Raw genomic sequence first — 95,042 nt, forward strand, 5'->3', positions numbered from 1 at the left:
TTCCGCTTCGCTGCACTCGTTCACGGCTGCGCCGTGCGTCTTTCAAACCAGTAAGGCCTTTATAAAAGCAAGCTTTTAACAGGTCTTTCTGGTTTGAAATCCGTACTTCTGTTAGCTTACGCGAAAAAGAAAAGACCTTCAATCCAAAAGGACGAAGATCTCGTGGTACCACCTTAATTCGAAGGGATGCCAAACGATTCTTCCCTTCCTCTAATGCGTTAACGCCGCCAACGGCATGGGCTCAGCAGTTCCTCACCCACACTGCTCAGGGACCATCTTCAGCCCGACATCCACCACCGCATCCCACCGACCACGGCTCTCTTTAGGGTTCTGTCGCACCTACTCTTCCCATCATCACTTTTACATATGGCTTTATTATACCGGATTGTGAATAAAATGCAAGGATATTTTTAACGTGTCGGCATTTCAAAGCCTTCCAATGCCCGGTTGAGAAAGTCATTGAAATCCTGCATTTTCATAAAAATATCCGTCGCCATCTTAATAAAATCCTTCTTTAAAATCTGGCGATCAGACACTGGATATTCCAGATACCAGCTTTTGTTTTTTAAATACTCCCCCTGGGGGTGGTCTTTATCGTAGCCCTGGGGCACTCGTTTCAACGCCTTTCCCTTTACCGTGAAATGTGCTTTAAAATCCGGAGCCGTAATAATGTCTTCCCACTCCCTGCCCTGACTGGAAATAGCATCCCGCACCATTGTCGTCGCATCCTTAAACAAATCCGCAAAAAGGCCGCCCCCAAGGAAGGATTGATTCTCCGGAGAGATCATCAGAAAATAGCCAACGGGAATCGGCTGCTTACCCATGGGGCCGATATGGGCTCGAAACACGGGATTATAGGGCGACTTATCATGACTAAAACGGGTATCCCGCACCATCTTAAAGGTGAGCTTTTTAGGCTCTATCAGTGGGATAATCCCCTGTTCTTTTCGAAGGGACACCATTAATTCCGAAATCAAGGCTTCAAAGGCCTGGCAGGCCTCCATGCGTCTTTTCCTGGTCTCCTGATACCACTCCCTGTTATTATGGGCCGCCAAATCCCTCAGATAATCTAAAACCAGCTCCATCTCCATGCTTTCTCCACCTTATCCCTGCATGACCGCAGAAAAATCCTTGCCTGTCATCAGTTTTTGAATCCAGGCTGTCGCCTGCTCCGGAGCGTGGTAAGCTGGAAAATCGGCAAAGATTTGAGATAAATCATCCAGCTGTTCCATGGCATCAGTGCAGGACACAATATCCTCGTAGGCACATGCCTCCATCCCCATAAAATCCAGATGATCGGGATGGAGGCGTTGGGTTAAAACCGCATAGTGAATCCGCCGCTTACAGGAACAGATTCCAGTTTCTGATAACCCGCAATACGCCTTTAAAAAGTTCCCCATTTTTTGACGGATACGTGAAAGTCGCTTTCGGTAAGCCTCTGGGGTGATTTCCATAATTTCTGCGGCAATACGGCTATCCAGGCGAAACATCGTCCCCAGGATATAGATGGCCCGGCTTTCTTTATCCAGGCATTGGAGCATGACATTGGAACAGGACAGCTTTAATTCCCGTTCTAACAAGGCATGGTCCACTCCGCCACTCATATCCGGCACATCCCGCTCCCGCCCCGAGGCAATATCTTCCCCATAGGCCTCAAAGCTGAGGGGACGATTGGCAAATAACCCCTTTTGATAGCTTTTTAAATGGTTCACCGCAATGCGAAAGACCCAGGTAGACAGACTGCTCTCCTGCCTGAAGGAGGATATTCGGGTCATTACTTTGATTAATATTTCCTGGGCAGCATCCTCGGCATCGGGAATGTGCCCCAGCATCCGCAGGGATAAATTAAAGACCATATCCTGAACCTCACAGAGGATGGCCTCCAAGGCTTTTTTATCCTCGAGTGCTGCTTTTTCAATTAACCTCTTTTCATTCTCATAATCCATTTTAAATCCTTCTCCCTTTGATCTTAAAAATTTTTACTCTCTATATAATTAGACAAAGATATTGGTGCTTTGTGACATTTTTTATTCTTTTATATTAAAAAAACGACCATCGGCTGTCTTTCACTGAGTGTGTCCCAGCAATCTGGTCGTTTTTATCGGATTCATTCCTTTACTTTACCTTCACCGCCGCATACACCTCCCGCCGGGAAATACCACGGTCTACCGCCACCTGTTTCATGGCTTCCTTTTCGGTCATTCCCTGATCCAGATAATGGGTCAAATGGGCGTCCAGGGTTCCTTGGGAGAGGTCCTCGGTTTGGGAAGCATTCCTGCCGTCTCCACCACCGATGACCAGGACGAATTCGCCCTTGGGACTGGCCTCCAGGGCCCAGTCCCGAAGCTCTGCCACGGTGCCTCTTTTGGTTTCTTCATAGCGTTTGGTAATTTCCCGGGAAATAGTCATCCATCGTTCTGGGATAACCTCCGCCAATTGGGTCAGAAATTTCCCCAGGCGATGGGGAGATTCGTACAAAACCACGGGATCAGTAGCCTCCACAATGGCGGCAATACCCTCCCGGAGCTCTTTGTTCTGCTTCCCAATAAAGCCCATAAAGGTGAAGCGGCGGCAGTCTATACCTGAAAGCACGACCCCACAGAGTCCGGCATTGGGGCCTGGCACCACGGTAACGGGGATATCCTCCTGACGACAATCCGCCACCAGCTGATAGCCTGGATCCGAAATCAGGGGCATCCCCGCATCGGAGATCAGGGCAATATTCTGACCTTCCCGTAGCAGCGCCCGAAGCTTAACACTGGCCTCGTGCTCATTGTGCTTGTGATAGGCCATCATCCTGGTGTGAATATCCAAATGGTTAAGGAGCTTAATGGACTGGCGGGTATCCTCCGCCGCAATGAGGTCAACCTCCCCCAGAATACGGATGGCCCGAAGGGTGATGTCCTCTAAATTACCAATGGGGGTCCCCACAAGGTAGAGGGTCCCCACCTCACCCATTGGTAATTCTCCGGGCCACGTAGACCCCATTGACCGAGGCCTGCATCAGCCCCCGGGTAATCCCTGCGCCATCCCCCATGACGTACAGGTTTTTCAGATTGGTTTGGAAGTCCTCATCCACCTCAACACGGTTGGAATAGAACTTCACCTCCACCCCGTAGAGGAGGGTCTCTTCACTGGCCAGCCCCGGGGAAACCTTATCCAGGGCGATGATCATCTCATCGATATCCTTTAAAATCCGGTAGGGCAGCACCAGGCCCAGGTCCCCGGGAACCGCATCCTTTAGGGTTGGGATGATATTACTGCGGTCCAGACGTTCTGCAGTGGTCCGGCGGCCCCGGACAAAGTCACCGTAGCGCTGGACTAAGATTTTATTGCCGGTGAGCATATTGGCCAGCTCGGCGATATGCTTTCCGTAGGTGATGGGTGAATTAAAGGGTTGGGTAAAGCCCTTGGAAACCAGCAGAGCAAAATTGGTGTTGTCCGTTTTAAGGGTATCTGCCTTGTAGCTATGGCCGTTGACCACGGCCAGACCATCGTCGTAATATTCGGCGGCCACCACACCCCCGGGATTGGAGCAGAAGGTTCGGACCGCATCATCGAAGGTGGGGGTATAGTACTTAAGCTTCCCCTCGTATAAACAATTGTTGATTTCCTCCATAACCTCGTTCCGGGTTTCCACCCGAACCCCGATATCCACCTTCCCTACAGTGGTATGGATACCATGGTCCTGACAGAGGGTGGACAGCCAGGCTGAGCCCTCCCGCCCGACACACATCAGTACCTTTGAGCTGTAAAATTCCCCGGATTGGGTTTTAACCCCGGTGACTGCCCCATCCTCGATGATTAAATCGGTGACCGGTGTTCGAAAGCGGATTTCCACTTTATATTTGTCCATAAGATCCTGCTGGATTTTTCCATAAATGGCGTAGCCCACCTCGGTGCCCATATGGCGCACCGGGCATTCCACCAGCTTTAGATTATTCTCAATGGCTTTTTTACGAATTTGTCCAATTTTTTCCGGGACATCCACCCCGTAGACGCGCTTGTCTGCACCATAACTCAAATAAGTGGCATCCACATAATGGATGAGGTCCTGGGTTGTGTCCGTGCCAATGTACTCCGGCAAATCCCCCCCGACCTCTGGGGATAGGGATAGCTTTCCATCGGAAAAGGCACCAGCCCCGGCAAAGCCCGTGGTAATATTACACGGCGTGCAGCCAACACAACGGCCCGTTTTACGCTTGGGACAGATGCGTTTTTCAATGGGGTTTCCCTTTTCCAGCATGAGGATCTTTAAGTCCGGATTCTGCTTTTTAAGCTCCAAGGCCGCAAAAATCCCTGAGGGCCCAGCCCCCACGATAATAACATGATATTCCATAATACTCTCTCTTACTTCTTTCGGTTTTAAAAGCCCGGTCCAGGATCAGGATAGCGGGAATCATCCGCAAAATCCATAAACTTCGTAAATTCCGGACGCCAGGTCAAATCAATTTTCCCCGTCGGACCATTACGCTGTTTCGCCACAATACATTCCGCCATGTTGGGGTTGGCGTTTTCCTTATCGTAATAATACTCCCGATAGAGGAACATGACCACATCCGCATCCTGTTCGATGGAGCCGGATTCACGGAGGTCCGCCAGCATGGGATGGTGATCCGGTCTTCCGTCCGGAGCACGGCTAAGCTGGGATAGACAGACAATGGGGCAATGGAGCTCCCGGGCCAGGGCCTTGAGTCCACGGGAGATTTCTGAAATCTCATTCTGACGGTTTTCAGACCGACCCCGACTGCTCATCAGCTGAAGATAGTCGATGAGGATCATATCCAGTCCCTGCTCAGCCTTGAGACGGCGGCTCTTAGAACGGATATCCCCCAGGGTCAGGCCGGCACTATCGTCTATTTTTATCTCGGTGCCATACAGGCGGGCAGAAGCGTCCCCCAGAAGCTGCCAGTCCTCTTCGGATAAATCCCCGCTGCGCAGCTTGCTCAAATCAATCATTCCCTGGGAGCAAATCATACGCTGCATGAGCTGGGTCTTGGACATTTCCAGGCTAAAAATGGCCACCACCGCATTTTCCTTCAGAGCGGCGTGCTGAGCCAGATTGAGGGCAAAGGCCGTCTTCCCCATGGAGGGACGGGCCGCAATGTAAATCAAATCCGAGGGCTGAAGCCCCGAGGTGTAGTAATCCAGCTCCGTAAAGCCCGTGGGCAGACCGGTGAGCTTCCCCCGGTTTTTACGGATTTCTTCAATATGGTTCAGGGTCGCCATGACGACGCTCTTGGCATCCTCAAAATCTCCCTTGACATGGCCCTGGCCAACCTTAAAAATCTTTTGTTCTGCCAGCTCCACCACATCGGATACACGTTCATACTCCCCATAACAGCCGTCTAAAATCTCCATGGTGGTATCCACCAAACGGCGCAGCAGGGCCTGATCCTGAACGATTTTACAATACCCCTCATAATTACTGAGCATGGGGACCCGATCCACCAGCTCTGATAGATAAGCGTATCCCCCAATCTCATTAAACACCCCCTGATTTTGGAGGCGCTCGGCCAGAGTCACCACATCGATGGCCATATGGTTTTCCCGGAGGGCCAACATGTTCTCAAAAATTAATTGATTTTTTTTGGAAAAAAAATCCTCCCCATGGAGGTGTTCCTCCGCCTTGGATAACCGGCTCTCATCCATTAGTATGGCCCCGAGGACGGAGGCCTCAGCGTCAAGGTTATGGGGCGGTTTGTTGGGATTAATCATGGTACTCCCCTTTTAAAATTAAAAGCTTTCATTGACACACCCCCTCCCGGAGTGATTCCATGGGATAACCGGTGTGTCAATGACTGGTCCTCTGACCCGGCGGCCTACTCAGCGACAACCGCTACCGTCAGCTCACCTTCAACGCCAGCATAGGTCTTAACCTTAACATCCATCTTTCCAATATGTCGGATGGGTTCAGCCAGGGTGATTTTACGTTTATCAATATCAATACCCTCCTGATCCTTTAAAGCCTGGGCAATATCCTTGGAGGTAACCGAGCCAAAGAGCTGACCATCCTCCCCAGAGCGTTCCGCAATGGTAATGGTCGTCTTGGACAGCTTCGCTGCCAATTCCACCGCGGCCTGTTTTTCCTCTGCCAGGACCTTCTCACGTTCAGCCTGTTTTGCCAATGCCATCTCGATATTTTCCTTGGTTCCGGGTAAGCCCTTTTTATTTTTAATAATGAAATTCCGGCCGTAGCCATCCTTCACCTCAACAATATCTCCAGCATTCCCCAAACCTTTTACATTTTCAATTAATACAACTTTCATCTTATGATTCCCTTTCTTTTTTATACTGATCGATGGCCTCAATGAGCATCTCTTCGGCCACCTTTAAATCTTCCACATCCTTTAGCTGGGCACCGGCAATGGCCAAATGGCCGCCGCCCCCCAATTTCTCCAGAATGAGCTGAACATTCACATCTCCCATGGACCTGCCACTGATTAGGATTTGATCATCACTTTTTAAAATAATAAAAGAGGCCATAATCCCCCGGATATTTAACAACTCATCAGCAGCCTGGGCCGCAACGATTTTCGCATTGGCAGAATGATCTTCAAAAGCAGATATGGCAATGGTTCCCTCGTAAATCCGGGCCCGGCGCACGGCATCGGATTTAGCGGCATAAGTTTCTAAATCATTTTGAAGCAGGGTTTTGGCAATAACCGTATCCGCCCCCTTCCGCTTTAAATAAGCTGCCGCTTCAAAGGTACGTACCCCCGTCTTTACCGTGAACATCTTGGTATCCATGCACATACCGGCCAGCAGGGTATTGGCTTCCACCTTCCCCACATTATCCTTATTATCAAAGTATTGTAATAGCTCCGTTACCAGCTCACAGGTTGATGAGGCATAGGTTTCAATATAATCGAAAACCGTCTCACCAATCCCCTGACCAGACCGGCGATGATGGTCGATCACGACGATATTCTTCATACTCTCTATTAACTCCGGCATTTCTACATAACCCGTGCTTTGAGTATCGACAACAATGAGCAAGGTCCCCTCGATGATGTACTCCGAGGATTCCGATGGCGTAATAAAGGCATGGCTGAACTGCTCATCCGTACTTAAATAATCCAATAACGCACTGATGCTGTAGTTCATTTCCTTTAGCACAAACCGACAATCCTTATGAAGACTTCTGCAGGCTCCCATGAGGCCAACAGCTGCCCCCAAACAATCCATATCCGGGGTCTGATGCCCCATAATCAGCACATTGGCCGCATTATGGATTAAATCCTGGAGGGCATGGGCTTTCACCCGGGCCTTTACCTTGGTCCGTTTTTCCGTCGCCTCGGTTTTCCCCCCATAAAAGGAGAGCTTTTCATCATTTCGGACCACACATTGGTCCCCTCCCCGGGCCAGGGCAAAGTCTAAGGCCCCATGGGATAAAGCGTCCAGTTCCATCACGGAAAGATGCTGTTCCGATACGCCAATCCCCATACTCAGGGTAACCCGGATACTCTCATCCATCTCCCGAATTTCATCTAAGATTCTAAACCGATCCTCCTCCATGGCTGGAAGCTTATCCCGATCGAAAACCATGACATAATGATCACTTTCATACTCCAGTAAAAAAGCATCCAGTCGATTGGCCCAATCGGTAAGGGAAATCGCGATTCGGCTAAGAACAGCAGAACGCTCCGTCGCCGGCAGCTGTTCGATAATTTCATCGTAGTTATCGATAAGGATATAGCAAAATGTGGTTTCATTGGGGCCCTTGGCCCCTTCCAGTTCTTTTTTAAAGCCCATATCCACAAAGTGCAGGAGGTGCAGGGGCCGTGCCTTTTCCTTAAATTGGGTATCGATGACCGCAAAGCTTTGATCTTCCCGACTGAAGTTGTAAGGCTTGCCCTCCTTAAGGTCTGCAATATTAATCCCCACAACATCGTGGATATACCGCCCCTTAATGCGTTCTTCCCCTTTTCTAAAGCAATCCTCGAAACATTTATTGGCCATTAAGATCATCCCGTAGGTATTGGTCAGCGCCATGGGCATGGGAAGCTCATAAAGCTTATCCCGATTAATATCCTCTACCTCCTGGTTGATGAGCGCAATTTCCCGCTGAATCCGGCGGGACTCTTCCTTTACCAGGGTTTGATCCACAAAAAAGGAGACCAGGCACAGCAAAAACCCCAAAATACCTAAGGCTTGATTGTACATCATAAAGGCCAAACTCATGACGATGACAAGGGCGTATAATACGCCGTTTTTAAAAACGAAATGTTTCATTTTTTCATCCCATCCTTCATTTCAATTAATTGACGGACATTCATATAAATGTCTGCAACTCCCAGCATGGAGATGATATAACTCGTAAAGGGCACCAACAGGCAAATGGCTACAATGAGAACCTTTAGCCCCATACTTTCCTTTTTCCTTTTCCGGTTGACCAGCCAAAATAGAAATCCTACCCCCATGAGAATGTACACATAATACACAATTTGCATCAGGGTATAGGTGTAAATCTCGGGAATCATTGTTAATCCCCCAATCTGAACAACTAACAAAAACATCACGATGATGAGCAGGAAGGTTTTTAACGACCGTGGGACCCGCCACTGACTGAGGGAGGGCATGGCTGTAACCGGCACCTTTAACCGTTTCAGCAGGGTATCGCACACCACAACGTTGGCCCATGCAATGAAAAAGGGCATCATTAAAAAGGCCAGGGGTATGGTCATCTTAATGGATGTCAGCATCTGGTCAAGTATTGTTTGCATTTGAGATAACTGATCCCCGGATAACAGTCCGATACTCCGATAGGTATCCATCACCTGGTTGCCCACTGCGGTAAGCTCTGTACTGAGCATTTCAATAAAATTCTGTCCAGTCACTAACTGGGCAATGACCAGCATCCCTAGCAGGGTAATCAGCACAGAAAGATAAGCTGCCATCATTTTAGTAAAGCCGCTTTTTTCCTTAAAATAAGCGTAGCCTAATCCGCAGCCCACTAAAATAAGATACATCCCAAAGGTTGCCGCCGACAGGACATCCACCAAAAGAAACAGAATCAGCGTCGCCGCCGCGCTGGAGATCATAGAAACACCAAATCCCTGACGCCGGCAGAGCACTACAATGGGTGCCGGTATAAAAATATAGAAAATAATCATAAAGGGCACATAATAACACAATAATGCCAAGATAACGGAAAGTCCGCATAATAGCGCCCCTTCGGTCAATGCCTTAGGTTTCAATCGAATTCCTCACTTTTTTATGTTATATTACACTTGATAGTATATTATATCATAACCGATACAAATTTGAATTTTTTATTGGGATTTGATCCTGGGGGACAACTCAATTTAAGGGAGGTATCATGAAACGCGATTATATTATTTTTGCAGGACGGGTCCAGGGTGTGGGGTTTCGTTACACCGCCCAGCATTTAGCCCTGTCTTTGGGTCTGACGGGATGGGTGCGCAATTTGGAAAATGGTATGGTGGATATGGAGATTCAGGGCGATCCCACAGATTTGGATCAATTTATTCATAAGATTAAAACATCCGGCGGGTGGTTTATCCGCATTGATGATTATTCGATTAAGACGATTGAGGTTGTCCATGGTGAGACCGGATTTAAAGTGCGGTATTGAGGGGTGTGTAGATTCGCTGAACGGGCTTCGCCCTATAGCTGGTCGCCGTGCTCTTCGCTCCGGGCCTTTGGCCCTACGCTCAAGTACGGGCTGCGCCCTATGCTAAAAAGCAAATAAAAAACCAGTGGGAGAGTAAACTCTTCCACTGGCATTTTACTTGCTTTTTAGCGCACGGCTGTTTGCCAACGCTCTTATTGATTAGTAGTATATGGCAACAGGGCGATGTTACGGGCACGTTTAACGGCTTCAGTTACAGCACGTTGATGCTTGGCACAGGTGCCGGTTGCTCTGCGGGGTAAGATTTTACCTCTTTCAGAGATATATTTATTTAAGGTTGCCACGTCTTTATAATCGACAAAATCTTCTTTGCGTTCGCAGAATTCGCAAACTTTTCTTCTTCTTTTAAATGGCTTTGCCATAGTTGTATTCCTCCTTTACCTAAAATGGAACGTCTTCATCATCGGCCAGGAGATGGAAATCATCATCCATATCCAGGGGCATATTGCTGGCTGGCTGGGCTGGGGCATTATTATAGCCACCGCCGTTAAATCCGGCATTTCCGCCGTATCCGCCATCACTGGCACCGCCGCCTTGTTCAGAACGGCCTCCGATGAAATCAAATTCTTCCAGGACCACTTCGGTCACATACCGCTTGGTGCCGTCTTTGGCATCGTAGGAGCGGGACTGCAGCCGACCGGATAGAGCGATTTGACGGCCCTTTCCGAGATATTGGTTGATGATTTCAGCTTGTCTTCCCCATGCGGTGACCGTAAAGAAATCGGCAGTAGGCTGACCCTCCTGCTTAAATCTCCGATCCACAGCCACGGAAAAGCTGCAAACTGATTTTCCGGTTCCGGTGGTGCGTAGTTCCGGGTCCCGGGCCAATCGACCAACGAGCATTACCTTGTTCATGACGGTTTCCCCTATTTATCGAGACAGACGATAATATCGCGGATAAAAGCGTCGGTAATACGATATAAATGGTTCAGGGCATCGAGCACGGTTTTTTCAGACTGGAATTTGATTAAGACATAATACCCTTCGGTATACTTCTTATCAATTTCATAAGCCAGTTTACGCATGCCCCATTCGTCGACCTCGGTAATGGTACCTGCGCCTTCGATGGTAGCCTTCACCTTTTCAATAACGGTGTTCCGGGCTTCCTCTTCCATTCCTGGTTGAAGAACGAATACTGTTTCGTATGCTTTCATACTTTTCACCTCCTTATGGACTCTGGCATATCCTCATAAAGATATGCAAGGATAACTCTGTTAGTTTATCAAAGATTACTTCGCTTTGCAAGCATATCTTCACTCTTTAATGACTTTTTTTACCATTTTATTAAACTTACTCCGGGAAAGCATGACAATATGATCACAGCCCTGGCATTTTATTTTAATATCTGCCCCCACCCGAATAATTTTCCACTGCTTACTGCCACAGGGATGTTGCTTTTTCATTTCGACAAGATCCCCGAGCTCATAGATTATTCTATCCACTGATGACGCGCCTCCTCCGTGCGTTTTCTTTTTCCAGCTCATCGGAATACACCACGTATTTATTATAAGGGATTTCAATTTGCCGTTCATCAAAAACTTCTTTAATCCGCTTACGCAGGGCAGTTTCTGCCTTTACCTTCCTGGCCGCATCCTCATCCGCCAGGATACGGATATTCATGGATGACGGGTCCATTCGGGTAACCCCCAATACCTCTGGTCTACCGATAAATAAGGAATTATCAGCATCATAAACGTCATCACACACTTCCTTAAGGACAGCAATGACGTTGTCAATATTTTCCTCATAGGCAACCCCTACATCCACAATGGCTTTGATGGTCCCCTTGGAGTAGTTAACCAGCTCGTTAATCTGCCCGTTATGGATGATAAACAGAGAACCGTCCAACTGCCGGATTGCGGTAGTCCGAATCCCGATGGATTCTACAATTCCATAATGATCATTGTCCAGGGTGACATAGTCCCCCACACAGAATTGATTTTCAAAGACAATGACAAAGCCACTCATTAAGTCCTCCACCAGAGCCCGGGCACCAAGACCGATGGCAATGGTCCCGACCCCGGCAACAGCCAGAATGGCTCCCACATCCACAAAATAAGAAATGAGGATGAGAACGGTAATGATATAAAAAGCACCGCGAATAAAGGTCCGTGATACTTTTTTAAGGGTGATAATACGCTTAATCTCTGAATTGGTCAGTCCCTCTTTTTTTTCATTGAAGATGCGCTTTAAGATAACATCCGTCACCCGCAGGGAAATCAGAAGAAGAATGAGGGTGATGACAATGGAAATTGCCTTCTCCGTCATATTGACACTTTTAATGGTCTCCCAAACACTATTGTACAAATCGATGATATTATTATATTCCATATACACCTCCTGCTATCAAAAAAGACGGGTAATGGCCGCCGTTACGCCTCCGCTTGTCAATTGACTGACCAGGGTGGCATCACCACTGACCGTTGCCCAGGTCAGTGCAATAAAGATCACCACCCCAGAAACTAAAATTCCAATGGCGCCTCCCAGGCCCAAGCCAATGATCCGGTTGAGGGTTCCAAGGACGGGTACATGGTTAACTTTATTGAATAAGTGCTTTATGGCCCCAATGACGATATTGAGTAAAAGAAGCAAAACAAAAAAAGCGATAATGGATAGAAGCCGTTCTCCCAACACCAGTGCGGTTTGATTTAAGGCTTCAGTGACCTGGATGCTCCCACTTTGAATCAAGCTGTTGAGGGTCTCACTCGTTAGGCCGGACCCTGAAAGCATTCCCGCCCCTACAGACTGGAGTGTTTCCATTCCACTACGCTGTAAGAGCGGTACAATCCACCCCAACATCATCTCCTTTATTTGAGGGATGGTCATCAAATAGGCAGAAACGGCTGGGGCCGCAATCCATGAAATTATAAAAGAAGCAATAAGTCCCACTAAATTAAGGAGGGAGCTTATTGCACCTTTTCGATACCCATTAAGGGCCAGTATGAGCATAATGCCCATACTGATATAGTCAAACAGATAGAAATGCATAGTTTATTGTTCGTCCTTCTTCTCCATTTTTCGACGGATATCTTCCAGCTCCCTGGCTAAATCCGTGGTCTGCTGTTTGCGCTGTCGGCTGATGGAGACATTCTTCTTCTGCTGGGTAACGGTCGGCTGGCCCTGGGCTGCCGCACGACGTTCATCAGATTTCTGCTGCGCGGATTTAATCTTCTGGTTTCTGACGGCTTCTTCAATCATTTCATCCGTAATGGACGAAAAAGCTTCGGTTTGGATAATGGCCGGCTGATCCACATCCCCTAAGGGATCCCGGGGATCCAGTGCCATGGCTGGCCGGGTCTGGGGCCGACGGCCCCCGCCCTGGGACTGTAAGCCTTCCCGCACTGCCTGGGTAGAAATTGCTCCGGTATTATAGGCTGCCTGACGGGCCATTTCATTCTGACGCTGCATAATCTGACGTTCCTGAACCAGTCGTTTTTGTTCCCGTTCCTTGGCAAAGGCCCGGCTCTTTCCACCGATGGCAAATCCAATAAATTGGAGGCCAATCATATAAACCAGGCAGATAGCCATAAAAGCCGCCAATGGAATCATGGATGCAAAATTAAAGATAATACCAAAGGGCAAATACCAAAATAGTGTCGGTGCAACAATAAAGGTGGCCACATTCCAATCGGCATTAAAGGAGCCATTGGTTCCCACATAGGTTAAAACAATGGTAACAAGGGTCATCATACCAATGGGAATCATTTCTAACAGCAGAAAGCGCCCGTAGGTTCCATTACTTTCTAAACTAGCATCCTTAAAGCTCACCCAATTGAAGGCAATTAAAAATACTGAGACCACTACAAATTCAATGCCTCCAAAGATCAGATGATAACTTCCGGTATTCCCAAGCCCCAGGGCATCAAAGATTCCTTTGAAGATCAATACAATGACGATGTATGAAAAGTTTGCAGCTAAAGCCGTGTTAATGGCATTAATCTTTCGTCGATTACGATAATTTTCTTGTTTCATAGTCCCTCCCGGTGATATTCATGAGTTCCAGAAGCCGATTCAGCTCCTCCGTTGAAAAATACTCTAATTCGATCTTTCCCTTTTGATCCGTCCCTTTAATATGGACGGCCGTGGCATAACGATGGGTGAGTTGATCTTCTAAATCCACTAAAAAAGGATTGGCTGATGGAAGCGCCTTCTCCTTTCGGGGATTTTTCATAGCCTTCACCCGTTTTTCCACCTCTCTGACACTTAATTGCTTTTCCTCGATTTCCTTGCCCAGGGCAATCATTTGCCCTGGTTCCTCCAAAGCGAGTAATGCTCTGGCGTGACCTGAAGATATTTTCTCATCAAGGACCTGATTTTGGAGTTCCTTGGGTAAATTGAGGAGCCGCATGGTATTGGCCACTGTCGCCCGACTCTTCCCAATGCGAATCCCAATTTCCCCCTGGGTTAGATTGTAAGCATCCATCAGTTTACCATAGGCTATGGCTTCTTCAATGGCATTCAAATCCTCCCGCTGGACATTTTCAATGAGGGCAATTTCCATAACATCCTTGGGTGATAGATCCCGGATGATAACCGGAACCACTTTCAGCCCTGCAATACTTGCTGCACGAAAACGCCGTTCACCGGCAACTATAGTATACCCCTTTCCCTCAGGTTTAACCACCAGAGGTTGAAGGATCCCATGCTCAGCAATGGACGCCGCCAGCTCTTCCAGTGCGATCCGGGCAAAATTCTTCCGGGGCTGGTCACTATTCGGTCTTATTTTATTGATTTCCAATTCAAAGACAAGGGGTTCCTTTTCCTCAACCTTGGCAATCTCCTCATCAAAATTGATCTCTTCACTAATCAGGGCCTTCAGGCCCTTCCCTAATCCCTTTGCTTTTGCCATTTTACACCTGCCTTTCAATGAATTCCTTGGCAAAATCCTGATAGGCCTGGGAGCCTTTGGAACTTGCTGCATATTCAAAGATAGTCTGCCCAAAGCTGGGGGCCTCGGCCAGGCGAATGTTTCGGGGAATATACGTCCTATAAACTTTAGTCTTAAAATATTCCCTGACTTCATCCATCACCTGAACAGAAAGGTTGGTCCGACCGTCAAACATGGTCATGAGTACCCCTTCGATTTCCAGGCTTGGATTAAGACCACGTTTCACCAAACTAATGGTGCTCATCAGCTGGCCGACCCCCTCCAGAGCATAGTACTCACATTGAATGGGAATAAGCACTGTATCAGCAGCCACCAACGCATTAATGGTCAGTAGTCCCAGGGAGGGTGGACAATCAATAAAAACATAGTCGTAATACCCATCGATCTTCTCTAGGCTTTCCTTCAGTCGGGATTCCCGCTTACGCATTCCTGCCAACTCAATTTCAGAGCCTGCCAGCTCAATATTTGAAGGGAGGATATTTAAATTTTCATAACCTGTGGTTAAAATAATTTTTCGCGGATCCATGGTATCCACCAGGGCATCATATACGGAAACCTCCAGATCATTTTTATCAATGCCAAAGCCACTGGTTGTGTTCCCCTGGGGATCGATGTCCACCGTTAATACGCGTTTTCCTTCCATGCTTACAGCGGTGGTTAGGTTGATATTGGTGGTTGTTTTTCCAACCCCTCCCTTTTGATTAAAAACCGCAATGATTTTACTCATTCGTCACCCTTTCTTGTCCATCATCTTGGAATTCGGATGGTAATCTCGATGCAATCATCCTTCATCTTCTCTTTATATTCTGCATTATTCTTACTGTCTTTCACTACTTTGAAGGCAGACTTAATGGTATTCACATAAATTTGGGCATTAATAAAAGATTTAACCCGAGCTTTTTTCTCTGGCGTTATCTGTTCATCATAATTATTGGTCAGCACGTTATCCCGAATTTTTTCAACTAAATCCTCTGTACTTTTAACGGTCATTCCCCGCTTTACAATTTTTTGTATCACGTCTCTCTGAATTTCCGGATCGGGAATACGGAGCAGTGCCCGGGCATGGCGTTCAGATAATCCATTATCCTTCACCTCCCGGATGACCTCATGGTCAAGCTTAAGGAGTCTGATTTTATTGGCCACAAAGGATTGGGATTTACCCAGCAACTCAGCCACCTTTTCCTGGGTCAAATTATAGAACGCCATGAGCTGACGGTAGCTTTCCGCCTCTTCGAAAAAATTCAAATCTTCCCGTTGAATATTTTCGACAATGGCGATAACCGCCGAATCCTGGTCTGAAATAGTCACCTCAACGGCGGGGATTGTACGCATCCCGGCAATTTTAGATGCCCTCAGCCGCCGTTCCCCTGAAACCAGTTCATAGACGTCATTGTCAATCCGTCGGACACAAATGGGTTGGATAACCCCAAAGGTCTTGATGGACTCAGCCAATTCATTAATGGCCGATTCATTAAAGATTTTACGGGGTTGGTTCGGATTCGGCAGAATCTTTTCAATTTCTATATCATTAACTGTATTTAAGGTTTTTTTCATTCCAGTCTCCATGGTTGTTTCACGTGAAACATCTGTGATTTATAATGGTCTTTTTTTTATTGTCCCATAATTTCTTGGATATTTTTCAGGGATTGTTCCACTTTTTCTACATTGAATTATAACATGAACCTCATCACTTTTCAGTAATAAATGCTTTTTTATATCTGATATTTCACCATTTAAGATTTTTAAGGCGTTTTGGGACTCCTTTATTTCTTCTTTGTATTTTTTTCCTTTCCAGGAATAGAAGCACCCACCATTCTTAAGAAAGGGCATACAAAGCTCTAATAGTAAGGGATACCCGGCGACACCCCTGGAGGTGACACCCTGATACTTTTCCCGGTGGACAGATTCTTGGGCGTATTCTTCCGCTCGACCAGCCAGAAAATGTACATTGGTTAATCCCAAATGCGTTGTAATTTCCTCCACGGCTTTGAGTTTCTTAGCGGTGCTGTCTAAAAGGAAAAATTCCAGCTCCGGATATTTAATGGCCAGGGGAACGCCAGGAAAGCCTCCCCCTGTTCCGATATCTAAAATTTGTGCACCGGCCGGCAGGCTGTCCAAATCACAAAGCAAAGAATCCACCAGATGTTTATCGATAAAGGGGATTTCCTCTGTAATGGCTGTTAAATTAATTTGGTCATTCATCAGACGCACTTCATCCATAAAACCCAAAAGCTGATCTGCCTGGTTTGAATCTAGGACTATACCATATTCCTTACAATAATTTATAAATTCTTCAACACTCATACTTTACGCCGCCTTTCCTGCTCGAGATAAACATGCAGCACTGAAATATCCGCCGGTGACACACCGGAAATTCGGCTGGCCTGGCCCAGGGAAGCGGGACGAATGGCTTCAAGCTTTTCCTTCGCTTCATTGCGCAATCCGGAGATCTGATCATACATAATGCCCTGGGGCAATTTCAAGCTTTCCAGTCGCTTAAACTTTTCAACCTGTTCGATTTGCTTGCGAATATAGCCATCGTACTTTAGTTGGACCTCCACCTGTTCCCACACTGGTCTTGCCAGCACTGAACGTTCAGGGTCAAATACCGCAGTACGCTCATAGGTTATTTCCGGACGTTTCATTAAATCCGCAATGGAAATACCAGAGGTGAGGGGCGAGGTTCCCATTTCCTTTAATTGAAGATTGTTTTCGGCACTCGGCTTGACGATGACCCTTTTTAACCGTTCCTTCTCATCTTCCACTGCCTTTTTCTTCTCTTCAAAACAGTTGTATCGTTCATCTGAAATTAAACCAATCTCCTTACCAATGGGGGTCAGCCGTAAATCGGCGTTATCCTGACGCAAAAGCAGGCGGTATTCTGCCCGGGAGGTCATCATCCGGTAAGGTTCCTGGGCATCTTCATTAATAATATCATCAATCAAAACCCCAATATAGGCTTCTGAGCGATCCAAAACCACTGGCTCCTCCCCCTTTAAGTATTGACTGGCATTAATCCCCGCCATCAAGCCCTGGGCTCCGGCTTCTTCATAGCCCGAGGTCCCATTGATTTGACCCGCAAAAAACAGACCATCAATGTCCTTGGATTCCAAGGATCCCTTCAGCCGTGTAGGATGGATGCAGTCATACTCAATGGCGTAGGCCGAACGCATGAACTCCACCCCTTCCATTCCTGGCACCGTGCGGTAAAGGGCAATTTGTACATCCTCCGGTAAACAGGAGGACATTCCCTGGACATAGACTTCCCGGGTATGTAGGCCCTCCGGTTCCATAAAGATTTGGTGGCGCTCTTTATCTGCAAAGCGCATGACCTTCGTTTCGATGGAAGGGCAGTACCTTGGACCGATGCCCACCACATCCCCGGTTACCAAGGGGGATCGTTCTAAATTGGCATTAATGATGCCATGGGTTTCGGCGTTCGTATAGGTTAGATAACAGGGGACCTGCTCAATATCAATGGCTTCTGTCTCAAAGGAAAAGGGAACAATCCGTTCATCGCCTTCCTGGATTTCCATTTTGGAGTAGTCCAGGGTTTTTCCATCCACCCGGGCAGGAGTCCCTGTTTTAAACCGCTGGAGGGCAATTCCCTCTTTCATTAAACTATCAGAAAGGGCCATGGCCGGAAACAGGCCATTGGGGCCACTATCATACTGTACATCCCCAATGAACACCCGCCCCTTCAGGTAAGTCCCCGTTGAAATGATACAGGTGCGACACCCATAGGTTGCCCCAGTCTGTACGACCACAGCGGTAATCCTTCCATTTTCCACAATAATTTCAGTCGCTTCCTGCTGGCGTAAGACTAAATTCTCCTGGTTTTCAATCACTTCCTTCATTCGGAATTGATAGGCCTTTTTATCCGCCTGGGCCCGGAGGGAATGGACCGCTGGTCCCTTGGCCGTATTGAGCATCCGGCACTGGATCATGGTTGCGTCAATATTTTTTCCCATCTCTCCCCCAAGGGCATCGATTTCCCGTACCAGATGTCCTTTACCCGTTCCACCGATGGAGGGGTTACAGGGCATCATCGCCACAGAATCTAAATTGATGGTCAGTAGGAGGGTTGACCAACCCAACCGGGCAGAAGCCAAAGCGGCTTCACATCCCGCATGTCCAGCTCCAACAACAATAACATCAAAGTCACCACTTTTATAATTCATCTGTCCCTACTTTCCTAAACAAAATTTTGAAAAAATTTCATCAATGATGTCTGATCCAATGGATTCACCGGTGATAAAGCGGATGGATTCTAAGGCACCTTTTATATCAATGGTTAATAGCTCCATGGGTATACCGCCTTGAAGGGCATCCATAGCAGCCTGAAGCTGCCTCACCCCTTGATTCAGTAATCCCTCTTGCCGGGCATTCACAATCATTGCCTGGACATTCTCAGTATTTTTTTCTCCAATGGCGGCTTCCACCATTTTCTTTTTTAATTGCTCCAGCCCTTCATGACTCCGAAGGGAAATGGCCTGGACATTCATTTCTTCTGGAAAAGCTTTTTTTTCCAGATCTATTTTATTCGCTATAATAATATGCTTCTTTTTCTTTACTTCCTCCATAAGTATTTGTTCATCCCCAGATGTTTCACGTGAAACATCGAGCATAAACAATACCAACTCAGACTCTTCCATCATTTTTCGGGAACGGTTGACACCTATTCTTTCCACCAAATCCTCTGTATCCCGGATTCCAGCGGTGTCAATAATCTTAAAGGGAATATTATCAATATTAATATACTCCTCAATAATATCCCTGGTAGTCCCTGGAATATCTGTGACAATGGCCTTCTCCTCCTGAATCAGATAATTAAGTAATGATGATTTTCCCACATTGGGAGCTCCAATAATCGCAGTGGGTAAACCCTCCCGATATATTTTCCCCTTGGAGGTTGCTTCCACTAAGCGCTTTAGTTTTTCAATACAGTCCTTTAAAATCTTTTCTGTATGATGATAGGATACCTCTTCAATATCGTATTCCGGATAATCAATGTTGGCTTCCATATCGGATAATAAGGCAATTAAGGCTGTGTCAATCTCTGCCACAGCTTTGGATAACTCCCCGGATAATTGGCCCACTGAAAGCTCAAGGCTACGTCGGGTTTTCGCAGAAATCACATCCATAACAGCCTCAGCCTGGGAAAGGTCGATCCGACCGCCTAAAAACGCTCTTTTAGTAAATTCTCCCGGTTCTGCTAATCTTGCACCATGGCTCAATACCTGATCCAAAACGGCACGAGTCGCCACCATCCCGCCATGGCAATTGATTTCCACCACATCTTGGGTAGTATACGTATGGGGGCCCGCCATCACAGTCACCAGAACCTCATCGATGGGTGCTCCCCCATCGTCAATGATATCCCCATAGGTCATAGAGTGGCTGACCAAATCCACCAAATTCTTTTTACTTTTACTCTTAAAGAGATTTTCTACCAAAGGGATTGATCCCGGTCCACTGACCCGAACAATCCCAATGCCGCCACTTCCCATGGGGGTCGCTACAGCAGCAATGATATCATCATCGAATAGATGCATTTTATATATCCTTCCAAAATTATAAAAAGGCTGCCGCAGAATGCGACAGCCCCAAATTTTAAATTTATTGATGATCCTTCAAGTCGATCACAACGTAACGATAGGGCTCGTCACCTTCGCTGAAGGTATAAACATCGGAATGGTTTTGCAGTGCAGCATGGATGATCCGCCGTTCCGATGGATTCATGGGTTCCAATGACATCCGTTTATTGTAACGGACCACTTTCCCCGCCATCTTCCGGGCCAGAGCTTCTAAGGTCTGTTCCCGCTTACTTCTGTAATTCTCAGTATCGATAACGACCCTGACATATTGACTGCCCTTTCGATTCACCACCAGACTGGTGAGATATTGGATGGAATCCAAGGTCTGACCCCGGCGGCCGATAAGCACGCCCATATTATCTCCCGCCAGCTCCACAGATAAAACATCATTGTTCAGGCTGGTGGTTATGCTGCAGGGAATTTTCATGGCAGACATCATATCTGTTAAAAAATCCACTGCCCGTTTTTCGGGATCATCCTTTGGAGTAACCTCGACTACCGCCTGTTTTTTCCCAAATAAACCGAATACCCCATTATCCGGAAATTCCAGAACATTGGTTTCTACTTCATCTAAAGTCTTTCCCAGTTCGAGTAAAGCGTTATTAATTGCTTCTTCAACCGTTTTTCCTTTTCCAATTACTTTATCATTCATACGCCTCTCCATTTTTTAAAAAAACTAGCGCTTTTCGTCGTCCCGTCGTTCCGGAATCTTGGTAATCGTCTGACGCACCACCTTTTTACTGGCTGGCTTCGTCTTAGGACGGGTGACAGTGCTTTCTTTTTTAGGTGCTTTCCCCTGCTGGGCCATCATGGCCTGTTCCCGCATTTCACTTTGTTGCTGCCGAACATTCTTCTTATCTTTCTTTTCCTGACGTTTTGCTTCTTCTAAACGACGTTCTGCTTCTTCCGGGCTAACCAGATCCACCGGTTTACGCATGGAGAAGAACTGTTGGATGAAGGTAAAGATATTCTGAACCACCCAGTAAAGTGCTACCCCAGCCGGCATGCTAATGGCTGCAAAGCCAATAAACAAGGGCATAATGTAAAGCATCATCTTCTGAGACTGCTGCATGGTGGGATCCCCACCCTGCTGGAAACTCATCATAAATTTCTGGGTGATGAAGGTTAACAGCACACACAGGATTGGCAGAATATACCAGGGATCTGGAGCACTCAGGCTTGGCAGCCACAAAAATCCTGCTTCCCCTACACCGGCAGAAACCCATTGATCAGGATTTCTAAGGGCACCAAATAATCCGTAAATAATCGGAAGTTGGAGCAGAAGGGGCAGACAGCCAGCCATGGGACTAACCTTATAAAGCTTATACAGCTTCATGGTCTCCTGGTTTAGCTTTTCTGGATTATTTTTGTATTTCTTCTGTAATTTTTGGAGCTCAGGCTGAATGGCCTGCATCTCCTTCATTGAACGCGTCTGCTTCAGGTTTAAAGGGAGCAAGATTAATTTTGCCAAAATGGTAAAAAGAATAATTGCAATCCCGTAGTTCCCCACCAAATTAAAAATTTGAAGGAGCACCCAACCGAATGCTTGGTATAAAAAATCCATTCACACACTCCTAATTAAGTATTCTTTTTTACGGCAGCGGATCATACCCTCCAGGATGGAAGGGATGGCATTTAATAATGCGCCGAATGCCTAAATAAAGCCCTTTGATTACACCATATTTTTCAATCGCCTGGTAACAATAAGTTGAACAGGTCGGGGTAAACCGACAGCTATTTGGCAAACAGGGTGAAATAAATTTTTGATATCCCCGGATCATCGATAAAAAAAATCCCTTAATCATTTCAACCTCACTTTTTCAGCTTTGTCTTATAAAACAAATGGTCTAAGGACCGATCTAAATCCGAAAAAGCATCATTTAAGCACCGCGCCTTCGCGATGATGATGAGATCGTAGCCAGTTTTCACACCAACCTGACGTTGTCGAAAGGATTCTTTAATCTGCCGTCTTAACCGATTCCGGCAAACTGCTTTTTTAGAGATCTTTTTACTCACGATGATGCCAATACGATTGAAGGATTCTCCATTTTTTTTATAAAATAAGGTGAAATGGCGATTTCCAAAGACATTTTTTTCGTTAAAAACCCCATCAAAGTCCTTTTGTTTCCGCAAAGATACACTCTTCATAAAAGAACTCCAATTTCATTGTATACATTTAGAAAGCCCATTGATATGTACTTTCCCTTACCAATTCATAGAAAAAAAGACCGTTTGGAAAACGGCCCTTTTATTATGCAGATAATTTTTCTCTGCCTTTTTGTCTTCTTTTTTTCAAAATAAGACGACCAGATCGAGTAGACATTCTTTTTCTGAAGCCATGTTCTTTTTTGCGCTGTCTTACTTTGGGCTGAAAGGTTCTCTTCATTTCGCGGTACCCCCTGTCCTATATTTTATTTAAAAATTAAGCATTTTTGGCTTTTACCTTAGAAGTATATAGTTTGTAAAGTCGAATGTCAAGGGAAAATGGCCAAAAGTTTTAAAAGGTTCGCACTCCTTTGTTGATGCCGCCGCCATCATCTGATATAATAACAGAAAACCTCTGTGGATAACTTACTTTTATCCACAATTTTCCACTTTTTGTTGATAGAATCTGAATAAACTGTGGATAACTGTTAATAAAATGCACTTTTTTCCACATTCCGCCATCTTGATAAGTTATAAACAGGATGTGGATAAACTCAAATCTTTGAATCCATGCACAGTCTCTGTGGGTGGCTTGTTGAAAAAATGTGAATACTTGGAGGAACTATTGGAGCATTCAATCGATACCATCTGGCAAAAAGCCCTCGACATGATTAGTGAAGACATGCCTGAGGTTAGCTTTAACACCTGGTTTACCGAACTTATCCCTATGGAATTTATCAGCCACGATTTTTATGTCAAAGTCGCGACGAGCAATGCCAAATTCTGCAAATCAGTATTAGATACCCGCTACCTGACCCTAACCAATAATGCGGTTTCAAACGTCCTTGGTGAAAATATTCAGGTTAAATTTATTTTAGACGATTCCGAAATCCCCCGGGGGAAAAAGCTTGTTCTGGAGGCGACGCCTTCAAAGGAACCCTCCTCTAATCAATCAGGAAGCCGAAGGATTAAATCCTCCAGTAACCTCAATTCAAAATATACCTTTGATAAATTTGTCATCGGTGAAAATAACCGTTTTGCCCATGCCGCCTGTGTTGCGGTCTCGGAATTCCCCTCTGAGCGCTATAATCCCCTCTTTATTTACGGGGGTGTCGGTCTGGGTAAAACCCACTTAATGCAGGCCATTGGCAACTTCATCAGCGAATACTCCAACAATCGCGTCGTCTATGTCTCCTGTGAGACCTTCACCAATGAATTTATTGATTCCATCAAGAATCAGAATAGCGAAACCTTTCGGAATAAGTATCGAAATGTCGACATTCTTTTAATTGATGACATTCAGTTCCTAGCCAAAAAAGAAGGAACCCAGGAAGAATTCTTCCATACCTTTAATACCCTCCACGAGGAAAACAAACAGATTGTCATCAGCTCTGACCGTCCCCCCCGGGAGATTCCAAATCTAGCCGAAAGATTGCGAAGTCGCTTTGAAATGGGCTTAATTACGGATATCTCCACCCCTAATTTTGAGACGCGAATTGCCATCCTGCGGAAAAAAGCGGAATCCTACGCAGAAGATATCCCCGATGATGTCCTGAACTTTATTGCAGACAATATCCATTCAAACATACGGGAACTCGAGGGCGCTTTAACGACGGTTGTCGCCTATTCCAAGCTCCATGGACAAAAGATATCCCTCAATTTTGCCCGGGATGCCTTGAAGGATTTGTTCAAGGACAAGGCTAATATCGTCATTGATGCCGCTTATATTAAGGAAACAACGGCGAAATACTTCAATATCACCGTGGAGGAGATGGACTCTAAAAAGCGCACCAAGGCCATTTCCACCCCCCGTCAGGTGGCAATGTACCTCACCCGGGAAATGACAGAACTCTCCCTTCCCCGTATCGGAGAAGAATTTGGGGGGCGGGATCATTCCACCATCATTCACGGCTGCCAAAAGATTTCAGAGGAAATGGACAGTAATACAGATTTTAAAAATCTGATTATCCGAATCCAGAATGAGATTAAGGGAGACTAAAATCATCCACAGTGGATAACACTGAGTTGCCCACATAAAATCCCTGTCTTTTTCCACAGGTTATCCACCGTTAAAAAACGTCGATACACCTCTAAAAACAGGACATTTACAGTTATCCACAGCTTCAACAGGCCCTACTACTATTACTACTATTTTTATAATATGTATAACTATACATAACCATGCAAAATACGCGAAACGAGGTTACCCATGAAATTTGATTGTGCTAAAGATGAATTAACCCAAGCCCTGGCCATTGTCAGCCGGGGAGTTGCCAGCAAAAGCACCATGCCAGTGCTGGAGGGCATTTTATTCCAAGCCTACGAAAACCGTCTTTTTCTCACGACTACCAATATGGAAATCAGCGTTAAGACCTCCATTGCGGCTAATATTGAAGGCGAAGGGGAAATTATTCTTTCCTCAAGCTTTATACTGGAACTCATTCGAAAACTATCCGGGGATACTGTTTTTTTTGAGGGGACCGATAATCTCCAAATGAAGGTCGAATGTCTCCTTTCTTCCTTTACCATTCGGGGGATGTCCACAGAAGAATTCCCGACCTTCCCTAAAATTATAGAAGATTATGACTTCACCATTAATGCCGGACAACTCAAAGCCCTGATCCACGGCAGCCTTTTTTCAGTTGCCATTAGTGAGAATATTCCAGTACTTACAGGGCTGAAGATGGAAATCCAAGGAAATTCCCTGACGGTTATTGCCTTAGATGGCTATCGTCTCTCCCTTTGTAAAGGAGAGCTGGAAAATGGTGTTGAAGGCGGGATATCCGTCATTGTTCCAGGTAAAAGCATGAACGAATTAGATAAACTGCTTTCTGGAAAGAATGGGGATATCATCGTCCGATTCTCCCAGACACAGATTTTCTTTGAAATTGAAAATACCCAATTTACCTCACGCTTACTTGAGGGGGAATTTATTAATTATAAGCATATTATCCCCAACGAGAAGAGTACTGAGGTGATCGTTGAACGCAAACTGCTTTTGGAAAGCTGTGAGCGGGCAGCCCTATTGGCCCGGGAAGGTAAAAATAACCTGATCAAGATGGAATTTGGCATCGATCAGATGGCGGTTACCTCCAGTGCCGATATTGGCGATGTTTATGAAATCATCCCCATCGATAAAAAGGGTGAGGATATCAAAATTGCCTTTAACTCTAAGTTTGTCATCGACGCCCTCCGAGTCATTGGTGACGATCAAATCAAAATCGATATGACCACCTCTGTGGGACCAGCGGTCATCCAATCCCCTCAGGAAAATGGTGCTTATACCTATCTGATTCTTCCCGTTCGGATCTCCGATGATTAATCATCATTTTCTCTTTATTTTTCCTTTTCGGGAAAAACTTCACATAAACTTTTAAGGACTTGTCTTGTACAAGTCCTTTTTTATGGTATAATAATCCAGATAGAGACTATTTATATCTAAAATCACGATTTATTCCATGATTTTAAAGGAGTTTTCGCAAAATAGATGAAATATCTATTAAAACAACTAAAAGGGTTATGAGATGGAAAAAATAGAAATCACTACGGAATACATCAAGCTGGATCAGCTGCTTAAATTCATTGGAATTGTGGGATCTGGCAGCGATGCGAAGATGCTCATTGCCGATGGACTGGTGACCTTTAATGGGGATGTCTGCACCATGCGCGGTAAAAAAGTCCGCCCTGGTGATGTGGTGACGGTAGAAGATGCCGGTGAATATCACATTACTGCTAACGGCGATCGGGTACAATGATCCTTAAATCCTTAAAACTTGGCCAATTTAGAAACTATGAAAGTACATCCCTCACCTTTTCGGACCATATTAATGTGATCGTCGGACCGAATGCCCAGGGCAAGACGAACTTGCTGGAGGGAATCTTTTTTTTGTCCCGGGGGTACTCCCACCGGGCAGTGAATATTTCTGAATTGGCATCCTTTGGCCAGGAGGCTTTCTTTATTGGCGGTGAGATCCAGCGTCAGGAGATTGACCATCGCATCACCATGGCCATGGACCATAAAAAGAAAATCCTGAAGGTTAATGGTAAAAAAGAGGGTAAACAGGAGGCTGCCTCCCGGATTATGTCCACCATTCTTTTTGAACCCGAGGATTTGCGGATTGTTAAGGCGGGACCAGAGAAGCGCAGACGTTTTATGGACGAGGAAATCAGCGGCTTTATGCCAGGGTATGGCCATGTGCTTAAGCAGTACAAAAAAGTCCTTCACCAGCGTAATGCCCTGTTAAAGGAGATCCGCTACACCCCAAGCCTGGCTGATACCCTGGAGCCCTGGGATGCCCAACTCATCGAATATGGCACGGCACTCATGGGATATCGGGTGGATTATTTAAAACAGCTGAACAAAAACGCCCGAAAGCTCCATCATTTAATGAGCTCCGGGGCTGAGGTTTTGTCCCTTTACTACCAAAATAATATTTTAGCGGATTTAAAGGAACAGGATTCCCTGGAGCAAATTTTCAGACAGCGTGTTCTGGAAAGCCGAAAGGGGGATATGGATCGGGGTTCCACCACCTATGGGCCCCATGTGGATGATCTGATTATCCATATTAATGGGATGGAAGCCCGTAAATACGGCTCCCAGGGACAGCAGCGCACAGCGGCGATTTCCCTGAAGCTTTCCCAGATTGATATCTATAAAGAAAGCACCGGAGATTACCCCATTGTCCTTTTAGATGATATTTTATCGGAGCTGGATGAAACCCGGCAGGAGCGGATTTTATCCCTTTTAGGCCGGACCCAGGCTTTTATTACCTGTACCGATGCGAGCTTTGCCCGCCGGTACGATCACAATGAACTGAATCAATTCCAGGTTTTGGATGGAAAAATCCAAAAATGGGTTAATGGATCAGAGCGTTGAACCAATGTGTTAGATGGAGGAAAATATGGCAGATAATTTAACGACCAATCATGAATATGGCGCAGACCAGATCCAGGTTTTAGAAGGCCTGGAGGCAGTACGAAAACGCCCGGGGATGTATATCGGAAGCACGGGTAAGCAGGGACTCCATCATCTGGTATACGAAGTGGTGGATAACTCCATCGATGAGGCTCTGGCTGGCTATTGCCGGAATATTACCGTGGTGGTAGATTCTGATAATGCCGTTACCGTGACAGATGATGGCCGTGGGATTCCAACGGGGATGAACCATAAAAAGAAAAAAACCGGGGTGGAATTGGCCCTGACCGTCCTTCACGCCGGCGGGAAATTCGGCGGCGGAGGGTACAAGGTATCCGGGGGGCTCCACGGTGTTGGGGTTTCGGTTGTTAATGCCCTGTCCATGGAGCTGGTGGTTGAAATCAAGCAAAACAAGCAGATTTTCACCCAGTCCTTTGCCCGGGGGAAAAAGACCTCTGAGCTGGAAGTCATTGGGAATACGAACCGGACCGGAACAAAGGTTTATTTCAAACCGGACCCGGAAATTTTTGACGAGCTAATCTACGATTACGATGTCCTTGAACATCGTCTTCGGGAGCTGGCTTTCTTAAATAAAGGGGTTTCCATTACCTTAAAGGACGAACGTCCGGGGATGGAGCAAAAGGAAACCTATTGCTATGAAGGTGGGATTCGATCCTATATTGAATATATGAATCGCAATAAGGATGCCCTGTATGAAGACATTGCCTATTATGAAAAGGAAATGGATGATTATAGCCTTGAAATCGCCTTTCAGTACACCACGGGCTATACCGAAAATATCTTTAGCTATGCCAATAATATCTTCACCCCGGAAGGCGGAACCCACTTGAATGGGTTTAAAAGTGCCCTCACCCGAACGGTGAACAATTACGCTAAAAAGAACAACTATATTAAATCCAATGAAAAAAACCTCTCTGGTGAAGATGTGCGGGAAGGCTTGACGGCCATTATCAGCATCAAGCTTCTGGATCCCCAGTTTGAAGGACAGACGAAAACAAAGCTGGGTAACCCGGAGGTCAAGGGGATTGTGGAAACCATTGTCAATGAAGAGCTTTCCGCCTTTTTGGAGGAAAATCCAACCATTGCCAAAACCATTATCGAAAAGACCTTATCCGCATCCCGAGCCCGGGAAGCGGCAAAAAAAGCCCGGGAGCTGACCCGTCGTAAGAGTGCTTTAGACAGCACATCATTACCCGGGAAATTAGCGGACTGTCGGGAAAAGGACCCTGCCCTCTCTGAAATCTTCATCGTGGAAGGGGACTCTGCTGGCGGTTCTGCCAAAAGTGGACGGGATTCAAAAATCCAGGCGATCCTCCCCCTCCGTGGGAAAATCCTCAATGTGGAAAAGGCCCGTCTGGACCGTATTTTAACCACGGATTCCCTGAAATCCATGATTACTGCCTTTGGGACCAGCGTGGGTGAGGATTTTGATGTGACAAAATCCCGGTATCATAAAATCATCATTATGACAGATGCCGATGTGGATGGCGCTCATATCCGGACCTTGCTTTTGACCTTCTTCTATCGCTATATGCGCGGCCTCATTGAGCATGGCTATGTGTACATCGCCCAGCCGCCCCTCTTTAAGATTACCCGGGGTAAGCATGTGGAATATGCCTATACCGATGCAGACCTTGAAAAGCGTCTGGTTGAGGAAGAGGATCGTTCCAAGGTAACCCTCCAGCGGTACAAAGGCCTTGGGGAAATGGATGCCAGCCAGTTGTGGGAAACCACCATGGACCCCAACACCCGGACCATGCTCCAGGTCAATGTGGAGGATGCGGCCTACGCCGATGAAATCTTTACCATCCTCATGGGGGATAAGGTACAGCCCCGTAAGGAATTTATCGAACGGAATGCGAAAAAGGTTAAGAACCTGGACATATAGAAGAGAGAAAGGTAAGTAATGGACGAAAATGAAATGATGCCTATGGGCAATATCCGTCCCGTCAATATCGAGGACGAAATGAAGAATTGTTATATCGACTACGCCATGAGCGTCATCATCGGACGGGCCCTGCCGGACGTTCGGGATGGCCTGAAGCCGGTCCATAGACGGATCCTCTTCGCCATGAGCGAGCTCGGCATGACACCAGACAAGCCCTTTAGAAAATCTGCCCGTATCGTCGGGGAGGTTTTAGGGAAATACCATCCCCATGGGGACTCCTCTGTTTACGATGCTATGGTTCGTATGGCCCAGGATTTCTCCACCCGTTATATGACCATCCAGGGCCAGGGAAACTTTGGCTCTGTGGATGGGGATGGCGCTGCCGCCATGCGTTATACCGAAGCGCGTTTGGGCAAGATCGCCATGGAAATGCTCCGGGATATCAATAAGGATACGGTGGACTTTATCCCGAACTTTGATGGTTCTGAAGAAGAGCCAGAGGTTCTTCCTGCCCGGTTCCCCCAATTGTTGGTCAATGGGTCCTCGGGGATTGCCGTTGGGATGGCCACCAATATCCCACCCCATAACCTGGGGGAAGTCATCGATGGCACCGTCGCCTTCATTGATAATCCGGAGATCACCATCGAAGAGCTGATGACCCACATCAAGGGACCAGACTTTCCAACGGCGGGTATCCTCCTGGGAAAGGCTGGAATTAAAGAAGCCTACCGCACTGGCCGGGGACGGGTAAAAATCCGCTCTAAGGTCGAAATTATGGAAAATAAGCGGGGTCGGAAGCAGATTGTGGTTTCCGAAATCCCCTATATGGTCAATAAGGCTAAGCTCATTGAAAAAATTGCGGAGCTGGTGAAGGATAAACGGGTAGAAGGCATCTCCGATATTCGGGATGAATCGGACCTGAAAAAAGGCATCAACATCGTCATCGATTTAAAGAAGGATGCCAATGAAACCATTATTTTAAACCAGCTGTACAAGCACACCCAGCTCCAGGATACCTTTGGGATTATCATGCTGGCCCTGGTGGATGGACAGCCAAAGGTTTTAAACTTAAAGCAGGTCCTTTACCACTACATTGAGCATCAAAAGGAAATCATCGTACGACGGACGAAGTTTGACCTTAAAAAGGCCGAAGCCCGGGCCCATATTTTAGAAGGCCTGCGCATCGCCCTGGACCACATTGACGAGGTCATTGCCTTGATCCGTGCAGCGGCAGATGGTAAGGAAGCGAAAATTCAGTTGGTGGAACGCTTTGCCCTGACTGAAATCCAGGCCCAGGCCATTCTCGATATGCGTCTCCAGCGCCTGACCGGTTTGGAACGGGAAAAAATTGAAAATGAATACGCCGAGCTCATGAAGCTCATTGCGGAGCTCCGGGCAATCCTGGCAGATGAACAGCTGGTCCTCAATATCATTAAGGAAGAGCTGACGGAAATTAAACGGAAATACAGCGATGCCCGCCGGACATCCTTCGATATCGACGTCGAGGACTTTGACGTGGAAGACCTGATCGAAGAAGAGGAAGTGGTCATCACCATGACCCATATCGGGTATGTCAAACGGATTTCCACAGACACTTACCGCTCCCAGAAACGGGGTGGTAAAGGAATTACGGCTCTGTCCACCCGGGATAATGACTTTGTGGAGCACCTCTTTACCACGACCACCCATCACTACCTTCTCTTCTTTACCAACAAGGGAAAGGTACTGCGCTTAAAGGGGTTCGAAATTCCAGAAGCAGGGCGGACGGCCAAGGGAACAGCCATCGTCAATTTACTCCAGTTGGAGCCGGATGAAAAGATCACAACCATGATTCCCATTAAGGAATTCACAGAGGATCAGTTCCTGGTAATGGCGACCCGATATGGGATTATCAAGAAAACACCCTTATCGGAATACGATTCTTCCCGGAAAAATGGGATTATCGGTATTAACCTCCGGGACGATGATGAACTCATCAATGTGCGTATTGTCCATAATACAGAGGACATTGTCATGGGAACTCAGAAGGGCTATGCCATCCGCTTTAAGTCGGAGGATGCCCGATCCATGGGGCGGACCTCCATTGGGGTGCGGGGCATTGATCTGCGCGCCGGCGACGTGGTGGTTGGTATGGATATTGTTTCCGATGAGGACTGCGTGCTGTGTGTCTCTGAAAAGGGCTATGGCAAGCTGACCCAGGGCAATGAATACCGTGCCCAGAACCGCGGTGGTAAGGGCGTGCAAACCTATAAGGTGACCAATAAAACCGGTGAGCTGGTGGGCTTTTGCGTGCTGTCGCCCGGCGGTGAGATCATGATGATCAATAACCAGGGTGTGGTCATTAAGTTAGAGGGCGATGGTATTTCCAAGGTTGGCCGGAACACCCAGGGGGTCCGGCTGATGAAGCTGAAGGAAAATGAACGGATTGCGACGATTTCAAAGGTATATAAGGAAGATCCTGAGGATGATGAAGAAACCCCAGCCGATGACGATGCTCAAATGACCCTTTTGGACGAATAATTCAAGACGGAGGTTACTTTCATGAATGTTATTATTTCACCATCCATGCTCAGTGCAGATTTTGCCAACCTGGAGCGTGATTTGAAGGCGGTGGCAGCGAGTGGGGCACAGTGGCTCCACGTGGATGTAATGGACGGCCATTTTGTCCCGAACATTACCATTGGACCCGATCAGGTGGCTTGTATTCGGAAGTGCATTGATTTGCCCTTCGATGTGCACCTGATGATTTCAGAGCCGTTAAAATATATTCCTAAATTTGCCAAGGCCGGGGCGGATATGATCACCATCCATGTTGAATCTGAGGATGATCCGGCAGCGTGCCTGGCACTTATAAAGGAATGTGGGAAAAAGGCGGGTATCGTTCTGTCACCAGACACCCCCACCTCGGCCATTGCCCCTTATTTGGATGCCGTTTCCATGGTTCTGGTAATGAGTGTGTACCCAGGCTTTGGCGGACAATCTTATATTCCGGAAAGTACCGAACGCCTTCGGGAGATCCGTGCCATGATTGGCAGCCGGGATATCCGCCTGGAGGTCGATGGTGGGGTCAATTTTGATACCCTGGAGGCCGTTGTGGAAGCTGGGGCAGATACCATTGTTTCTGGCTCCTGTCTCTTTAATGGAGATATGACAGAAAATGTTGCAAAATTCAATGAAATCATTGCCACAGTTGTGGTAGAATAGTTGAAGAAATTTTAGAGATAGAAAGCTAGTAGTAGGATTAAACATGTTTGATGAATGGAGCCACTATTCCTATGAGACCCCATTGGGTACCCTGACCATCCAGGATGATGGTATTGGTATTGCACGGGTCCACTGGGATGTGGAAGAAAAAAACAAAAAAGGCGAAAACCAGGAAACCGAGTTGATTAAAAGGGCCTTTAACCAGCTCATGGAGTATTTTGGCGGCAGTCGAAAAACCTTTGATCTCCCCCTTCGACTGCGGGGAACCGCCTTTCAGAAAAAGGTGTGGCAGGTTTTAAGACAAATTCCCTATGGCGAAACCTGGACCTATCAACAGGTAGCGGATGCCATTGGAAATTCCAATGCCAGCCGTGCCGTCGGTATGGCCAATAACCGGAATCCCGTGGCCATTATCGTTCCCTGTCACCGGGTTATCGGATCCAATGGCCGCCTTACTGGCTACGCCGGAGGTATCGAGCTGAAGAAGCAGCTGTTGCAAATGGAAAGTGTCGTGTAAGGTTACCACTCAAAAAAAGACTGTGAAAGCAGTCTTTTTTTGATCCTACCGCTTGCGGCGGTGGTTTTTCCATTTTGTGTGATAGATATCAAAGACAAGGTAAAGCCCCAGGATGACAGCCACAAAATACCCCAGGGCACCTAAAGCGGGAATGCCCAAAAGCCGGGGGGTCATGGCGGTGGTGCTGATAAAGCTGGAGCCGATGAGCAGGGCAGCAGCAATCAGGGCTGTAACAATCCGATTAATCATCTGCTCAATGCGGTTTAAGGGCTCTTCGGAGCCGGTGATTTCTAAATTCACCTTTGCCTGGCCACGAAGGGCCATTTTTAGAGCATCCACCGTATATCGGGGGATATCTAAAATATTGGATTGGGCGCTGTAAGCATTGTGGAGAAATTCCAGGGTCTTTTTTCGAATATCAATTTGACCCAGGGATTCGTTTTCCAAGTGTGCTGCTAAAATCTGGATAATGTTGGTATCTGGGTCCAGATGACTGATAACCCCTTCAAAGGTCATCACTCCCCGGGCCAGCATGGTCATCCCCTTAGGCATGGCAATATGATGATACCCTGCAATTTGCAGGGTTTCCTCCATAATGGTTCCTAAATTGATATTCCCCAGATCCAGATCTCCATATTCTGTTACCATATCGTCGATGTCAGCATATAAACGGGCGTGGTTAATATGGCCATGGTGGACTCCAATGGCCAGAATGATGGCTTTAAGCTGCTCCACATTTTTACTGGCCAGAGCGGATATGGCTTCCCGGTAGAGCTTCATCTCCCGATGGGATAAGGTCCCCATCATTCCAAGGTCAATCCAGGCAATCTTTCCCCCATCGATACGGATATTCCCCGGATGGGGATCCGCCTGAAAGAAACCATCATCCACAATTTGCTTAATGTAATTCTCACAAAGCTTAGCAGCGATGTCCCGGAGGTCATAACCCAAGGTTTCAAGGACTTCCACCTTATTGATATCAACACCGGGGATATAACTCATCACCAGAACCTTTGGAGTGGTGTAGTGGTGATAGATTACCGGGCATTCAACATAGATGACGTCCTTATTATTGGCGGCGAAGGTATCGGCATTTTTTGCTTCAATGAGAAAATCCATCTCCTGCTTGGCCGTCACCCACATTTCATCTAAAATCATGCGAAAGTCAATGGTGCCCCCTGCGGTGGCACCAGCCAATTTTAAAAGATCGGTGGCTCGGTATAAAAGGGCAATATCCATGGACATAGTTTCGTAAATGCCTGGGCGCTGGACCTTGACGACGACCTCGGTGCCGTCTAAGAGGATGCCTTGATGGACCTGGGCGATGGAAGCAGAGCCCAGGGGCGCTTCATCCATGCTTTTAAAAACATCCTTCATCTTACGGCCATATTCGGATTCGATGACGGTTTTGATGGTGGAAAAGGGTAAAGGAGCGACATTGGTCTGGAGTTTGGCCAGCTCGTGGCAATACTCCGGGGGCAGGATGTCCTGCCGCATGGAAAGGACCTGGCCCAGCTTGACAAAGGTGGGTCCCAGGTCCTCTATGATGTGTCTGATTTTAACTGGGGTGATCCCCTTGGCAATCTCGTACCTGTGGAGGATTCCCATTATTTCCCGGAGACGCTTTCGCCTATAGGATTTTTGGGTCCTTTTGTCCACCGTTACCGTATCCAGACTACTTGTCACCGTCATGATCATCGGATGATGGGTCCAAAGCGGCCAGCTTTTCCTTAAGGGCTTGGATTTCATCCTTGGACATTTCCTTGATATTATCCATGACACCATCCACCGTGGGAACGACCTTGGTTTTAAGGACATCTGCATTTTGGGAGACGCAATCCTTAATGTTGCGTTTTAGCTCTTCATTAATGGCCTTCCCCTGTTCCACGGTAATTTCACCTTTTTTAACCAGGTGATCCAGTAGTGCCCCTGCTTTTTCTGAGGTTTCTGCTGCGGCACCCACACCAGCCAGCATTAATTTCTTGAGTTCATCGCCAAAATCGAAATTTGCCATGATTACGTCCTCCTTCATTCGAATACTATTAGTATACGCCTGATTTATTAAAAGCGGTTTAAAATATCAGAGTGTAGACAAAGTGCCATAGCGCTCCCTTCCCTGGGTTTGTCGATAGTCTGAAATATTTTAGTCATTTAAACCATTGCGGGATAACCGTTTTGACATTCTTTACCAATGCGCATTATAGTTAGACGAATGGTATAAAGGGGTATCATTTCAGGCAGTGCATCGACGCGGACACTTCATCCCAGGGCACAGCATAGCCAGCGCCGTGGGAGCAGAAGATGGAGGCACAAGGATGGTTGCCATCCGAAAGAGGATCGTAGGCCGATCCGGTGATGATGGCTTCGGCATCGTGGCAGGGGGCGTAGCCAGTGAAGTGGGTACGCAGAATCCCCCGGCCGTGGGTATCGTTCATCAATACTGTGGGATAATCCATCATAGCGGCTACTGGAGCCACGCCGGTGATGCAGGTCATGGTGCCCAGGGTCTGCTGTTCCTCCAGGGTGCCGGCCATGCGGGTAATGTCCGACAGGGCCTTGCCAACCTGCTCTGTGGGCAGGGTCAGGGTGAAGGCCCAGAGGGGCTCCAGGAGGACGGCCTGGCCCGCGGCCTTGGCCTGCATGAGGCCCTGACGGATGGCCCGGCAGGTGGCCTGGCGAAAATCCCCGCCCTCGGTATGCTTCAGGTGGGCCCGTCCCGCCGTCAGCACAATGCGGACATCGGTGAGATCCGCCCCGGTGAGTACCCCGGGATGGGCCTTCTCAAAAATGTGGGTGCGGATGAGGTTTTGCCAGTTGCTGGCCAGGATGTCCTGGGAGCAGTGACTTTCAAAGGTGATGCCGCTCCCCCGCTCCCCGGGCTCCAGGTGCAGGCAGACCTCGGCATAGTGGCGTAGGGGCTCAAAGTGGCCATAGCCTGGTACCGGGGCGTCGATGGTTTCCTGATACACCACCCGGGCCGGACCGAAGGCGATGGCTATACCGAAGCGCTCCGCCACCAGCTGGGTCAGAACCTCCATTTGGATGGGGCCCATGAGATAGACCAGGACCTGTCCGGCATGAGCATCCCAGGTCACGCCCAGCAAGGGGTCCTCCTCCCCCAACTGTTTCATGCATTGGTAGAGGGTGGGGCCATCGGTACCATCGGTGGCCCAGGTTTGAGCGGCGAATAGGGGGACGAAGGCATTCTCCTCTTGGGTGGGCTCACAGCCCAATCCATCCCCCGCCCGGCTGTTGGTCAGACCAGCGACGGCACAGAGCTCCCCGACCCTGGCGGTGGAGATGGCGGTGAAGCGCGGACCGTTGTAGCGGCGCAGCTCCAGAATCTTATCGTCACCGACCATCTGCCGGACCGACAGGCTGCCGGAGGTGATTTTGAGATCCGTTAGGCGGCAGCCCTTGTCGTCATAGTGGATTTTATGGACCCTGGCGCCGAAGGTGTCACTCACTGCCCCACCGTCTTTGGGCAGGAAATCCTCCAGGGCGGTGAGCAGCTCCGAGATCCCCTGATCCTTCAAGGCTGAGCCAGCGAAGACGGGGATGATGCGGCGCTTTCGCACCAGGCGGTTTAATGCTTCCTGCCACACGGGCGCATGGTATCCCGACTCCAGATAATATTCCAGAAGAGCCTCGTCCCGCTCGGCCAGGGCCTCGATGAGGAATTCATCCATTTCTCCGGTGGCGGTGTGTCCAGTGAACAGGATGCAGTCGGCATTCAAGCGGTGGAGCTTGGCCATGACGGCATCTGTATCCGCCCCCTCCCGGTCCATCTTATTAATGAAGCACACCAGGGGGAGGTGGTTTTGATCGGCCAGCTCGAAGAGGGTCTCACTGTGGCTTTGCACCCCCTCCACCCCGGAGAGGATAAAGAGCCCCAGGTCCATGACTCCCATGGCCCGCGCCGTCTCTCCGGAGAAATCCACATGTCCCGGGGTATCCAGCAGAAAGCGCAGGGCACCATCCTGTTTGTAGACCGCCTGGTCCGAAAAGACGGTGATACCCCGCTCCCGTTCGATGCGGTGGTAGTCTAAAAAAGCATCCTGATGGTCTACCCGTCCCGGACGGCGCAGGGCATCAGCGTGATACAGCAGCTGCTCACAAAGGGTCGTCTTCCCCGCATCCACATGGGCGAAAACGCCGATGACCGAGGCGCGTTGGGGGATCGAATCGTGATTAATATCCATTAATGGTTTCCTCCAGGGGATGAGCATGACAAAAGCTACCCGGCATCCTAGCAAGATTGGGTAGCTTTTAAAGTGTCTTTGCTCCTTTATACCAACATTATACAACGCGATAAAGGATTAGTAAAGACCCTGGGATTTGTTTAAGTTTGCCATTAATGCCGTATAAAAAAACCCCCAAAGCCTTATGGCTCGGGGGTTTATTCATATTTAAAATGGCGGGGGTAGCAGGATTCGAACCTGCGCGTGATGGAGTCAGAGTCCATTGCCTTACCGCTTGGCGATACCCCTAGGCACTTAAAGAACAATGGTTATTTTAACTGTTCTTTAAGGTGATGTCAAGGAGTTTTTAATGGATTTCTTTAACTTTGCTGTCTTTTTTTTATGAGGCGGATATCATCTCCATAAAAAGGGACGGTTTTAAAGTTTCCCCGGATTCGGGAGGACAGACGTTCATCGTACTGGGTGAAGATTTGCTTCGGGGTCAGATTGGTGGAGATAATCATGGGTCCCCCTCCTAAAATGCGGGTATTAATGATATCAAAGAGCTGTGACCCACTAAAGGCGGTGGCGTATTCAGCACCAAGATCATCAATAATGATGAGATCACAGGCCAGCAGAGCCTGGTACAACTCCTGGACAGAGGCGGTGGGGTCGTGCATATTTTCCTGGACTAGTTTCACCAAGTGCCCGGCGGTGATGTAAATAATATCATAATCCTGCTGGATAAGGGCATTGACGATGCAGTTGGACAAGAAGGTTTTGCCCAGTCCGGGCTTTCCGGTGAACAGATAATTTTCTGAGACGGCTTTAAAGTCAGAACAGTAGGCTTTAAAGACCTGATGGATCCCCCGGTAATGGTCGGTATAGGCCTCTGGGTAAACCGCCAGGGAAAAGGTGTCAAAATTCTCGTGACGGGCCTGGGGTTTTAAATCGTACCGGGAGAAGCTGGCCTCTGAGAGGAGGCGGTGGAGGCAGCTGCACATCCGGCCGTCCACATAACCCGTATCCTGGCATTGTTTACAATGATAGTGTGGGGTGAGGTAATCCTCAGGGATGCCGTTATCGGTGAGAATCGCCTTTTTTTGACAATCCAGCTCAGCGACGGTGGCGTCGAAAATCGCCTTAGCCTGGGGATCTCCTGAGATTCTAGCCCTGGTATAAGCCACACCAGCCAAATCGATTTCGGCATCAAGATTGGCTAGGGCTGGGATACGGGCGTAGAGATCTGCCTTCTTTTTTTTGAGGGCGAAGCGTTCCCGATCATGGCGGGCTAAAAAATCGTCGATGATTTCTTTATTGCTCTTGGGTTTATTTTCCACTATTTTCACCTATTTTCTTGAACCAATTCGCATCCTCGGCATCCATTTCATCGTAAACAGCCAGCCTTTTGGCCGTTTCTTCATCCACGGCTTTAGGGGCACCCTTAAAGCTTGTAGAGCGATGGGCCGCATCCTGGGCTTCGATATCAGCAATGCTTTTAATGCCGGCCTGATGCCATTTTTCCAGAATGCCATTGATGTATTTCAGGTTGGGCTTGCTGGTACGGCCCAGGGCGACCTTGATGATTTCGTCGGAAAACCCCCACTCCCCGCTCCAGGTGTCCATCATGGTCCGTTCGGATTCCATAGGAGCCCGGCGGAGGCCCAGGTATTTAAAGATCCCATAGTGTCGTCGCTGGCGGTTTCGGCTTTCCACAATATAGGCATCGGCCTCGGTGAAGGTATGGATGCCTTGGCGCCGCCAGGATTCGGCGATGGTTTCCATATAACTTAAAATCTGGGCTGGGGTAAAGGTTTCTGATTTGCTATTGATGAGGTTGAGGGCATACTCCACCAAAATGACCACGGCTTCGGGCTCGAATCCATATTCACTCAGCCATTTTTTGTAGGCCAGCATATCTTTTTTAGGTAGGGCCCGGCTGCCGTACATGCGCTGGATGCGGTTAAACATTTCAGCGGTGCGGGCCTCCATGCCATCATCATCTGCTGGTGGGGAGACCGAAACGGCCTTTGGCGCCCCTTCGTTTTGTGCTTTTAGGAGCACCGAGGGAATATGGTAGAAGGCGATATGGGCCACCTTTGTCCCTTCGTAGGTCAGGTCGATGATCCCCTGCTTTTTCCAATAATCCCAAGCACTGATCACATCCCCCTCGGTGATATTGAAGAGCTGGCTGAGGGCGACATTATCAATGGGGGCATGGCTTTGACTGCGGGCCTGCTTGAGGCCATAGAGATAGACCTTCACGTAGTCGCCCCTGGCCCGGGGCATGTATTCGTTGATGAAGATATTATCGATGGTGGTGGTGGCGAGATTATCGTCACCCAGATAAAAGGTGTATTGGTTTTCCATACTTTCCTCCGCCCGGATGGAGCATTCCATCCCATTTTATTATCCATTATAGCATAGCCGGAGAAGGAATAACCCCCTAAATAATTGTGTTTAAAATGTAACGATTCTGCTGTCAAATCGTAAATGATGGGGGTTTCCATTGCAGAGAACCCAACTTATGTTATAATTTACTTTGGAATTTTGTTTGTGAAAGGATATATCTTAATGGATAATCTCATAATTGAAGGCGGTTTTCCGTTGAAGGGAGAGGTCAAGATCTCCGGCGCTAAAAACGCAGTGTTAGGTCTGATCCCTGCTGCCATACTCTGTGGATGCAAAAGCACCATTGATAATGTTCCCGATATTCGGGATGTACATAAAATCATCGCTATTCTTAAAAAATTAGGGGCTGATATTGACTTAAAATCCGGAACGCTGAGTATTGATACCAGTGGTCCGATTTCCTACGATTGCTCGGACTTCCATGAGGAAACCGGGAAGATGCGGGCATCCTATTATCTCCTGGGAGCTCTCCTGGGCCGTTATCGTAAGGCTATTGTCCCTCTGCCCGGGGGATGTAATATTGGGGACCGTCCCATCGATCAGCATATCAAAGGATTTGAAGCCCTGGGTGCCACGGTCACCATCGAGCATGGTCAGGTTAAAATGACAGCAGACCGTTTAGTGGGGGCGAATATCTACCTGGATGTGGTCAGTGTGGGGGCCACCATCAATATTATGCTGGCTGCTGTTTTGGCTGAAGGGACCACGGTGATTGAAAATGTGGCGAAGGAACCCCATGTGGTGGATGTTGCCAATTTCTTAAACCTGATGGGGGCCGATGTAAAGGGAGCAGGGACCGATACCATTCGGATTAAAGGGGTGGAAAGTCTTCACAGCTGCGACTATTCCACGGTTCCAGATCAGATTACGGCGGGGACCTATATGATGGCTGCTGTTGCCACCCAGGGTGACGTCCTGGTCAAGGGGGTCATTCCCAAGCATATGGAGGCAGTCAGTGCCAAGCTCCGGGAAATGGGGGCTACTGTGGATGAAGAAGGGGACGGTCTCCGGGTACGGGGATGTGATGCCTTAAAGGCAGTACGGGTAAAGACCCTGCCCTACCCTGGTTTTCCCACGGATCTTCAGCAGCCCATGGCAGTGCTGATGTCCATTGCCCAGGGAAATAGTATCATCAATGAAAGTATTTTTGAAAGCCGGTTTAAATATGTGGATGAGCTCCGAAAAATGGGGGCGAATATCACGGTAAATGGTCGAGTGGCCAGTATTACGGGTGTCTCGGAGCTTTCCGGCACCCGTATTGCGGCGACGGACCTTCGGGCAGGTGCAGCTATGGTTTTAGCTGGCCTCATTGCCAATGGCGAAACCCAGATTAGCGATATTCATTATATTGAACGTGGCTATGAAAATTTGGAGGAAAACATTCGCTCCCTTGGTGGAAAAATCCGCCGGGTGACTGTTGAAAATAAGGAGGAATAGATATGAAGAGAAGAGGCCCATTATCTGAAAAATCAAATCAATGGATGCTTTTCTTCGTTATTATTGGTGCGCTCATCATCATGGCCAGTATGGTGGTGGCATACTATTTTTTCAATACATATAATCCGAAGCAAGAAATCAAGCAATTGGCAGATACTGCCCAGACCCTCCAGCAAAATCTGGTCTCAGTCTCACAAAATGGAACAGAAAAAATACAAAGCGAAGAGGATAAAAAGCAGGAGGCGATAAAAGCCCGGTTACGTGCCGGGGATACGGCGGGAATCAAGGTCGTGTTTTTTACCTTTGACGATGGCCCCAGTGAAAATACCAATACCGTATTGGATATTCTAAAAGCCAGTGGGATCAAAGGAACCTTTTTTACAAGAGGACGGGAGGGTGCCACGGCTGAGGCTGCCTACAAGCGCATCGTAGCGGAGGGGCACACCTTGGGAAACCATACCTACAACCATTCCTACGACCTGTATAAGCGCCCGGAAGAATTTTATGCCGATGTCAAGCTCTTAGAAGACTACCAGAAGAAACTCACAGCCACGGAGCCCAGTATGCTTTTCCGCTTTCCGGGCGGCTCCCTCAATGCCAATAAAACCTGTATTAAGGGGATTTTGGATCGGGGATACAATTATGCAGACTGGAACGTCTCCACAGGAGATGCTGCGCCAACGCCGCCATCGGTGGACCAAATCGTTTCCGCTGTCGTTGGCGGGGTGCATAATCACGATGTCAGTGTGGTGCTGTGCCATGCTGAGGTTAAGGAAAATACCCGTCAAGCCCTGCCCGTTATCATCAATCAGCTTAAAAGCGAGGGCTATACCTTCCTGCCCATGGAGAAGGATTTTACCTACCCCAGGCAGCTGGAGCTTTAGAGTTTCTGGGTCAGAAGGAAATGAATGGATTCATTTAAGTAAGAGACGTTAAGATGGTTGCAGAAACCATCCAATTGAAGGAATCACAGATTCCAAAGGATAATATATGAAATTTTGCAGTTTATACAGCGGGAGCTCTGGAAATAGCCTTTTTGTGGCCCAAGGGGCTACCCGCCTTTTAATTGATGCTGGCTTAAGCGGGAAAAAAATTGAGCAGGCCATGATGGAAATCGATGAGCTGCCCGCCACCTTATCCGGTATTCTGGTCACCCACGAGCATCGGGATCATATCCACGGGGTGGGAGTGCTTTCCAGGCGATATGGCCTGCCGGTTTATGCCAATGCCCAGACCTGGCAGGGCATGGCTGGGGATTTAGGTAAAATGAAGGATTCTAATATCTGCCTTTTTGCCACCGACGTGCCCTTTTCCATTGGGGATGTACAGATTACAGCCTTTCCCACCAGTCATGATGCCGCAGAATCTGTGGGCTTTATCTTAGATGGTGGCCATGGGACCATGGCAGTAGCCACGGATACCGGCTGTACCACAGCCGCCATGGTAGAATCTCTGAGGGGACACCATTTAGTGGTCCTGGAGTCAAACCATGATCCCGCCATGCTGGAAACTGGCCCCTACCCCTTTCCCCTGAAGCAGCGTATCCGTGGAGACCACGGGCATCTTTCCAATGCGGCAGCTGGAGAAACGGTTTGTGAACTGGTGGATAGCGGGGTGCCCCATATTGTTCTGGCCCATTTAAGTCAGGAAAACAATTATCCGGTTTTGGCTTATCAGGCAACGGAATTAGCCCTAACGGCCTGCGGAAAAGTGCCGGGAAAGGATCTTACCCTGGAGGTTGCCGGCCGCAGTCAGCGCAGTGAGATTTATGAGTGGTAACGGGTATTGACGATTTTAAGATGTGAGGAACAAATGAACAATGGACAGATTTGAAAAAGAAAAGGGATTGGGGTATGGCTTTAAAATTGGCTTAATGGGTGCCTTGATTGGTGGTTTAGTGGTTGCGATGGTCATCTTAGGGGTTCTCTATGCCACAGGAACCATTGGTGGTAAAAGAACCGAGACCATCGCCGGGCAAAAGGTGGTGGTCAATGATCTGGAGGCGTCTACCCAGGTGGAGGCCGTGGCTCAGGTTGTCCCCCAGTCCGTGGTTGGGGTTACTGCCGCAGTTACCCAGCAGAGCCTGATGGGAACCACTGATGGTCAAAGTGTTGGCTCAGGGTTTATCGTTACCACGGATGGCTATATTGTCACCAATCAACATGTCGTGGCAGACAGTACCAGCATCTCCATTTCTCTGGACGATGGAGGGACCTATCCCGGTCAGCTGATTTGGTCGGACAGTAACCTGGATTTGGCGGTGGTTAAAATAGAAAAAACGGATCTCCCGGTGGTCACCCTGGGAGATTCCAATAATGTGAAGGTTGGGGAAACGGTCATTGCCATCGGCAATCCCATGGGCTTAAGCTATGAACGCAGTGTAACGGCCGGTATTGTTTCTGCCCTCAACCGAAGCCTAATGGTAGACAGTAACCTGGTGGCTGAAGATCTCATCCAAACCGATGCCACCATCAATGCTGGAAATAGCGGCGGTCCCTTGTGCAACGGAAAGGGAGAAGTCATTGGGATCAATACCTATAAAAACTACCAGGCTGAGGGAATGGGCTTTGCCCTTCCCGTCAATATTCTGCGTCCCATTATTTCTAAAATTGTGGCCAATGGCTCCTTCACACCCATCGTTATTGGGATTTCAGGCTATGACTCTCAACAGGCGGCTTATTTTTCCAATTCGGAAAAATTTGATTCAGGTATTTATGTCAATGCTGTGGAATCTGGCAGCGGTGCAGAACAAGCAGGACTGGCCAAAGGGGATATCATCATCAGCCTGGAGGGTCAGAATGTTAACTCCATGCTGGGTATGAAATCCATCCTCTACGCCCTTAACCCAGGGGATACCATCAGTATCACCTATAAACATGGCAATGCGGTTAAAGCCGCGGATGTAACGGTTCAGGCGGCACAATAACAAAAAAATCCATCCATTACAATATCAAAACCTCCCGATCCCTGGCCTCTGGCCCCTGGTACGGGAGGTTTTTAAAATCTGTGATTAAAGCTCCCGCCGGTTCATAATCCTTTTGGATAGAAGCATGGACCCTATGAATAAAAGGAGAATGACGACAGGAAGGACATAGATCAGTCCATCCCGATTGGCAGCCACCGGAAGCTGCACACCGAGGTACCCCAGGAGAAAGGTCAAGCCCACAGGAATTAAAACCACCAGCATCATCAAAAGCCGCCCCTTTTCCACGCCGAGTTTAAACAATACAGGATAGATAATAGCTGTGATGATAAACCCGCCGCCCAGAAGGACCAGGACCGTAAACAGGGCTTCTGTGACAGGGGTACCTAAAAGTAAGGCGACAATGATGGACAAGACCGCCCCGCAGATTGCACAGATAGTGGACAGCAGATACTTAGAGAGGACAATATCCCACCGGCTGACAGGCATGGTCAAGGCAAAGCGCTCCCAGTGGGCCTTTTCATCATAGGCCATGGTGTTCATGGGTAAAATGAGGATAAAAATCATTATAACCCCAGAGAAAAAGCCTCCGTCCCGGCTGACAATGGCGATGAACAGCCAGACTCCAAGGATAAAAAGCATGGTCCGCAGTTGCTGCTTTAAATTTAGCAAATCCTTTAATAATAATCCCTTCATGGCCCTAGTCCTCCTCCTTGATAAAATAAAGCATGATATCCTCAATGGTGGGCGTATCGGTCAGCATTCCCCCGGGAATCGCCTCCTTAAGTACCAGAGCTTCCGTCCCGAAGGCACCCCTTCGCTTTCCAGCCACAGCGGCTGGATCAATTTCCTGAAGGTCCTCCTCTGAGCATTTCACCAGGCGGTACCGGTCCAGAAGGACATCTTTCGGTTCGCAAAAAAGCAGCTTTCCCCGATGGATAAAGGCGATATAATCGCAGATTTTTTCCAGGTCACTTAAAATATGGGAGGACAGGAAAATACTGTGGGATTCATCCTGTATAAAATCCAGGAAGAGATCCAAAAGTTCATTTCGGACGATGGGGTCCAGGCCGCTGGTAGGCTCATCCAGAATAAGGAGCTTGCTGTCATGGGACAAGGCGACGGCAATGGAAAGCTTCATCCCCATCCCCCTGGAAAATTCCTTTACGGGTTGGTTAGAAGGCAGGGAAAAGGTAGAAAGGTAGGCGTTAAAGCGTGCACTATCCCAGGTTTTATAGCAATTGGCCATAATGGTATTGATCTCCTGGGCCCGAAGATTATCTGGAAAGCTACTTTCATCCATCACCACACCAATATGCTCCTTTAAATCCCCACAGGTCCTTAAATCCTGCCCCATCACCTGGATTTCACCGGAATCCCGGTGGATTAAATCAAGGATCAGCTTGATGGTGGTACTCTTTCCCGCCCCGTTTTCACCAATGAAGCCCATAATACTCCCTGAAGGCAGGACCAGGTTGAGATTATCCAGAGTGAAATCCGGATAGTGTTTACTGAGATTTTGTATTTTAATGGCAGAATTCATTGTAATTCCTCCTCTTGAATGATTGAAAGCATTTGAATTAAATCGTCTAAGGAAAGACCGATTCCCCGGGATAAACTAAGGATTTCCTGGATGTGGTCTTCAATTTTTCGAAGTTGCTCCTCCCGAATGAAATCAAGGTTTTGGCCAGCGACGAAACTTCCCTTGCCGGTAAAGGAAGTAATGAAACCATCCCGCTCAAGCTCTTCATAGGCTCGCTTGGTGGTGATGACACTGATGCGAAGCTCCTTGGCCAAAAGGCGCATGGAAGGAAGGGCCTCGCCCTCCTTTAATTCACCGGCGATGATTTTTTCCTTGATCTGGGTGTAAATCTGATCGTAGATGGGCTTGCCACCCGAATTGGTGATGAAAATATTCACGACTGCCTCCATTTATATATTGTATATATATGATATACACAATATATCATATTGTCAAGGAAAAAGTATTTTCTTAATGTTCCCTTGTGTTTGGATGATTCTTTAAGGATAATTGACCTTAAGGCGTATATACTCCCAATAAAAGCAAAGGGATGGACTGCAGCCACCCCTTCGCAAATTAAGTATAGCGAAGGAGAATGTGAGATGAGTTCGAAGGAAAGCAGAGAAGAACGCCGGGAAGATCGTCATGAACGCCGGGAAGAAAAAATGGTCGAACGGGAAGTGGTTGCCAGACAGGAAGCAGCCGGTGAATACGGACTGACCGGAAAGGGAATCGGCGCCCAGGATGAAAAAATGGCCGTCGCTGAAGCCCTTGGAGAAGGACAGCCCCAGGATATTGAAGCGTTGTCGGGTAAAGGGATTACGGATCAGGAATAGCATCCTTAAGGCTTCCTTTTTTCAATAAACTGTCACATTGAGTTCACATTGAGTTCACCTGGAAGGTGTTTAATAATACTTGTTGAAGCGCAAGGACAAGCAACGGTTCAACACCTTTCCTTTCTATTTACATGATGCATTGCCGGCCCCGTAAGGGGCCTGGGTGGTGCATCCCAAACAGGATTCCCCCAGCCGCTTGAAGCGGCTTTTTTTTTTAATTAAGACGATAAAGGAGGAAGCTGGAATGTATGAAGTCACATTACCCAGTATCATTATTCCTATTCAGTCTCCAGATGGTCGGCTTCCGGCTTTAGTGGATGCCATTCGGAGCCAATGGGATTATCCCATTATTGTAGTGGACGATGGAAGTGGTCCGGAGAATGTCCGTATTTTTCGGGCATTGCAACGGACCGGATGTACTGTCCTAACCCACCGGGTAAAAAAAGGCGTGGGCGAAGCGATCAAAACCGGTGTCCATCATGCCAAAAATCATTACCCCATCAGTATTGGCTATATTGTTGTGGCCTCGCCCCTGTCCTGTACCCCAGAGGCCATCCTTCAGGTGGCTGATGCCCTGGAATCTCTGCCAAATACCTTGGTGTTCGAGGGGTTCGCTAAAAAAGGTAGCGGTATAACGCATCATCTTTTGAGATGGTGGCATCAGCTCTCGACGGGTTATGCCTGGCCAGAAAGAGGGATTGATATTTTGGGGGTTCCTGCTATTTGCGGGGATACCCTTTTAGCCCAGCCGTGCCGACCCACAGGGCCATCCCACCGCTTTTATCGGCACTTATCCCGGGAGGGGTTTCCTTGTGTCGTGCTTTCTTAACCCATGCTGAACCACTCCTTGTGGTTAAGGAGAACCTTATCTTGTCTGGATATACTAAATGACAAGGTTTGAGAAGATAAGTCATTATTGGTTATTCGTACAACACAGACTAATACCAGGCAAGGATATTGGTTTGCGAATTACAAAAGGAGGATTTATCATGAGTTCAAAAGAAAGCATTGATTGTAAAGAATCACGTCGGGAACAGCGGGAATCCCTGTGGGAAGAACGCAAAGAAGAGCATGAATTTGCCAAGGACCTTAAGCAGCAGATGAAGGAAGAGGTCAAGTCCGCACATCAAAAGGAAAAAGCGGCAGCAAAGGCCGATGTGGCAGGCACCCGAGAAGATGCCCGGGCCGCCCGGAAGGAAGAAAAGGAACGCAAGCATGAAATCAGGGGTGAAATTCATGCCTTTGATCAGGATAATCGACGGGAATACGCCCTTGATAAAGAAGCCGCTAAAATTGAGAAAAAAGGCGAAAAATAAGCGTATGAAAAAAACCGTGAACCCTCTATGATACAGAGGACTCACGGTTTTTTTATGCAGGGAAAGAAAAAATGCCTTCAGTGTGTCGATAAACCCAGGTCAGGGTGATGATAAAAATACGAGAACCCCGGTTGCCCCTGCGGGCTGGTGTTTTAGATTTTTATTAAATTAAGAAAGTAAACCTGCCTTAAACCCCATCAAAACCGAAGGTTTTGCGCACTAATGACTGAGGGCTATCCCACAGTTCATCAGCGCTTGGGGTCCGGGGTGAATCTTTTTTATCCTCTCCCTGACCGTACTGCACCACTTTATCGACAGTCTGAATCCCTTAATCCATGGCCAGCATGGCTGCCACCACAGCACAGGAATTCCGGGCGGCGATGGGTAAGAATTCCGGATAGGATAAGGGGGCGCTGCCGTCAGCATTGTCACTAATGGAACGGATGATGACGAAGGGAACCCCATTGGCCCAGGCTACATGGGCAATGGCAGCCCCTTCCATTTCCACGGCTTTGGGGGCAAAGTTTTTAACAATGGGAGCGGTTTGTTCCTCCCCGGCGATAAATTGATCGCCGCTGGCAATGGTGCCTTCAAAGACCCGGGCATCGCCGATATCGCTTGTTTCTGCGGCGCTTCGGGCCTTGGCGACTAAATCGTTATCGGCCTGGAAGTAAATCATATCCAGATCCGGGACCTCACCCTTGGCAAAGCCCAGGGGGGTCGCATCCATATCGTGATGGACAGCCTGGGTAGAAATGACGATATCCCCCTGCTTGACCTGGGGGTCCGGGGTACCGGCTACCCCTGTGTTGATGAGGATATCCGCTTCAAAGCAGGTACACAGGACTTCTGCACACAGCGCTGCGTTGACCTTACCAACGCCACATTGGACCAATACCGCCCGCTGGCGTCCAATCATGCCTTGGTGAAAAATCAAACCAGAAATTTCTTTGGTCCGGTTGATGTCCATGGCCTCCCGCAGGGGCGCGACTTCGCTTTCCATGGCGCAGATAATGCCATAGGTCTTTTTATCGGAGCTGCGTTGTTTGTCGTAGAAAAAGCGGCCCAGTGAGGCAGCGGCTCCCAGGGCGGTCAGAGAACCAAGCCATAAACCCTTTGATTTTTTCATTATAATTTACCATCCTTTACTCCTTAGAATTAATTCTATTATACGGGAAACCCCTGGGTTTTTCCATAGGAAAGGGTGAATAAAAGGGCCTGCCTGTACCTTGTTTTCCAAACTGAACCCATTAAAAACTCTAAAACTGGTGGTTGTGTTGGGATCAGGAAAGGCTATAATGAAACCTAATCTCAGAGAAATACCAAAAACCTGCAGGTTTCGTGATAGAAGGCAAAGCGATGACTCAGAATTTAAATCAGAATTTAGCACAGATGTTTAAGGGCGGCGTCATTATGGATGTTACCACGCCGGAAGAGGCGAAAATCGCCCAGGATTGCGGTGCCGTGGCCGTAATGGCCCTGGAACGGGTTCCCTCGGATATCCGAAAGGAAGGCGGCGTGGCCCGGATGTCAGACCCGAAGATGATTCGGGAAATTCAGGCAGCGGTGACCATTCCGGTGATGGCGAAAGCCCGGATCGGCCATTTGGCAGAAGCCCGGATTTTAGAGGCCCTGGGGGTGGATTATATCGACGAAAGCGAGGTTCTCACCCCGGCGGATGATCAGTACCATATTGACAAAAAAGTTTTTAAGGTGCCCTTTGTCTGTGGGGCGAGAAATCTGGGAGAGGCCCTGAGACGCATTGGTGAAGGGGCTTCCATGATTCGGACAAAGGGTGAAGCGGGCACTGGCAATGTGGTGGAAGCTGTCCGCCATATGCGCACCATCCAGGGAGACATCCGTCGGATTGCCGGGCTGAACCAGGATGAGCTGATGACTGCGGCCAAGGAGATGGGGGCGCCCTACGAGCTGGTGTGCGCTGTCCATCGGGAGGGTCATTTGCCCGTGGTTAATTTTTCCGCAGGGGGGATTGCTACCCCAGCTGATGCCGCACTGATGATGCAGTTGGGCAGTGAAGGGGTCTTTGTGGGATCTGGCATCTTTAAATCTGCCAATCCGGAAAAGGTGGGACGGGCCATTGTGAAGGCGACGGCCTACTATGATGATCCTCATATTCTGGCTCAGGTTTCCGAGGATCTGGGAAGGGCTATGTCCGGTGTGGATATCCGGGAAATCCCAGAATCCCAGCTTTATGCCAAACGGGGCTGGTAGCGGTGGCGGTTGTGGGGGTCCTCTCCCTCCAGGGGGCCGTCATTGAGCATTTGGATGCTCTAAGGGCTTGTGGGGTAGAGGCCCGTCCGGTTAAAACCGCACCTGGCTTTGAGGGGTTATCTGGCCTGATCCTGCCCGGGGGTGAAAGCACCACCATGGCAAAGTTGCTGAGGGATTTCCATTTAATGGCGCCCCTTAAAGAAAAAATCCAGGGAGGATTACCGGTATGGGGGACCTGTGCGGGCTTGATTCTGTTAGCCCGGGAAATTGAAGGGGAAGCGCCCCATTTGGGCGTGATGGACATGGCAGTGCGTCGCAATGCCTACGGCACCCAGCTGGATAGCTTTACCACCCAGACCACTGTTGAAGCGGTATCCCCCTCCCCCATTCCCCTGGCCTTTATCCGGGCACCTTACATTAAAAGCGTGGGGCCCCAGGTGACGGTACTATCCAGGGTGGAGGGGCATATTGTTGCCGCCCGTCAGGGCTTTAAGCTTCTGGCCACAGCCTTTCATCCTGAGGTTACTGGAGATGACCGATTCCATCAGTATTTTATCAGGAACTTCTGCGGGATATGAAAAATTTACTTGTTCTTTCCACCTTAGAAGGAGTATAATAAAAAAAGAAAAAAGGTGGAGGTATGAGCGCAGTGGATAAATATATCTGTGTCGTCTGTAATTATATTTATAATCCTGAAGAGGGCGATCCCGCCCACGGTATCCCTGCCGGCACTCCCTGGGAACAAGTCCCCGAGGATTGGGTTTGTCCCTGGTGTCAGCTGGGTAAGGAATATTTTGAAAAACATGACCGATAGGTTTAAGTTTTCCAACATATAATAAATCAAAAATAGTGGAGGAAGTTACGATGCAAAAATATGTATGTGATGTCTGTGGTTATATCTATGATCCCGAAGTGGGTGATCCCACAAATGGTGTGCCTGCTGGTACAGCTTGGGAAAATGTCCCTGAAGATTGGGAATGTCCGGATTGCGGCGTTGGCAAAGAATCCTTTGAGCCTGTCGAATAAATCCATGAAATGATGAATGAACCGCTCCTTTGGGGCGGTTTTTTTAAAAGCTGTTTTAGGTTCCGGCGGACTTCGAAAAAGAGCATTGGTAATCCTGGTCGTTTACGGTATAATAGAATGAACATAACGGAAAAAGGAGTACAATGGACATGGCTGTAAAAGCAAGGGAAAATGTAAGGATGCGGGAATTTAGCCCAATGATTATGATTGGGATCGGGGTATTCGTCATCGCCTATATCCTATTATATGATCGATTTGTAGGATCGATTGAGGACTACGCCCTTAAAACGGGAATTGGGATTGCTGCCCTGGCTATCATGATCCTTCTCTTCATCTTCGTACTGCGCTATATCTCCACCAGTTTCGACATGCTGTTAAGTCACGCGAAGCTGACCGTGGATCGCAAGATTTTATTTTGGAATAAGCAGGTCGCGGATATTCCCACCAAGGATTTTCTGGGGGTCGTGAAAGAAGAGAATTATAAAAACACCGCGGGTAAGCCCCAAAATCTTACCGTTGGAGCCATCGAGGGGATGGCAAAATACGTGATTACCTACCGGGTGAGTGGCGGAAAGAAGAGTGTTAAAATTCAATGCTCTCCCAAATTCTTCAAGGAAGTGAAGCAATTGGTGGAAAGCAATCAGAAGGCCGTATCCGGCAGTAAGAAAAAGAAGTAGTGTTTGGGGCCAGCTTGTGCTGGCCTTTTTTACTAAGCAGAAAGGATGAAGATCCCATGAAAATACTCCATACCTCCGATTGGCACATCGGACGCTTTTTAAATCAGCGCAGTCTTCTGCCGGACCAGGCGGCTATTTTAGAGGGTCTAAGGGCTCTTCTTCGCCGGGAAATGCCGGATGTCCTCATCATCGCCGGGGATTTATACGACCGTGCCATCCCCTCCCGGGAGGCACTCTCTTTAGTGGACGACATTCTGGACACCGTTATTTTAGAGCTGAAAATTCCGACGATCATCATTGGGGGAAATCACGACGGTGGCCAGCGCCTGGCCTTTACCAGTGGCATTCTGGAAAAACGAGGTCTGTATATTCGCGGGGTCTTTACGCCTTGTCCGGAGCCCATCGTCCTGGAGGACAGCCAGGGTGGGGTGGCCTTTTGGCCCGTTCCCTTTGTTAAGCCTGTGGAGTACCGTAACATCACCGGAGAGGAAACCGTCCGGGATTATCAGGATATGTACGGGGCTATTTTGGCGGAGATTGAAAAGCGCATGGACCCTTCCCTGCGCCACGTCCTCATTACCCATGGCATGATCCTCAGCCATTTGCCCGGGGATGGGGATTTGGATGATTCTGTTCGCCCCATTGAGATTGGGGGGATTTCCTTTGCCCGGGCCTCTCTCTTTGGGGCCTTTGACTACGTGGCCCTGGGCCATCTCCATCGTCCCCAAAGGGTTGGGGATGACCGGATTCGCTACGGGGGTTCCCTGCTGAAATACTCCTTTTCCGAGGTCAATCAGCATAAATCCGTTACCCTGGTGGATATGGATGGAAGTGGAGGGGTGGATATTCGCACGGAGTCCCTTCCCACCCTCCGGGATATGGCCATTCTCACCGGCACCCTGGATGACCTCACCGGGGCTTCTGCCCTTGATAACCCAGGCCGGGAGGATTATATCAAGGTGATTCTCACCGATGGCGTGCGGCGCTTGAATCCCATGGAGCAGCTGAAAAAGGTGTATCCCAATGTACTGGAAATGGAGTATCAAAGCCAAAGCATTACCCGGGGCAGCACCACAACCAAACGGATTAAGGAACGGCTGTCAAACCCCCTGGCCCTCTTTGAGGATTTCTACGAGCAGATCCACGGAGAGCCCCTAACCCCGGAAAAACAGGCAGTGGCCCGGGAGATAATGGAGGAAACCCATGAGACCCATTAAGCTGATTGTACAAAATTTTGGTCCCTTTATTGACGAGTCCCTGGATTTTTCCAGGCTGGATGAGGCTCTCTTCCTCATCAGCGGTCCCACAGGCAGCGGGAAGACCACCCTCTTTGATGCCATTTGCTACGCCCTTTACCACGAGGCCAGCAGCCCGGACCGCCTGGCCAAGGGATTAAAAAGCGACTTTGTGGGGGACGACGCCCTGGCCAGTGTGGACTTCATCTTTGCTGTTGGGGCACAGACCTATCGCATCCACCGGATACCTGAGCAGCGACGAAAGAGCCAGCGGGGGAACCGGATTGTCGCTCAAAAGCACGAGGTGGCGCTGTACCGTCTGGAAGCTGGAGAAGCCCATCTTATAGCCAGTGCCGTGGAAGAGGTGGATGCCGCCATTGGAGAAATCATCGGCCTCTCCTACGCCCAATTCAGACAGATCGTACTTTTGCCCCAGGGGGAATTCAGCCGGCTTCTTAAAGCCAGCCGCAATGAACGTCAGGCCTTGTTAAAGAGTATCTTTCACCTGGATATTTTTGAATCCTTCGCCCAGAGGGTTGAAGAACATACCAGCCAGGTCCGAAGGGCCTTCGAGGAGCTGGAGCACGATTGCCTTCGGGAGGAGCAGGCCCTTTTAGCCATTCCGGGTTCTCCCCTGGCCGATGCCATCGCCGGGCAGAGCCATACCCTGGATGCCCTGCTGCTTTTAGTGTCGGCCCAGGATCAGGCGGATGAGGCAGAGGCCGAAGCCCTGGGGGAAGCCCTGGAAAAGCAGAACGGCCGATTACAGGGTGTGTTAGCCCAGCTGGGGGCTGGGGAAAGTCTGAACGCCCGGTTTAAAGCCTGGGAAGCAGAAAAGGAAAAAGCTGGGCTTCTGAAGGCAAAAAGCCAGGAGATGGCGACCTTGGGACGCCAGCGGGAACGGGGCCGTGCGGCCTTGGATATTCGGCCCCTGGAAAAACGCTACCAGGAGGAGACTCGCCGCCATCAGCAGGTGAAAGATGAACTGACCCAGCAGGAAAAAGCCATCCAGGCCCAGGTCCAGATTCAGAAAGGCCTGGCAGCCCAGGTGGCTCAGGTGGAGGACCCGGCCTACAGGCGGGAAAGCGAGGAAATGGAGATCCAGGCCCGGCGCCTGGGTGAACTATCCAGGCGGCTTGGGGAATTTGAGGACCTTTCCCTCCGGCACAAAGAGCGCCAGGAGGCCATGGAAGCTCTTCAGAAGCGCCAGGAGGCCCTCACCGCCAGGGTAAAGGAAAAAACACTGCTGGAGGAAGCGCTGTCCGGGGACCGAAAGGCCCTTCTAAAGGGTCAGGGCGACCAGGTGGATATCCGGGATGAGGGCACCACCCTGACCACCCGTATTGATGGTCTGGCAGCCATCCAGGAGGCCCTTGAAAAAATGAACGCATCCCGGAGGGCTCTCAAGGAAATGGACCGGGAGCGTCTGCAGGTGAAGCAGGAGCTTAAGCAATGGGAGCAGGAGCGGGACCGCATCGAGCGCATCCAGCAGGAATCTGCGGCTGGAGAGCTGGCCAAACATTTACAGGATGGCGCACCCTGTCCGGTATGTGGGGCGGTCCACCACCCCAACCCTGCCATTCCACTGGAAGCCCTGGCCACCACCGAGGATTTAAAAAAAGCCCGGGAGGCTTGCAGCCGGCTCAGTGGACGGCTGGCGGCTATGGCGGAACAAAATGCCTTCCATACCCGGGAAAAACAGGCTAAACGCGGGGAGATTGAAGGTCAGCTGACCGCCCTTAACCGGGAGCCCCAGCTGCCAGACCCCATCGTTTTGAACCAGGAAATTGAAATCCTGAAAAAGACCAGAGACCAGCTCCGGCAGCGTTATAAGGATGAAGAGGGCCGTCTCAAGGCGCTGGGCCAAGACATCCAGACAAAAGAAGAACAATTGAAGGGCCTGGAAACCGCCCTGAGTCAGGGGCAATCCATTGAAGCTGCCTACGAAGAAGCAAAAACCGCCTTAAATGAAAGCAATGGGATTCTCCAATCCAAGTGGCGGGAGATTGAAGACCAGGCCAGGGATCTGGGAATGTCCCTTCTGCCTGGTGGTGGTAAAGGACAGATTGAGGATGTCCTTCAACGTGGAAAAACCCTGGAGGAAGGAGTAAAGCGGCGCCAAAGAAAGGCGGAGGGCATTTTAACGGAGCTGAACCAGTGCCGGGAAACCCTGGGGGGATTGGAAGGGACACGCCAGAGCCTTGAAAAGCAGACCGAGGAGGCCAGGACCCAGCGGGATACCCGGGAAAAGGCCTTTATCGACGCTCTGGATGCCGCCGGATTTACCCGGATTGATTATCAGGCCTACCATCGCTTAAAGTCAGAGGATTTGGATGCCATGGCCGAAACCCTGGCGGCCTACGATCAACGCTGTGCCACCAACACAGCCCTCTTAAAAGGCTTTGAAGCAGAGCTTGCCGGAAAAACACCGGTGGATCTCCAGGTTCTTCAAGGGGAAAAGGTGGCCATTGAGGAAGCTTTAGGGGGCCTGCGTGAATCTATTGGCCAAATCACCCAGCGCAGGCGGGTGAATGAGGTTCAGGTCCAGAGACTGGGCCGTTTGGAGGCGGAACGCCGTCAGGTGCGCCATCAGCTGGAAATCCTCACCGAGTTGGGGGATACCATTAAGGGAAAGGTTTCTGGAAAGCCTAAAATTAAATTGGAAAACTATATCCTTTCAGCCTACTTAAGCGATATCCTGGAGGCCGCCAACGGCTTTTTAGAAGAAAGCAGCAACGGGCGTTATCGCCTGATGATTGCCGGAAACCATGGGGATAAAAGCAGCCATGGCCTGGAAATTGAGGTGGACGACGCCTACACCGGTAAAGCCAGGAGTGCCGCATCCCTCTCCGGCGGAGAAACCTTCGTTGCCGCTTTGTCCATGGCTCTGGGGCTGTCGGATATTATCCAATCCACCGCCGGGGGAATCTCCCTGGAAACCATCTTTATCGATGAGGGCTTTGCCACCCTGGATAAGGATGCCCTGGATAAAGCCATGAATTGCCTGGCCCGCATCCGCACCACCGGCCGAACGGTGGGGATCATCTCCCATGTAGAGGAGCTCAAGGAACGGGTGGATGCCCAGGTTATCGTGGAAAAAACAGAGGCGGGCAGCCGCCTCCATCTTATTTAAAGAAAGCAGGTATATCCAATGAAAATCGTTGCTATTATGGGCAGCCATCGCAGCCATCACAATACAGCCGGCGCCCTGGATTATTTTTTAGAATGTCTGGGAGCTCCCGCTGTCAACCGCATTGATATCAACCAGGTGATGATTAAACCCTGTATCGCCTGTGAATATTGTGCAAAGCACCCTGGAGAATGTGTCCAACAGGATGATATGACCGCCCTCTACCCCGAAATTATGGCGGCAGATCTCATCATTATGGCCGCTCCGGTGTATTTTTCCGCCTTTCCGGCCAAGCTCAAAAACTTCATCGATCGGGGACAGGTCTTTTTCAACCTGGAAAATAAAGAGAAGGTTAACCCTAAAAAGGTCGCCATCATCGCCCTGGGCGGTGCCAGGGCCTATGATGATCAATTCGTCAGCGTCTACGCCACCATGCGGTGGTATCAGAACGACCTGAAGGCTACCCCTGCCGGCGCGGTGGAGATCCCAAACACCGACCGTATCCCCTTTGAGGAAAATGAGGAAGCCAAGGCAAGGCTGAAAAAACTGGCAGAGGTGTTACCGAATTTAAAATAATCAAAGGCTCCCCCTTGACACCCCTCCCCCAAAGAGATATAATGAAAAAAATATAAACCCAAATAAACCGTCGAATAAGGGTAAGTAAGTCGGACCGGAAAGGTTAAAGAGAGCTGCCGCTTGGTGAAAGGCAGTACCCCACCACCGACCCAATGGCCTTATGAGGGCAGGAAAGAAAGGTAAGTATTTCCTGACGGGATCTCCACCTGTTATAAAGGGAGCGCATATGATGGTATGCGGAGCAAGCGGGCGCATGTGCGCCAACCCAGGGTGGTACCGCAGAATCAATGATAATCTGTCCCTCGGATCCGTAAGGATTCGGGGGATATCGTGTTTTTTGGGAAAAATAATAGAAACGAAAGAGGTCAAACAATGAATCGGTTTATGAAAAAAGCAGCACTATCTGTAGCAGCATTACTCGTACTCGGTGGGGTGGCCACCGGTTGTAGCGGTGGCAGCACCGGGGGAAGCAGCGAAGGGAAAACCACCGTTGGCATCATTCAATACGCCTCCCATCCCTCCCTGGACAATTGCACCGAGGGCTTTAAGGAGGGCCTTAAAGAAGGGGGCTATACTGAAGGGGATAATCTGACCATTGACTTTCAGAATGCCCAGAACGATAATGCCAATGCGGAAACTATCGCTAAGAATATGGTCTCTAAAAAGTACAATCTGATCTGCGGGGTGGCTACGCCAGCAGCCATGGCCGCCTACTCCGCTGCCAAGGGATCGGATATTCCCACGGTGTTTACGGCAGTGTCCGATCCGGTATCCGCAGGTCTGGTGAAAAGCCTGGCCAAGCCGGAAAACAACGCCACTGGTTCTTCAGATGTTCTGCCCCTGGAGGCCCAAATCAAGATGATCCGTGCCTTCCTTCCGAGCGCCAAGAAAATCGGGATTTTGTACACTACCAGCGAACCTAACTCCGTTTCCCAGCTGGAAAAATTCAAGGAAATCGCACCGGCCTATGGCTTTGAGGTTGAAGCCCTGGGGGTGACCAATGCCTCGGAGGTAGCGGCGGGGGCAGCGACCCTGGTCTCTAAAAAGGTGGACTGCTTCAATAATTTTACAGATAACAACGTGGTGGATAATCTGACCACAGTCCTCAATGCCGCTGATGGTGCCGGGATTCCGGTCTTTGGATCGGAAGAAGAACAGGTGAAAAATGGCTGTCTGGCCTCTGAAGGGATTGACTATGTGGCCCTGGGTAAAGAAACTGGAAAAATGGCGGCTAAGATTTTAAAGGGTGAAGCCAAGGCCTCTGAAATGCCCGTGTACCAGGCAGAGACTTTTGCGCCGGTGTATAACAAGACAGTCATGGAAAAACTGGGGTTAACCCTTCCCGCAGACCTGTCCACAGCCACAAACATCAGCAAATAATTACAACTATGAATAAGGAGTGATGGAATCATTATGGATATCATCAGCGGTTTGGTCATTAATGTATTAGAAGAGGGCTTTATCTATGGCGTCATGGCCATGGGGGTCTATATTACCTACACGGTATTGGGGTTTCCCGATTTGTCCGTGGATGGGACCTTCCCCCTGGGCATGTGCGCCGCCGCCGTCCTCATCACCCTGGGGGTGAACCCCTGGGTGGCCTGTATCCTCGCCTTTATCGCCGGAGCAGCCGCTGGCTGCGTCACCGGCTTTCTCAACGTGCGCCTGGGGATTACAGATTTGCTCTCCGGCATCCTGGTGATGACAGGGCTATGGAGTGTAAATCTGGCCCTCACCGGGGGCTCGGCAGTGATGCCCTTTTTTGATATGCCGACCATTTTTACAACCGGTTTAGGGCGTCTGATGGGCAGTGATTTAGCGGTTATTTTGACGGCAGGGCTTTTGTGTATCGCCGTGAAGCTAATCATGGATGTCTACCTGAAAACCAAGTCTGGGATGCTCCTGCGGGCGGCTGGGGATAATCCCACCTATGTGATTTCCCTGGGGAAGGACCCCGGGAAAATGAAGATCATCGGGCTGGCCATCGGCAATGGCTGTACGGCCCTGTCGGGCTGCATTTTTGCCCAGCAAACCGAGTCCGCCAATGTGGCGGCGGGTACCGGCATGGTGGTCATGGCCCTGGCTTCCGTTATCATTGGGATTAATCTCTTCAAAAAGGTGAAATTGATCAAACCCACCCTGGCCGTTGTTCTAGGGGCCATGATTTACAAAGCCTGTCTGACCCTGGCCATGCAGTTGGGGTTACCAACCAATTATCTCAAACTGCTGATGGCGGTGATCTTCACCATCGCCCTGGTGGCTAATAATCGATTCAGCGGAAGGGGAAAAGCCAATGCCTGAACACATCACACCCCGTATTGCAATGGAGCATATTCATAAAACCTTTAATCCTGGCTCGGTCAATGAGGTGACGGTTTTTGATGACTTTAACCTGACCATCCCCCATGGCCAATTTGTCACTGTGGTGGGCTCCAACGGTTCGGGAAAAACCACCATGCTCAATCTGCTCTGTGGCAGTATTCCCGTGGATTCCGGAAAGATGATCGTGGACGGTGTCGATATCACCAACATCCCGGAATATAAGCGTTCGACCACCATTGGGCGGGTTTACCAGGACCCATCCAAGGGAACCTGCGCCTCGATGACCATTTTAGAAAACATGGCCTTGGCGGATAACAAGGGCAAGGGCTTCGGCCTGGGCCTGGGGGTGGATAAACGCCGGAAGGATTTCTATCGCAGCCAGCTGACACTGCTGGGGATGGGGTTAGAGGATAAACTGGCCGTCAGCGTCGGAGCCCTCTCCGGTGGGCAGCGCCAGGCCCTGGCTCTGCTCTTAGCCACCATGACCCCCCTGGACCTCCTCATCCTCGATGAGCACACCGCCGCCCTGGACCCTGCCTCCAGTGAGACCGTCATGGCTCTGACCGACCGCTTTGTAAAGGAAAAGGGTCTCACCACCCTCATGGTCACCCACAACCTGAAATTTGCCGTCAACTATGGCAACCGCCTGCTCATGATGTACCGTGGACAGGCGATTCTCGACCTCTTTGGCGAAGCCCGAAGGAATGTTTCCGTCAAGGACCTGACCGATAAATTCACAAGCATTAGCATTGAAGATGGCAATAATATGTAACCTGCCTTAAAACCCCCTGGCAGTCCTTGACCCTATGGTATAAATGCTTTACAATGAGAAAAAGACACAATGAGGAGGGGAAACCCATGAAAAAGATTAAAATGGCGCTGACCTTTTTTTTGGCCGGGCTGTGTATGTTGGTTTTGGCAGGCTGCGGGGAACCGGAAACAAAAGAAGGGACCAATGCGGCAGCCTTCACAGTCATAACCAATGAAAAGGGATATGAGGTAACAGACTTAACCGCCAATCTTCAGGAAGAGGGACTGCTGACCGCTTTAAAGGCACAGAAGAAAGATTCCCAGAGCATCACCCTTCGGTTTTACGATTTCCAGACCGAGGATCAGGCCAAAAGCTATTACGATACCCTGGTCAAGGGTTATGGAACGGAAAATCCCAGTAAAGAGAAGACCACTGAGGGTCAAAATTACACGACCTATCGGGCGGAGTTCAGTCAAATGAATAATGAAGTCATCCTCAGTCGGGTGAATCACAGCATTGTCTATATTATTGGGGATATGGGGGATGATATTTCAGAGGATCAGCTGGCCAAGGACCTGGGTGTTTAATCAATACAAGAATTTATTCTTTTTTCCCCTTGAGGGGATGGTCAGGAATGACTATACTGAATAGAGAGAATAAACAGGGATGACAAAGGAGTCGCTGGGAATTAAACAGCGAGGTGACAGTTGATGAAACAATTGAAAAAAGAGCTTTCAATGCGGCACGGTGGACGGGTATTGGATATTGCGACCCGTTATGGTGAATTCGCCTTTAAATTAAAGGATGGATTACGGGATTATACAATGATCCTGGCAGTGGATTGTGACGAACAGACCATTGCAGAGGCCAAGGAAAAACATCATGACGATGACATCTGTTTTGAAGTGATGGATGGTGGACATCTGGATTTGCCGGAGAATAGTATGGATACCGTGTGCTTGTCCAATTCCATGCACCATGTGGAGGATGTCGAGCGTGTGTTTTCGGAAATGCTGCGGGTGTTAAAACCCGGGGGAACCTTCATCGTCAATGAAATGCCCTGTGATGGCCAGGAGGGTCCCCGGAAAACCCATGTCGCACTACATCATTTAGGCGGCGAAATTGATACCATTTTGGGACAGCATCATGGGGCGACCTGGCCAAAAGCTGACATTATTCGAGGCGTAGAGGCCCTGGGTCTAGACAATTTGATGATTTTTGAAGACGAGGAAACGGATTCCATTTGGGATGAGAAACTCCAGGCCAAGGCCGCAAAGATTTCTGACAAGGTTGAAAAGGTGAAGGATCATCCCCAATATCTGGAATTTAAGAAACGCGCAGCAGAGATTGAAGCCATGGCGAAAAACAATGGAATAAAACGCTGCAGACAATTAGTGCTTATTGGTGAAAAAAGCAAATAAGGTTGGATCAAAGCCCCCGAAAGGTCATATTTCGGGGGCTTTTGTGGAAAATCAACAGGAGGTTGACGCAGTATGGAAGCACACATCATCATCTACTTTACAACAGACCTCCATGGCGTATTCCGAGGAAATGGCAGCCATGCCATTGGCATGGCCCACATTGGAGGATTGAAACACTACCATCCTGAGGCTCTGTTGGTGGATGCCGGGGATGCCACCCAAGGGGGGCTTTTAAGCCGTCTGAGTGCCGGAAAGGATATGATCGCTATGATGAATGCCGCCCATTACGATGTGGCGGCTGTGGGGAATCATGATTTTGATTATGGCTATGGGTATCTGGTAGAGAATGCACGATACGCCCACTTCCCTCTACTGTCGGCTAACGGACAACGTTATGGACGGGGAATCCTTGAGGGAGAGACATACCATCATGGGCAGTGCATTAATAATGGCAGAACCGCCGTGTTTACCCGCTGTGGGAAACGCATCGGTTTTTTTAGTGTGGGAACGCCGGATCTTTTTCCCCAAAGCTGCCAGGGATATCCCGGGGAACAGGGTGGCATCACCATCATGCCCCCCATCCCCGCAGCCAGGGAATGTGTGGCGGCCCTTAAGGCCCAGGGGGCAGATTTTATCATTGCTCTGGCCCATTTGGGAAACGATGCCTCGGTGGGCCTTTCTGATTCCAGTAATGGTCTGGCCGAGGCCATGGCGGGTTTGGGATTGGATGTTATTATTGATGGTCACAGCCACGCCAATGAATCGGGCCGGTGGGTGGGGGATACCCTTATCGTTCAAAGCGGCAGCTATGCCAGCCGTGTGGGGAGGCTGACCATCAATCCCATTACCCGGGAGATGACCAGTATCCTGCTGCGTCCCCAGGAGATTCGGGGAATGGTCGATCCTGATGAGAATGTCCTCCGGGTCCGTGCAGCCCTGGAGAATCGCTACAAGGATGTGATGGACAACCAGACCCTGAAACTGCCCCATACCCTTTGGGGCGGAACGGTAGAGGGCGTGAATGTTGGCCGCCTGACGGAGACCAGTCTCGGAGATGCTGTGGCCGATGCCATGGCCCTGGCCGCTAAAAAACGGTTTGGGGACCAGGGGCTGCCCATTATTGCCATGCAAAATGGCGGCGGAATCCGAACCCGCCTATGCCGGGGGAATATTACCCGGGAAAATAGCATTCGGGTCCTTCCCTTTGACAATAAACTCTATTTTGCACGGATAACCCCAGCTGTCCTGTACAAGGCCATGGAGAATGGTGTTTCTCGAATTCTGGGACAGGACCCTTACACGGGGCGGCTCCAGGGAGCGGCAGGCCGTTTCCCCCAAATATCGGGATTCACCCTGGATTATGATCCGGATGCCCCAGGTGGTCAAAGGGTTCGTGCCATCACGTTAGAGGGAGAAGAGACCCCCTTAGATCCCCAGGATAGGACCCGTGTCATTGTCATTGCCCTGGATGAGGCTAAAATCATCGGGGGCGATGATTATACCATGCTCATGGGTTTAGAGGATTTGGGTGAAACCAGCGAGCTGGAACCGGCACTGTGGCATTACCTGAAGCATTATTCCAAGTCAGCCAGGGATTGGAGGCCAAGGATTCGGACCGTGGGGCAGTATCAGCCCAGTCCCTACGATGCCACCCTGAGAGTTATGTGGGGTGGAAAGCCCTATAGTGGTGAGATGACCTATCGTGTTGACGATGGTCCCATCAAAACGGTGCGATCTGAGGCAGGAAAGTGCAAACTGCCATCGCTCTCCCCCGGGGCCCACACCATCACCCTCATGGGAATGGACATTCTGGTGGATAATTATGCAGGACTTGGCAGTGTGGAAAACCCCGTCCCCGTAGTTGTACTGGATGCCAACCTTGAAGAAAGCACCACCCGATGTTATAATGATTAGTATGAATTTTCAAAAATAAAGCTTGGGTATCTTACTTCCCAGCACCTTGGTCCGATAGGCTATGTAGGCTTTGACTTTAGGTCGATGGGGGGAGGAGGAAAAGAATGAATAAGTCAGCAGGACTCAGTGTCCTTCTAGCGGCCAGTTTTTGGGGGATTATCGGCGTTTTTGTCAATACCCTGACGGCCATGGGATTTACCAATAGTGAAATTATATTTGTCCGGGCCATTATGACGACGCTTTGTATCTTTGGGTGGCTTTTTATCAAAGACCGGGAGGCGATTCCCATTAAAGTAAAGGACCTGTGGATCTTTATGGGAATGGGGATTTTGAGTTTTGTGTGCTTTAATCTCTGCTACCTTCAGTGTATTGCCATCACGGGGATGTCTGTGGCGGCGGTGTTACTGTACACCTCCCCTATTTTCGTTATGCTGTTTTCCATCGTGCTCTTCAAGGAAAGGATGACCCGAGGGAAGGGCATTGCCCTGCTTCTGGCCTTTGGAGGCTGTGTTTTAGTGACAGGGATTATCGGTGATAATGGCCAAACCCTGACTTTAACAGGCATTCTGCTGGGGCTGGGCTCCGGACTGGGGTATTCTCTGTATACGGTTTTTGGACACTACGGGGTTGCCCGTTACAACTCACTTTCAGTGACTGCCTGGGCTTTTCTTTTCGGAACCCTGGGTATTTTACCCTTTGTGGACTTTGGACATATGCTGATGGTTATGGCGAATAGTCCCTTGGCTCTGGCCCTGATTCTCCTTTGTGGTTTGGTAACCAATGTGCTGCCTTATATCTGTTACACCTATGGACTGGCCAAGATGGAAGGGAGTAAGGCTGCTATCCTTGCCTGTCTGGAACCCGTGGTGGCCACCATCGTGGGTGTACTGGTCTACGGTGAGCCCATTACGTTAACCGGGACCCTGGGGATTGTCCTGGTCATTGGTGCAGTCGGTGTCCTCAATCGGGATTTTGGTCAGAAGGATGTGCCGGAGAAGGATTGAAAGAGCCAATTTGGCTCTCAAAGTGAAGACAAAGTGGTGTAGCACGGTCAGGGGGAGGATAAAAAAGATTCACCCCGGACCCAGCAGTCGCTTGTTGCCAATCGCCTTTGGCTCTTGGACAAGCGTTGCATGGGTGCTATGTCCCAAATCAAAGATTTGGACAGCACCGCAAGGCGCTGATGAACAAAGGGAAAGCCCTCAGTCGTCAATGCGCAAAACCTTCGGTTTTGATGGGGTTTAAGGCAGGTTTGCTTTCTTAATTTGATAAAAACCCAAAAGCTCCTGCCCGCAGGGGCAACCGGGGTTCTCGTATTTTTATCATCACCCTTCCCTTAGTTTGTCTATGCTCTGAGAGCCCATGTGGCTCTTTTTTTATGAAGAAACGATAAAATTTTGTGATTGAAAACAATTAAAGGGTAAATTATGGTGTTGTTAATACTTATCTGATATAATGATTAAAAATATTGAAGGATTATTATCAGAAAAAGGAGGGGATCACCATGAAAACCATATGTCCGGTTTGCATGCATCATTGCCAGTTAGCAAAAGGACAGGTTGGACGTTGTCGCGGTCGGCAAAATCAAGGGGGAAAGATCCTCCCTATTAATGCTGGGGTTATTACCGCTTTAGCCTTAGATGCCATAGAGAAAAAGCCCCTGCGCCATTTCCATCCAGGCAGCCATATTCTGTCGGTGGGGAGCTTTGGCTGTAATCTGCACTGTCCCTTTTGTCAAAATGCACGGATTGCCATGGCGGGCAGACGGGATGTCGAGGCGATGATCCTCTCCCCTGAAGAATTAGCCCGGCGGGCCGAAGGAATGCGCCATCAGGGCAATATCGGTCTGGCCTTCACCTATAACGAACCCCTTATTGGTTATGAATTTGTGGTGGAAACCGCCAGGTTGGTCCAGGCCCGGGGTATGAAAACCGTCCTGGTGACCAATGGCTCAGCCACTCCGGAAACCACCCGAAAGGTCCTCCCCCACATCGATGCCCTCAATATCGACTTAAAGGGCTTTACCCAGGAAGCATATGAAAAATTGGGAGGCACCCTAGAGGTCGTCAAGGATTTTATTACCCAGGTGGTGGATGCGGGATGCCATGTGGAACTGACCACCCTGGTGGTGCCAGGGTTTAACGATGATCCCGGGGAGATGGAAGCCATGGCCCGGTGGATCGCCCACTTAAGTCCGGATATCCCCCTCCACGTCACCCGGTTCTTTCCCGCCCATTTGATGTGGCGGGATAACCCTACCCCACTGGAAACAGTTTATGGACTGGCAGAGGTGGCCCGGGGCAGCTTGAATACTGTTTATGAAGGGAATATAGGGTTGTAGGGACACCTATAATAATTCCATGAGCATCTGGCCGACGCCGTCCTCGTTATTGGTATAACGGGTGATGGTGTCGGCCGCTTTTTTTGCCGCGGATTCGGCATTGGCCATGGCCACCCCGGTGCCGGCGAAGGTGAGCATGGCGGCATCGTTGGCGGAATCCCCGAAGGCGATGACAGCTTCCCGGGGGATGTCCAGCTTTTGGCAGAGCTCAGCCAGGCCCGTGGCCTTGGAAAAGCCCTTCATGGCGATTTCCAGGTAAAAATCCCCCACCCGGAAAAAGTCAAAAATCTCGGAGAAGGGGGCGGTGATGGCTGCGGTATAGCGGTCCAGAATCTCTCCCGGGGCCACAATCAGCAGCTTGGCTACGGGAAAGGTGACGGCTTCGGCCATGTCCGCTACCACAGTGAAGGGAATGCCGATATAGGCACGTTCATATTCTACTTTATAGGCTGTGGGGTCGGTGACGTAGTAGGATTCCCCATCGTCGGCCATCACGGCGACCGGAAAATCCTTAAGATGGGTCAGCATGGCGGTAACTTGGGCAGGATCCATATTCTGGCGATAGAGCAGGAAGCCGTCGGCGGCATCTACGATGTGGGCACCGTTGTAGGAAATCAGGATGCCATGGTAACGGTCGAGTTCCAGGGCTTTTCTTTCCCGAATAAGGCCAGGGGCCGGCCGGGCAGAGGCCAGCGCTACCCGAATCCCCTTCTGCTGTGCCCGGAGCAGGACCTGCTTTGTGATGGGGGTAATCTGTTTATCGTCATTACAAAGGGTGCCGTCAAGGTCCAGGGCGATGAGTTGGTAGTTCATAGTGCCTCCTTAAGGGTGATGCTGTGATTATAGCACGGACGGCAGGCCGGGTCAAAGTAGGGCTTGCCCCCAGCTGTATAACGTGCTACAATGGGGGCATAAAAAATTGAGGAGGACGACGGAATGCGCACATTGTCTTGCTAATTTTAGGCTGATCAAATCACTAGGGGGCTTCCCCTCGTTTTGTGATGCCTTGTGCAGGAAAAAAGTCGCACCTCCATACGCCGCCTCAAAGCCAAAGACCGGATGATTCTGTCCAGAGGGTGTTTTTGGCGTGGCTGTGTTAATCGAGCGGCAGGTTTTCCTGCGGCTCTCTTTTGTTTTTTGGAGGAGGGCTTTAAAAAGGAGGATCACTTTCCCTTAATTGACGAGCCGACCAACCACCTGGACCGCCAGGGGCCGCGGGGCAGGCCTTATCCCTGCCCCAAATCCCCGGCGGCCTTGATCTTTATACGGTTGGTATTGCCGGGGTAATAGGCCAAGGGGGTATCCGACTGCTCGATGATTTCCACGGATCCGGGCTTAGCCCCGGCTGCTTCGGCCATGGTGATAGCTTCCTTCCGGGCGGTGGCCAGGGCATCCTCTCGGGGGATGTCCTCGTAGTTGATGAGCTGCTCATAGGTGGCGCTGACCTTGGAAATGGCGGAGCCGATGGCGTTGGCTACACCGGCGTGGGGCAGCCGCAGGACCTGGGCAGCCCCTTCTAATTCGTCAGGCAGCAGCACACTACCGCCTCCCACCACAATCACATCCACCCCCTCGGCGGAAAGCTTCATGGCATCGATGCCGTCCTCCACCATGGCGGTAATGACGGCCATGGCCTGCCGGGCGAAGTCTTCATCCAGATCGGCGACCTGCTGGGCATCCCCAATCTGGGCCAGGCCCAGGCGCACGGCGATATCGGTGGCGGTGAGGGTATCCCCTCCGAAGACCCGTGCCGCTTCGGTGATGCGGTAGCCCACGCTGTCCGGACCCACGGTAATGTGGCCGTCCTCCCGCTGTCGGACGATGGAGCCGCCCCCCAGCCCAATGGAGAGGACATCCGGCATCCGGAAATTCGTCCGAACGTCCCCGATGGTTACGGCGATGCTGGATTCCCGGGGAAAGCCGTTCTGGATGACACCAATATCCGTGGTGGTGCCCCCCACATCCACCACCAGGGCATCCGGGCGGTGGCTCAAGAAGCTGGCCCCACGGATGGAGTTGGTGGGTCCGCAGGCAATGGTGAGGATGGGATAGCGCCGGGCGTGGTCCACGGTCATCAGGGTGCCATCGTTTTGGGAGAGGTAGACCTGGGCCTTGGTCACACCCTGGGCCTGAAGGCTGGCCATGAAGCCCTCGGTGAAGGTCCGGGCGATGGCGTAGAGGGCGGCATTGAGGATGGTGGCATTCTCCCGCTCGATGAGTCCTAAATCACCAATTTCGCTGGAAATGGATACGGGGATATCCCCCAGGACCTCCTTGCAGATGGCGGCAGCCCGTTCCTCCTGTTCGGTGCGGATGGTGGCAAAGACGCAGGAGATGGCCACTGCTTCGATCTGTCCCTTCAAAGGGGCCAGGAATTCCCGAAGGGCGGCTTCGTCCAGGGGGGCAAGGGTCTTGCCGTCAAATTCGTATCCCCCACCGATGATGGTGCTCGCCACCACCATGGCCTGGATATCCCCGGGCCAGTCCACCATGGGCGGAATACCGGCTGTGGCAGGGGCCCCGATGCGGACCACAGCGATGGGAGCCAGGTGCCGGCGCTCCACGATGGCGTTGGTGCATTGGGTGGTGCCCAGCATGGCCTGGGTGATGGTCTGGCGGTCGATGTCGACCTGTTCTAAAACCTGGGCCATGGCCGATTGAATGCCGGAGGTGATATCCGGTGTGGTGGGGGATTTGCAGGAGGCAATGACCTCCAGGGCATCATCGATGATGATCGCGTCGGTGTTGGTCCCCCCGACGTCGATTCCAAGCTTATACATGGGCTTCTCCTTTCACCCGCTCTTCCAGGGGGATATAATCCGTATCACAGCCGAAATACCGGGGACCCACCAGTGCCAGGCCCTCGGGCGTACGCCAGAGGGGATAGCAGGGCAGGCCCACCACCATGACGCGTTTACCGTATTTCACCCCATCGGTGGTGATGGGATGGAAGGTGTTGACATCCACCAGGGTGATGAGGTCCGGGGTGGTGGCCAGGATGCGGCCATCCACGGTGGCCACCAGGTTTTCATTCTGGAATTCCACCTCGGCCCGGCGGCCCTTGAATTCGCCGATGCCATCGAGTAAGACATGACCGACGTTGAAGCCGCCCCGGGTTTCCCGGAGGACATCGGTGATTTTGCCCTTAAAGAGGCCGAAGCCTCCGGCGGCTTCGAGGAAAGCCGCTTCGGGATGGCCCATATCGCTGTCCTTGACCTGGCGGATGGCCGCCCCCAGGGTTTGGCTGCGGGTAATGATATCCCGGACGGCATAGGCCTTGAGTTTAGCACCGGTCATGGGGTAGAGGGTAACGGAAACCGACCCGCCGCAGCTCATGGTCACCGCCCGGGCCAGCTCCTCGGTCCAGGCGTTGGTGATGGTCCGGAAGATGACGGTGTTGCCCTTCTCATCGGTGAGGGCCATGGGTGAGGCATCCATCCCCCCAATGGTGAAGGTGACCATCTGCAGCTCTGGAAAGGCCCGGCCCATGCCGTCGGCATCCACCAGGGGGAGGCCCAGCCGGGCGGCCGCTGCAATGGGAATCATGCTGTTGACCCCACCGGCCTCAATGGGGATGATGGCATCAATGGGCCGTCCGAAGAACTGGGACACCATCTCAGCCAGCTGTTGATACTCTGTTCCGCCGATACCCTTTTCCCCTAAAATGGTCGGGGCACCCATCATGGCCATGGGGACCACCAGGGCATCATCCTCGATTTCATCCGGGCTTAACAGGGTCACCGGCCCGCAGGCCTTAATGGCTCCGATGGCCAGCAGCTTGCCGATATAAGGATCTCCCCCGCCGCCGGAGCCCAGCATCGCGGCACCCAGGGCGATATCTTCTATTTCTTGTAATCCGATGGTTCGCATAGTTTCATCCTTCCTTTTATATGAGTTTGTCTCCATTATAGCCATTGCCTCGTCGAATGTCCTCGGGTGGGACGACAGAAAAAAGGGAGAGGGATTGTCTAAAAAGACAATCCCTCTCCCTGGAGGGGTACGGCCCTATGGGCAGCTTAAATCTGGAGGAGGCGGCGAAGTGCCGCTGCGGTATAGAGACTCAGGGCTTCGGGCATTTTTTTGAGGGGATGCCCTAACAGGCCCTCGATTTTTCGCAGACGGTATTTTATGGTGTTGGGATGGACAAAAAGAGCCGATGCCGTTGACGGGATTCGGCTGTCCTCGTCCAGGAGGTAGGTTGTCAGGGTGGACAATAGGATGCCGGATTCCCGATGGTCTTCCAGGGGGAGCAGTACGGTCAGTAATTGGCTGACCTGCGACTCCCCTGCCTCGGCTGTTTGGCAGAGATTCTGGACGAAGGTCAAATCGCCGCCGGTGAAGACGGATTTCCGGGGAAAGACCCGTCGGGCCGGGGACAATGCCTTCTGATGGGTGAGGTAAGAAAGTCGGGCTGATCGGGTATCCTGGAGATGGCTGAAGCAGCTTAGGGTGACCGTCAACCCAGCGGCTTGGCAGTCATCCAGCAGGGCCTGGGCAAGGTCCGGGGCATCGGCTCCCAGGTTTCCCATGAAGAGGACCACCATATCCTCGTAGCTGTCTGCAATGAAGGGCCGGACCTGGTGGGTCAGCAGGTCGGCGGCCAGTACCTTCAGCTGGTTGCGCCCGGATCGGGTGGCCGCACCCTTCAAAATCCAAAGGGTTTCGATGGCGGCCACATCCACCCCGAAGATATCGGCCAGGCGGTGCATTTTCAGGGGATCATCCTTTAAGATGGCCCGGATCAGCTCTGCGGCGACTAAATCTTCAGAAGGGGCCCGGCCCTGTCCAGCCATCCGGCCACGGTCTAAAAAGATCTGCTCCATCACATCGGTGATGACCGCGGCATAACGGAGGTCTACCCGGCCCTCGGGCATACAAATCAGCGGGAAATCCAGGGTATTACACAGGGTAATCAGTGGTGGCGTAATGGCGGGGAGAAAGACCCCGACGTAGTAAAGGATGAGGCCGGATTCCCCGCACTGGCTGAGGCGACGGATATTATCACATTGGGCCTGGATGTCATCCTTAATGGCGACAAAGCCGCTGATGACAAGCTCCCCGCCGATGAAATCATGGTGGGCATAGAGCTGGTCCGCCGTGGCATCGGTGTCCACGTATTCCAAAACGGATACCGAAGAGACGAAATGGTCCAGACCGCCTCGGCCAGCAACGAGCCGGGAATCCTTTAGGGATGGGCAGGTAGTGAGTAAATCATTGATGGTAATCGCCATAGTGTGGCCTCCCGGGCTTGTTATGCTTCAATCTGATCAGTCCCATTCCGCTGGTTGTAGAAAAGCAGGGCCCCTATCAGATGGGAAAGGGTGCTCAAGTCATCAATTTCCTCGGGAGTGAAGGTGCGTTCTTTAAGGCAGTCATCAAAACCAACCAAGGCATTGATCGTACCGCGGTCCTTTACGCCAAAAAGGATGAGGGATCGGATGTCCTGGGCGGCGTAGGCCTGTCGTTCAGTCCCGGATGGCAGCTCATCCACATTGGTGATGATGAAGAGGCCGGTTTGGCGGAGGAGCTTGACAGTGGTTTCGAAGTGGGTAATAGGGATATGCTGGAAGTTTTGAATCTGGGATTGAATTCCCTGGGCACACCACTCCAGGGTATTGCTTAAATATTGTCCGTCCGGGCTGAATTCCATCAGATATCCCCGGCTGAAGTCAAAATGCTGGGCAATCATCCCCAGAGCTATCTGGGCTTTGGCCATGAAATCCTTGGCACCGTACAAAAGCTTGAAGATGAATTTGGTCTTGCCATCGGGGAAGCCCTTTAGCCAGTAGTCCATAGAAACGCATCCAGTGGACGCAGAAATCCCACCGTTTTCCAGCTGGGGATGATAGACCACATAAGACCCTTTCCCCTTCCCCTTTGCGGCATAGAGCGCCGTATCTGCCGCACGGTACAGGTCCTCGAAGGTGGCCCCGTGTTCCGGAGAAATGGCGATTCCGATGCTGGCCGAGATGGAGACGCTGGCGCCATTCTCGACATAAGTACGGTCGAAGAGGGTACAGATGCGTTGGGCGCTCTTATAGACATCCTCCAGGCTGCTGTAATCCTCCAGGAAGACGAAGAATTCATCCCCGCCGATGCGGCCCACCACGTCGGTGGCCTGGAAGGTGTTTTTTAACTCCTGGGCCAGCTGTGCCAGGACGATATCACCATAGTAGTGGCCAATCTGGTCGTTAACGGTCTTGAAATTATCCACATCCACAATGAGTAAAACCAGCTTTTGGGTCTCCCGACGAAGGGATTGGTTGATGAGGCGGGTGGCTTCTTTTCGGTTGAGTACTTGGGTCAGGGGATCCTTTCGGATATCGTCAGAGAGGGAGTGAAAGAGGTCGATGGGGGAGGTCGTCTTCAGCTGCGTATCGGAGAGCAGGTCCTGGGTATACTTTTGGGGATAAACCTCCCCCTCCAGGAGCAGCAGTGTGGGTGCGGAAACGTGGATGGCGCAGGCCCGATAGGTGCTCTCCTCGGCCTTAAAGGTAAAGGTGGCCCGCCGGGTGAAGTGGAAGGTGGCCGGTCCCACCACCTTCACCGTGATGAGCTGGAAGAGGCAGGTCCATACCTCGGCTGTATTCTGAATCTCGCAATAGCCCCGGATGATGAAATCGTAGTGGGCATCATCCTTGGCCAGAAGGTCGATGGATTGGGTCAGAGAGGCCGCCACCTCGTCAAAGTTATGATTCACCCCATCCCGGCCGGAACTGACGGCGCAGACATCCCTGGACAGGATGGCCAAAGCGCCTTCAACGTCAAGATGGATCAGAAAGGCTTCATAAAAGGCGGCAACTCGATCGTATAAAAAATAGTGCTGATGTGCAGACATGGTAATATCTCCCCTGTTTTAAACTCCCTCAGATAATTTTATTATTATATCAATAGCTTTCGCCTTTGACGAGGGTAAATTTCTCATTCCTGGAGAGATTTTTAACCCTTGGGCAATTTTTAATCGAAGAGTTCTTCCGCAATAGCCTTCAGTACCCTGGCGGAAGCCTGTAGCTTGGTCTGTTCATGGTCATCCAGGGACATGGGGACGATGGTTTCCACCCCCTCGGATCCCAGGATGGCAGGAAGACTCAGAACGATATCATCAATCCCGTATTGCCCATGAACCATGCTGGAAACCGGGAGGACAGACTTTTCATCCCGGACAATGGATTCGCAGATCCGCCTCACGGCCATGGCGATACCATAGTAGGTGGCCCCCTTCCGGTCGATGATTTCGTAGGCACTGTTTTTAACATCCTGGTAAAGGCGCTCCATGGCCCCATCGTGGTCCATATGGCCCCGCATCTCGCAGAAATCATGGATGGGCACCCCGGAGACGCTGGCATTGGACCAAACTGCCAGCTCGGAGTCCCCATGCTCACCCACAATGAAGGCATGGATATTCCGGCTATCCACGGACAGATGCTGCCCCAGCAGATATTTGAACCGCCCGGAATCCAGCACCGTTCCGGAACCGATGACCCGGTTTTCAGGGAAGCCCGATAGGCGGATGGCCGCATAGGTCAGGATATCCACGGGATTGGAGACGATGAGCAGCAGCCCCTGGCAGTCACGACGGGTAATCTCCGGGATAATATGGCGAAAAATCCCCACATTTTTCTTCACCAGGTCCAGGCGGGTTTCCCCGGGCTTTTGCGCCGCACCCGCCGTGATGATGATGATGGCGGCATCGGGGATATCATCGTAATCCCCGGCGTAAATCGTCATGGGGTGGCCGAAGGACATGCCGTGGCTTAAATCCATGGCCTCCCCCTCAGCCCGGGCATGATTGGCATCAATCAGGACCATTTCAGAGAATAAGCCGCTCTGCATGAGGGCAAAGGCCGAGGAGGAGCCCACCATACCGCAGCCGATGACGGCGATTTTTAAGGGGTTAATGGGACAGTTTTTCACACTCATTGTTCGTAGCACCACCCTTTCATTTGCCCCTACTATAGCGAATCGGGCTTAAAGGTGCCATAAAACACGGTTTGATTAAGGATGCTGGATTTCGACGGTCATTACAGTATCCATGGCCACTCATCGGCATGGGCTGCTGAAAGCAGAACAGATGGAGGATGAAATGATATCCAAAACACATCGATGTGCGGCTTTAACTGTTTTTTTCAACTTTATCATGATATAATTAGTACAGACAGTTATATATGGAAAAGAACTAAAGGAGGAATTTTATGCTTGGCGCCATGTATTTTCAAATGGGGGCTTTTAATCTTGTCTTGAGTTTGATTGTTTTTAGTAAAGTATTTGCCGATCGCAATCAATTCAGGGATTGCAGGCTATTTAGTCAATTATTGATTGCGGTCATCGCCGTGAATCTGCTGGACACGGCAGGTTGGATGCTGGATGGAAAACTGACGGGAAGTCTGTCCTTAATCACCAATCTTGTAGATGGCTTGAATCTGATGGTTTCCGCAGCCGTTTGTTGGTGCTGGGTCCAATATGTTCAGTATCTGGCTTATGATGATGCCGGCGTGCCGGGGAAGAAGAATCTTCTCAGTACAGCCTTCTTCCTGATTACCGCAGCAGCCATGTTCGTCGCCATACCCACGCGACTTTTCTATTATATTGATGCCAATGGCTTGTATTGTCGCAGTACCGGCTATGCATTTGTGGTCATTTCCAATTTAGTGCAGCTGTGCTACTCGATTGTTCTGTGCTTCGTGGTCCGCCGAAGGGTAAAAGATGTCTCCAAGCGGAGAGAGCTTTTCATGATTGGTCTGATTATCCTCCTTCCCATTGCGGGAACGATGCTTCAGGCTGTGGTTTATGGCTATTCCATGATTTGGACGGCGATGACGATTGTCATTTTAATCGTGTTTATTCACATTCAAAATAAGCGGCGTGAGCGCGAGGCGGTCGAGCAGCATAAACAGCTGCAGCTTGCTCTGCAGCAAGCGCAATACGCCAGCAAAGCTAAGACGGATTTTCTGTCGAATATGTCCCATGACATCCGGACGCCGATGAATGCCATTATTGGCTTCACCGCCATTGCAACCAGCCATATGGATGAAAAGGAGGTTCTGCAGGACAGCCTGGCGAAAATCATGACCTCCAGCAACCACCTGCTTAATCTCATCAACGATGTACTGGATATGAGCCGTATAGAAAGCGGCAAAATGCACCTCCAGTCGGCACCCTGTCACCTGCCTGCTGTGATGCATGAGCTGGTGGATATGGTGCAAAGTCAGATCATGGCCAACCAACTGGAGCTGTTTGTAGATACCTTCCATGTCCGGGATGAGCAGATCCTGACAGATTCCATGAAGCTCAATCAAATTTTTCTTAATCTCATCGGCAATGCGATTAAGTTCAATAAGCCCGGTGGCGTGGTATCCATCCGTATTGAGCAAAAGCCGTCAACCAGCCCCGACATTGGCAGCTATGTGTTTACCGTCAAGGACACGGGATGTGGCATTTCGCCCGAAGATGCCGCACATATTTTTGAACCCTTTGAGCGCGGGGTCCAGGACAACGAGAAGGACAGCGTAGAGGGTACCGGACTGGGCCTCGCCATCGTTAAGAATATCGTCGATATGATGGGTGGTACGATTTCTGTTTCCAGTGAGCTGGGCAAGGGGTCCGAGTTTCGGGTGGGCCTCAGCTTTGGACTTCCCACAAAAGAACAGACTGAAAACCAGAACGAAAAGCTCTGCGGCTTGCGTGCATTGGTGGTGGATGACGACTATGACACCTGTGATAGCGTCACCACCATGCTGACCGAAATCGGCATGAATGCGGAATGGACCCTGACCGGAAAAGAGGCGGTTTTGAAGGCAAAAAAAGCCTCGGAGCTGATGCGTGGATACGCGGCCTATATTATCGACTGGCTCATGCCGGATATGAACGGAATCGAGGTCGCCCGGCGCATCCGCCATGTCATCGGAGCTGAAACCCCCATTTTCATTCTCACGGCATATGATTACTCCGACCTGGAGAAGGAAGCCAGAGAAGCCGGCGTTACCGCATTTTGTCGCAAACCGATGTTTATGTCGGAGCTTCGACAGACATTGTACGATAGCATGCGTCCCGTTTCGGAAGAGCCGAAGCCAGAAGCAACGGACATCAGCTTCCGGGGAAAGCGTATTTTGCTGACGGAGGATCATCCCCTGAACCGGGAAATTGCCGTGCGCTTATTAACGGACAAGGGCGCACAGGTCGAAGAGGCCGAAGACGGTCAGATTGCTGTGGAAAAGTTCAAACTCTCCCGTTTGGGCTATTATGATTTGATTTTAATGGATATTCGCATGCCAAATCTAAACGGCTACGAGGCGGCAGATGCCATACGGGCATTGAATCGTGCTGATGCTCAGACTGTGCCGATTATCGCCATGACGGCCAATGCCTTTGACGAGGATAAGAAAATGGCTTTGGCCCATGGCATGAATGCCCATCTGTCAAAGCCGATTGAACCACAAAAATTATTCGGGACATTGGCACGAAGCTTTCAGAAAAAGGAAGCATCTTCTCCCAGGCCGAAGGGAGGTACGCTATGAAGCATGCATCAAAAGAGAAAACCTTTGAACGTAAGATGTTTGAATCTTTATACGGAAGCCGCAATTTGGACGATGGGATTAATAATGCCCTTGCACTGATTGGCAAAGAATTTTACATCAGCAGAGTCTATATTTTCGAAAACAGCGAGGATAATCAATACGGTGACAATACCTATGAATGGTGCGCCGATGGGGTTGCTTCGCAGATTGATGAATTGCAGCATATGTCCTATGCGGAATATGGATATGATCAGCTTTTTGCTGAAACGGGAGAATTTGTATGCCCCGATACATCAACGCTTCCGGATATTCAGCGGGAGCTGTTTGAATCGCAATCGATTTGTGCGACCATCCAGTTTGCCATGTTTGACAAGGATAAGTTTTGCGGCTTTGTCGGGTTTGATGACTGCACCAGTAAACGCCCGGATTGGAACGCGGATGGTGACGAGCTGGACGGCCTGATTTTTCTGTCACAGCTGCTTTCCCTATATTTGATTAAAGAGCGCAATCTTCGGAATGCGCAGCGGTATCAGGAAAAAATGAAAATTGCGCTCATTGCCGCCGAAAAAGCGACGCATTCAAAGTCCGAGTTTTATTCGCGCATGAGCCATGATATGCGGACACCGATGAATGGAATTCTTGGAATTACGCAGCTGTCCGTTGGAGAAAATGATCCGGAAAAATTACATGAAGATATGGAAAAGATACGTCAGTCCGGTGTATATATGCTCAGCCTGATTAACGACACACTGGATATTCAGCGCATCGAGTCCGGGCGAATGACATTGGAGCCCAGGGTGTGCAAAACGGAAGATTTGCTCACAGAATGTCTGGATATGGTCCAGCTTTCGGCCAAGGAGAAAAACGTATCACTGATTATCCGGGCCAATAACGCAAACCCATCGTCTTACATCCGTGTGGATCCCATTCGCGTCCGTCAGATTGTTCTGAATTTGCTGTCCAACGCCATTAAATTTACGCCAGAAGGCGGCAGGGTCGTATTCTCCCTTGAGGTGCTTTCCCGCACGGAGGATATGGTCCACGACAAGATTACCATATCCGATACAGGCGTTGGGATGAGCCGTGATTTTGTGGAGAATGAATTATTTGCTCCGTTTATGCAGGAAGCCAATGAAATGACGATGAAGTATGCCGGGTCGGGACTGGGCCTGTCCATCGTCAAAAATCTGCTGGACATGATGGGCGCAACCATTGAAGTCGACAGTGAGGTCGGTGTCGGCACGACCTTCACCATTTATATTGATTTTGAGATTGTGCCGGAAAGTGAAGTTGCGGAAAGCTGCAAAAAGGAGACCATGCACGATGAAAAATATAATGATTTTTTGAAGGGCAAGCACATCCTGCTCTGTGAAGACCACCCGCTGAACGCTGAGATTGTAATGCGAATGATTCAGAAAGCCGGAGGCGCGGTTCAATGGGCAAAAGACGGATACGAGAGCGTGGCCGCATTTGAACACAGCAGCACCCATGCTTTTGATTTGATTCTGATGGATATCCGGATGCCAAAAATGGACGGATTAGCGGCAACCAAGGCAATTCGTGCCCAAAACCGATCAGATGCAAAAACGATTCCCATCATTGCCATGAGCGCCAACGCCTATCCTGAAGATATTGAGAAATCCATTGACGCCGGGATGAATACACATTTGGCAAAACCGGTGAATCCCCGGCTGCTGTATGATACGCTGTTGGAGTATTTGATGGGGACCATAGAGCCGTCATGACAATCAATCCCGATACGAACCGGGTCATTCCAAGGAGAGTTAGAATGGAAAACACCTTATCTCTATTAAAGGCCTTCTGCAGTTGGGACTTTGTGGAAAGAGACTGCCAAAAGACACTTTCAGTATTAACGCAGGATATTCAGTGGTTTGGCACCTCTGACCATGAAGATGTTCACTCCATTGAGGAAGCGGAACGCTACGTGCGCAGTGAGATCAAAGCGATGCCCACCCCCTATCAAATGACAATTCTGCAGGAGAATTATACGCCGACATCAGAATCTACTGGGGTGGCCTTTCTCCGTGTAGTGCTGGAAAACGAGGGCGTGCCGCTTTTAGTTCGCGCCACCGCCGCATCCAGAATGGAGGATGGCGTGGAGAAGCTCTGCTCCATGCACCTTTCGGTGGCAGATGCTGCGCAGCAAGCGGATGAGTTCTACCCCATTGCAAAGCATAAAGAGGAAATCGCGCAAATGAAGCGCAAGCTGGTCGCATCGACCATCCCCGGCGGACTGACTGGCGCATATCTGCAAAAGGACTTACCCTTTTATTTTATCAATCAGCGGATGCTGGACTATTTGGGCTACACCAATGAAAGCGAATTTGTTTCTGCAATTGGCGGCATGATTATTAACGCCATTCATCCCAGTGAGCGTGATGCTGTCTATCAGGCCATAGCAGAACAGTTGACGGAAGGCAATCGTTATGCGGTGGATTACCGCATGAAGCGGAAAGACGGCAGCTATATCTGGTTACATGACATCGGGCAGAGGACCCTCGATGAAAAGGACAAAGATATCATCATTTCAGTATGCTATGACATTACGCCCGAGCATGAGAAGCAGGCACAGCTGGACAATTTGATAAATGCCATGCCCGGCGGTGTGGCGCTTTACAAACAGGTCAACGGCCGTTATCAGATGATCTATTTTTCGAAGGGCGTTTGTGTACTTTCCGGCCACTCACCTGCAGAATTTGAGGCGCTGGTGCAAAGTGGCCTTGAAAAGTCTGTCTGCCCTGAGGATGCGGATAAGGTATTTGCCGCTTTTCAAAAAGCAGCAGGTAGCGATGAAGTGGTATCTCTGGATTATCGCATTCCACATATCGATGGTGAGTACGTGTGGATTAGCGGCAGCTTTAAACGGACCGGTATAGAGGATGGCTATCCGATTATCCATGCGGCGTTTACAGAAATGCCCCAGCAAAGAAAACTGATGAACAGCCTGACGGAAGATTCAAGCATCGGGATTATCGTCAGTGACAATGCAACGCGTGAGCTGCTTTATATCAATCCGGCAGTTCGAAAGATGTTGGAAATTGAAGATAGCAGCTATACGGGCAAGGTATGTTATGAGTATTTGCTTGGTTATGATGAACCCTGCTCTTTCTGTGAGCGCGCCGAGTATGAGAAAGGGGGAGATAAAGAAAATATCTACTATCTTCCCCACATCGATAAATACCTGATGGCTCGTGGCAAGCTGATGCAGTGGGCCGGAAGAGAAGCCCGTGTCGAGTATCTCACGGATATCACTGCCGAAAAGAAAGCACAGGAGCAGCTGAAGGATCTGGTGCAAAACATATCCTGCGGCATCATTGTGTCCAGGGCAAGCACCACCGATGGGACCTATGAAATCCAGTATATGAATGAGGGATTTTGCAGGCTGTTTGAAGACACCGAGGAAAACCTGAGAGCACGCTACCAGTCAGATTTGACAGTGGGTGTTCACCCGGAAGATTTAAAAACGGTGGCACGCATGACCCAGGAGCTTTTGGGTGGGAAAGACCATGCCGAGGGAACGCTTCGCATCACCTTGGTAAACGGCAAAACAAAGAGTGTACGGTTAGAGATTAATGCACTGCGTCTGTCTGACGGTATGGCGACAATCTATGCGACCTACAGCGATGTGACGACGCAAATGCAGCAGGAGCAACAGCTGCGGGATGTGATTCACAATGTGCCGGGTGGGATCTGCCTCTATCGCTGGAATGGGGTCAAGCTGCTTCCCATGGTGGTCAGCGAGCAGTTTTCCGAAACACTTGGCATTGATGCAAAGGCACATCTGGCCAGCATTAAGGGAATGAATTTTGAGATGATTCATCCGGACGATTTATCCGGCGCACGGCGCGTTGTGGAAGACGCTGTGAAAAGGAACGGAAAATCGGAGTATACCTGCCGTTTGCTCAATGCTAAAACCAAGGCGTATCGCTGGATTTGTGTGCAGGGAAATACCATTTGTCAGCCGGACGGCACAAGCTTTATCTATGTGCACTATACAGATATTACGCAGGAGCGACGGATTGCTCAAAAGCTCCGGGCCAGTGAACGGGCCTTAGATGCGGCCACGGAGCATGCCGACCTGTGGTATTGGTCCTATGATCCCTCCACCGGCCAAGCATTTCTTAGTCCCAGATGTTCAGGCGATTCTATGGTACCGGCTGTTCTTGATAATTATCCCCACTCCTGGCTGGATTTGGGCTTTATTATGCCCGAATATGAAGCCGCCTATCGCGAGGCCGTTTCACAGGCCGAAGAAAAGAATGCACACGTGGTTTTTGAAGCACAGATTGCACTTCAGGACGGCAGCACACACTGGGCGGAATTCCGGTTTACCAATTTGCCGGACGAGGATGAAAAAAGCAGCATTGTTGTGTGCACGGCGCGTGTGATTGATGAACAAAAGGCCTTACAGGCAAAATATGAAATGGAAAAGCAAAAGGCATTGCTTGGTGAAAAAGGCTTACTGCTTCATGCGGAATTTAACTTGCATACCGGTAAAACATTAGAGTATAAGTATGCCGATGTTTTTGAGAACAGCGATCCCACACGCTCAACAATGGCAGATTCCATTGCGCTGGTTGAGCGGTTAATTGTTGATGAGAAAGGCCGCGAGCAATTCCTGGGGCTAAACGATGCGGATTACCTGAACGCCCAGCTCCAGCAAGGCAATATCGACTTTTCTTTGGAGTATCGCAGAAAAATGCCCACCGGGCAGATTATATGGGTCCGGAATGTTCTCCATCTGGTTTGTGAGCCCAATACCGGGGAAACCATTCTGTTCGAGTATTGCTATGATATTCATCAGCAAAAAATGGCGGAGGAGGTTTTGCGTTCTTCGACGACCTATGATTATGAGAGCATATCGAGTGTGAGCTTCAGCTGCGGAAAAATAATGTACTATGGCGAAGGCCGCTCAAAGGAACATGACGGCTTGCTGGATTATGAAGAAATCAGGCAGAGCTATGCGAAGGATGTGGTGCTCCCCGGGGAACGAGAGGCGTTCCTGCTTCATACAGATCCGGGAAATGTGATGGCGGCTGTTGTTCAAAATGGTTTCTACGAGTTCCTGACGAAAACCGTGGAAAAGGATGGGACCATCGGTACCGTGAAAAGCCGCTTTGTGCCCTATGATATGGAAAATAACATCTATATTTTGACGCGCATCAATGTGACCGCCATTCTGAAAGAAGAGGCGGAAAAGAACGAAAAATTGAGCCAGGCACTTGAGGTTGCAAGGCAGGCCAACCATGCAAAATCCGACTTTCTGTCGGCCATGAGCCATGACATCCGCACGCCAATGAATGCAATTGTCGGCATGTGTGAACTTGCACTCGAGGATGAGCAGGATGCGAAACAAGTCCATGAGAGTCTGGAAACCATACAGTCCTCCTCTTCGCTGCTGCTTTCCCTAATCAACAACATTTTGGATATGAGCCGCATTGAAAGCGGGAAAATGGTAATGGTGAATGAGCCGTTTTCACTGACCGGGCAGATACAGGAAACGGCTGCAAGCTATCAGAGTTTAACCCGACAAAAACAGCAAAAATTTAATCTTGATATCGATGTTACCCACGATTCCTGTATTGGTGATATTGCGCGCATCCACAGCGCTCTTGATAATATCCTGTCCAATGCCATTAAGTACACCCCTGCTGGAGGTGTCATTTCTTATCGCATCACGGAGCATCCCTCAGGCAAGCCCGGGATAGGTGTGTACAGATTCGAAATAGCAGATACAGGTATCGGGATCAGTCCGGAAAAGCAGGAGCGCTTGTTTGAACCCTTTTACCGCGGCGAGACCGATTTGACGTCTAAAATTGAAGGGACAGGGCTGGGGCTCTCCATTGCAAAAGCAATTCTTGATCTGAAAGGCGGTACCATTTCGGTGAAAAGCGAAGAAGGCGTGGGCACCACTTTTGTTGTAGAACTGCCGCTCCACATCGCAGACTCAAATGAAAAGGCAAAGGAGCAACGGCAATCCGCAGCGCAAGGCACCGTGGATCTGACAGGAAAACACATTTTGCTCTGTGAGGATCATCCGGTTAATCAAAAAGTCATCGAGAAAATATTGAAAAAGGTGCAAGCAAGGGTCACGGTTGCAGAAAACGGCCAGGTCGGTTATGAAAAATTTACAAAAAGTGATGCAGGAACCTTTGATTTAATTCTAATGGATATTCAAATGCCGCAAATGAACGGCTATGAGGCAACCATGGCCATCCGCGAAAGTCATCATCCCCAGGCCAAAACCATTCCGATTGTGGCACTGTCGGCCAATGCATTTGCGGAGGATGTGCAAAAAAGCTTGCGTGCAGGCATGAACGCACATCTTGCAAAACCGGTTGAACCGAAAACCGTGTTTGAGGTATTAAATCAATTCATTTTACCCAAGGATAGACAGTGAACCGATGTCCATCTATGGATAACCGGATTTGCGCCTGCCTTGACTTACAACAGAGCCGATGACCATTGCTTCATGGCATGGTCATCGGCTCTGTTTTTTTCTGCGCACATTTCAAGGCATCAGACGAGTTTATTGCCGCACTCTCCACAGAACTTTGTCCCTGGGGCGTTCTGTGTCCCGCATTTTTCGCACAGCCCAGGGGCAGACGCAGTCAGCTTGGCACCGCATTCCGGGCAGAACTTCAGGCCATTGGCCACAGGGGCACCGCAGCCGGGACATTTGGGCAGTCCCATGGGCGCACCGCAATGGCTGCAGAATTTGCCGCTGCCTGCGGGCTTGCCACAGGACGGGCAGACCGTCGCCTTGTGCTCAATCTCCCCCGCCCACACCGAAGCTTCCGCTCCAGCCTCATCAATATTGCGGCGCATGGCCTCTGCCCGGGCCTTGGCCACATAGACATCCTGGCGGGGCGCGCAATTGGTGCACAGGGCGGCCTCTTCGTTAAAGCAGGTATCGCAGACGTAATTATTACAGCCTTGGCAGCGATGAAAATGGGCCTGAGCCTCTTCCTGGGCTGAGAAGAATGCCTCCTCATGCTCCCGCTGCCAGTCCGGAGACATGCCATCAAAGCGTTCAGACAGCATGCTGGCCCCCCGTTCCAGGGAATAGCCAACATTACCCAGCCGGCCTCCAACAAACTGTCCAAAGACATCCAGCCCCTTGGAAATTCCCCGGAGCCCTTGACCCTGCTTATAGGTTTTCGATTCAATAAAGGTGCTTTTGTAGCCATCGCCACAGACATCACAATAAAAGGTGAATTGAAAGCCTGCATCCGTAGAATCATCCTGATAATTACGAGTAAAGGATTTTAACATGGTAATCAACCTCCATATCTTGGAAAACAAAGACAGCCATCGAAAAATTGAGTCCTGTGCCCCTCCCTTCTTATCGTTCAAACATGGGGTCTTACGCTTTTGCCTTGTCTATTATGAAGATCAATGATGATGATTTCATTTTATCAAAAAAAGTCATTTTTGTCATCATAGAACCCTTTATTATAAATTATCCTTAAATCATTAGAATTGGAGCTTGGTTTATTTAAAGTGAATAACGAAATTTCTGAAATAAATCTGAAATTCGGGTTAAGAATGATGGAAAAATATTGATTTTTCACTCAAAATGCCTTACAATAGCTTTAGCACTCAATGATAAAGAGTGCTAATAATTTTGACTAAAAAACAGATTATATAAAGAAAGCGAGTGAAACATATGGCAAAGAAACAATTCCAGGCCGAGTCCAAACGTTTATTGGACCTCATGATCCATTCCATTTACACCAACAAGGAAATCTTCCTCCGGGAAATCATCAGCAACGCCAGCGATGCCATCGACAAGCGTTACTTCAAGACCGGAGAATCCGGTTTAAGCCGCAGCGACTACCAGATTCGTGTGGCCGCGGATAAGGATGCCCGTACCCTCACCATCTCCGATAATGGGATCGGGATGACCGAAGAGGAACTGGGAAACAATTTGGGCGTTATCGCCCAGAGTGGTTCCTTGGACTTTAAAACCGAAAACGCCGAACAGGACGGCACCGATGTCATGGACATCATCGGCCAGTTTGGGGTAGGCTTCTACTCGGCCTTTATGGTGTCCAAAAAAATTACGGTACGCACCAAGGCGGACGGCAGCGATCAGGCTTATCTCTGGGAATCCGAAGGGGCCGATGGCTACACTATCACCGAATGTGACAAGGATGGGGTCGGTACTGAAATCACCTTAGAGCTCATGGACGATACAGAGGACGAAAAATACTCCGAGTATCTGGACGAATGGCGTCTGAAGGAACTCATTAAACGCTACTCCGACTACATCCGTTACCCCATCGTCATGAATGTGGAAAAGCGCAGCCTCATCGAAGCCACCGATGAAGAAAAGGAAAAAGACGATTACGAACCCCAGTACGATGTGTACTACGAAGATGAAACCATCAACTCCATGGTACCCATCTGGAAACGCAGCCGCAGCGAGGTGGAGGACGACGAGTACAACCAGTTCTATAAGGATAAGTTCTACGACTACGCCGACCCGGCCAAGATTATCTCCACCAACGTGGAAGGGCTGTTATCCTACAATGCCCTGCTCTTCATCCCCTCCCAGGTGCCCTATAACTTCTACGCCAAGGACTTCAAGCGGGGGCTGCAGCTCTACTCCTCCGGGGTCCTTATCATGGATAAATGTGAAGACCTGCTGCCGGATTACTTCGGCTTTGTCCGCGGCCTTGTGGACTCCCAGGACCTCTCCCTCAATATTTCCAGGGAAATGCTCCAGCAGGACCGCCAGCTCAAGGCCATCGCCCAGCGTCTGGAAAAGAAGATCATCTCCGAATTAAAGGAATGGATGCTCAAGGACCGGGAAGCCTATGAAGCCTTCTTCAAAAACTTCGGCCTCCGCCTGAAATTTGGGATGTACGATAACTTCGGCACCAATAAGGACAAGCTCCAGGATCTGGTCCTCTTCGCCAGCTCCACCGAAGAAAAACCCACCACCTTCAAGGAATACGTGGAACGGATGAAGGAAGATCAGAAGTACATCTACTACGCCACCGGGGAATCTGTGGATAAAATCAAAAAGATGCCCCAGATTGAAATGCTCATGGACAAGGGCTACGAGGTTCTGCTGTGCACCGAAGAAGTGGACGAATTCGCCCTCAAGGTCCTCCAGAGCTACGACGAAAAGGAATTCAAATCCGTGGCTGATGATGATTTAGGTATCGAGCTCACCGAAGAAGAAAAGAAAGCAGCGGAAGAAAAGAACGAAGAATCCAAGGACATCTTAACCGCTGTCAAGGAAGCCCTGGGGGATAAGGTGGCCGAAGTCAAACTCTCCACCCGCTTAAAGACCCACCCCGTGTGCTTCGCCACTGGCGAAGGCCTCTCCCTGGAAATGGAAAAGGTTCTGGCCGAACAGGCCAAGGCCATGGGCCAGACCCCGGATATGATGATGAAGGCCCAAAAGGTCCTGGAAATCAACGGGGACCACGCCGTCTTCGCCGGTCTGAAAAAAGCCGCCGAAGCCAAGGACGATGCCCGGCTGAAAAAATACGCCGAGCTCCTCTACGACCAGGCCCTCTTAATTGAAGGTATGGCCATCGAAGACCCCGTGGCCTTCTCCAATCTCATCTGTGAATTGATGGTGTAGGCCCCGGTACCCGATGGTCCGCAACTGAGACGGGTTTATTTAAATAAATAGGCTTTTTTATGGCATCTGCCGCACAAGCGGTATGATGCCATTATTGTATTACAGAAAAAATCATTTTGCGCCCAAGGGTCATGGGGATGGGTTGCATACGCCTTAAAGATTAAAGGCCAGAGCCACGGCACACCAAAGCAGCACCAGGGCCATCAGGCCATTAAAGAGACGGTAATGCTTCGTCAGGAAGGTCTGGAAGAGCCCCCCTGCCGCCGCCCATGCCAGATTTCCGGCCACCCCAATGGCTGTCAGGACGACGGCATGGATGAGCAGTACGCCAAGATCTGTCGTATAGGGCATTACATAGCCGGTATAAACCGTAATGGCGTAGAGGATAATCTTCACATTGACGAATTCCAGGAGGAAGCCCTTCATGAAGGACACGGGCTCCCCTCCGCCGTCCTCTGGCTTGCTCAAAGCGACATGGATGGCCAAATAGACGATATAGGCCGCACCGATATATTTGAGCATCCCCACCATTGAGGGGATGAGCTGTGCCAGCTCGTAGCAGAACAAAGCACAAAGAACCATCACACATAAAAAGCCAAGGCCAATCCCCAGGAGGGTGTTCTTCCCCGGCGCCATCCCCCATGGCTGATGGCATAAAGGGCGACGATGTTGTTGGGTCCCGGGGTGAAGGCCGTCACCAAGGTATAGGGCAGGTAGGAAATAATAATGGACAATAACACTTGCGCACCTCCGATTCTAGGTCTATAATACAGCCATCAGATGATTTAATCAAATTGAAAGTATAGAATAAATAATTCGATTTTATCGAAGGATTGGAGCCAGATGATGGATTTAAAATACCTCAATACCTTTCGGGTCATCGCGGAGGAAGGCAGTTTTTCCAAGGCGGCGAAGCGCCTGAATTATGCCCAGTCCACCATAACCTTTCAAATTGCCCAGCTTGAGCAGGAGCTGTCCACCCATCTTTTTGAAAAGATTGGCAGAAAAATGGTCATCACCCAGGCGGGTGAGCATCTCCTGCCCTATGTGGAGGATGTGCTCACCTCGGTTACGCGGTTGCAGAACTTTGAAGACGATCTGACAGAATGTCAGGGTGATTTGCGCATCGGCATTGGTGAGACGCTGCTGTGCTACCGCATGCCTGCAGTCTTAAAAGAATTTCATCGGCAAGCGCCCAAGGCCCGCTTATTTCTGCGCTCTATGAATTGCTATGATATCCGGGATGCACTGATGGACGGTACACTGGATCTTGGTGTTTTTTACGACGACGTGGGCGGCTTTGGAACAAGCCTGGTGACCTGGCCCATGACACGCTGCTCCCTGGCGCTGGTGGCATCCCCGGAACTAAAAGCCCAGTATCCCGACTTCATCACCTCGGACCAGCAGATTCCTGTGCCCTTCATCATCAATGAGCCCAGCTGTATTTTCAGACAGATCTTCGAGGCCTATCTGCGGGAAAAATCCATTGTGCTGGACCACACCATTGAGCTGTGGAGTATCCCAACCATTAAAAACCTGGTGGCCAGTCATATGGGGGTTTCCTATCTTCCCCGATTTGCAGTGCAGGAGGAGCTGGAGGGCGGTACCCTGGCGGAGCTGCCCACCGACCTGATGGGCCGGGAGATTTCAGCGGTTTGCGGGCATCATAAAAACAAGTGGATCAGCCCATTGATGCAGTTGTTCATTGATTTGTGCAGAGAAAGTAAGCGGAGGTGAGGGACACATGGGTGTTATCCACATTTTGGCAGAAAATGTGGATAACTTTTCAGAAAAAGTGTTACAATAAAGACTAATCACAATACCGAGGAGGATAATCGAAAATGGATACCATAAAGGATTTAATGACCCGCCGCAGCTGCCGGAAGTATAAGAAAGACCAGGTGGACCCCGTGGTCCTCGACACCATTTTAAAGGCGGGCACCTATGCCCCCACAGCCCGTGGTCTGCAATCCCCCATTATGGTGGTGGTTCAGGATGCGGATACCATTGCGCAGCTGACCCGAATGAACGCGGAATTCTTTGGCGCCCCGGGGACCGATCCCTTCTACGGAGCCCCCACCATCGTCATCGTACTGGCGGACCGGACCAATGCCAACGCCATTAAGGACGGCAGCCTGGTCATGGGGAATCTGATGAATGCCGCCCACGCCCTGGGAATCGCCTCTTGCTGGATCAATCGGGCCGAAGAAGAATTTGACTGTGACGAGGGCAAAGCCCTTTTGGCCAAATGGGGCATCACCGGGGATTACATCGGTGTGGGCCATTGCACCCTGGGCTATGCCGATGGGCCAATGAAGGAAGCGGCGCCCCGGAAGGCAGATTATATTCGGTGGGTGAAATGAATAATGAAAAAAGCAAGAATGTTCAATTGGATAATCTTGCTTTTTTATTAAATAGAATTAATTTTATTTAGGAATAATCCTATCTGAAGTGCTTTTTTTAGAATCGAAATCCTCTAAAATTTCTCTTTTACATAATTTTTTAAGAGCTTGTTCATTATGAATGAGGATTTGTTTATGGTTTGTTTCAATGATATTTTGTTCTCTAAGATTTTTCAAAGCCCTAGAGACATTGAGCCGTGTTGTACCAATGGTTAGGGCGATTTTTTCTTGGGTCATTTCAATGCCTTTTGTCTGTAGACGCTGGTTATAAATCCATAAGAAACTACAAACCTTTGTAAAGGCATTTTCATAGGAATGGTTCATGACCTCGTAGAGCAATAAGTCGCAGAGATCAGCGTATTGATCCAACATCGAAAAAGACATTTCGACATTTTCCCGAACTAAATCCTTAAATTGCTTCTGGGTGATTTTAATGGCCTTTATTCTTGTTATGGATCGTAGAAAGAGGGTATCTGTTTCGATGATATACTCCCAGTGCATAGGACTGTACAGAGGAAAAAGACAGCCTTCCCCTAAAAACCAAATGATTTTTTCATCACCTTTTTCATTGAGCATACCAAGTTCGCTCTTCCCTTCCAACATATAATACAACTCATTCATACGTTCATTCAAGGGATTGAGCAGTACATTGGCTTCAAACTCCACGATCGTCCCAACGGACAAAATATCTGAATAATGGTCCAAAAAAGTATTTTCAATATAGTATTGTGGCGTTCGCATTTTTCATACCTCATTATAATCTTATTTTGGAATCTACGCCTGCGTGTCTCCATAAAAGCATATCATATTTGTATCAAATGATATAGATTAATAAGTAATAAAATCTTACAATAGATTTTATTATTGAAGAAGCCGTTTGTGATTGAGTTTTATAAAGGATAGGAGAGGTTGAATGGAACTCGCAAAAATTTATCAAATCTTACTCAGGATGATGGCAGAGGATTCAGATATCCAAAAGATCGTTAATATGGTCACCACTTTTCTGGATAATCCGGTTGTCCTTGTTGATGCGAATTTTAGAATTTTATCTGCTAGTACGCAACTGACGCCTTTAAATAATGATTTATGGGATTTAAGCATTGGCCAACGGTATGTATCGGATGAAATTATCCGTTCTATGCAAGAAAATCGAATAATCGAAGCGCTTCACAGCGAAGAAGGTGAACCCATTGAAAGTCCGATTCCCGAAGGCTATTCATGTTTGCGGATGCCACTGTATTGTAAAGGAAGATACCGGGGATTTTTAGGGGTTTATGATTATAACCAACCTTTCAAGGCGGAGGATCCCCTCATTTTAGAAGCGGCAAGTCAAGCCGTTGGGATTTTCGTACAAAACAATACATTCTTTAACGCTGTCAATGGCAGCACTTATGATATGTATTTATATGAACTTCTACAAGCAAATCAATTGACTGAAAGCCAAAAGATTTGTAAAAGATATAAAGCGTTAAGCCTTGGTGCTGAGAAGGTCTTGATTGTGTTGGATACAGTAGATAAGAAAGGGCAGGAAGTTAATTTATCGGGGAATAATTTACCTGGTGAATTAATCGTCAATCGCTTAAAAACACTTCTTCCCTGTCATCATAGCGTCGTATTTAAAGGGTCTGTCGTGATTGTGATGGCATATGATAGTATTCCGGAAAGAATGTTGTCTACCATTCGAGATACCCTTCAGTTATTCTGTGAGACCAATCAATTGATTGCGGGTATCAGCATGGTGTACCGGGATGCGGAACGGACCTTCGAATTTTATCGTCAGGCGCGCTATGCCATCCACAAAAGTAGTGGTGAAATCGGTCTGAGTTACTATCAGAACGTCGTTATTGATGCTATTCTTTCTTTTGCAAAAGAAAGCTATCCCGTTGATCACTATATACACCCGGCTATATGGCTTTTAAAAGATTATGACCAACGTTTTAATACGCATTACCTCATCAGTCTGAAAAAGTATCTTTACTGTTTTGGCAATAAGGCAGATACCGCTGCAGTCCTGGGCCTTCACTACAACAGCATAAAATACCGTATTAAGATGATACAAGAGATTGCAGAAATTAATCTCAAGGAAGTCGAGTTGAAATATCATCTGTATTTATCTTTTCGTCTTTTAAATATGGAAGATGAATAGAATTTTTCAAATAATGAAAAATCCATTGTCGTATTTTGGCTTTTTGAGATAATGATATTTCGATTACATCCCTATATAATAATGACAAATCAGCAGATTTAAAAATAGTTTAAGTTAAAAGAGGAGGTAATTATGAAGGTTGCAAGTTGGAATATTTTTTGCCCAACATTATTTGGTACAGGGGCATCGGAATTAGTGGGGGAAAAAGCAAAAGAGCTTGGAATGTCGAAGGTTATGTTAGTGACAGAAGCCGATCTCATAAAATTTGGGATTGCGACTAAAGTCCAGCAACAATTGGAAAACGCTGGTCTCCAAGTTGTTGTTTTTGATAAAGTCGCCATTGATGCACCGACGGACACCTGCGACGCTGGCGGTGATTTTGCAAAGGCGGAGAAGGTGGATGGAATTGTTGCTGTTGGAGGCGGCAGCAGTCTGGATACAGCAAAGGCCATTGCCCTGCTGACTGGGAATGAAGGCCCCATCAATAAATATTATTTAGCACCGCCAGTTAAGCGTGGGATCCCACTCATCACCATTCCTACAACGGCTGGGACGGGAAGCGAAAACACACAATATCTGGTTATTGCCGATTCAGAAACAGGAATTAAAAAAGTTCCGGAGTATGCACCAGACTTGGCGCTAGTCGATCCGGTATTGACCTATACCCTACCCAAAGGCCAAACCGCAGCAACAGGGATGGATGCATTAGCGCATTGTGCAGAAGCTATCACATCAAAAAATTGGAATCCCTATGCTTATACCTTCGCAGAAGAAGGCATTCGGATCGTCATGAAATGGCTGCCTGTCGCGGTAAAAGAGCCTGAAAATGAAGAAGCGCGTGAAAAATTGGCCTATGCGGCCAATCTCGGAGGTATGGCCATTACTGTATGTGGTTGCCAAATGGGTCACGCCTGGGCACAATGCTTTGGTGGGATGTTCCATATCCCCCATGGTCTAGGATGTGCCTGGGGTCTTCCTGGCGCCATGTATTATGCCGGCAAACATTGCCCGGAAGACGCAAAGCTAGTGGCTAAGGCCATGGGAATCCCATTTGAGGACGATATCCCATCAGATCAGCTGGCCGACCTCATGGCTAAACGTGTTGGTGACTTAATGCGCGAAATTGATTTGCCCACAGCTAAAAGCCAGGGATATTCTCTGGAGGATTGCCTAAGCGTTGCTAAATATCTGCCGGATGACGCTGCAATCCAAAATGCACCAAAGATGCCAACGTTAGAAGAAATCAAGGATTATATCACCGTGACGTATAACGCATATGTTTAGGAGAAGAACAATGGAAATCAAAAAGAATTATATCAATGGAGAATGGGTGGATGCTGCTTCAGGAAAAACGCGTAAAATCATTAATCCGGCTACCCAGGAGGTCATCGCAGAGGTCGCTAATGGTTCGGTAGAGGATACCCAAAGGGCCATTGCAGCGGCTAAGGAATCCTTTTACGGAGCAGGAGAATGGCGGCGGATGTCTCCCATCGCCCGGGCACATGTGTTAAATCAAGTTGCCGATGAGATGGAAAAAATCACTGACGAGCTATGTCTTTTAGAGTCAATGAATACAGGGATGACGGTGGCCAATGCCCAGGGAAATATCGGCATGGCAATCGGAACATTCAGGTATTATGCCAGCTTAATACAGGCACCGGAAGGGGAAGTCAATCCCATGGAAATGGGCGAAGCCATCCAGTCCATCACTGTACGGGAACCCATCGGGGTTTGCGCGCTTATCGCCCCGTGGAATGTACCGGCACTAATGGGGGCTTGGAAAATGGCACCTTCCTTGGCTGCTGGGAACAGCATCGTATTCAAACCAGCATCATTGACACCCCTGACGGCCATCCGAATTTTTGAAATTTTCGACAAAGTTGGTTTCCCCCGTGGCGTAGTGAATTTGGTTATGGGTTCAGGTGCAACAGTTGGTCAGGAATTGGCTGAAAGCGTCGATGTGGATATGATTACAATGACGGGGAGTACGGAAGTCGGTCAGGATATCGCCCGGACGGCCGCTGTCAATATGAAGCGTGTCGGTTTGGAACTTGGTGGCAAATCTCCGGCAATCGTATTTGCCGATGCGAATATCGATTCTGCGGCACAATGGGTCATGGAAACCTGCTTTACCAATCAGGGTGCCAATTGCTGCGCCGGCTCCCGCGTGTTTGTAGAAGAATCCGTCCACGATGAATTCCTCAAGATCCTCATTGAAAAAACAGAGCGCATGACCGTTGGTATTGGAACCAATAATCCGGATATCGGCGCGGTTGTTTCCAGGGGTCAGCTGGACACCATCCTGGGTTATATTGAAAGTGGCAAAGCCGAAGGTGCCAAATGTGTCGCTGGCGGTTATGCCGTCTCGGATGGCGAATGTGCCAATGGCTTTTTCGTCCGCCCCACCGTCTTTGATGCCTGCACGCCGGATATGAAAATCGTGCGGGAAGAAATCTTCGGACCGGTGGCGACCATTCAAACCTTTAAGACAGAAGAAGAAGCCATTGTAAAAGGCAATGATACCCGCTATGGCCTCGCGGGCGGTGTGTTTACAGAAAATGCCAGCAAGGCCTACCGTGTTGCCAAGGAAATCCGTGCGGGGATTGTCTGGATTAATATGTTTAACTGGGCCTTCAACCATGCACCCTGGGGCGGCTACAAAATGTCCGGCCAGGGTCGGGAACTGGGAATTTATGGTTTAGAGGAATTCCAGGAGGTCAAAGCCATCCACATGTGGATGAACACTGGTGATCCCGGCCTGCACTAGTCCTGACAAAGCCATCGTTTACTGAGGGAGTAACAGCATTAAGAAAAGAAAGGGAATATTATGAAAAAAGTAGCAGTCGTTACTGGAGGATCAGAAGGAATTGGCTTTTCAATCGCGGAAAAATTCATTAAAGAGGGCTTTGCGGTTGTGATTTTAAGCCGGCGAGAAGGGGAAGGAAAAGAAGCTGAACGTAAATTAAATCAAAAAGGCGAAGCCAAGTGGATAAAGGCGAGCGTTGACAATGAAGAAGATTGCCAGAACGTCGCAACAATCATTAAGGAAACCTATGGTGCAGTGGATGTTTTGGTCAATAATGCCGGCGTGACCGGTACCCGTGTCGACTTTTTCGATTTAGATATGAAGGAAGTCGCAAAGACCATTAATATCAATGTGTTGGGGACGATTCAGATGATGAAATACATCGCACCGTTGATGACAGAACGCAAGGGCGTGATTGTCAATATCGGGTCCCTATGCGGGTATCTGGTCAATACGGAATCCATTGCATATCACGCATCGAAGGGGGCAGTACGCCTGGTCACCCAAACCGCAGCGAAGGAACTGGCTCAATATGGCATCCGTGTGGTCTCTGTTGCGCCGGCCTGGGTCGCTACCCAGATGTGCCAATCTGTGCTGGATGCTGATCCGGAGGCCGAAGAACACGGCAAATCCCTGCATATGATGCATAAGATTCTGACACCGGCGCAGATTGCCGGGGTGGTTTATCTGGCCACGACGGAAGATGCATCTGCCATTAATGGGACCACCATTATGGCGGATGATGGCTATACCGCCTTCAAGCTATAGGTGGCGCGATGAGTCCGTTAATTACGATTTTCTTAGCCTTTTGTGTTGGAGTAATCGGGTCAGCCCTCGGGGCTTTCCCGAATATCATCCTTTGTGCATTAGTTGTTCTTGTCGGGGCAGCTGCCAATATCTGCGGTTCCGATTTTAACTGGGTGGCCGATGTTGGTTTTGGCTTCTTCTTAGGACCACACATTTGTTTCGCACCTGCCTGCTGTGCAGCAGCCTACGCCAAAATGCGGGGCTATCTCCCTGACAGCAAGGATATTGTCACGCCGTTGGCTTCTCTGAAACGGGTGGATGTCCTGGTGGTTGGTGGTGTGTTCGCCATCCTTGGCTGGTATATCAATGTCTTCCTGTCCACCTTCTTTGCTGGTGGCCTGGACACGGTTGCCATGACGGTCTTCATCATCTCCCTGCTCGGCCGTGTGCTGTTTGCCCGTAAGGGTCTGAAAGAAGGACTTTTGGGTGCAGTGCCAGAAGGTGGCCGCCGTTATTCCGTCGCCGATGTTAAAGAAGATGTCTGGGTCCCCTATCAGACCATTTCTGGTGGCGTACAATTATTATTAACGGGGATGGTATTTGGTGGTATTGCTGCTTACTTCGTGTATTTGATGTGCAGCTTGGCTGGAACAACCGGAAATACGGCATTGATCGATGCGTCCATCTTCCCCGTGTGGTGTGTGGCTGTGGTTGCATTCTTCACCTATTTGTCCGGCTGTCCGATTCCCATCTTCCATCATATTGGATTTGTGGCAGCCTATATGGCCCGGGTCATCTTCCTAAATGGCGGCTCATTAGAAGCCTGTCTGGTTTGGGGGATTGCCTTCGGTATCCTCTCCGCCTTCCTGGGCGATTACCTCTCCAAAACCTTCATGGTTTATGGCGAAGGATTTGTGGATCCACCGACCATGGCTATTGCCACAGGATCCATCATCGTCTTTTCCGTTATACCGCTCTTAGGTGCCCATGAAACCAGTTCCCCATTGTTCTGGTCGCTGCCCATCGTACTCATCATCCTGGAAGTCGCCTTAGGCGTATACAAGACGATGAAATACAACAAATGGAAAAGCAGCCAGAGTCAAATAGAAGAAAATATGGAAACTGCATAGAAGATTATAAATCAGAAGTAAAATAAAGTTATAAAAAAGGTTGCCTGCCATAATGCAGGTAACCTTTTTTACGTAAGGGATTATTGCTCTGTAGTGTAGGATGATATACTTAAATTATATGTGGCGCTTTTAGATACGTATCAATAGCCGCAGCCGCTTCCTTCCCAGCCCCCATGGCCAGGATGACGGTGGCGGCGCCGGAGACGGCGTCTCCGCCGGCGTAGATGCCTTCCCGGCTGGTTTTTCCGGTGCCTTCTTCGGCGACGATGCACTGCCAGCGGTTAATCTCTAAGCCCTCGGTGGTGCTGGAGATTAAGGGATTGGGGGAGGTCCCCAGGCTCATGATGACGGTGTCGACGTCGATGTCGTACTCGCTGCAGGGGATTTCCACGGGGCGGCGTCGGCCGGAGTCGTCGGGTTCCCCCAGTTCCATTTTTACGCAGCGCAGGCCGGTGACCCAGCCGTCTTCACCTACTAATATTTCCTTGGGGTTGGTGAGGAGGTGGAATTCGATGCCTTCTTCTTTGGCGTGGTGGACTTCTTCGACCCGGGCGGGAAGTTCGACTTCACTCCGGCGGTAGACGATGGTGGTG

At 49.5% G+C, this 95,042-nt stretch carries 89 protein-coding genes and 2 other annotated features; of the genes, 43 read left to right on the forward strand and 46 right to left on the reverse strand.

Annotated features, from left to right (window positions below; all coding sequences use genetic code 11):
• Positions 1-144 precede the first annotated feature (144 nt).
• Positions 145-364: a binding site (T-box leader), on the reverse strand.
• 46 nt (positions 365-410) lie between these two features.
• The 8 genes from BLU30_RS06700 to BLU30_RS06735 form a co-directional block, all read right to left on the reverse strand.
• Complete coding sequence (locus BLU30_RS06700) at positions 411-1,091, reverse strand: DUF2461 domain-containing protein (protein WP_090244764.1); 681 nt, start codon at positions 1,089-1,091, stop codon at positions 411-413.
• 12 nt (positions 1,092-1,103) lie between these two features.
• On the reverse strand, positions 1,104-1,946 hold the full coding sequence (locus BLU30_RS06705) for an RNA polymerase sigma factor (protein WP_090244766.1): 843 nt from the start codon (positions 1,944-1,946) through the stop codon (positions 1,104-1,106).
• Positions 1,947-2,115: 169 nt separating this feature from the next.
• On the reverse strand, positions 2,116-2,958 hold the full coding sequence (gene rsmI / locus BLU30_RS06710) for a 16S rRNA (cytidine(1402)-2'-O)-methyltransferase (RefSeq protein ID WP_090244769.1): 843 nt from the start codon (positions 2,956-2,958) through the stop codon (positions 2,116-2,118).
• Complete coding sequence (locus tag BLU30_RS06715; protein WP_176770851.1) at positions 2,951-4,339, reverse strand: NAD(P)/FAD-dependent oxidoreductase; 1,389 nt, start codon at positions 4,337-4,339, stop codon at positions 2,951-2,953. The genes rsmI and BLU30_RS06715 overlap by 8 nt, the downstream gene beginning before the upstream one ends.
• A gap of 26 nt (positions 4,340-4,365) precedes the next feature.
• Positions 4,366-5,718, reverse strand: coding sequence for a replicative DNA helicase (dnaB, locus tag BLU30_RS06720; RefSeq protein WP_090244775.1), 1,353 nt, complete (start codon positions 5,716-5,718; stop codon positions 4,366-4,368).
• Positions 5,719-5,822: 104 nt separating this feature from the next.
• The gene (gene rplI / locus BLU30_RS06725; RefSeq protein WP_090244778.1) at positions 5,823-6,269 is read right to left on the reverse strand and encodes a 50S ribosomal protein L9; all 447 of its coding nucleotides are present in this window, start codon (positions 6,267-6,269) and stop codon (positions 5,823-5,825) included.
• A 1-nt stretch (position 6,270) separates the two neighbouring features.
• Entirely contained in the window at positions 6,271-8,235 is a 1,965-nt protein-coding gene (locus BLU30_RS06730; protein ID WP_090244781.1) for a DHH family phosphoesterase, read from the reverse strand.
• Entirely contained in the window at positions 8,232-9,200 is a 969-nt protein-coding gene (locus BLU30_RS06735) for a YybS family protein (protein WP_090244784.1), read from the reverse strand. The genes BLU30_RS06730 and BLU30_RS06735 overlap by 4 nt, the downstream gene beginning before the upstream one ends.
• A gap of 122 nt (positions 9,201-9,322) precedes the next feature.
• Here BLU30_RS06735 and BLU30_RS06740 point away from each other — a divergent pair, with 122 nt between their 5' ends.
• Positions 9,323-9,598, forward strand: a complete 276-nt coding sequence (locus tag BLU30_RS06740; protein WP_090244786.1) for an acylphosphatase — start codon at positions 9,323-9,325, stop codon at positions 9,596-9,598.
• A gap of 191 nt (positions 9,599-9,789) precedes the next feature.
• On the opposite strand, the gene rpsR is transcribed toward BLU30_RS06740, so the two are convergent.
• The 18 genes from rpsR to rpmH all read right to left on the reverse strand — a co-directional run bounded on the left by rpsR (position 9,790) and on the right by rpmH (position 22,526).
• Positions 9,790-10,017, reverse strand: coding sequence for a 30S ribosomal protein S18 (gene rpsR, locus BLU30_RS06745; protein WP_090244789.1), 228 nt, complete (start codon positions 10,015-10,017; stop codon positions 9,790-9,792).
• A gap of 19 nt (positions 10,018-10,036) precedes the next feature.
• The gene (locus tag BLU30_RS06750; protein ID WP_090244793.1) at positions 10,037-10,510 is read right to left on the reverse strand and encodes a single-stranded DNA-binding protein; all 474 of its coding nucleotides are present in this window, start codon (positions 10,508-10,510) and stop codon (positions 10,037-10,039) included.
• 11 nt (positions 10,511-10,521) lie between these two features.
• On the reverse strand, positions 10,522-10,809 hold the full coding sequence (rpsF, locus tag BLU30_RS06755) for a 30S ribosomal protein S6 (RefSeq protein WP_090244796.1): 288 nt from the start codon (positions 10,807-10,809) through the stop codon (positions 10,522-10,524).
• A gap of 99 nt (positions 10,810-10,908) precedes the next feature.
• A complete protein-coding gene (locus tag BLU30_RS14510; RefSeq protein WP_278286243.1) occupies positions 10,909-11,097 on the reverse strand; it encodes a DUF951 domain-containing protein in 189 nt (62 codons plus the stop codon).
• Entirely contained in the window at positions 11,090-11,986 is an 897-nt protein-coding gene (locus BLU30_RS06765) for a mechanosensitive ion channel family protein (RefSeq protein WP_090244800.1), read from the reverse strand. Before BLU30_RS06765 ends, BLU30_RS14510 begins: the two co-directional genes overlap by 8 nt.
• Before the next feature lie 15 nt (positions 11,987-12,001).
• Entirely contained in the window at positions 12,002-12,643 is a 642-nt protein-coding gene (locus BLU30_RS06770) for a CvpA family protein (RefSeq protein ID WP_090244802.1), read from the reverse strand.
• Positions 12,644-12,646: 3 nt separating this feature from the next.
• On the reverse strand, positions 12,647-13,627 hold the full coding sequence (locus tag BLU30_RS06775) for a hypothetical protein (RefSeq protein ID WP_090244804.1): 981 nt from the start codon (positions 13,625-13,627) through the stop codon (positions 12,647-12,649).
• On the reverse strand, positions 13,605-14,504 hold the full coding sequence (locus tag BLU30_RS06780; RefSeq protein WP_090244805.1) for a ParB/RepB/Spo0J family partition protein: 900 nt from the start codon (positions 14,502-14,504) through the stop codon (positions 13,605-13,607). The genes BLU30_RS06775 and BLU30_RS06780 overlap by 23 nt, the downstream gene beginning before the upstream one ends.
• Position 14,505: 1 nt before the next feature.
• Positions 14,506-15,270 carry a ParA family protein gene (locus tag BLU30_RS06785; RefSeq protein WP_090244806.1) on the reverse strand — a complete coding sequence of 255 codons (765 nt, stop codon included), beginning with the start codon at positions 15,268-15,270 and terminating at the stop codon, positions 14,506-14,508.
• Between the two features lie 20 nt (positions 15,271-15,290).
• On the reverse strand, positions 15,291-16,097 hold the full coding sequence (locus tag BLU30_RS06790; protein WP_090244808.1) for a ParB/RepB/Spo0J family partition protein: 807 nt from the start codon (positions 16,095-16,097) through the stop codon (positions 15,291-15,293).
• Positions 16,098-16,136: 39 nt separating this feature from the next.
• Entirely contained in the window at positions 16,137-16,847 is a 711-nt protein-coding gene (gene rsmG, locus BLU30_RS06795) for a 16S rRNA (guanine(527)-N(7))-methyltransferase RsmG (protein ID WP_090244810.1), read from the reverse strand.
• Positions 16,844-18,724: a tRNA uridine-5-carboxymethylaminomethyl(34) synthesis enzyme MnmG gene (gene mnmG / locus BLU30_RS06800; RefSeq protein ID WP_090244812.1), complete on the reverse strand. Its 1,881-nt coding sequence runs from the start codon at positions 18,722-18,724 to the stop codon at positions 16,844-16,846. The genes rsmG and mnmG overlap by 4 nt, the downstream gene beginning before the upstream one ends.
• Before the next feature lie 6 nt (positions 18,725-18,730).
• On the reverse strand, positions 18,731-20,098 hold the full coding sequence (gene mnmE / locus BLU30_RS06805; protein WP_090244815.1) for a tRNA uridine-5-carboxymethylaminomethyl(34) synthesis GTPase MnmE: 1,368 nt from the start codon (positions 20,096-20,098) through the stop codon (positions 18,731-18,733).
• Between the two features lie 64 nt (positions 20,099-20,162).
• Positions 20,163-20,792: an RNA-binding cell elongation regulator Jag/EloR gene (jag, locus tag BLU30_RS06810; protein WP_090244818.1), complete on the reverse strand. Its 630-nt coding sequence runs from the start codon at positions 20,790-20,792 to the stop codon at positions 20,163-20,165.
• A 24-nt stretch (positions 20,793-20,816) separates the two neighbouring features.
• Positions 20,817-21,704: a YidC/Oxa1 family membrane protein insertase gene (locus BLU30_RS06815; protein ID WP_090244820.1), complete on the reverse strand. Its 888-nt coding sequence runs from the start codon at positions 21,702-21,704 to the stop codon at positions 20,817-20,819.
• 28 nt (positions 21,705-21,732) lie between these two features.
• Positions 21,733-21,945: a membrane protein insertion efficiency factor YidD gene (yidD, locus tag BLU30_RS06820; protein WP_090244823.1), complete on the reverse strand. Its 213-nt coding sequence runs from the start codon at positions 21,943-21,945 to the stop codon at positions 21,733-21,735.
• A gap of 7 nt (positions 21,946-21,952) precedes the next feature.
• Complete coding sequence (gene rnpA, locus BLU30_RS06825) at positions 21,953-22,288, reverse strand: ribonuclease P protein component (protein ID WP_090244826.1); 336 nt, start codon at positions 22,286-22,288, stop codon at positions 21,953-21,955.
• 103 nt (positions 22,289-22,391) lie between these two features.
• Complete coding sequence (rpmH, locus tag BLU30_RS06830; RefSeq protein ID WP_090244829.1) at positions 22,392-22,526, reverse strand: 50S ribosomal protein L34; 135 nt, start codon at positions 22,524-22,526, stop codon at positions 22,392-22,394.
• Positions 22,527-22,910: 384 nt separating this feature from the next.
• Here rpmH and dnaA point away from each other — a divergent pair, with 384 nt between their 5' ends.
• The 8 genes from dnaA (at position 22,911) to BLU30_RS06870 (ending at position 32,830) form a co-directional block, all read left to right on the forward strand.
• Positions 22,911-24,284, forward strand: a complete 1,374-nt coding sequence (gene dnaA, locus BLU30_RS06835; protein WP_242873533.1) for a chromosomal replication initiator protein DnaA — start codon at positions 22,911-22,913, stop codon at positions 24,282-24,284.
• Between the two features lie 210 nt (positions 24,285-24,494).
• On the forward strand, positions 24,495-25,607 hold the full coding sequence (gene dnaN, locus BLU30_RS06840; RefSeq protein WP_090244833.1) for a DNA polymerase III subunit beta: 1,113 nt from the start codon (positions 24,495-24,497) through the stop codon (positions 25,605-25,607).
• A 202-nt stretch (positions 25,608-25,809) separates the two neighbouring features.
• Positions 25,810-26,040 (forward strand): RNA-binding S4 domain-containing protein, encoded by a 231-nt coding sequence (locus BLU30_RS06845; RefSeq protein WP_090244836.1) that lies wholly within the window; start codon positions 25,810-25,812, stop codon positions 26,038-26,040.
• Positions 26,037-27,161, forward strand: coding sequence for a DNA replication/repair protein RecF (recF, locus tag BLU30_RS06850; protein WP_090244838.1), 1,125 nt, complete (start codon positions 26,037-26,039; stop codon positions 27,159-27,161). Before BLU30_RS06845 ends, recF begins: the two co-directional genes overlap by 4 nt.
• A 25-nt stretch (positions 27,162-27,186) precedes the next feature.
• Positions 27,187-29,109 (forward strand): DNA topoisomerase (ATP-hydrolyzing) subunit B, encoded by a 1,923-nt coding sequence (gyrB, locus tag BLU30_RS06855; RefSeq protein WP_090244841.1) that lies wholly within the window; start codon positions 27,187-27,189, stop codon positions 29,107-29,109.
• Positions 29,110-29,142: 33 nt separating this feature from the next.
• Positions 29,143-31,629 carry a DNA gyrase subunit A gene (gene gyrA / locus BLU30_RS06860; protein ID WP_176770860.1) on the forward strand — a complete coding sequence of 829 codons (2,487 nt, stop codon included), beginning with the start codon at positions 29,143-29,145 and terminating at the stop codon, positions 31,627-31,629.
• A gap of 21 nt (positions 31,630-31,650) precedes the next feature.
• On the forward strand, positions 31,651-32,313 hold the full coding sequence (gene rpe, locus BLU30_RS06865; RefSeq protein WP_090244845.1) for a ribulose-phosphate 3-epimerase: 663 nt from the start codon (positions 31,651-31,653) through the stop codon (positions 32,311-32,313).
• 43 nt (positions 32,314-32,356) lie between these two features.
• Entirely contained in the window at positions 32,357-32,830 is a 474-nt protein-coding gene (locus BLU30_RS06870; RefSeq protein ID WP_090244848.1) for a methylated-DNA--[protein]-cysteine S-methyltransferase, read from the forward strand.
• A 45-nt stretch (positions 32,831-32,875) separates the two neighbouring features.
• On the opposite strand, the gene BLU30_RS06875 is transcribed toward BLU30_RS06870, so the two are convergent.
• The 5 genes from BLU30_RS06875 to BLU30_RS06900 form a co-directional block, all read right to left on the reverse strand.
• Positions 32,876-34,579, reverse strand: coding sequence for an ABC1 kinase family protein (locus BLU30_RS06875; protein ID WP_242873534.1), 1,704 nt, complete (start codon positions 34,577-34,579; stop codon positions 32,876-32,878).
• Positions 34,506-34,844: a phasin family protein gene (locus BLU30_RS06880; protein WP_090244851.1), complete on the reverse strand. Its 339-nt coding sequence runs from the start codon at positions 34,842-34,844 to the stop codon at positions 34,506-34,508. The genes BLU30_RS06875 and BLU30_RS06880 overlap by 74 nt, the downstream gene beginning before the upstream one ends.
• A gap of 214 nt (positions 34,845-35,058) precedes the next feature.
• On the reverse strand, positions 35,059-37,032 hold the full coding sequence (locus tag BLU30_RS06885; protein ID WP_090244853.1) for an elongation factor G: 1,974 nt from the start codon (positions 37,030-37,032) through the stop codon (positions 35,059-35,061).
• 359 nt (positions 37,033-37,391) lie between these two features.
• On the reverse strand, positions 37,392-38,351 hold the full coding sequence (locus tag BLU30_RS06895) for an ATP-binding protein (RefSeq protein WP_176770852.1): 960 nt from the start codon (positions 38,349-38,351) through the stop codon (positions 37,392-37,394).
• The gene (locus BLU30_RS06900; RefSeq protein ID WP_176770853.1) at positions 38,341-39,381 is read right to left on the reverse strand and encodes a DnaD domain-containing protein; all 1,041 of its coding nucleotides are present in this window, start codon (positions 39,379-39,381) and stop codon (positions 38,341-38,343) included. Before BLU30_RS06900 ends, BLU30_RS06895 begins: the two co-directional genes overlap by 11 nt.
• A 204-nt stretch (positions 39,382-39,585) precedes the next feature.
• Between BLU30_RS06900 and BLU30_RS06905 the strand changes: the two genes are divergently transcribed.
• The 4 genes from BLU30_RS06905 (at position 39,586) to BLU30_RS06920 (ending at position 43,786) form a co-directional block, all read left to right on the forward strand.
• Positions 39,586-40,860: a UDP-N-acetylglucosamine 1-carboxyvinyltransferase gene (locus BLU30_RS06905; protein WP_090244863.1), complete on the forward strand. Its 1,275-nt coding sequence runs from the start codon at positions 39,586-39,588 to the stop codon at positions 40,858-40,860.
• 2 nt (positions 40,861-40,862) lie between these two features.
• On the forward strand, positions 40,863-41,744 hold the full coding sequence (locus BLU30_RS06910; RefSeq protein ID WP_242873535.1) for a polysaccharide deacetylase family protein: 882 nt from the start codon (positions 40,863-40,865) through the stop codon (positions 41,742-41,744).
• A 106-nt stretch (positions 41,745-41,850) separates the two neighbouring features.
• On the forward strand, positions 41,851-42,639 hold the full coding sequence (locus BLU30_RS06915) for an MBL fold metallo-hydrolase (RefSeq protein WP_090244864.1): 789 nt from the start codon (positions 41,851-41,853) through the stop codon (positions 42,637-42,639).
• Positions 42,640-42,679: 40 nt separating this feature from the next.
• On the forward strand, positions 42,680-43,786 hold the full coding sequence (locus tag BLU30_RS06920; RefSeq protein WP_090244867.1) for a S1C family serine protease: 1,107 nt from the start codon (positions 42,680-42,682) through the stop codon (positions 43,784-43,786).
• Between the two features lie 84 nt (positions 43,787-43,870).
• Here the strand turns inward: BLU30_RS06920 and BLU30_RS06925 are convergent, their stop codons facing one another.
• Genes BLU30_RS06925 through BLU30_RS06935 form a run of 3 tightly spaced genes read right to left on the reverse strand, consistent with a single transcriptional unit; the run spans position 43,871 to position 45,703 of the window.
• A complete protein-coding gene (locus BLU30_RS06925; RefSeq protein WP_090244869.1) occupies positions 43,871-44,479 on the reverse strand; it encodes an ABC-2 transporter permease in 609 nt (202 codons plus the stop codon).
• Positions 44,480-44,483: 4 nt separating this feature from the next.
• Positions 44,484-45,326, reverse strand: a complete 843-nt coding sequence (locus BLU30_RS06930; RefSeq protein WP_090244871.1) for an ABC transporter ATP-binding protein — start codon at positions 45,324-45,326, stop codon at positions 44,484-44,486.
• Positions 45,323-45,703 carry a GntR family transcriptional regulator gene (locus BLU30_RS06935; protein ID WP_090244874.1) on the reverse strand — a complete coding sequence of 127 codons (381 nt, stop codon included), beginning with the start codon at positions 45,701-45,703 and terminating at the stop codon, positions 45,323-45,325. Before BLU30_RS06935 ends, BLU30_RS06930 begins: the two co-directional genes overlap by 4 nt.
• A gap of 204 nt (positions 45,704-45,907) precedes the next feature.
• Here BLU30_RS06935 and BLU30_RS06940 point away from each other — a divergent pair, with 204 nt between their 5' ends.
• The 3 genes from BLU30_RS06940 to BLU30_RS06950 all read left to right on the forward strand — a co-directional run bounded on the left by BLU30_RS06940 (position 45,908) and on the right by BLU30_RS06950 (position 47,457).
• Entirely contained in the window at positions 45,908-46,141 is a 234-nt protein-coding gene (locus BLU30_RS06940) for a hypothetical protein (protein ID WP_090244877.1), read from the forward strand.
• A 244-nt stretch (positions 46,142-46,385) separates the two neighbouring features.
• Positions 46,386-46,970: a glycosyltransferase family 2 protein gene (locus tag BLU30_RS06945; RefSeq protein ID WP_090244879.1), complete on the forward strand. Its 585-nt coding sequence runs from the start codon at positions 46,386-46,388 to the stop codon at positions 46,968-46,970.
• Between the two features lie 160 nt (positions 46,971-47,130).
• Positions 47,131-47,457 (forward strand): hypothetical protein, encoded by a 327-nt coding sequence (locus BLU30_RS06950; RefSeq protein ID WP_090244882.1) that lies wholly within the window; start codon positions 47,131-47,133, stop codon positions 47,455-47,457.
• Between the two features lie 328 nt (positions 47,458-47,785).
• Here the strand turns inward: BLU30_RS06950 and BLU30_RS06955 are convergent, their stop codons facing one another.
• A complete protein-coding gene (locus tag BLU30_RS06955) occupies positions 47,786-48,586 on the reverse strand; it encodes a 5'-methylthioadenosine/adenosylhomocysteine nucleosidase (protein WP_090244884.1) in 801 nt (266 codons plus the stop codon).
• A gap of 230 nt (positions 48,587-48,816) precedes the next feature.
• On the opposite strand from BLU30_RS06955, the gene pdxS reads away from it, so the two are divergent.
• The 16 genes from pdxS (at position 48,817) to amrS (ending at position 65,082) form a co-directional block, all read left to right on the forward strand.
• Positions 48,817-49,689, forward strand: a complete 873-nt coding sequence (gene pdxS / locus BLU30_RS06960; RefSeq protein ID WP_090244887.1) for a pyridoxal 5'-phosphate synthase lyase subunit PdxS — start codon at positions 48,817-48,819, stop codon at positions 49,687-49,689.
• A gap of 2 nt (positions 49,690-49,691) precedes the next feature.
• On the forward strand, positions 49,692-50,267 hold the full coding sequence (pdxT, locus tag BLU30_RS06965) for a pyridoxal 5'-phosphate synthase glutaminase subunit PdxT (RefSeq protein ID WP_090244889.1): 576 nt from the start codon (positions 49,692-49,694) through the stop codon (positions 50,265-50,267).
• Positions 50,268-50,338: 71 nt separating this feature from the next.
• Positions 50,339-50,503, forward strand: a complete 165-nt coding sequence (locus BLU30_RS06970; RefSeq protein WP_090244978.1) for a rubredoxin — start codon at positions 50,339-50,341, stop codon at positions 50,501-50,503.
• Between the two features lie 50 nt (positions 50,504-50,553).
• A complete protein-coding gene (gene rd, locus BLU30_RS06975; protein WP_090244892.1) occupies positions 50,554-50,715 on the forward strand; it encodes a rubredoxin in 162 nt (53 codons plus the stop codon).
• A 149-nt stretch (positions 50,716-50,864) separates the two neighbouring features.
• On the forward strand, positions 50,865-51,392 hold the full coding sequence (locus BLU30_RS06980; RefSeq protein ID WP_143024214.1) for a hypothetical protein: 528 nt from the start codon (positions 50,865-50,867) through the stop codon (positions 51,390-51,392).
• Between the two features lie 56 nt (positions 51,393-51,448).
• Positions 51,449-52,609, forward strand: coding sequence for an exonuclease SbcCD subunit D (locus tag BLU30_RS06985; RefSeq protein WP_090244897.1), 1,161 nt, complete (start codon positions 51,449-51,451; stop codon positions 52,607-52,609).
• Positions 52,596-55,760 carry an AAA family ATPase gene (locus BLU30_RS06990; protein ID WP_090244899.1) on the forward strand — a complete coding sequence of 1,055 codons (3,165 nt, stop codon included), beginning with the start codon at positions 52,596-52,598 and terminating at the stop codon, positions 55,758-55,760. The genes BLU30_RS06985 and BLU30_RS06990 overlap by 14 nt, the downstream gene beginning before the upstream one ends.
• Before the next feature lie 18 nt (positions 55,761-55,778).
• Positions 55,779-56,333, forward strand: coding sequence for a flavodoxin family protein (locus tag BLU30_RS06995; protein ID WP_090244901.1), 555 nt, complete (start codon positions 55,779-55,781; stop codon positions 56,331-56,333).
• Between the two features lie 61 nt (positions 56,334-56,394).
• Positions 56,395-56,639: a binding site (T-box leader), on the forward strand.
• Between the two features lie 66 nt (positions 56,640-56,705).
• Entirely contained in the window at positions 56,706-57,713 is a 1,008-nt protein-coding gene (locus BLU30_RS07000; RefSeq protein ID WP_242873536.1) for an ABC transporter substrate-binding protein, read from the forward strand.
• Between the two features lie 33 nt (positions 57,714-57,746).
• Complete coding sequence (locus tag BLU30_RS07005; protein ID WP_090244904.1) at positions 57,747-58,634, forward strand: ABC transporter permease; 888 nt, start codon at positions 57,747-57,749, stop codon at positions 58,632-58,634.
• Complete coding sequence (locus BLU30_RS07010; RefSeq protein WP_090244907.1) at positions 58,627-59,427, forward strand: ABC transporter ATP-binding protein; 801 nt, start codon at positions 58,627-58,629, stop codon at positions 59,425-59,427. Before BLU30_RS07005 ends, BLU30_RS07010 begins: the two co-directional genes overlap by 8 nt.
• A gap of 86 nt (positions 59,428-59,513) precedes the next feature.
• Positions 59,514-59,993, forward strand: a complete 480-nt coding sequence (locus BLU30_RS07015; protein ID WP_090244909.1) for a hypothetical protein — start codon at positions 59,514-59,516, stop codon at positions 59,991-59,993.
• Between the two features lie 123 nt (positions 59,994-60,116).
• A complete protein-coding gene (locus BLU30_RS07020; protein ID WP_090244911.1) occupies positions 60,117-60,827 on the forward strand; it encodes a class I SAM-dependent methyltransferase in 711 nt (236 codons plus the stop codon).
• A 72-nt stretch (positions 60,828-60,899) separates the two neighbouring features.
• Entirely contained in the window at positions 60,900-62,741 is a 1,842-nt protein-coding gene (locus BLU30_RS07025) for a bifunctional metallophosphatase/5'-nucleotidase (protein WP_090244914.1), read from the forward strand.
• A 104-nt stretch (positions 62,742-62,845) separates the two neighbouring features.
• A complete protein-coding gene (locus tag BLU30_RS07030) occupies positions 62,846-63,745 on the forward strand; it encodes a DMT family transporter (RefSeq protein WP_090244916.1) in 900 nt (299 codons plus the stop codon).
• A 500-nt stretch (positions 63,746-64,245) separates the two neighbouring features.
• The gene (gene amrS, locus BLU30_RS07035; RefSeq protein ID WP_090244919.1) at positions 64,246-65,082 is read left to right on the forward strand and encodes an AmmeMemoRadiSam system radical SAM enzyme; all 837 of its coding nucleotides are present in this window, start codon (positions 64,246-64,248) and stop codon (positions 65,080-65,082) included.
• Between the two features lie 6 nt (positions 65,083-65,088).
• Here the strand turns inward: amrS and BLU30_RS07040 are convergent, their stop codons facing one another.
• The 6 genes from BLU30_RS07040 to BLU30_RS07065 all read right to left on the reverse strand — a co-directional run bounded on the left by BLU30_RS07040 (position 65,089) and on the right by BLU30_RS07065 (position 73,002).
• Complete coding sequence (locus BLU30_RS07040; RefSeq protein ID WP_090244920.1) at positions 65,089-65,895, reverse strand: Cof-type HAD-IIB family hydrolase; 807 nt, start codon at positions 65,893-65,895, stop codon at positions 65,089-65,091.
• 413 nt (positions 65,896-66,308) lie between these two features.
• Positions 66,309-67,862 carry a hydantoinase/oxoprolinase N-terminal domain-containing protein gene (locus tag BLU30_RS07045; protein WP_090244923.1) on the reverse strand — a complete coding sequence of 518 codons (1,554 nt, stop codon included), beginning with the start codon at positions 67,860-67,862 and terminating at the stop codon, positions 66,309-66,311.
• Entirely contained in the window at positions 67,855-68,952 is a 1,098-nt protein-coding gene (locus tag BLU30_RS07050) for a DUF917 domain-containing protein (RefSeq protein ID WP_090244924.1), read from the reverse strand. The genes BLU30_RS07045 and BLU30_RS07050 overlap by 8 nt, the downstream gene beginning before the upstream one ends.
• 146 nt (positions 68,953-69,098) lie before the next feature.
• Positions 69,099-70,313 (reverse strand): PucR family transcriptional regulator, encoded by a 1,215-nt coding sequence (locus tag BLU30_RS07055; protein WP_090244926.1) that lies wholly within the window; start codon positions 70,311-70,313, stop codon positions 69,099-69,101.
• Between the two features lie 20 nt (positions 70,314-70,333).
• Positions 70,334-71,920: a diguanylate cyclase gene (locus BLU30_RS07060; RefSeq protein ID WP_090244929.1), complete on the reverse strand. Its 1,587-nt coding sequence runs from the start codon at positions 71,918-71,920 to the stop codon at positions 70,334-70,336.
• A 119-nt stretch (positions 71,921-72,039) separates the two neighbouring features.
• On the reverse strand, positions 72,040-73,002 hold the full coding sequence (locus BLU30_RS07065; protein ID WP_090244931.1) for an L-lactate dehydrogenase: 963 nt from the start codon (positions 73,000-73,002) through the stop codon (positions 72,040-72,042).
• Between the two features lie 272 nt (positions 73,003-73,274).
• Here BLU30_RS07065 and BLU30_RS07070 point away from each other — a divergent pair, with 272 nt between their 5' ends.
• The 3 genes from BLU30_RS07070 to BLU30_RS07080 are packed head-to-tail and all read left to right on the forward strand — an operon-like array spanning position 73,275 to position 82,017.
• Positions 73,275-75,596, forward strand: coding sequence for a hybrid sensor histidine kinase/response regulator (locus tag BLU30_RS07070; protein ID WP_090244933.1), 2,322 nt, complete (start codon positions 73,275-73,277; stop codon positions 75,594-75,596).
• The gene (locus tag BLU30_RS07075; protein ID WP_090244936.1) at positions 75,593-77,341 is read left to right on the forward strand and encodes an ATP-binding protein; all 1,749 of its coding nucleotides are present in this window, start codon (positions 75,593-75,595) and stop codon (positions 77,339-77,341) included. Before BLU30_RS07070 ends, BLU30_RS07075 begins: the two co-directional genes overlap by 4 nt.
• A gap of 44 nt (positions 77,342-77,385) precedes the next feature.
• Positions 77,386-82,017: a PAS domain-containing protein gene (locus BLU30_RS07080; protein WP_176770854.1), complete on the forward strand. Its 4,632-nt coding sequence runs from the start codon at positions 77,386-77,388 to the stop codon at positions 82,015-82,017.
• 119 nt (positions 82,018-82,136) lie between these two features.
• On the opposite strand, the gene BLU30_RS07085 is transcribed toward BLU30_RS07080, so the two are convergent.
• Positions 82,137-82,892 (reverse strand): zinc ribbon domain-containing protein, encoded by a 756-nt coding sequence (locus tag BLU30_RS07085; RefSeq protein WP_090244942.1) that lies wholly within the window; start codon positions 82,890-82,892, stop codon positions 82,137-82,139.
• Positions 82,893-83,286: 394 nt separating this feature from the next.
• Between BLU30_RS07085 and htpG the strand changes: the two genes are divergently transcribed.
• A complete protein-coding gene (gene htpG / locus BLU30_RS07090; protein ID WP_090244944.1) occupies positions 83,287-85,218 on the forward strand; it encodes a molecular chaperone HtpG in 1,932 nt (643 codons plus the stop codon).
• Between the two features lie 153 nt (positions 85,219-85,371).
• On the opposite strand, the gene BLU30_RS07095 is transcribed toward htpG, so the two are convergent.
• On the reverse strand, positions 85,372-85,854 hold the full coding sequence (locus tag BLU30_RS07095; protein ID WP_176770855.1) for a LysE family translocator: 483 nt from the start codon (positions 85,852-85,854) through the stop codon (positions 85,372-85,374).
• Complete coding sequence (locus tag BLU30_RS14225; protein WP_176770856.1) at positions 85,800-85,958, reverse strand: LysE family translocator; 159 nt, start codon at positions 85,956-85,958, stop codon at positions 85,800-85,802. The genes BLU30_RS07095 and BLU30_RS14225 overlap by 55 nt, the downstream gene beginning before the upstream one ends.
• A gap of 103 nt (positions 85,959-86,061) precedes the next feature.
• On the opposite strand from BLU30_RS14225, the gene BLU30_RS07100 reads away from it, so the two are divergent.
• Together BLU30_RS07100 and BLU30_RS07105 are read left to right on the forward strand one after the other, a co-directional pair.
• Positions 86,062-86,955 (forward strand): LysR family transcriptional regulator, encoded by an 894-nt coding sequence (locus BLU30_RS07100; RefSeq protein WP_242873537.1) that lies wholly within the window; start codon positions 86,062-86,064, stop codon positions 86,953-86,955.
• 104 nt (positions 86,956-87,059) lie between these two features.
• Positions 87,060-87,581 (forward strand): nitroreductase, encoded by a 522-nt coding sequence (locus BLU30_RS07105; RefSeq protein ID WP_090244953.1) that lies wholly within the window; start codon positions 87,060-87,062, stop codon positions 87,579-87,581.
• Positions 87,582-87,644: 63 nt separating this feature from the next.
• Here BLU30_RS07105 and BLU30_RS07110 read toward each other — a convergent pair whose 3' ends face one another.
• Positions 87,645-88,286 (reverse strand): Crp/Fnr family transcriptional regulator, encoded by a 642-nt coding sequence (locus BLU30_RS07110; RefSeq protein WP_176770857.1) that lies wholly within the window; start codon positions 88,284-88,286, stop codon positions 87,645-87,647.
• 247 nt (positions 88,287-88,533) lie between these two features.
• On the opposite strand from BLU30_RS07110, the gene BLU30_RS07115 reads away from it, so the two are divergent.
• From BLU30_RS07115 to BLU30_RS07135, 5 genes are all read left to right on the forward strand, one after another.
• On the forward strand, positions 88,534-89,766 hold the full coding sequence (locus BLU30_RS07115) for a helix-turn-helix domain-containing protein (RefSeq protein WP_090244960.1): 1,233 nt from the start codon (positions 88,534-88,536) through the stop codon (positions 89,764-89,766).
• 132 nt (positions 89,767-89,898) lie between these two features.
• Positions 89,899-91,050: an iron-containing alcohol dehydrogenase gene (locus BLU30_RS07120; RefSeq protein ID WP_090244962.1), complete on the forward strand. Its 1,152-nt coding sequence runs from the start codon at positions 89,899-89,901 to the stop codon at positions 91,048-91,050.
• A gap of 10 nt (positions 91,051-91,060) precedes the next feature.
• Positions 91,061-92,533 (forward strand): aldehyde dehydrogenase family protein, encoded by a 1,473-nt coding sequence (locus tag BLU30_RS07125; protein WP_090244965.1) that lies wholly within the window; start codon positions 91,061-91,063, stop codon positions 92,531-92,533.
• Positions 92,534-92,593: 60 nt separating this feature from the next.
• Positions 92,594-93,340 carry an SDR family NAD(P)-dependent oxidoreductase gene (locus BLU30_RS07130; RefSeq protein WP_090244967.1) on the forward strand — a complete coding sequence of 249 codons (747 nt, stop codon included), beginning with the start codon at positions 92,594-92,596 and terminating at the stop codon, positions 93,338-93,340.
• Positions 93,341-93,348: 8 nt separating this feature from the next.
• Positions 93,349-94,449, forward strand: a complete 1,101-nt coding sequence (locus tag BLU30_RS07135; RefSeq protein WP_090244970.1) for a DUF7973 family transport facilitator — start codon at positions 93,349-93,351, stop codon at positions 94,447-94,449.
• A gap of 109 nt (positions 94,450-94,558) precedes the next feature.
• Here BLU30_RS07135 and BLU30_RS07140 read toward each other — a convergent pair.
• Positions 94,559-95,042 (reverse strand): FAD-dependent oxidoreductase (locus BLU30_RS07140; protein ID WP_176770858.1); only part of this gene is annotated, 484 nt, incomplete at its 5' end.

This window comes from Eubacterium barkeri, from assembly GCF_900107125.1.
In the GTDB taxonomy this organism is placed as follows: domain Bacteria; phylum Bacillota; class Clostridia; order Eubacteriales; family Eubacteriaceae; genus Eubacterium_O; species Eubacterium_O barkeri.

Bases quoted from the DNA above. Each gene is read 5' to 3' on its own strand.
- BLU30_RS06700 (WP_090244764.1), bottom strand. From the start codon at position 1,091: ATGGAGATGGAGCTGGTTTTAGATTATCTGAGGGATTTGGCGGCCCAT.
- BLU30_RS06705 (WP_090244766.1), bottom strand. From the start codon at position 1,946: ATGGATTATGAGAATGAAAAGAGGTTAATTGAAAAAGCAGCACTCGAG.
- rsmI (WP_090244769.1), bottom strand. From the start codon at position 2,958: ATGGGTGAGGTGGGGACCCTCTACCTTGTGGGGACCCCCATTGGTAAT.
- BLU30_RS06715 (WP_176770851.1), bottom strand. From the start codon at position 4,339: ATGGAATATCATGTTATTATCGTGGGGGCTGGGCCCTCAGGGATTTTT.
- dnaB (WP_090244775.1), bottom strand. From the start codon at position 5,718: ATGATTAATCCCAACAAACCGCCCCATAACCTTGACGCTGAGGCCTCC.
- rplI (WP_090244778.1), bottom strand. From the start codon at position 6,269: ATGAAAGTTGTATTAATTGAAAATGTAAAAGGTTTGGGGAATGCTGGA.
- BLU30_RS06730 (WP_090244781.1), bottom strand. From the start codon at position 8,235: ATGAAACATTTCGTTTTTAAAAACGGCGTATTATACGCCCTTGTCATC.
- BLU30_RS06740 (WP_090244786.1), top strand. From the start codon at position 9,323: ATGAAACGCGATTATATTATTTTTGCAGGACGGGTCCAGGGTGTGGGG.
- rpsR (WP_090244789.1), bottom strand. From the start codon at position 10,017: ATGGCAAAGCCATTTAAAAGAAGAAGAAAAGTTTGCGAATTCTGCGAA.
- BLU30_RS06750 (WP_090244793.1), bottom strand. From the start codon at position 10,510: ATGAACAAGGTAATGCTCGTTGGTCGATTGGCCCGGGACCCGGAACTA.
- rpsF (WP_090244796.1), bottom strand. From the start codon at position 10,809: ATGAAAGCATACGAAACAGTATTCGTTCTTCAACCAGGAATGGAAGAG.
- BLU30_RS06765 (WP_090244800.1), bottom strand. From the start codon at position 11,986: ATGGAATATAATAATATCATCGATTTGTACAATAGTGTTTGGGAGACC.
- BLU30_RS06770 (WP_090244802.1), bottom strand. From the start codon at position 12,643: ATGCATTTCTATCTGTTTGACTATATCAGTATGGGCATTATGCTCATA.
- BLU30_RS06775 (WP_090244804.1), bottom strand. From the start codon at position 13,627: ATGAAACAAGAAAATTATCGTAATCGACGAAAGATTAATGCCATTAAC.
- BLU30_RS06780 (WP_090244805.1), bottom strand. From the start codon at position 14,504: ATGGCAAAAGCAAAGGGATTAGGGAAGGGCCTGAAGGCCCTGATTAGT.
- BLU30_RS06785 (WP_090244806.1), bottom strand. From the start codon at position 15,270: ATGAGTAAAATCATTGCGGTTTTTAATCAAAAGGGAGGGGTTGGAAAA.
- BLU30_RS06790 (WP_090244808.1), bottom strand. From the start codon at position 16,097: ATGAAAAAAACCTTAAATACAGTTAATGATATAGAAATTGAAAAGATT.
- rsmG (WP_090244810.1), bottom strand. From the start codon at position 16,847: ATGAGTGTTGAAGAATTTATAAATTATTGTAAGGAATATGGTATAGTC.
- mnmG (WP_090244812.1), bottom strand. From the start codon at position 18,724: ATGAATTATAAAAGTGGTGACTTTGATGTTATTGTTGTTGGAGCTGGA.
- mnmE (WP_090244815.1), bottom strand. From the start codon at position 20,098: ATGCATCTATTCGATGATGATATCATTGCTGCTGTAGCGACCCCCATG.
- jag (WP_090244818.1), bottom strand. From the start codon at position 20,792: ATGAATGATAAAGTAATTGGAAAAGGAAAAACGGTTGAAGAAGCAATT.
- BLU30_RS06815 (WP_090244820.1), bottom strand. From the start codon at position 21,704: ATGGATTTTTTATACCAAGCATTCGGTTGGGTGCTCCTTCAAATTTTT.
- yidD (WP_090244823.1), bottom strand. From the start codon at position 21,945: ATGATTAAGGGATTTTTTTTATCGATGATCCGGGGATATCAAAAATTT.
- rnpA (WP_090244826.1), bottom strand. From the start codon at position 22,288: ATGAAGAGTGTATCTTTGCGGAAACAAAAGGACTTTGATGGGGTTTTT.
- rpmH (WP_090244829.1), bottom strand. From the start codon at position 22,526: ATGAAGAGAACCTTTCAGCCCAAAGTAAGACAGCGCAAAAAAGAACAT.
- dnaN (WP_090244833.1), top strand. From the start codon at position 24,495: ATGAAATTTGATTGTGCTAAAGATGAATTAACCCAAGCCCTGGCCATT.
- BLU30_RS06845 (WP_090244836.1), top strand. From the start codon at position 25,810: ATGGAAAAAATAGAAATCACTACGGAATACATCAAGCTGGATCAGCTG.
- recF (WP_090244838.1), top strand. From the start codon at position 26,037: ATGATCCTTAAATCCTTAAAACTTGGCCAATTTAGAAACTATGAAAGT.
- gyrB (WP_090244841.1), top strand. From the start codon at position 27,187: ATGGCAGATAATTTAACGACCAATCATGAATATGGCGCAGACCAGATC.
- gyrA (WP_176770860.1), top strand. From the start codon at position 29,143: ATGATGCCTATGGGCAATATCCGTCCCGTCAATATCGAGGACGAAATG.
- rpe (WP_090244845.1), top strand. From the start codon at position 31,651: ATGAATGTTATTATTTCACCATCCATGCTCAGTGCAGATTTTGCCAAC.
- BLU30_RS06870 (WP_090244848.1), top strand. From the start codon at position 32,357: ATGTTTGATGAATGGAGCCACTATTCCTATGAGACCCCATTGGGTACC.
- BLU30_RS06875 (WP_242873534.1), bottom strand. From the start codon at position 34,579: ATGAAATCCAAGCCCTTAAGGAAAAGCTGGCCGCTTTGGACCCATCAT.
- BLU30_RS06880 (WP_090244851.1), bottom strand. From the start codon at position 34,844: ATGGCAAATTTCGATTTTGGCGATGAACTCAAGAAATTAATGCTGGCT.
- BLU30_RS06885 (WP_090244853.1), bottom strand. From the start codon at position 37,032: ATGGATATTAATCACGATTCGATCCCCCAACGCGCCTCGGTCATCGGC.
- BLU30_RS06900 (WP_176770853.1), bottom strand. From the start codon at position 39,381: ATGGAAAACCAATACACCTTTTATCTGGGTGACGATAATCTCGCCACC.
- BLU30_RS06905 (WP_090244863.1), top strand. From the start codon at position 39,586: ATGGATAATCTCATAATTGAAGGCGGTTTTCCGTTGAAGGGAGAGGTC.
- BLU30_RS06910 (WP_242873535.1), top strand. From the start codon at position 40,863: ATGAAGAGAAGAGGCCCATTATCTGAAAAATCAAATCAATGGATGCTT.
- BLU30_RS06915 (WP_090244864.1), top strand. From the start codon at position 41,851: ATGAAATTTTGCAGTTTATACAGCGGGAGCTCTGGAAATAGCCTTTTT.
- BLU30_RS06920 (WP_090244867.1), top strand. From the start codon at position 42,680: ATGGACAGATTTGAAAAAGAAAAGGGATTGGGGTATGGCTTTAAAATT.
- BLU30_RS06925 (WP_090244869.1), bottom strand. From the start codon at position 44,479: ATGAAGGGATTATTATTAAAGGATTTGCTAAATTTAAAGCAGCAACTG.
- BLU30_RS06930 (WP_090244871.1), bottom strand. From the start codon at position 45,326: ATGAATTCTGCCATTAAAATACAAAATCTCAGTAAACACTATCCGGAT.
- BLU30_RS06940 (WP_090244877.1), top strand. From the start codon at position 45,908: ATGAGTTCGAAGGAAAGCAGAGAAGAACGCCGGGAAGATCGTCATGAA.
- BLU30_RS06945 (WP_090244879.1), top strand. From the start codon at position 46,386: ATGTATGAAGTCACATTACCCAGTATCATTATTCCTATTCAGTCTCCA.
- BLU30_RS06950 (WP_090244882.1), top strand. From the start codon at position 47,131: ATGAGTTCAAAAGAAAGCATTGATTGTAAAGAATCACGTCGGGAACAG.
- BLU30_RS06955 (WP_090244884.1), bottom strand. From the start codon at position 48,586: ATGAAAAAATCAAAGGGTTTATGGCTTGGTTCTCTGACCGCCCTGGGA.
- pdxS (WP_090244887.1), top strand. From the start codon at position 48,817: ATGACTCAGAATTTAAATCAGAATTTAGCACAGATGTTTAAGGGCGGC.
- rd (WP_090244892.1), top strand. From the start codon at position 50,554: ATGCAAAAATATGTATGTGATGTCTGTGGTTATATCTATGATCCCGAA.
- BLU30_RS06980 (WP_143024214.1), top strand. From the start codon at position 50,865: ATGGCTGTAAAAGCAAGGGAAAATGTAAGGATGCGGGAATTTAGCCCA.
- BLU30_RS06985 (WP_090244897.1), top strand. From the start codon at position 51,449: ATGAAAATACTCCATACCTCCGATTGGCACATCGGACGCTTTTTAAAT.
- BLU30_RS06990 (WP_090244899.1), top strand. From the start codon at position 52,596: ATGAGACCCATTAAGCTGATTGTACAAAATTTTGGTCCCTTTATTGAC.
- BLU30_RS06995 (WP_090244901.1), top strand. From the start codon at position 55,779: ATGAAAATCGTTGCTATTATGGGCAGCCATCGCAGCCATCACAATACA.
- BLU30_RS07000 (WP_242873536.1), top strand. From the start codon at position 56,706: ATGAATCGGTTTATGAAAAAAGCAGCACTATCTGTAGCAGCATTACTC.
- BLU30_RS07005 (WP_090244904.1), top strand. From the start codon at position 57,747: ATGGATATCATCAGCGGTTTGGTCATTAATGTATTAGAAGAGGGCTTT.
- BLU30_RS07010 (WP_090244907.1), top strand. From the start codon at position 58,627: ATGCCTGAACACATCACACCCCGTATTGCAATGGAGCATATTCATAAA.
- BLU30_RS07015 (WP_090244909.1), top strand. From the start codon at position 59,514: ATGAAAAAGATTAAAATGGCGCTGACCTTTTTTTTGGCCGGGCTGTGT.
- BLU30_RS07020 (WP_090244911.1), top strand. From the start codon at position 60,117: ATGAAACAATTGAAAAAAGAGCTTTCAATGCGGCACGGTGGACGGGTA.
- BLU30_RS07025 (WP_090244914.1), top strand. From the start codon at position 60,900: ATGGAAGCACACATCATCATCTACTTTACAACAGACCTCCATGGCGTA.
- BLU30_RS07030 (WP_090244916.1), top strand. From the start codon at position 62,846: ATGAATAAGTCAGCAGGACTCAGTGTCCTTCTAGCGGCCAGTTTTTGG.
- amrS (WP_090244919.1), top strand. From the start codon at position 64,246: ATGAAAACCATATGTCCGGTTTGCATGCATCATTGCCAGTTAGCAAAA.
- BLU30_RS07040 (WP_090244920.1), bottom strand. From the start codon at position 65,895: ATGAACTACCAACTCATCGCCCTGGACCTTGACGGCACCCTTTGTAAT.
- BLU30_RS07045 (WP_090244923.1), bottom strand. From the start codon at position 67,862: ATGTATAAGCTTGGAATCGACGTCGGGGGGACCAACACCGACGCGATC.
- BLU30_RS07050 (WP_090244924.1), bottom strand. From the start codon at position 68,952: ATGCGAACCATCGGATTACAAGAAATAGAAGATATCGCCCTGGGTGCC.
- BLU30_RS07055 (WP_090244926.1), bottom strand. From the start codon at position 70,313: ATGGCGATTACCATCAATGATTTACTCACTACCTGCCCATCCCTAAAG.
- BLU30_RS07060 (WP_090244929.1), bottom strand. From the start codon at position 71,920: ATGTCTGCACATCAGCACTATTTTTTATACGATCGAGTTGCCGCCTTT.
- BLU30_RS07065 (WP_090244931.1), bottom strand. From the start codon at position 73,002: ATGAGTGTGAAAAACTGTCCCATTAACCCCTTAAAAATCGCCGTCATC.
- BLU30_RS07070 (WP_090244933.1), top strand. From the start codon at position 73,275: ATGCTTGGCGCCATGTATTTTCAAATGGGGGCTTTTAATCTTGTCTTG.
- BLU30_RS07075 (WP_090244936.1), top strand. From the start codon at position 75,593: ATGAAGCATGCATCAAAAGAGAAAACCTTTGAACGTAAGATGTTTGAA.
- BLU30_RS07080 (WP_176770854.1), top strand. From the start codon at position 77,386: ATGGAAAACACCTTATCTCTATTAAAGGCCTTCTGCAGTTGGGACTTT.
- BLU30_RS07085 (WP_090244942.1), bottom strand. From the start codon at position 82,892: ATGTTAAAATCCTTTACTCGTAATTATCAGGATGATTCTACGGATGCA.
- htpG (WP_090244944.1), top strand. From the start codon at position 83,287: ATGGCAAAGAAACAATTCCAGGCCGAGTCCAAACGTTTATTGGACCTC.
- BLU30_RS07095 (WP_176770855.1), bottom strand. From the start codon at position 85,854: ATGGCGCCGGGGAAGAACACCCTCCTGGGGATTGGCCTTGGCTTTTTA.
- BLU30_RS07100 (WP_242873537.1), top strand. From the start codon at position 86,062: ATGATGGATTTAAAATACCTCAATACCTTTCGGGTCATCGCGGAGGAA.
- BLU30_RS07105 (WP_090244953.1), top strand. From the start codon at position 87,060: ATGGATACCATAAAGGATTTAATGACCCGCCGCAGCTGCCGGAAGTAT.
- BLU30_RS07115 (WP_090244960.1), top strand. From the start codon at position 88,534: ATGGAACTCGCAAAAATTTATCAAATCTTACTCAGGATGATGGCAGAG.
- BLU30_RS07120 (WP_090244962.1), top strand. From the start codon at position 89,899: ATGAAGGTTGCAAGTTGGAATATTTTTTGCCCAACATTATTTGGTACA.
- BLU30_RS07125 (WP_090244965.1), top strand. From the start codon at position 91,061: ATGGAAATCAAAAAGAATTATATCAATGGAGAATGGGTGGATGCTGCT.
- BLU30_RS07130 (WP_090244967.1), top strand. From the start codon at position 92,594: ATGAAAAAAGTAGCAGTCGTTACTGGAGGATCAGAAGGAATTGGCTTT.
- BLU30_RS07135 (WP_090244970.1), top strand. From the start codon at position 93,349: ATGAGTCCGTTAATTACGATTTTCTTAGCCTTTTGTGTTGGAGTAATC.